This is a genomic window from Paraflavitalea devenefica (assembly GCF_011759375.1).
Taxonomy (GTDB): domain Bacteria; phylum Bacteroidota; class Bacteroidia; order Chitinophagales; family Chitinophagaceae; genus Paraflavitalea; species Paraflavitalea devenefica.
Genome location: NZ_JAARML010000002.1, coordinates 288357 through 403699 on the forward strand (window position 1 = coordinate 288357; position 115343 = coordinate 403699).

92 protein-coding genes (2 of these 92 cut by a window edge) are annotated in these 115343 nt (G+C 47.9%); 59 read left to right on the top strand and 33 right to left on the bottom strand.

What is annotated here, in order from left to right:
• Positions 1-2185 carry the 3' portion of an FtsK/SpoIIIE family DNA translocase gene (locus HB364_RS10765; RefSeq protein ID WP_167287988.1) on the top strand. Its footprint begins 362 nt before the window's first position, so only the last 2185 of its 2547 coding nucleotides appear in the window; its start codon lies beyond the left edge, outside the window; the stop codon is at positions 2183-2185.
• A 353-nt stretch (positions 2186-2538) separates the two neighbouring features.
• Positions 2539-3213: a LolA family protein gene (locus HB364_RS10770; protein ID WP_167287989.1), complete on the top strand. Its 675-nt coding sequence runs from the start codon at positions 2539-2541 to the stop codon at positions 3211-3213.
• On the opposite strand, the gene HB364_RS10775 is transcribed toward HB364_RS10770, so the two are convergent.
• On the bottom strand, positions 3214-3789 hold the full coding sequence (locus tag HB364_RS10775; RefSeq protein ID WP_208419932.1) for a UbiX family flavin prenyltransferase: 576 nt from the start codon (positions 3787-3789) through the stop codon (positions 3214-3216).
• A 95-nt stretch (positions 3790-3884) separates the two neighbouring features.
• Between HB364_RS10775 and HB364_RS10780 the strand changes: the two genes are divergently transcribed.
• Complete coding sequence (locus HB364_RS10780; protein WP_167287990.1) at positions 3885-4412, top strand: thioredoxin family protein; 528 nt, start codon at positions 3885-3887, stop codon at positions 4410-4412.
• A gap of 485 nt (positions 4413-4897) precedes the next feature.
• On the opposite strand, the gene HB364_RS10785 is transcribed toward HB364_RS10780, so the two are convergent.
• Together HB364_RS10785 and HB364_RS10790 are read right to left on the bottom strand one after the other, a co-directional pair.
• Positions 4898-5332 carry a hypothetical protein gene (locus HB364_RS10785; RefSeq protein WP_167287991.1) on the bottom strand — a complete coding sequence of 145 codons (435 nt, stop codon included), beginning with the start codon at positions 5330-5332 and terminating at the stop codon, positions 4898-4900.
• Positions 5333-5530: 198 nt separating this feature from the next.
• Positions 5531-6787, bottom strand: coding sequence for an aminotransferase class I/II-fold pyridoxal phosphate-dependent enzyme (locus tag HB364_RS10790; RefSeq protein WP_167287992.1), 1257 nt, complete (start codon positions 6785-6787; stop codon positions 5531-5533).
• Between the two features lie 293 nt (positions 6788-7080).
• On the opposite strand from HB364_RS10790, the gene pafA reads away from it, so the two are divergent.
• The 6 genes from pafA (at position 7081) to HB364_RS10820 (ending at position 16914) form a co-directional block, all read left to right on the top strand.
• Positions 7081-8733: an alkaline phosphatase PafA gene (gene pafA, locus HB364_RS10795; protein WP_167287993.1), complete on the top strand. Its 1653-nt coding sequence runs from the start codon at positions 7081-7083 to the stop codon at positions 8731-8733.
• 218 nt (positions 8734-8951) lie between these two features.
• Positions 8952-11339 (top strand): ABC transporter permease, encoded by a 2388-nt coding sequence (locus HB364_RS10800; protein ID WP_167287994.1) that lies wholly within the window; start codon positions 8952-8954, stop codon positions 11337-11339.
• Between the two features lie 236 nt (positions 11340-11575).
• Complete coding sequence (locus tag HB364_RS10805) at positions 11576-14446, top strand: M16 family metallopeptidase (RefSeq protein WP_167287995.1); 2871 nt, start codon at positions 11576-11578, stop codon at positions 14444-14446.
• A 372-nt stretch (positions 14447-14818) separates the two neighbouring features.
• Entirely contained in the window at positions 14819-15625 is an 807-nt protein-coding gene (locus HB364_RS10810) for a M57 family metalloprotease (RefSeq protein WP_167287996.1), read from the top strand.
• 171 nt (positions 15626-15796) lie between these two features.
• Positions 15797-16285, top strand: a complete 489-nt coding sequence (locus HB364_RS10815; RefSeq protein ID WP_167287997.1) for a hypothetical protein — start codon at positions 15797-15799, stop codon at positions 16283-16285.
• 146 nt (positions 16286-16431) lie between these two features.
• The gene (locus tag HB364_RS10820; protein ID WP_167287998.1) at positions 16432-16914 is read left to right on the top strand and encodes a hypothetical protein; all 483 of its coding nucleotides are present in this window, start codon (positions 16432-16434) and stop codon (positions 16912-16914) included.
• Positions 16915-16929: 15 nt separating this feature from the next.
• On the opposite strand, the gene HB364_RS10825 is transcribed toward HB364_RS10820, so the two are convergent.
• The 3 genes from HB364_RS10825 to fbaA all read right to left on the bottom strand — a co-directional run bounded on the left by HB364_RS10825 (position 16930) and on the right by fbaA (position 20852).
• Positions 16930-18297 (bottom strand): hypothetical protein, encoded by a 1368-nt coding sequence (locus tag HB364_RS10825; protein ID WP_167287999.1) that lies wholly within the window; start codon positions 18295-18297, stop codon positions 16930-16932.
• Between the two features lie 241 nt (positions 18298-18538).
• Positions 18539-19597: a class I fructose-bisphosphate aldolase gene (locus HB364_RS10830; RefSeq protein ID WP_167288000.1), complete on the bottom strand. Its 1059-nt coding sequence runs from the start codon at positions 19595-19597 to the stop codon at positions 18539-18541.
• Positions 19598-19784: 187 nt separating this feature from the next.
• Positions 19785-20852 (bottom strand): class II fructose-bisphosphate aldolase, encoded by a 1068-nt coding sequence (gene fbaA, locus HB364_RS10835; RefSeq protein ID WP_167288001.1) that lies wholly within the window; start codon positions 20850-20852, stop codon positions 19785-19787.
• A 375-nt stretch (positions 20853-21227) separates the two neighbouring features.
• Here fbaA and HB364_RS10840 point away from each other — a divergent pair, with 375 nt between their 5' ends.
• Genes HB364_RS10840 through HB364_RS10860 form a run of 5 tightly spaced genes read left to right on the top strand, consistent with a single transcriptional unit; the run spans position 21228 to position 23843 of the window.
• Positions 21228-21944 carry a hypothetical protein gene (locus HB364_RS10840; RefSeq protein ID WP_167288002.1) on the top strand — a complete coding sequence of 239 codons (717 nt, stop codon included), beginning with the start codon at positions 21228-21230 and terminating at the stop codon, positions 21942-21944.
• Positions 21945-21948: 4 nt separating this feature from the next.
• The gene (locus HB364_RS10845) at positions 21949-22296 is read left to right on the top strand and encodes a VOC family protein (RefSeq protein WP_167288003.1); all 348 of its coding nucleotides are present in this window, start codon (positions 21949-21951) and stop codon (positions 22294-22296) included.
• A 22-nt stretch (positions 22297-22318) separates the two neighbouring features.
• Positions 22319-22837 (top strand): 3'-5' exonuclease family protein, encoded by a 519-nt coding sequence (locus tag HB364_RS10850; RefSeq protein ID WP_167288004.1) that lies wholly within the window; start codon positions 22319-22321, stop codon positions 22835-22837.
• Positions 22838-22893: 56 nt separating this feature from the next.
• Positions 22894-23274, top strand: coding sequence for a hypothetical protein (locus HB364_RS10855; protein ID WP_167288005.1), 381 nt, complete (start codon positions 22894-22896; stop codon positions 23272-23274).
• 26 nt (positions 23275-23300) lie between these two features.
• Positions 23301-23843, top strand: coding sequence for an STM3941 family protein (locus HB364_RS10860; RefSeq protein WP_167288006.1), 543 nt, complete (start codon positions 23301-23303; stop codon positions 23841-23843).
• Between the two features lie 3 nt (positions 23844-23846).
• Here the strand turns inward: HB364_RS10860 and HB364_RS10865 are convergent, their stop codons facing one another.
• The gene (locus HB364_RS10865) at positions 23847-24938 is read right to left on the bottom strand and encodes a hypothetical protein (protein ID WP_208419933.1); all 1092 of its coding nucleotides are present in this window, start codon (positions 24936-24938) and stop codon (positions 23847-23849) included.
• Positions 24939-25126: 188 nt separating this feature from the next.
• On the opposite strand from HB364_RS10865, the gene HB364_RS10870 reads away from it, so the two are divergent.
• Positions 25127-26704, top strand: coding sequence for an FAD-binding oxidoreductase (locus tag HB364_RS10870; RefSeq protein WP_167288007.1), 1578 nt, complete (start codon positions 25127-25129; stop codon positions 26702-26704).
• A gap of 21 nt (positions 26705-26725) precedes the next feature.
• On the opposite strand, the gene HB364_RS10875 is transcribed toward HB364_RS10870, so the two are convergent.
• Positions 26726-27517 (bottom strand): helical backbone metal receptor, encoded by a 792-nt coding sequence (locus HB364_RS10875; protein WP_167288008.1) that lies wholly within the window; start codon positions 27515-27517, stop codon positions 26726-26728.
• A 185-nt stretch (positions 27518-27702) separates the two neighbouring features.
• On the opposite strand from HB364_RS10875, the gene HB364_RS10880 reads away from it, so the two are divergent.
• Complete coding sequence (locus HB364_RS10880) at positions 27703-30066, top strand: ABC transporter permease (protein ID WP_167288009.1); 2364 nt, start codon at positions 27703-27705, stop codon at positions 30064-30066.
• 1092 nt (positions 30067-31158) lie between these two features.
• Here HB364_RS10880 and HB364_RS10885 read toward each other — a convergent pair.
• Positions 31159-32520: a pyridoxal-phosphate dependent enzyme gene (locus tag HB364_RS10885; RefSeq protein ID WP_167288010.1), complete on the bottom strand. Its 1362-nt coding sequence runs from the start codon at positions 32518-32520 to the stop codon at positions 31159-31161.
• Positions 32521-33037: 517 nt separating this feature from the next.
• Between HB364_RS10885 and HB364_RS10890 the strand changes: the two genes are divergently transcribed.
• The 4 genes from HB364_RS10890 to HB364_RS10905 all read left to right on the top strand — a co-directional run bounded on the left by HB364_RS10890 (position 33038) and on the right by HB364_RS10905 (position 37303).
• A complete protein-coding gene (locus HB364_RS10890; RefSeq protein WP_167288011.1) occupies positions 33038-33682 on the top strand; it encodes an alpha/beta fold hydrolase in 645 nt (214 codons plus the stop codon).
• 142 nt (positions 33683-33824) lie between these two features.
• Positions 33825-36107 (top strand): Tex family protein, encoded by a 2283-nt coding sequence (locus tag HB364_RS10895; RefSeq protein WP_167288012.1) that lies wholly within the window; start codon positions 33825-33827, stop codon positions 36105-36107.
• A 270-nt stretch (positions 36108-36377) separates the two neighbouring features.
• Positions 36378-36734, top strand: a complete 357-nt coding sequence (locus HB364_RS10900) for a hypothetical protein (RefSeq protein ID WP_167288013.1) — start codon at positions 36378-36380, stop codon at positions 36732-36734.
• Positions 36735-36946: 212 nt separating this feature from the next.
• Positions 36947-37303 (top strand): hypothetical protein, encoded by a 357-nt coding sequence (locus tag HB364_RS10905; RefSeq protein ID WP_167288014.1) that lies wholly within the window; start codon positions 36947-36949, stop codon positions 37301-37303.
• Between the two features lie 215 nt (positions 37304-37518).
• Here the strand turns inward: HB364_RS10905 and HB364_RS10910 are convergent, their stop codons facing one another.
• Both HB364_RS10910 and HB364_RS10915 read right to left on the bottom strand, forming a co-directional pair.
• Positions 37519-38049 carry an anti-sigma factor family protein gene (locus HB364_RS10910; RefSeq protein WP_167288015.1) on the bottom strand — a complete coding sequence of 177 codons (531 nt, stop codon included), beginning with the start codon at positions 38047-38049 and terminating at the stop codon, positions 37519-37521.
• A 14-nt stretch (positions 38050-38063) separates the two neighbouring features.
• Entirely contained in the window at positions 38064-38648 is a 585-nt protein-coding gene (locus HB364_RS10915; protein WP_167288016.1) for an RNA polymerase sigma factor, read from the bottom strand.
• Positions 38649-38881: 233 nt separating this feature from the next.
• Here HB364_RS10915 and HB364_RS10920 point away from each other — a divergent pair, with 233 nt between their 5' ends.
• A complete protein-coding gene (locus HB364_RS10920) occupies positions 38882-39262 on the top strand; it encodes a DUF6249 domain-containing protein (protein WP_208419934.1) in 381 nt (126 codons plus the stop codon).
• A 103-nt stretch (positions 39263-39365) separates the two neighbouring features.
• Here HB364_RS10920 and HB364_RS10925 read toward each other — a convergent pair whose 3' ends face one another.
• Positions 39366-40949, bottom strand: coding sequence for a S41 family peptidase (locus tag HB364_RS10925; protein ID WP_167288017.1), 1584 nt, complete (start codon positions 40947-40949; stop codon positions 39366-39368).
• Between the two features lie 238 nt (positions 40950-41187).
• Between HB364_RS10925 and HB364_RS10930 the strand changes: the two genes are divergently transcribed.
• From HB364_RS10930 to HB364_RS10995, 14 genes are all read left to right on the top strand, one after another.
• Positions 41188-42036 carry an N-acetylglucosamine kinase gene (locus HB364_RS10930; protein WP_167288018.1) on the top strand — a complete coding sequence of 283 codons (849 nt, stop codon included), beginning with the start codon at positions 41188-41190 and terminating at the stop codon, positions 42034-42036.
• Between the two features lie 45 nt (positions 42037-42081).
• A complete protein-coding gene (gene murQ / locus HB364_RS10935) occupies positions 42082-42900 on the top strand; it encodes an N-acetylmuramic acid 6-phosphate etherase (RefSeq protein WP_167288019.1) in 819 nt (272 codons plus the stop codon).
• Positions 42901-43125: 225 nt separating this feature from the next.
• Positions 43126-44370, top strand: a complete 1245-nt coding sequence (locus tag HB364_RS10940) for a T9SS type A sorting domain-containing protein (RefSeq protein ID WP_167288020.1) — start codon at positions 43126-43128, stop codon at positions 44368-44370.
• Between the two features lie 197 nt (positions 44371-44567).
• Positions 44568-45155, top strand: coding sequence for a hypothetical protein (locus HB364_RS10945; protein ID WP_246228469.1), 588 nt, complete (start codon positions 44568-44570; stop codon positions 45153-45155).
• Between the two features lie 294 nt (positions 45156-45449).
• A complete protein-coding gene (locus tag HB364_RS10950; protein ID WP_167288021.1) occupies positions 45450-46334 on the top strand; it encodes a prephenate dehydratase in 885 nt (294 codons plus the stop codon).
• 5 nt (positions 46335-46339) lie between these two features.
• Positions 46340-47521, top strand: a complete 1182-nt coding sequence (locus tag HB364_RS10955; protein WP_167288022.1) for a pyridoxal phosphate-dependent aminotransferase — start codon at positions 46340-46342, stop codon at positions 47519-47521.
• A 1-nt stretch (position 47522) separates the two neighbouring features.
• The gene (locus HB364_RS10960; protein WP_167288023.1) at positions 47523-48371 is read left to right on the top strand and encodes a prephenate dehydrogenase; all 849 of its coding nucleotides are present in this window, start codon (positions 47523-47525) and stop codon (positions 48369-48371) included.
• A gap of 113 nt (positions 48372-48484) precedes the next feature.
• A complete protein-coding gene (locus tag HB364_RS10965; RefSeq protein WP_167288024.1) occupies positions 48485-50170 on the top strand; it encodes a DEAD/DEAH box helicase in 1686 nt (561 codons plus the stop codon).
• 138 nt (positions 50171-50308) lie between these two features.
• Positions 50309-51400 (top strand): chorismate mutase, encoded by a 1092-nt coding sequence (locus tag HB364_RS10970; RefSeq protein WP_246228470.1) that lies wholly within the window; start codon positions 50309-50311, stop codon positions 51398-51400.
• A 31-nt stretch (positions 51401-51431) separates the two neighbouring features.
• Entirely contained in the window at positions 51432-51860 is a 429-nt protein-coding gene (locus HB364_RS10975) for a transposase (RefSeq protein WP_167288025.1), read from the top strand.
• A gap of 17 nt (positions 51861-51877) precedes the next feature.
• Positions 51878-52897 (top strand): 3-dehydroquinate synthase, encoded by a 1020-nt coding sequence (aroB, locus tag HB364_RS10980; RefSeq protein ID WP_167288026.1) that lies wholly within the window; start codon positions 51878-51880, stop codon positions 52895-52897.
• 23 nt (positions 52898-52920) lie between these two features.
• Entirely contained in the window at positions 52921-54216 is a 1296-nt protein-coding gene (aroA, locus tag HB364_RS10985; RefSeq protein WP_167288027.1) for a 3-phosphoshikimate 1-carboxyvinyltransferase, read from the top strand.
• Between the two features lie 3 nt (positions 54217-54219).
• The gene (locus HB364_RS10990; RefSeq protein WP_167288028.1) at positions 54220-55218 is read left to right on the top strand and encodes a chorismate synthase; all 999 of its coding nucleotides are present in this window, start codon (positions 54220-54222) and stop codon (positions 55216-55218) included.
• Positions 55219-55220: 2 nt separating this feature from the next.
• On the top strand, positions 55221-55523 hold the full coding sequence (locus tag HB364_RS10995) for a DUF952 domain-containing protein (protein ID WP_167288029.1): 303 nt from the start codon (positions 55221-55223) through the stop codon (positions 55521-55523).
• Here HB364_RS10995 and HB364_RS11000 read toward each other — a convergent pair.
• Positions 55517-56203 carry a M15 family metallopeptidase gene (locus HB364_RS11000; protein WP_246228471.1) on the bottom strand — a complete coding sequence of 229 codons (687 nt, stop codon included), beginning with the start codon at positions 56201-56203 and terminating at the stop codon, positions 55517-55519. The genes HB364_RS10995 and HB364_RS11000 overlap by 7 nt on opposite strands.
• 119 nt (positions 56204-56322) lie before the next feature.
• On the opposite strand from HB364_RS11000, the gene HB364_RS11005 reads away from it, so the two are divergent.
• The 3 genes from HB364_RS11005 to HB364_RS11015 all read left to right on the top strand — a co-directional run bounded on the left by HB364_RS11005 (position 56323) and on the right by HB364_RS11015 (position 59876).
• The gene (locus HB364_RS11005; protein ID WP_167288031.1) at positions 56323-58011 is read left to right on the top strand and encodes a L,D-transpeptidase family protein; all 1689 of its coding nucleotides are present in this window, start codon (positions 56323-56325) and stop codon (positions 58009-58011) included.
• A gap of 16 nt (positions 58012-58027) precedes the next feature.
• Positions 58028-58468 carry a septal ring lytic transglycosylase RlpA family protein gene (locus tag HB364_RS11010; protein ID WP_167288032.1) on the top strand — a complete coding sequence of 147 codons (441 nt, stop codon included), beginning with the start codon at positions 58028-58030 and terminating at the stop codon, positions 58466-58468.
• A 61-nt stretch (positions 58469-58529) separates the two neighbouring features.
• Positions 58530-59876 (top strand): OmpA family protein, encoded by a 1347-nt coding sequence (locus HB364_RS11015; protein ID WP_167288033.1) that lies wholly within the window; start codon positions 58530-58532, stop codon positions 59874-59876.
• A gap of 91 nt (positions 59877-59967) precedes the next feature.
• Here HB364_RS11015 and HB364_RS11020 read toward each other — a convergent pair whose 3' ends face one another.
• The 3 genes from HB364_RS11020 to HB364_RS11030 all read right to left on the bottom strand — a co-directional run bounded on the left by HB364_RS11020 (position 59968) and on the right by HB364_RS11030 (position 63842).
• Positions 59968-60684 carry a pyridoxine 5'-phosphate synthase gene (locus HB364_RS11020; RefSeq protein ID WP_167288034.1) on the bottom strand — a complete coding sequence of 239 codons (717 nt, stop codon included), beginning with the start codon at positions 60682-60684 and terminating at the stop codon, positions 59968-59970.
• Positions 60685-60772: 88 nt separating this feature from the next.
• The gene (locus HB364_RS11025) at positions 60773-61204 is read right to left on the bottom strand and encodes a hypothetical protein (RefSeq protein ID WP_167288035.1); all 432 of its coding nucleotides are present in this window, start codon (positions 61202-61204) and stop codon (positions 60773-60775) included.
• A gap of 154 nt (positions 61205-61358) precedes the next feature.
• A complete protein-coding gene (locus tag HB364_RS11030) occupies positions 61359-63842 on the bottom strand; it encodes a TonB-dependent receptor (protein WP_246228472.1) in 2484 nt (827 codons plus the stop codon).
• Positions 63843-63944: 102 nt separating this feature from the next.
• Between HB364_RS11030 and HB364_RS11035 the strand changes: the two genes are divergently transcribed.
• Together HB364_RS11035 and HB364_RS11040 are read left to right on the top strand one after the other, a co-directional pair.
• Positions 63945-64868 (top strand): hypothetical protein, encoded by a 924-nt coding sequence (locus HB364_RS11035; protein ID WP_167288036.1) that lies wholly within the window; start codon positions 63945-63947, stop codon positions 64866-64868.
• Positions 64869-65018: 150 nt separating this feature from the next.
• The gene (locus tag HB364_RS11040) at positions 65019-66884 is read left to right on the top strand and encodes a T9SS type A sorting domain-containing protein (protein ID WP_167288037.1); all 1866 of its coding nucleotides are present in this window, start codon (positions 65019-65021) and stop codon (positions 66882-66884) included.
• Between the two features lie 3 nt (positions 66885-66887).
• Here HB364_RS11040 and HB364_RS11045 read toward each other — a convergent pair whose 3' ends face one another.
• The 9 genes from HB364_RS11045 to HB364_RS11085 form a co-directional block, all read right to left on the bottom strand.
• The gene (locus HB364_RS11045; protein ID WP_167288038.1) at positions 66888-67970 is read right to left on the bottom strand and encodes a Gfo/Idh/MocA family protein; all 1083 of its coding nucleotides are present in this window, start codon (positions 67968-67970) and stop codon (positions 66888-66890) included.
• A gap of 9 nt (positions 67971-67979) precedes the next feature.
• Entirely contained in the window at positions 67980-68693 is a 714-nt protein-coding gene (locus HB364_RS11050; RefSeq protein WP_167288039.1) for a LytR/AlgR family response regulator transcription factor, read from the bottom strand.
• Complete coding sequence (locus tag HB364_RS11055) at positions 68668-69738, bottom strand: sensor histidine kinase (RefSeq protein WP_167288040.1); 1071 nt, start codon at positions 69736-69738, stop codon at positions 68668-68670. Before HB364_RS11055 ends, HB364_RS11050 begins: the two co-directional genes overlap by 26 nt.
• A 72-nt stretch (positions 69739-69810) precedes the next feature.
• The gene (locus HB364_RS11060; protein WP_167288041.1) at positions 69811-71037 is read right to left on the bottom strand and encodes an ABC transporter permease; all 1227 of its coding nucleotides are present in this window, start codon (positions 71035-71037) and stop codon (positions 69811-69813) included.
• Positions 71038-71049: 12 nt separating this feature from the next.
• Positions 71050-71796: an ABC transporter ATP-binding protein gene (locus HB364_RS11065; protein WP_208419935.1), complete on the bottom strand. Its 747-nt coding sequence runs from the start codon at positions 71794-71796 to the stop codon at positions 71050-71052.
• 40 nt (positions 71797-71836) lie between these two features.
• Entirely contained in the window at positions 71837-73120 is a 1284-nt protein-coding gene (locus HB364_RS11070) for an efflux RND transporter periplasmic adaptor subunit (RefSeq protein ID WP_167288042.1), read from the bottom strand.
• A 28-nt stretch (positions 73121-73148) separates the two neighbouring features.
• Positions 73149-74489, bottom strand: coding sequence for a TolC family protein (locus tag HB364_RS11075; protein WP_167288043.1), 1341 nt, complete (start codon positions 74487-74489; stop codon positions 73149-73151).
• 140 nt (positions 74490-74629) lie between these two features.
• Positions 74630-75613, bottom strand: a complete 984-nt coding sequence (locus HB364_RS11080) for a hypothetical protein (protein ID WP_167288044.1) — start codon at positions 75611-75613, stop codon at positions 74630-74632.
• On the bottom strand, positions 75613-76053 hold the full coding sequence (locus HB364_RS11085) for a hypothetical protein (protein WP_167288045.1): 441 nt from the start codon (positions 76051-76053) through the stop codon (positions 75613-75615). Before HB364_RS11085 ends, HB364_RS11080 begins: the two co-directional genes overlap by 1 nt.
• 50 nt (positions 76054-76103) lie before the next feature.
• On the opposite strand from HB364_RS11085, the gene HB364_RS11090 reads away from it, so the two are divergent.
• The 9 genes from HB364_RS11090 (at position 76104) to HB364_RS11130 (ending at position 97042) form a co-directional block, all read left to right on the top strand.
• Positions 76104-77072: a glycosyltransferase family 9 protein gene (locus HB364_RS11090; protein ID WP_167288046.1), complete on the top strand. Its 969-nt coding sequence runs from the start codon at positions 76104-76106 to the stop codon at positions 77070-77072.
• Between the two features lie 159 nt (positions 77073-77231).
• Entirely contained in the window at positions 77232-79274 is a 2043-nt protein-coding gene (locus tag HB364_RS11095; RefSeq protein WP_167288047.1) for a hypothetical protein, read from the top strand.
• Between the two features lie 10 nt (positions 79275-79284).
• Positions 79285-80007 carry a hypothetical protein gene (locus tag HB364_RS11100; RefSeq protein ID WP_167288048.1) on the top strand — a complete coding sequence of 241 codons (723 nt, stop codon included), beginning with the start codon at positions 79285-79287 and terminating at the stop codon, positions 80005-80007.
• The gene (locus HB364_RS11105; protein WP_167288049.1) at positions 80007-80423 is read left to right on the top strand and encodes a hypothetical protein; all 417 of its coding nucleotides are present in this window, start codon (positions 80007-80009) and stop codon (positions 80421-80423) included. The genes HB364_RS11100 and HB364_RS11105 overlap by 1 nt, the downstream gene beginning before the upstream one ends.
• Before the next feature lie 9 nt (positions 80424-80432).
• Entirely contained in the window at positions 80433-81995 is a 1563-nt protein-coding gene (locus HB364_RS11110) for a chymotrypsin family serine protease (RefSeq protein ID WP_167288050.1), read from the top strand.
• Positions 81985-85398, top strand: coding sequence for a DUF6603 domain-containing protein (locus tag HB364_RS11115; RefSeq protein ID WP_167288051.1), 3414 nt, complete (start codon positions 81985-81987; stop codon positions 85396-85398). The genes HB364_RS11110 and HB364_RS11115 overlap by 11 nt, the downstream gene beginning before the upstream one ends.
• An 11-nt stretch (positions 85399-85409) precedes the next feature.
• Positions 85410-88457 carry a hypothetical protein gene (locus HB364_RS11120; RefSeq protein ID WP_167288052.1) on the top strand — a complete coding sequence of 1016 codons (3048 nt, stop codon included), beginning with the start codon at positions 85410-85412 and terminating at the stop codon, positions 88455-88457.
• A 23-nt stretch (positions 88458-88480) separates the two neighbouring features.
• Entirely contained in the window at positions 88481-94222 is a 5742-nt protein-coding gene (locus HB364_RS11125; protein WP_167288053.1) for a DUF4200 domain-containing protein, read from the top strand.
• Between the two features lie 30 nt (positions 94223-94252).
• On the top strand, positions 94253-97042 hold the full coding sequence (locus HB364_RS11130) for a hypothetical protein (protein ID WP_167288054.1): 2790 nt from the start codon (positions 94253-94255) through the stop codon (positions 97040-97042).
• On the opposite strand, the gene HB364_RS11135 is transcribed toward HB364_RS11130, so the two are convergent.
• Genes HB364_RS11135 through HB364_RS11145 form a run of 3 tightly spaced genes read right to left on the bottom strand, consistent with a single transcriptional unit; the run spans position 97039 to position 99478 of the window.
• The gene (locus tag HB364_RS11135) at positions 97039-97782 is read right to left on the bottom strand and encodes a class I SAM-dependent methyltransferase (protein ID WP_167288055.1); all 744 of its coding nucleotides are present in this window, start codon (positions 97780-97782) and stop codon (positions 97039-97041) included. The two genes, HB364_RS11130 and HB364_RS11135, sit on opposite strands and share 4 nt — an antisense overlap.
• 1 nt (position 97783) lies before the next feature.
• Entirely contained in the window at positions 97784-98434 is a 651-nt protein-coding gene (rpe, locus tag HB364_RS11140) for a ribulose-phosphate 3-epimerase (RefSeq protein ID WP_167288056.1), read from the bottom strand.
• A gap of 42 nt (positions 98435-98476) precedes the next feature.
• A complete protein-coding gene (locus tag HB364_RS11145) occupies positions 98477-99478 on the bottom strand; it encodes a tetratricopeptide repeat protein (RefSeq protein WP_167288057.1) in 1002 nt (333 codons plus the stop codon).
• A gap of 120 nt (positions 99479-99598) precedes the next feature.
• Here HB364_RS11145 and HB364_RS11150 point away from each other — a divergent pair, with 120 nt between their 5' ends.
• Positions 99599-100705: a TolB family protein gene (locus tag HB364_RS11150; RefSeq protein WP_167288058.1), complete on the top strand. Its 1107-nt coding sequence runs from the start codon at positions 99599-99601 to the stop codon at positions 100703-100705.
• A gap of 148 nt (positions 100706-100853) precedes the next feature.
• The gene (locus tag HB364_RS11155) at positions 100854-101324 is read left to right on the top strand and encodes a hypothetical protein (RefSeq protein WP_167288059.1); all 471 of its coding nucleotides are present in this window, start codon (positions 100854-100856) and stop codon (positions 101322-101324) included.
• A 119-nt stretch (positions 101325-101443) separates the two neighbouring features.
• On the opposite strand, the gene HB364_RS11160 is transcribed toward HB364_RS11155, so the two are convergent.
• The gene (locus tag HB364_RS11160) at positions 101444-102166 is read right to left on the bottom strand and encodes a DUF3108 domain-containing protein (RefSeq protein WP_167288060.1); all 723 of its coding nucleotides are present in this window, start codon (positions 102164-102166) and stop codon (positions 101444-101446) included.
• A 182-nt stretch (positions 102167-102348) separates the two neighbouring features.
• On the opposite strand from HB364_RS11160, the gene HB364_RS11165 reads away from it, so the two are divergent.
• Both HB364_RS11165 and HB364_RS33510 read left to right on the top strand, forming a co-directional pair.
• Positions 102349-103389, top strand: coding sequence for a sensor histidine kinase (locus HB364_RS11165; protein ID WP_167288061.1), 1041 nt, complete (start codon positions 102349-102351; stop codon positions 103387-103389).
• On the top strand, positions 103386-104105 hold the full coding sequence (locus HB364_RS33510; protein ID WP_167288062.1) for a LytR/AlgR family response regulator transcription factor: 720 nt from the start codon (positions 103386-103388) through the stop codon (positions 104103-104105). The genes HB364_RS11165 and HB364_RS33510 overlap by 4 nt, the downstream gene beginning before the upstream one ends.
• A gap of 103 nt (positions 104106-104208) precedes the next feature.
• On the opposite strand, the gene HB364_RS11175 is transcribed toward HB364_RS33510, so the two are convergent.
• Positions 104209-104661, bottom strand: a complete 453-nt coding sequence (locus tag HB364_RS11175) for a nuclear transport factor 2 family protein (protein ID WP_167288063.1) — start codon at positions 104659-104661, stop codon at positions 104209-104211.
• 182 nt (positions 104662-104843) lie between these two features.
• Between HB364_RS11175 and HB364_RS11180 the strand changes: the two genes are divergently transcribed.
• Entirely contained in the window at positions 104844-105875 is a 1032-nt protein-coding gene (locus HB364_RS11180) for a sensor histidine kinase (protein ID WP_167288064.1), read from the top strand.
• Positions 105872-106576: a LytR/AlgR family response regulator transcription factor gene (locus tag HB364_RS11185; protein ID WP_167288065.1), complete on the top strand. Its 705-nt coding sequence runs from the start codon at positions 105872-105874 to the stop codon at positions 106574-106576. Before HB364_RS11180 ends, HB364_RS11185 begins: the two co-directional genes overlap by 4 nt.
• Here HB364_RS11185 and HB364_RS11190 read toward each other — a convergent pair.
• The 3 genes from HB364_RS11190 to HB364_RS11200 form a co-directional block, all read right to left on the bottom strand.
• Complete coding sequence (locus HB364_RS11190) at positions 106557-106874, bottom strand: antibiotic biosynthesis monooxygenase (protein ID WP_167288066.1); 318 nt, start codon at positions 106872-106874, stop codon at positions 106557-106559. The two genes, HB364_RS11185 and HB364_RS11190, sit on opposite strands and share 20 nt — an antisense overlap.
• Before the next feature lie 39 nt (positions 106875-106913).
• Positions 106914-109526: a T9SS type B sorting domain-containing protein gene (locus tag HB364_RS11195; protein WP_167288067.1), complete on the bottom strand. Its 2613-nt coding sequence runs from the start codon at positions 109524-109526 to the stop codon at positions 106914-106916.
• A gap of 201 nt (positions 109527-109727) precedes the next feature.
• Positions 109728-110222: a metallophosphoesterase family protein gene (locus tag HB364_RS11200; protein ID WP_167288068.1), complete on the bottom strand. Its 495-nt coding sequence runs from the start codon at positions 110220-110222 to the stop codon at positions 109728-109730.
• 77 nt (positions 110223-110299) lie between these two features.
• On the opposite strand from HB364_RS11200, the gene HB364_RS11205 reads away from it, so the two are divergent.
• The 4 genes from HB364_RS11205 to HB364_RS11220 form a co-directional block, all read left to right on the top strand.
• Positions 110300-111058 carry a DUF2625 domain-containing protein gene (locus tag HB364_RS11205; RefSeq protein WP_208419936.1) on the top strand — a complete coding sequence of 253 codons (759 nt, stop codon included), beginning with the start codon at positions 110300-110302 and terminating at the stop codon, positions 111056-111058.
• A 314-nt stretch (positions 111059-111372) separates the two neighbouring features.
• A complete protein-coding gene (locus HB364_RS11210) occupies positions 111373-112530 on the top strand; it encodes a homogentisate 1,2-dioxygenase (protein WP_167288069.1) in 1158 nt (385 codons plus the stop codon).
• An 811-nt stretch (positions 112531-113341) separates the two neighbouring features.
• Positions 113342-113911 (top strand): serine protease, encoded by a 570-nt coding sequence (locus HB364_RS11215; RefSeq protein WP_167288070.1) that lies wholly within the window; start codon positions 113342-113344, stop codon positions 113909-113911.
• An 11-nt stretch (positions 113912-113922) separates the two neighbouring features.
• Positions 113923-115343 carry the 5' portion of a flotillin family protein gene (locus tag HB364_RS11220; RefSeq protein ID WP_167288071.1) on the top strand. The gene runs 100 nt beyond the window's last position, so the window shows 1421 of its 1521 coding nt (coding positions 1-1421); its start codon is at positions 113923-113925; its stop codon lies beyond the right edge, outside the window.

A 115343-nucleotide genomic window follows, 5' to 3' on the forward strand; every position in this document is an offset into this window, starting at 1 on the left:
CAATGCCCTCTTTGGCAAAAAGATCTTTTCCATAGGGCGCAACCTGCGCTACCTCATCGTGGGCATACTCTTCTTTAGTGTGGCCTGCGCTTTTGTAGCAGGCCGCAGCCAGTTTACCTGGGGTGGGGCTGTGGGCTCCATGATCAGCGACTGGCTCGTGAGCCTTATCGGTAAAATAGGTACGGCCGCGTTATTGCTGGTGGGCGGATTGGCCTACATCATCTGGCGTTTCAATCCTGTCTTTAAAGTGCCTGCCTTACCGGCGAAAAAAGCGGGTGTGGAAGAAGCGGTATTGCCGGTCAATGAAGAAGAGCAGGAACCAGCGCCCAAACCCAAAAAGGCCAATAAACTGAAGAAAGGCGAACAGGTAGCCCCCTTACTGGAGCCCAAACTGGAAATAGATGAAGCCTTGCTCGAAGACATGCAACTCGTGGAAAAGGCCATGCCGGAACAAGAGGAACCTCCTTTCACCATAGACGAACCGGCGCCACCGGTACAAATACCACCGCCTGTAGCAACACCGCTACCGCCGGTCAACAAGAAGATGGAGAAGGCCAAACAGGCGGCCGCTTCACTCGAACTGGAGATCAAATCCATGCCCGAAGAACCGGTAACAGAAGAGAACGCAGCAGAAGGGGAGAAGGAACCGGAAGAAGAAGTCAAAGCGCCGGTTATCACCACGCCCTACGAGCCTACGCTCGACCTGCGCGATTATCAGTACCCTTCACTCGACCTGCTGGAACAGCACGGCAGTGAAAAGATCGTGCAGGACGCGGCAGAACTGGAGACCAACAAAAACCAGATCATCACCACCCTCAAGAACTACGATATTGACATCCAGAAGATCAGTGCCACAGTAGGGCCTACCGTAACCCTCTACGAGATCGTTCCGGCAGCCGGTGTCCGTATCTCCCGGATCAAGAACCTCGAAGACGATATCGCCCTCAGCCTCGCGGCCCTGGGTATCCGTATCATTGCGCCCATTCCCGGCAAGGGCACCATTGGTATTGAAGTGCCCAATGTGAAGAAGACAGTGGTGAGCATGAAAACCCTGCTGGCTTCCGAAAAATTCCAGTCCAACAACTTCAGCCTGCCGGTGGCCATTGGTAAAAAGATCGACAACGAGAACTTCATTGTAGATCTTACCACCATGCCCCACCTGCTTATGGCCGGTGCCACAGGACAGGGTAAATCCGTTGGCCTGAACGCCATCCTCGTTTCCCTGCTCTACAAAAAACATCCTTCCCAGCTTAAGCTGGTGCTCGTAGACCCGAAGAAAGTGGAGCTCACCCTCTACCGCACCATCGAGCACCATTTCCTGGCCAAGCTGCCGGGGGAGGAAGAAGCCATCATCACCGATACCAAAAAAGTAATTCATACCCTCAATGCACTCTGTATAGAAATGGACAACCGGTACGACCTTCTTAAAGAGGCCGGTACCCGTAACATCCGGGAGTACAATGAGAAATTTGTCAAGCGCCGGCTCAATCCCGAGAAAGGCCACCAGTTCCTGCCCTTCATTGTGCTGGTAGTGGATGAGTTTGCCGATCTCATCATGACGGCTGGTAAGGAAGTGGAAATGCCCATTGCGCGCCTCGCACAGTTGGCCCGGGCGGTAGGCATCCACCTCATCATTGCCACCCAGCGTCCTTCTGTCAACATCATTACCGGTACCATCAAGGCCAACTTCCCGGCCCGTATTGCCTTTAAAGTATCTTCCAAAATTGACTCCCGCACCATCCTCGACACCGGCGGTGCCGAGCAGCTCATTGGTAAGGGCGACATGCTCATTTCCTACAATGGCGAGCTCACCCGCCTCCAGTGTGCTTTCGTGGATACGCCCGAAGTGGAAAGCATCTGCGACAACATCGGCGCCCAGAACGGCTATCCCCAGGCCTTCCTGTTGCCGGAATACGTGGATGAAAAAGAACTGGAAGGCAAGGATTTTGACATGGGCGACCGCGATTCCCTCTTTGAAGATGCAGCCCGGATGATCGTTTCCAGCCAGATAGGCTCCACCTCCCTGCTCCAGCGGCGCATGAAACTGGGGTACAACCGGGCGGGTCGCCTCATGGACCAACTGGAAGCCGCCGGCATCGTAGGCCCCAGCCAGGGCAGCAAGGCCCGCGATGTCCTCATCAAAACCGAAATGGACCTCGAACAGCACCTGGCCAACTTTGGGTAGTCTGAACCTGGATTTAACTTTCCTCAGTCGCCAGCCTCTGGCTGGTGACGGGTATTTCAAAGCCTCTGGCTTTGAGCTTCCCCGCAGTGTCTCCCGAAGGGGACGCTGCGGAATTGGCTTTCAGAATCTTGGATTCTGGATTCTGAATTCTGGATGCTGAATTCTCTCCAATTCTGTTAATTATTTCCTAACGACTAAACGGTATGGGGAAAATCGTCGTCTAAGTTTTTGCCGCACAACCAATATCTTTGCGGCGCATTTATTTATTATAGCAATTATCACCAACTTCTCTCCGGGCCTTGGTTTGTGGGAACACGAACCAGGAAAGGAAAGGGAATTCATAAACACCCATAATGAAATCGATACTTTTATTCTTTAGCGCTTTAGTGGTAGGTTTTACAGGTATTTCCCAGACTAAAATAGGCGAGAACCCCGCTACCAGCGATCCTGCCGCCAAGAAAATACTCGATGAGGTCAGCGCTAAGTTTAAAACGTATAAGGCTGTACAGGCCGCTTTCGTACTGAAGAACGAAGATGCCCGGGGCAAAGTGCTCGACACCAAAAAAGGCACAGTGTCTATGAAAGGTTCCAAATACCGCGTGAGCCTGGCCGGCGGCACAGAGATCTTCTGCGATGGTTCCAACATCTGGACTTACGACAAAGCAGCCAATGAGGTGACCATTACCAAACTGGATGGTTCCTCCAGCATGATCACGCCCCAGAAATTATTTACCAACTTTTACGATAAAGACTTCCTGTACAAGCTCAATGGAGAAAAGAAAGAAGGCGCCAGGACCCTCGTAGAAATTGAAATGACCCCGGTCGACAAAACCAAGGCCTTCCATAAAGTATTGCTCCTGGTTGACAAGACCAGCAAAGCCATCTACAGCACCCGCATCCTCGACAAGAGTGGCACCCGCATCACCTACACCGTCAATACCCTCAACGGTAAGGCCGCGCTCACCGATGCCATGTTCACCTTCGACAAAAGCAAATACCCCGGCGTAGAAGAAGTGGATTTGAGGTAACTATTCCTCCCCCCACCGGAACGTACTGATATCCAGTCCCGCCAGGTCAAGCACCCGGTCGGCAACCGTAGCGGCTACGGCCTCTATAGTAGTGGGCTTACTGTAAAAAGAAGGGGAGGCAGGGCAGATAATACCGCCGGCCAGGGTTACCGTTTCCATATTGCGGATATGTACCAGGTTATAAGGCGTATCCCGGATCATGCAGATCAGCCGGCGCCGCTCTTTCAGTACTACATCTGCTGCACGGGTGATCAGGTCGGTAGATACCCCGGTGGCGATCCGGCCCAGTGTTCCCATCGAGCAGGGAGCTATGATCATGGTAGTAAACCGCCCCGAGCCCGACGCAAACGGGGCATTAAAATCCATCGTCGAATAAAACTTTACCCGCCCGGCGGCGTTCATATAATCCTTGTAATCGGTGTTGCCGAGCTCCGTTTCCCATACCTGCTTGGCGTTTTCCGTCATCACAATGGCCAGTTCCTGCCATTGGGCAGGAATCGTCAGCAGCTTTTGGATCAGCAGTTTGGGGTAAATCGAGCCGCTTGCACCTGTGATGGCCAGCACTATCTTATGCATGGGAATTGAATTAACTTTAAAATGTCAGAGCCTTGTCACCCTGAGCTTGTCGAAGCCTCAAAGACATAGGTAACTTTAAAAAAACAAAAGTAAGTATGCAAACCCTGAAACTACTTGTTTTCTTTACCTGGATCACTGTTTTTTCCTGCGGCCAGCGACCGGTGGAAGCCCAATCAAAAACAAAATGGCTCACCCTGCAGCAGGTGACCGACAGCCTGCAAAAGCAGAAAAGGCCGGTGCTCATAGACCTGTATACCGACTGGTGCGGCTGGTGCAAGGTCATGGATAAGAAAACCTATGCCAATAAACAGGTGGGCGCCTACCTGCAGGACAAATTCTATGCAGCCAAAGTAGACGCCGAGTCAAAAGAAAAAATTACCTGGAATGGTAAGGCCTATACATTCAACCAGAACTACCGCACCAATGACTTTGCCGTTTACCTTACCCGCGGTCAGTTGTCCTATCCCACCACGGTCATCATTCCGGTCGACGGAGAACCCCAGGCCGTGCCCGGCTACCTGACCCCTGCCGAGCTGGAATTGTTGGTGAAATATTTTGGGGAAGGCCACTATGGCAAGAAAGGATTTGATGAGTTCCAAAAAAGCTTTAAAGCCACCTGGTAGTGCATTGAATCCGGGAGGTAGCCCTAAAAGTAAAATGTTAAAATCGGTTAAGACAGGGTGAAAATCCGTCACGTGTAAACACGATAAGAATAACGGTTTAGCAAGGAATTATATACAAATAATCCAACACGCAAACGTTTGCATTAACAAGGCTGTTAACGATTCCCCTATACGTGGGTTGACTTAAATCAACTTAATCAAATACGCGCAAAAAAAAGCGTGGAATGCAACTATTGTTTCAACACTATCATCTTATATTTGAATTTTCATAGGATAAGGTTTAATGGTTAATGGTATTTGATTAGTGCAGTCCCGCCGCAAGGCGGGACTCTTTTTTTGCCCCTACGCGAAGACGCTATGCGAGGGCTTGTAGTCTCGAAGTTTTATTTTGTTGCCTTTGACAACACTACTTAATGCCCCTTTAGGGGCTATCGCTTTGTAGAAAAAAACACCACACAAATGTATTTTGCCCCGTAGGGGCTACCCTATTTCCCTTTAAGGATCCTCAACTTACTAAAATCAACAGGCTCCACCGGGATCGTAGCCAGGCCCGGGGTAAATGTGCCGGGCCTTTTCACCCGGTAAGTAAACACATTGCTGCGCCGGTTATTGACAAAAGTCAGTTCATTAAATTGCTCCCGTTGAGTGCCCAGGCAGGAAACTTCAATATAATAGCGGGCAGGAGGTACTTTCGGAATAACGATCTCATTGTTCACCGGGTGATACACCTTCTTAATAATCCCGGCGCCGGAATGATCGTACCGGTCAAAAATCACAAGTACTGAATCGGTATAAGGGGCGCTGGCGGTATGGGTAAGACGAATAGTTACGTCTACGCTGTCGGTGGGTAATTTACGCTGGGCATGCAGACTAACACTGCTCAAAAGCCAACCTGTCAGTAAGACAAGTACTGGGCGCATAGGAATTGGGTTTAAGGAAGTGGTGGATCATGGATCACTGGCTATCGTGGTAACAAAATACGCATTAGGCGAGGGATATGCCAGTAAACAGCCCGAAAAACGATGAACAGCCCCTTTATACAGATGGACAGGCGCAAAAAAAGGGTGAATTGGTTTGCTATAAATCAATTCACCCTTTTATTATTGACATTCAATATATTAAGCTTCTGCCATATCGGGAATCGCTTCTACCTTATAGTCGCCGGCATCCAGCTTCTTCTTCGTCTCCTCAAAGGCCTTCAGCGTGAGGCGGATATCCTCATCATTGTGGGCCGCTGTCGGGATCAGCCGGTAAATAATATGCCCCTTGGGAATAACAGGGTATACCACGATCGAACAGAAAATACCATAATTCTCCCGCAGGTCCATCACCATCGCAGTGGCTTCTTCCACGCCGCCCTTCATATACACAGGCGTTACCACAGAATCTGTTTTACCAATATCAAAACCTTTTTCCTTCAACCCCTTTTGCAGTTTCAGGGCATTTTCCCACAGCTTATTCTTCAGCTCAGGACGGGTGCGCAGCAATTCCAGGCGCTTCAGGTTACCCAGTACCAGTGGCATGGGCAGGCTCTTGGCAAAGATCTGGCTGCGGATATTATAACGGATATAATCAATAATCGATTTGGGACCGGCTACAAAAGCGCCGATAGAGGCCATCGACTTGGCAAACGTGGAGAAATACAGGTCTATCTGGTCCTGTACGCCCTGTGCTTCACCGGCGCCGGCGCCTGTTTCACCCAGGGTGCCGAAGCCATGGGCATCGTCCACCAGCAGGCGGAAGTCATACTTACTCTTCAGGTCAACGATCTCTTTGATCTTACCCTGGTCACCAGCCATACCAAACACACCTTCTGTGATCACCAGGATGCCACCGGCTTTTTGCTTCTCTACAAGAGCGCTGGCACGTTGCAATTGCTTTTCAAAATCCTCCAGGTCGTTGTGCTTAAACACATAACGGTGGCCGGGGTGAAGGCGCAAACCATCTATAATACAGGCATGGCTTTCCGCATCATATACGATCACATCATGGCGACCACACAGTACATCAATAATGCTCACCATACCCTGGTAACCAAAATTCAGCAGGATGGCGTCTTCCTTGCTTTCAAATTCGGCCAATTGTTGTTCAAGGAGTTCATGGTAATTCGTATTGCCGCTCATCATCCGTGCACCCATCGGGGTAGCCAGGCCAAACTGGGCGGCTCCCTCTGCATCGGCTTTGCGCACTTCAGGGTGATTGGCCAGTCCCAGGTAATTATTCAAACTCCATACTATCATATCCTTACCCCGGAACTTCATACGGCTGCCGATCTCTCCTTCCAGCTTGGGGAAGGCGAAATATCCATGCGCACGTTCACGGTGTTGGCCGATAGGCCCATAGTTTTTCAACAATCTTTCGAAAATGTCTGCCATATTATGGATTTATGTTAAAGGTTTGATTATGATCATCCAAGGGGCAAAAATAACGTTTTTGGTGCAATGGCTGGTATACGAAATGCTCACATTAATGTCAATAAATACAGTACGGGACTGATTTTGAACCCATAAGTTGAAAGAATGTTAAAATCTGAAGTCTGAGGTCTGAGCGTTTGATTCGTTTATCCTACTTCAGACCTCAGACTTCAGATTCCACGCAACGGTTTGTTGATCAAATTTTAATATGCCAATTGGCACCTGCCTATATCTTTGCCGGAAAATATGCCGGCATGCGAAAACTACTCCTCTTGTCCCTTGCTTGTATCCTCGTTTGCACTTCTTTTGCTCAGCGCAGAGCAAAGACCACCGATGTCAATGTGCCCGCCCGTCCTAAACTGGTAGTGGGCATTGTAGTGGACCAAATGCGTTGGGATTACCTGTATCGCTACTATGATCGCTACAAAGCAGATGGCGGTTTTAAACGTTTCCTGCAACAGGGATTTACCTGCGAAAATGCCCTCATTCCTTATACACCCACCATTACAGCTTGTGGTCATACCTGTATCTATACCGGCAGCGTGCCTGCCATTCATGGCATTACCGGCAATGCCTGGTGGGATAGGGATATGCAACGCAGTGTATACTGTACAGAAGACAATACTGTAAAATCAGTAGGCTCTACCGGCAGCACTGGCGAAATGAGCCCCCGCAACATGCTCACCAGTACAGTGTGTGATGAGTTGCGCCTGGCTACCAACTTCAGGAGTAAGGTCATTGGTATTGCCATCAAAGACCGCGGCGGTATCTTACCGGCCGGCCACACCGCCAATGCTGCTTACTGGTACGATAGCCGCACCGGCAACTGGATCACTTCTACTTACTACATGAACGACCTGCCGCAATGGGTGAAAGATTACAATGCCACCAAACCGGCCGACAAATATTACGCGCTCGACTGGAACCTCCTGTATCCCAAAGAAACATACCTGCAAAGCACGGCCGATGAAAAGCCTTATGAAGGCAAATCATTCGGCACTGATCAGAAAGGATTCCCTTACGATCTCAAGCGTTTCATTGGTAAAAACTATGGTACCATTGCCAGCACGCCGTATGGTAACTCCATGACAGCCGAAATAGCCAAAGCAGCAGTGGTGAATGAACAACTGGGTGCTGATGACATCACCGATTTCCTCGCAGTCAGCTTTTCTTCGCCCGATTACATTGGCCATTCCTTTGGCCCCAACTCTATTGAACAGGAAGATGACTTCCTGCGCCTCGATACTACCTTCGGCAACTTCTTCCGCTTCCTCGATGAGAAAGTGGGCAAAGGACAATACCTCGTATTCCTGAGCGCCGATCATGGGGTGGCGCATGTGCCCGGCTTCATGAAAGAAAACAAATTGCCCACAGGTACCATCCAGGATGATCGCTGGAATACAGAAATAGCCAAGGGCTTGCAGGAGAACTTTGGCATCACCGCTAAAATCATTTCCAGCACCTATAACTACCAGATACACCTGAACCACCGCCTGATGGATTCCCTGAAGCTGGATAAAAAAGCCATTAAACAATGGATTGTTGACTACCTCGGCAAACAGGAAGGCATATCCCGTGCTTTTGCCATCGATGAGATCATGACGGTGCCACTCACAGCCACACAACGTGAAATGATGGTCAATGGCTGGTATCCCCGTCGCAATGGTGATATCCAGATCGTATTGCAACCAGGCTGGATAGATGGCGGCGCCACCGGCACCACCCACGGCCTCTGGAATCCTTACGATGCGCACATACCCATGCTCTTCTATGGCTGGGGCATCAAACCTGGCCGCACCAACCGCGAAACCTACATGAGCGACATTGCACCTACCATCGCGGCCTTATTGCACATCCAAATGCCCAATGGCGCCACCGGCAAAGTAGTAGAAGAAGTAATGAAATAGGGGGTGGTACATTTCCAACTTATTTAATATTTCCACGCAGCGTCTCCCAACGGGGACGCTGCGTCTTTAAAAACCACGCCCAATCCGTACGCCCATTGTAACAAAACCGGACACCTGCCTGTTTCCGGTTGATATAACTTCATGATAAATAAGTTACTGCAATCCGGCATTCACTTTGGTACAAAATCGTTTTCTGTACACAGTAAATCCAAATTGTCATGCTGAAGAATTACCTGCTATTGGCAGTAAAGAACTTCCGGAAACAAAAACTGTTTTCCCTCATCAACATCCTCGGCCTTACCGTAGGCATCACCTGTTGCCTCATGATCTTCCTGTTTATCGTAAGTGAGTTCAGTTATGACAACTTCCATAAGAACGGCGACCATATTTACAGGGTAATGCGGGTAAGCCAGCAGTCGGGTACGACAAAATATATACCCTGGGTTTCGCCGCCCTACGCTGCCGCCCTGCACAATGATTATCCGGATGCGGTACAGCAGACCATGCGTGTATCTCCCCGGAATGACCTGATCACGTATAAGAATATCTCCTTCAATGAGAAAAAGATCATATCGGTCGACAGTAACTTTTTCACCTTCTTTAGCTTTACCCTGCTGAAAGGCAACCCGGCAACGGTGCTCAATGATCCTTCAGGTATGGTGATGACCGAGACCACTGCCAAAAAGTATTTTGGCAATGAAGACCCTATTGGAAAAGAGATTGAATTCAATAAAGAACGTCGCTTTAAAATAACCGGTATTGCCAAAGATGTGCCTGTCAACTCACACCTGGAATTCGATATGGTGATCCCCAATACCCGTTGGCACAACACCCCTTTTTTCAACCAATGGCCCAATAATGGGTTGTATGCATATGTGCAGTTGAATCCCGCTGTAAAGCCGGAGCAACTGGAAAAACAATTCCCCGCCTTCATGAACAAGTACATGGGAGCCTTTTGTAAGGCGAATGGGTTCAAGATAGACCTTACCATCAAGCCGCTCAAAGGCATCTACTTTGAAGGTGAATCACCCTGGGACCCCGTGAAGCATGGCAACCGCAAAATGGTATATATTTTTATGAGCATAGCCGTGCTCATCCTCGTGATCGCCTGCATCAACTTCATGAACCTGGCTACCGCAAGGGCTACCGACCGGTCGAAGGAAGTAGGACTGAGGAAAGTGTTGGGCGCAGTAAAAAAACAACTGGCCAGCCAGTTCATCTTCGAATCATTGCTCATGGCTACCATAGCAGCGGGATTGGCATCGCTGACTTTAAAACTATTGATGCCGGCCTATAACAATTTCCTGGGTTATGAACTCCCATCAGGCTGGAACAATCCCTGGTTCTATGCCTGCGTAGCTGGTATCATCCTCGTAGTAGGCGTACTGGCGGGTAGCTATCCGGCGCTCCTCATGTCTTCCTTCTCACCCATTGAATCCCTGAAAGGCAAGCTCAGGGTGGGGAAGGGAGGGGCCATGTTCCGCAAAGTGCTGGTGGTATTTCAGTTTGGCATCTCTGTATTATTGATCGTGTGCGTAACAATCGTGATGAAGCAGATGCATTATGTAAGAACAGCAGATCTCGGTTTCAATAAAGAACAGTCCATGATCGTAAGGCTCGACAATAGCGCGATATGGAACAATAAGGAATCATTCAAGAACCAGTTACAGGCCGATAAGTCGGTAATAAACGTATCGCTCATGAGCGGTGAGCCAGGAGGTTTTCACGATGGCTATGGCTTTGAAGCAGAAGCCAAACCCGGCGAGAAGATCATGATCAATACAGAGTTTGCCGATTTTCAATATGCAGGTACCCTTGGATTGAAAATAATAGCGGGCAGGGATTTCTCCCCGGGATACCCGACAGACTCAGTACAGGCAGTATTGATCAACCGGGCGGCAGTGGAAACCTTGGGTTATACTACGCCGGAACAGGCCGTAGGCAAATGGATAAAAAATATATCGGCCGACAGTGCACGTCGTACCATTGTAGGTGTAGTGGAAAATTATCATTTTACTTCCATGAAGCAAGTCATAGGGCCGCTGGTCATCTCTACCAAAAAAGGCGACAGGCGCCTGGCGCTGGTGCGGTTGCATACGGCACAGTTGCAGTCGGCCATCGAACGCATAAAAAAGATATATGCTGCCAATGCGCCCGATCATCCTTTTGAATACGATTTCCTCGACGAAAGGTTCGACAGGCTCTACAAAGCAGAGACCAGCCAGGAAACCCTGTTGAGTATCTTCTCCATTATAGCCATCGTCATAGCCTGCCTGGGTTTGTTTGGATTGGCTTCTTACACTGCGATAAAGCGCACCCGTGAGATCGGAGTACGCAAAGTGCTGGGCTCTTCGGTAAGTAATATTGTCCTCCTGCTCACGAAAGACCTGTTGCGCCCTGTACTCCTGGGTACCCTCATGGCCGTGCCCATTGGTTACCTCGTAATGCAGCAATGGCTGCAGGGCTTTGTTTACCGCACGGATATACACTGGTGGCTGTTCGCAATGGCGGCGCTCATCGGCGTGTGTATCGCCGTGTTTACCGTAAGCGTGCAGGCCATCAAAGCGGCACTGGCCAACCCGGTAAAAAGCCTGCGTACAGAATAGAGGCCCCGTTTTCAACGTCACACCATCCTTCTTCACAACGCTGGCGCAAGTATGCAGTCCGGCTAAGTGTGCAGGGTACTTGTGCCCTAAGCATTCTTATATATTTGATTTCTATATAATTACCATGATCGAGCCCGTAACTGGGTAAATACCCAAATAGTTGCAGCATTTTTATAAAAGGGTGTGTTTTCTTCCGGGGGACTGATATTTTTGTACCGATTAAAACATACATGATTATGAACAAACCCTTTGCTGCCTTTTCCCGGTGGCTTTTTCTCCTGGTAGTCAGCTTTACTGCCGGGCAATCCATCGCCCAATCCGGGCTCACTACAACCTTACCGGTCGATCCCAAAGTGAAGATCGGTAAGCTCGACAATGGCCTTACCTTCTACATACGCCAGAACAAAAAGCCTGAGCAGAAAGTAGAACTTCGACTGGTACTTAATGCCGGTTCTATTAATGAAGACGATGATCAGCAAGGGCTGGCGCACATGGCCGAGCACATGGCCTTCAATGGTACTACCCATTTCAAGAAAAATGACATCGTTTCTTTCCTGCAGAACATAGGCGTGGGTTTCGGTAATGACCTCAACGCCTATACCAGCTTTGATGAAACCGTATACATCCTGCCCATCCCTACCGATAAGCCCGGCAACCTCGAAAAAGGTTTTCAGGTGCTGGAAGACTGGGCGCACAACGTTACCTACCTCGATGATGACATTCACAACGAGAGGCCCATCATCCTCGAAGAAAGCCGCATGGGTAAAGGTGCCAACGACAGGATGTTCAAAAAGATCTATCCCAAACTTTTTGAAGGTTCCAAATATGCAAAACGCTTACCGATCGGGATAGACAGCATCATCCGCAACTTCAAGCCCGATGCCATCCGCCGTTTCTACAAGGACTGGTACCGTCCGGACCTCATGGCGGTCATCGTGGTAGGGGATATCGAACCGGCCAAAGCAGAACAAATGATCCGCAAGCACTTTGCCGGCATGACCAATCCCACCGCTCCCCGCAAAAGGGAATACGCCGATGTGCCTGCCTATGCTGCCAATGATGCCATGATAGTTACCGATAAAGAAGCGACCAGCTACGCGGTATCCATCAACTATCCCGCTTTCAAAGACGTGCCTTCTTCCACAGTGGGCGGTTACCGTGATCACCTCGTAAAGCAAATGTTTGTATCGCTCACCAACCAACGCCTGCAGGAGCTTACCCAGAAAGAGAATCCACCTTTCATCTATGGTTCTGTAAGCTTTGGTTCCTATGCCCGCGGCTATGATGCCTTTGGCGCCTTTGCGGCGGCCGGCACCGGCGATGTCAACAAATCCCTCAATGCCCTGGTAGAAGAAATTGAAAGGGTAAAACGCTATGGCTTTACAGCCGCTGAACTGGAGCGCGCCAAAAAATCAATGCAAGCCAACTTTGAGCGCGCCTGGAACAACCGCGATAAAACAGAGAGCGATAACTATGTGGATGAATACGTAAACCACTTCCTGCAGCAGGAACCGATTCCGGGCATCGACAAGGAATATGAATACGTAAAGACCCTCGTACCCGGTATTACCCTCGAAGAGGTCAACGCGGTATCCAAAAAATTCAAAGACGACAAGAACCGTTTTGTATACGTAACCGGACCAGAGCCAAAGGCCGACACCAAACTCCCGGAAGGAAAGGACCTGCTGGCCATCATTGACGCCAAAGAAAAAGCAGACATCAAGCCTTACGAGGAAAAAGCAATAGCCACTACCTTAATGAGTACCACGCCTAAAGCTGGTAAAGTAGTGTCTAAAACTAAAAATACCGTGCTGGGTACTACCGAACTCAAACTGAGCAACGGGGTGACTGTAACACTGAAACCCACTGATTTCAAAAACGACCAGATCTTAATGGGCGCCAGCCGTCCCGGTGGAAAGAACAACTATGGCCTGGCCGATAAATACAATGCTGAATATGCTGTGCAGATAGTAAGCACCATGGGTATAGGGGACCTTTCGCCCACCGACCTGCGTAAAGTACTGGCCGGTAAAACAGCTACCGTAACGCCTTCTTTTAGCGGTATATCAGAAGGTGTACGGGGCAACTCCAGCATCAAAGACCTGGAAACCATGTTCCAGCTTACTTACCTCTACTTTACAGCACCACGCAAGGATACGGCTTTGTTCCGCTCTTATGTGCAGCGCAACAAATCGCAGTTTGCCAACATAAGTGCCAACCCGCAGGCTGTGTTCATTGATACCATGTACAAAACATTGTACAGCAACAACCCATTGGCGCCGGTAACAGTACCCAACAGCGCCTTCTTTGATAAGATCAACCTCGACCGCTCACTGGCCATTTACAAAGAGCGTTTTGGTGATGCCAGTGGGATGAACTTTGCCTTCGTAGGCAGCTTCAGGGAAGAAGAGATCATTCCTTTCATTGAAACCTACATCGCCAGCCTGCCCGCTACCGGTAAAAAGTTCACCTTTGTTGACAACAAAGTGCGTCCTGTGACCGGTAAAAAAGAGTTGACAGTCAATAAAGGCAAAGAAGAGAAGAGCACCATCCTGGCTTTCTATACAGGCGAAGTGCCTTACACAGAAGACATGGACCTCAAAACACAGGCCCTGAGTGAGGTATTGAACATCCGCATCATTGAAGAGCTGCGGGAAAAAGTACAGGGTATCTACGGCGGCGGTACCTTCAGCGGCCTGGAAAAATATCCTTATACCAACTACAGCTTTGTATTGCAATTGCCCTGCGGACCTGAAAAAGTAGATACCCTGCTCAAAGCAGTGAAGAAAGAATTTGCCGATATGGCTGCCAAAGGACCCGATACCAGCTACCTGAACAAAGTGAAGACCCAATGGACCGAACAGAACAAAGTGAAGATGAAAGAGAACGGTACCTGGCTCGACGCGCTCCTCGATATCAAATTCAAAGGAGATGATCCGGACCGCTTTATCAATGCGGAGAAGTACATTAAAAAGCTCACGCCAAAAGATGTGCAGCAGGCGGCCAAGCTCATCCTCGATGGCAAGAACCACTTCTATGCTGTACAGATGCCGGAAAACTACGGCACTAAAACAGCAGGTGGCGACACCCCGAAGAAAGGGTTTTAGCAACCGGTACTTTACAATTAATTAATAATAAGCCCTGATAATTGTCATTCAATTGTCAGGGCTTATTCTTTTAGAGAATCCAGAATTCAGAAGCTTTTGAAGCAAAAAGAATAATGCAATCAGGAACTGTATTATTCTGGATGCTGAATACTGGATTCTTTCTTGCAACTCCGTTGCTATAAAAATATTCCAACATCTTCTTTTTCACACTAACTTAGAAGTATACCCGTTCGACTATTCTTTTCCCCTAAACGTTTCACTTTTTATTTGTTAGCAACTTTCTCTGATTAGCAACTACTCCCACCAACTTTGTGTGTAGTAACCCTGCATACCTGTTATTCTATTTTTTGTTAACCAAAAAAACAAAAGCACATGAGAAGTCTTCTAAAAGTGGCAGCCCTATTTGCCCTGCTCACAGCAGTATTTTTTTCCTGTAAGAAAGACGCAAAGGAAACACCGCTCCCCCAGGAAGCGATTTCACAACAAGTATTGGACAAGATCTATGAATTAGGTTTTGGCAACAAGAACGTAGCCCGGCATCCGGAAGGATACCTGGTGGAAGGTGATATCGTAATTACCGAAGAGGACCTGCGTTCTTCACCCGATCGTAAGCTCATACGTGTAGGTGATGAAGAGCAGTACCGTACCACCAATACGGTAACCGGTCTTCCACGCAACATTACCGTTCGCCTTAATTCTTCATTGCCTGCCCGTTATACCACGGCGCTTAATTCAGCCATCAGCCGTTACAATGCGCTGGGCCTGCGTATTACCTTCTCCAGGGTTACTTCCGGTGGTAACATCGTGATCAATCCGGCGCCCTCCGGAGCTGGTTACCTCGCTTCTGCCGGTTTCCCTTCTTCCAGTGGTAATCCTTATGGTTCCGTATTGGTGAACAGGAGTTACCTCGATACCTGGAACATCAACACCGTTACTTCTATCATTGCCCATGAAATAGGTCACTGTATTGGCTACCGTCATACCGACTATGCCAATCGTGCCTATAGTTGTGGCGGTTCTGCAGTGAATGAAGGTCAGGCAGGCGTTGGCGCCATCCATATTCCCGGTACACCCACTACCAATGCTGTTTCGGGTTCCTGGATGCTCGCCTGTATTGGCAATGGCGTAAACCGTCCGTTCATCAGCAGCGACATCACTGCTTTGAACTACGTCTATTAATTGTAAATCATCTATTCCCCCTTGTGCAGGGACGACTACACAAAAGCCGGTAAGTTTAATTGCCGGCTTTTTTTGTGATTATACTATGTTAAGGGTTCCTGTATTAACAAATTTCCAATACAAAGAGGCATATCCTTTGGATTTATAAGGGCAGAACCAAATCAATAGATTATGAAACGTATATCCTCAGTACTATTGCTCGTAGCGATTGGCTCCATTTCCGCGATGCATACTTCAGCCCAGGTAAGTGTAAGTGTCAACATCGGAACACAACCTCAATGGGGACCGGTAGGGTATGACCAGGCCGATTACTATTACCTGCCCGATGTGGAAGCTTACTACTACATACCACGCAGGCAATTTATTTACCTCGATGCCGGCCACTGGGTATTTGCCGCCAGCCTGCCCGGAAGATACCGCGGGTACGATCTCTACAGCGGATACAAAGTAGTCATCAATCAACCCAGGCCCTATGATCATTTTTATGACCACAGAGACAGGTATGCACGCTACAGGAACTGGCGCGGCCGCCAGGAATGTATCCGTGATTACGATAGACCACGCTACTATGAAGATCGTCGCGATCACCACCGTGGTCGTGGACATGGGCACGGTCGTGGACACGGCAGAGGCCATGGAAGGGACAGAGATTGGGACTAAATATAGTAGACTACAAGTCCCTGCTTAGCGGGGGCTTTTTCATGCCATGCAGGTTTATTGCTTAGACTATCAATATATTAACAATTATTGCCATGAAGAGGCATGCGATTTGAAGAGGATATAGTGAATCCTAAAACACTTTGTATATGAAACGTTTATTGTCGGCATGCCTGCTAATAACAGGATTAGCCCTGACCAATCAACAAACTTCCGCCCAGGTAAGCGTAAGTGTCAACATTGGTACACAACCCTTGTGGGGGCCTGTTGGCTATGATGTAGTGGAATACTACTACCTGCCAGATGTGGAAGCTTATTATTATGTGCCCCGCAGGCAGTTTGTTTACTTAAGTGGTGGCAACTGGATATTTGCTACAAGCCTGCCCGTCCGCTACCGTACCTATGATCTGTATACAGGCTATAAAGTGGTGATCAATGAACCCAGGCCGTATGTGCATTTTGCCGATCATAAGGTCAAATATGCTAACTACAAAGGAACACGCGGCAAACAAGTGGTTATCCGCGACAGCCGCGATTCTAAATATTACGTCGTAAAAGGTCATCCCGGCAACAAAGGAAATGCTGCTAAAAAAGGACATGGCCATGGAAAAGGCAAAGGGAAAAACAAATAGGAAGGAGACTTTTCTTTAATGGTAGATCTTGATCAGCTTGTTATTACCAGGCGGATAAGTTTTCAATACCTCGTACCGTAATCCCAGTTGCTGCAGGCAGGATAGGGTAGACGGGTAATACGAAATGACATAATCACTTTTAAGTAAAGCGTCCCGGAGTTGAGTACCTGTATTGTGAACGTCTATTTCCGGTAAATATTCCGCCTTGGGTTGCAGGTCATACAGTAGTGCATAATAATTGACATATACGCCTGCAGTGGAGTAACCCATATAGGGATGCTGGGGTTTTTGTGCATAAAGGTCCAACACGGGCTGTTGCGAATTCGTTTGCAGGGGCCATTCATAGCACAAGTGCCTGTTGGCATTGCGATAAAGATGTGCTGCCCCGGCAAAAAATACAACCATTCCTGTTGCTGTACCCAGGAACCGGAACGTTTTTGGGAAAGACAGGTATTCGCCTCCGGCAAAGCAGATGAGCAAAATACCCGGCACATACCATTGCAGGGCTGTTCGTTCAGACAGGTAAGGGTTCTTCAACAACAGATGAAACAGGACATTAAGCACAACAATACTTACGAAAGGCAGGCATAGGATAAACCCTGTGCTGATTTTTTTACTATACCAGCACCTGAAAGTGTACCAGGTGCATACTATTACCAGCAGGAAGCAGGAAACATACGTAAGTACGGGCGACAGGTAGCTATACGATGCCCGGTACAGGCTGCCCTCCCAGGTGGTTTCAACCAATGATTCCATGAGGTCTGTTTCGCCTCCGAAGTAGAGGGTTTTGCCGTAATACTTTAAGAAAAGCAGGTCGGCAATAGTAACAATCATCAGAAGTACATACAGCAGAAAGAGTCTCGAAGTTGTTTTATGAATAGGCGTTCTGTTCACATACTTACTGATTGCCAACTGGCATACGAATAAACCTGCCATCCCTGCCACCGTATAAAAAAAGGAAATATTAGAGGCTAAAGCCAGCGCATTCAGAATGATGACCATCAGCCATGGGCGATATTGAAAGGAAGTTTGGGCGGCTTTTACAAAATAAACGATACTCCATGCCTGGAAGGTCATAGCCAGGCTGTAGCCGCGCGCCAGTGAAAAGAAATCAAGGATATATGGATTGAATAACACAAGGGCATAGAAAATAAGTTGGCCGGATAAGCCTTTAATAAGGCTGCTTAAACGGTAGATAGCGAATGCAAAGAACGGGAAGGCCAGGATACATTGCAGGCGCATGACGCCCGGGGTATCACCAAAAACCATGTTGAATATTTCCATAAAGAAAGTATTCAGCCAATGGTTATTGGCTGTACCAAACATGGCAATGAAATAATTTGTTTTTACCAGGTAATAAGAGTACGCTTCATCATGTGTCATATCTATGGTAAAACCATGCACCCATACAAAGACCCATAATATAAGAGTGACCAATAAGTGTAGAACAAAAAATCGTTTTTGGGAAGCGGACAGCGATTGAAAGCGTACAAACAATTGGTTCAAAACTAAAAAATTAAGTGAGCGTTTTACGGCGTAAAATATACAAAGCTTTTGTAGAAACAAAAGCTTTGTAGAAAATGTCTTTGTCCCCCAGAGCTTGTCAAAGGGCGGCTCACCTTGGTTAAGCCACAGTAATACCTTTATCCAGGTATACATCCTGTGTAGCTTCTAATAACTCCACACCCTCTTTAAAGGGCCGCTGAAAAGCTTTTCGCCCTAAAATAAGTCCCATACCACCGGCGCGTTTATTGATTACGGCAGTATACACAGCATCCTGCAGGTCATTGGCGCCCTTGCTTTCACCGCCGCTGTTGATCAATCCCACCCGGCCGCTGTAGCAGTTCAATACCTGGTAACGGCAAAGATCAATGGGATGATCGCTGGTTAGCTTTTCATATACCAGCGGAGATGTTTTACCGTGTTTGGTAGCCAGGTAACCGCCATTATTGGTAGGCAATTTTTGCTTGATAATATCGGCCTGTAAAGTAACACCCAGGTGATTGGCCTGGCCGGTAAGGTCGGCAGAAGTATGATAATCCACGTCATCTACCTTAAAGCCACTGTTACGGGTATAGCACCACAGGATCGTGGCCATACCCAGTTCATGGGCATGTTCAAAAGCCTGGGCTACTTCTTTTAACTGGCGGGCGCTTTCTGCCGATCCCCAGTAAATCGTAGCGCCCACAGCTACAGCGCCCATATTCCAGGCGCTCTTGATCGTGCCAAACATCGTTTGGTCATACTTATTGGGCAGGCTCAGGAATTCATTGTGATTGATCTTTACCACGAAGGGGATGCGATGCGCATACTTGCGGCTCATCAGGCCCAGTACGCCATACGTAGAAGCTACTGCATTACAGCCGCCTTCAATGGCCAGCTTTACAATATTTTCCGGGTCAAAATAAATGGGATTGGGCGAAAAGGCCGATCCGGCACTGTGCTCAATACCCTGGTCTACCGGGAAAATGCTGCAATAGCCGGTATTGGCCAGGCGGCCATGGCCCAGCAGCGTTTGAATACTGCGCAATACAGGATTGCTGCGGTTGCTGTTGATCCAGCTTTTCTCTACATGGTCGGGGGAGGGGAGGGAAATGGTCGATTTGTCAATGGTGTTACACTGGTGGCTTAAAAGATAAGCGGCTTTATCACCCAGCAGGTCTGTAATTTTCTTGGATGGCATAACAAAGTTTGAAAATGAATAAAAGTCGGCAGTTCGAAAGTACAACCCCTGCAATACTTGTGCTATACCCCCCAGGTAAACAAAAAATAACAAAGTCCCGCCGGAGGGGCGGGACTTTTAAACTATGTTGCCATTCTGTTGACGGGCTTCAAACCATAGCCCTTTATCAATGAATGTTTTGTAAATCTTATGCGTTCCTGTTAATACAGTTCAGGTCCTCAAAAGCTGTTTCCAGGCGTTTAATGAACGTTTCTTCGCCTTTGCGCAGCCATACGCGGGGATCATAATGCTTCTTATTAGGCTTGTCCTTTCCTTCAGGATTGCCCAACTGGCCTTGCAGGTACGCTTCGTTCTTCTTGTAGAAGCCCAGAACGCCTTCCCAGAAAGCCCATTGCAGGTCGGTATCAATATTCATCTTGATAGCGCCATAGCCGATCGCTTCCCGGATCTGGTGTTGGGGTGAGCCGCTACCGCCGTGGAATACGAAATATACAGGCTTGGGACCTGTTTTCAGATGCTGTTCAATATACACCTGGCTGTTCTTCAGGATCTCAGGGCGCAGTTCCACATTGCCGGGGCTGTACACACCGTGTACATTACCAAAGGCGGCTGCCACGCTAAACAGGCGACCTACCTTGCTCAGTTCGGTATAAGCAAAAGCGACGTGCTCAGGTTGTGTATACAGCTTGTCATTCTCGATGCCGCTGTTGTCTACGCCGTCCTCTTCACCGCCGGTAACACCCAGCTCAATCTCAATGGCCATGCCCAGAGGCTGCATGCGTTTGAAAAACTCCACAGAAGTATGGATATTCTCTTCAATAGGCTCTTCAGAAAGGTCCAGCATGTGGGAGCTGAAAAGGGGTTGCTTTTTCTCTTTATAGAATTGTTCGCCGGCATCAAGCAGTCCGCTTATCCAGGGCAGCCATTTCTTGGCGGCATGGTCGGTATGCAGTACCACGGGAACGCCGTAATACTTAGCTACATTATGGATGTGCAGGGCGCCGGAAATACCACCGGAGATATTGGCCTGCAACTGGTCGTTGGGCATGCCTTTACCGGCGATGAACTGGGCGCCGCCATTGGAAAACTGGATAATAACCGGGGAATTTACCTTGGCAGCCGTTTCCAGGGTGGCATTGATCGTGTCGGTGCCAATGGTATTCACGGCCGGCAGGGCAAACTGGTTCTCTTTTGCGTCTTTATACAAGGCTTCTAATTCTTCGCCAAATAGCACGCCGGCTTTATATTTCTTCATGATTTTGCTGTTTTTCCTTTTATTTGATTAATAAGTGGTTACGATTCTTACGATTTATTTAAAAAGATGCACTGTTTCTTAAATGCGCCGCGAAGATAAGAAATAGTGGGGATTGGTCAAATGATGCTCCTGGGCTGCTTTATACTTACCTTAAGCACCCAACTCGCCTCCATCAAACAAGCCTCCTGGAGCAAAGTGGTACGAATGGAAGATCCCGCAGGCATGCAGTTTACTTTATTCGAAAGCTCTACGCTGTTTGAGTAGTGGAATAACAGCCAGAAAAGGAATATTATAACCTGCTGATAACTTGTACAAGCGGGTGAAAAATGATAATTTCAGCGCGCGCCTGAAACCGTTAGAAAACATACCTATTTTATGAGAATGTTGACCTGGCTGGCAGCAGTCATTTTTCTTTTCAGTTGTGGACTACCCCCCGCAAAACAGAAAGTTCATTTCAGTTGCCATTTGCTTTTGGATAAGCAATTTATTGACTCAATTGCCCGGTCTGTAATAAACAAAGGGAATGAACATATCTGGAACTTGTCAGATATTGATACAACAGAATATCTTACAACAGAAGACTACTTTACAAATACGACCACAAAGAACAGGCTGGTATTCATAGGAGGCGAAGCTGGCTTGTCGGCAGGAACAGCCCACAATCTGCTTATTTTATTCTCCTGTTTGGATTCACTCAGTATTGTGTGGGCCGGCCAGATAGGGGATTTTGATATGCTTGACCTAGACAATGATGGGATAAAGGACATCGTCTGTGAGTCTGGTACGACATGGATGGGCGAATGTAATGACAGTTACGATATCTTTAATTTTAAAGGCGGTGACCGGCATATGCTCTATTCGGCCCGCTCTACTTCCGTTATAGATTGCGGTCAGGATAGCCTGGGAAGTGTATATAAGAAGGGTGATACCATTGAAAGAAAATTTGACTGCTCAATAGTCAGGCCGTTTGGTAAGCATTACCTTGTTCAGCAAATACGAACAATAAAGGTCCACAATGGTGGTGAAACAAATAGGGATATTACGAAAAATCTAATGATCACTAAAGACACTACCCTCATCGCACTGAAATGACTATATGGAATTAAAACTTATTGTTGTCCGGACGAGTAACCCTGAAAAACTGGCTGGCTTTTATGCCTTATTAGGTCTTGTTTTTGACTACCATAAACATGGTAATTCGCCTTACCATTATTCCACAACCCTTGGACACACTGTTTTGGAGATTTATCCGCTGGCTAAAGGCCAGGAGGAAGCAGACAAACACTTACGATTAGGCTTTGGTATTGAAGATTTCGATAAAAAGATTACCATATTAAAAGAAAATAAGATTGTCTTTTCAATTGAGCCGGTACAAACCGATTTTGGCTACATGGCAGTTGTTCCTGACCCGGATGGCCGGAAGATTGAATTGTATAAAAATTAATCTGAATTAATAGTTTATTATTATGGCCTACATCATGGTAGACATCGAAAGCGACGGTCCCATTCCGGGCGACTATTCCATGATCTGCTTTGGAGCAGTGGTAGTGGAGGAAGGGCTGAACAAAACCTTTTATGGTCAACTCAAACCCATCTCGGAAAAGTTCGTTCCGGAAGCATTGGCCGTTTCCGGTTTCACCAGGGAACAAACCATGGACTTTGATGATCCCAAAACAGTCATGGAGAAATTCGGCAACTGGATACAACAGGTGGCAAAAGACAGACCTGTCTTCATAAGCGATAACAATGGCTTTGACTGGATGTTTATCTGCTGGTACTTTCATCACTTTACCGGCTCCAATCCTTTTGGCCACAGCTCCTACAACCTGGGCAGCCTGTATAAAGGGATCGTGAAGGATACTTTTAAGAACTTTAAACACCTGCGGCAAACCGCCCATACCCACCATCCCGTGGATGACGCCAAAGGGAATGCTGAGGCCTTGCTCACCATCAAAAAAGAGTTTGGTCTTAAGATAAAATTCTGACAGATAATCAATTCATGCCAACATACAAGTGGCAACCTTTTAAAATAAACAACCTTATGACAAAAGCATTAACACTTTTCCTGTTGATTTTTATATCAAGTATGGCACCTGGTTGTGGTAACCAAAAAGACAGTATAAAGGCCGGTTCAATTTGTACCGTCGAAGACGGTGAAGGGAAATTTGGCGTTATAAAAGTACTTGTTATTGACGATGAGATGGCGCATGTCAAAATCTATAAAAACAAGTATGACCAACGTCCCGATACAATTGATGTAAAGACTTTAAGTTTGGGTTCAATAAATGATGGAGAGGAGGTTGGTATAGGGCATGTGCCCTTAGCAAGAAAAGAATTTGACGGCTGGAAGCCGATACCTGTAGGTTTTGAAGCAGTTACCAAAGAGGACTTGGAAGGGTACGATATCTGGAAGTCTCAATAAGTAAAATGTAGCTAAACTCTTTTGATATGACCCCAACAAAAAACAGCATAGAAATCCCTTTAAGTAAAAAGAAAATAACATTAATACTCATTGGTTCAATTGTATTTGTGGTGCTGGGAGTTTGGTTTGTAATGGAACCAGACAAATTTAGCAGAGGGCCATTGCGCAATCCTACAGTGGTTATCATAATAGGGATTGCTGCTATCGTTTTTTTTGGCATTTGTGCATTGTATGCTTTACGCAAATTGCCGGATAACAAACCTGGACTGATTATGGATGAATCCGGGTTAACAGATAATTCAAGTGCGGTATCTGCAGGGCAAATATTGTGGACCGATATTAATGACTTTTCGATAATTACTATTCAAAAGCAACACTTTATTTTACTGCATGTTAAGAACCCGCAGGATTACATTGACAGGCAAAAAGGCGTTTTTAAGAAAAAAATGATGCAGGTGAATTTCAAGCTATATGGCTCCCCTTTAACATTAAATACCAATGGCCTGAAGATCACTTTTGACGAATTGCATAAACTGATTACAGAAAGGGTAGGCCCAGGTAAAGGATAGTTGCTAATCCTCAAACTTCCCCAAATTCTTCTGGATAAGCGCCAGGTTCTTTTGGAGTGTTTGCTTCAACTGGCGTTTCACCAGTTGGCCCATAGACGTGCATTTATTGAAAGCCGGGTTATGGAAATACTGGCCCAGCTCTGTTTTTAATTGCAACAACTTTTCCGGCGTGGAGATCTTATCCCGGGCCATCGTATTCAGCAGGTCCATCAGCCGGAAGCGGGTGGAGGCTACGCGGAAAGCCATCATCGTCCTTTCTTCAGCCTGGTATTGCTCAATGGATTGTTTATTCAGGTACTTGCTGCACAGGTTCACCAGCTCTATATTCTCCTTGAAGAACTGCGGAAGGTACAGGTTCTTCCGGCCTTCATACGATTGCTGGTCAAAATCAATAGCACGGATGCGGTACTGGTAATCCTCAATATCCGGCGTAATGTCTACCACGAAATTATAAGAACGCATATCACCCAGCAGGCGTACAAAGCAACGCTCGTTGAACTTCACAAACTCCTTGGCCAGCCTGATCTTATTGGTGGCCGGACCATCAAGGTGCGTCTGGATGAATACATCGCCCGGAATGCCGGGTATATGCTCCTCTACCAGCGTATTATTGTGCGTGAGGTAGGTGATACGGTTGGGCGACAGCAGGTGTTCCAGTTCCAGTCCGTAAATGCGGGAGGCATCGGCTATCTTGATATAATAGTGATCGTAGTTGTCGTTGAACTTATTAATAATGCGGATGCGGAAGGGGTGGGAGTTGCCAAAGCTGCAATAGTCAATCCGTGCTACATCCAGGTGCGCGGTAAACGTAAGGTCGCCTTCTGTTTTCAGGAAGGCATACATCTTCACCAGGCCCGACCGGATATATTCCCAGTCGCGCATATCATACACGGCTTTCTCCCAAAGCGTGTCTTTCCCGTACTTATCTTTCAGGGGAATGGAATAAGTAATACGCAGCAGGTCATTATAAGATACCGGCAGCTTCACTTCCCGGCCATGGATCTTGAGGTACTGGCGCAGAGAGTCCTGCACGGGAAACATGGGTTTCTTGCGCGATGGCTTATTATTCTCTTCCGGTGTGAAATTGGGTACCAATGGGAATGCTTAATATTAACACTACTTATTTAGATGCTGATATAAATTAATTTTTTTGGGTCAACAGCTTATCCGGCGGCTGTTTCAGTTTGCTTTTTCTGCGCGCTAAATTAGCTGAATTCCACTTCTGGCGTGCATCTTGATCCATAAAAACTCAAAGAATTTAACAAAATAGAATTATATTTATAATGAATCTCATCCATGATCTCCACATCCCACTAAGGAAGCTAAAATTTATTTTCTCACATTTAATTCAATTCATCATGAATACGAGTAACACAAATGATGAGAGTAAAACTGTGGTGGCTGATCTCCGGGAAGATAAACCAGGTCTGCGAATAAAAACCAAAACTGGCCAGGAAACAGCAATATCAACAAACATTATTGATGAATTTAAGGCTGGTATGCGGGGTAAATTAATTTATCCTGATGATGCAGGTTATGATGATGCCCGAAAGATTCACAATGCCATGATCGACAAACATCCGGCTTTGATAGCTCAGTGTGCAGGCGTGGCAGATGTCATTACCACCCTCAGGTTTGCCAGAGAAAACAGCCTGTTGTTTACCGTTCGTGGCGCTGGCCACAATGTTGCAGGAAGTTCGGTTTGTGATGGCGGAATTGTTATCGATCTCTCCCATATGAAGGGAATTCGGATAGATCCTTCAGAACGAACAGCTGAGGTGGAACCAGGCGTAACATGGGGTGAACTTAACCACGACCTGCAGATTTTTGGTCTTGCTGCTACAGGTGGTTTTATTTCTACAACAGGCGTGTCAGGACTTACCCTGGGTGGCGGACTGGGTTGGTTGCTTCGTAAACACGGATTGGCATTGGACAACCTTATATCTGTAGATGTTGTGACTGCTGATGGGCAGTTTATCACCGCTGATGCAACTCAAAATAGAGATCTCTTTTGGGGCGTTCGTGGCGGTGGTGGAAATTTGGGAATTGTAACGTCGTTTAAGTTTAGGGTACATCCTGTGGGTTCCGTTTGGGCCGGAATGGTGATGCATCCGACATCAAAAGGGAAGGAAGCCATTAAGTACTGGCGTGACTATGCTGTAGACTCGCCAGAAGAGTTAACCGGCGCAGCCCTGATTTTCTTTCCGCCCGCAGAACTCCCTATACCTGAGGTATTGCATCGGGAGGGTATCGTAGGCACGGGAGGGGTTTACGCAGGAGATCTCAAAATCGGTGAACAGGTGCTGCAGGAACTCCGGCAGTTCGGTCCACCAGAAGCTGATATTTTTAGACAAATGTCTTACAGTGAGGCGCAAATGATGGCTGATTTTCTTTGGCCACGGGGATTGTATAATTATTGGAAGTCAAACTTTCTCAAAGAACTGAATGATGAAGCTATTGACACTATGCTTAAATTCTTTGCCCAGGTTCCATCCCGGCTAACAGTAATAGTTATTGAACACGTTGGAGACGGCGCTATGAATAGTATTGGAGACGATGAAACGGCCTTTTCCGTCCGAAATGGGCGATTCAATTTTCTGGTTACTTCTCTATGGACCAATCCTTCAGAAACTGATGCCAACATTCGGTGGACTCGCGAGTTTTGGGATGCTATGAAACCTTTTATGGCAGACGAAGTTTATATTAATTATATAGGTGATGAGGGTGAAGATCGCGTTAAACAAGCCTACGGTAAAAAATATGAGCGCCTGGCTGAGTTAAAGAATAAGTTTGATCCTGAAAATCTGTTTTGCGTGAATCAGAATATTGCGCCAGCAGCGCCACTCACAACTCACCACTGACAATTCATTAAATAATACAAACTAACTGATCTTCAATTTATTGAGCAATTCATTAAAGTAACCGGGTGCCTGTAACAACCTGCTGCCATACCAACTGAACATTTCACCATCGGCCAGCAGGATGAGCGTATGGGGCAGGTATTGTTGCAATTCATCGATATGTTGTTGCTTAAAGGGGTAAGGTTCGGAAGAAAGCAACAGCAGTTTACAGTTGGCAGTTTGTAGTTGATCTACTGTAATAGCCGGATACCGCGTTTGGTGCTCAAAAACATTCTGCAGGCCACAGCGCAGAAGCATCTGGTGAATGAAAGTATCGTTACCGATGGTCATGTAAGGGTCTTTCCAGATCAGGTAGGCGGTTCGCACAGCAGGTTGTACAGGAGTGATCTGTGAAAAAGCTGCTTCAATATGATGGGTTGTAGCTGCAGCCTTTGCTGCCGTGTTGGTCATATCACCCAGCGCCCGGATCATCCCCAAAGCATCTCCCAGCGTATTCACATCACTCACCCATACCGGGTAATGCCGGGCCAGTTCTTCCACCTGCTCCCGCACATTCTCTTCCTTATTGGCGATGATCAGATCAGGCTGAAGCTCATGCACCACATCCATATGCACCTTCTTCGTGCCACCCACTCTTTTTTTGGAACGGAACCAGTGCCCAGGATGCACGCAGAACTTAGTGATGCCCACCACTTCCTCGTCCAGCCCCAGGCTGGCCAGTAATTCCGTTTGGGAAGGCACCAGGGAAATGATCCTTTGCGGGATGCCGGGCAAGGTAATTGTCCTGTTGAGCTGATCGGTGAATGAAGGCATCTTGCAAGTTACAGGGTTTACTTAAAATGTAACCTTGCCAGGAAACACTCCCTGTCTTTTCCTCGTTGCCTTGTTGCCTCAGTGCCTCGTTGCCTCTAAGGCCATTACACCCGTGTAAAAAACAGATCAAATGAGTATGGAAAACCAGCGCTTTATAATCTCACTCAATTGCTCAATACCTTACCATGTTTAAAAACTACTTTACCGTTGCCTGGCGCCACCTGCTGAAAAACCGCCAGTTTACCGGGTTAAATCTGGTGGGCCTGTCTACCGGACTGGCCTGTACCTTACTCATCTGGCTATGGGTACAGGATGAAAGGTCGGTGGATAGGTTCCATAAAAATGATGATCATCTCTTCCAGGTCATGGAACACCGGCCGCACAGTGGTGGTATTACTACTTCCCCGGAAACACCGGCCCTCCTGGACGAGACTTTAACAATGCTCATGCCCGAAGTAGCATCCGCTACAGTTACTACACCTCCCTCCTGGTTTCCCCATGTAGTGCTGTCAGTAGGCGATGAAAATATAAAGGGAGCCGGATTATTTGCCGGTAAAGATTACTTCAAAGTATTCACCTATCCGCTTATCGGCGGTAATCCCAACGAAGCGTTGGCCCACAGGGATGGCATAGTGATATCAGAGCAACTGGCCATGCGCCTCTTCCATGATACAGACCAGGTGATCGGGAAGCAGGTATCCTGGCAGATATTTCAGATCAAAAAGAGCAGCATCGTTACCGGTGTTTTTAAAGGAACGCCTGCCAACGCTTCTATCCAATTCGATTTCCTGTTGTCCTTTGAGGCGTTTAAAGAGATCATGGGCATGCAGGGCGGTATGGACAGTGGCGGCCCTTTTTATACGTACGTGGTATTGAAGGAAGGTACACGGGTAGCTGCTTTCAATGATAAGCTGAGCGCTCTTATGAAGGACAGGAGCAATGGCAATCAGCGCCGGATGTTCCTGAAACCGTATGGCGAAAATTACCTGTATGGTGATTATGAAAACGGCGTGCAGTCGGGTGGACGAATCGCTTATGTACGGTTGTTTTCGCTCATCGCCATTTTTATCCTCGTAATGGCCTGCATTAATTTCATGAACCTGTCCACCGCCAAAGCTGCCGGCCGTATGAAGGAAATGGGTATCCGCAAAACCATTGGAGCAGGGCGGCTTTCGCTAATGGTGCAATACCTGGCAGAGTCTTTCCTGCTGGTACTGGCAGCCACGTTACTCGCCTTATTGATGGTTCTGTTTTTCCTCCCCACCTTTAATCATATCACCGGTAAAGAGCTTGCCATTGCCGTAGATACACGGTTTGTGGTAACGCTGTTGTGCATGGTATTGATCACCGGCTGCCTGGCGGGTAGCTATCCTGCTTTCTATCTTTCCGGCTTTCATCCGGTGGCGGTATTGAAAGGGAAGGTCAATCCTGGAACAGGCGCCTTGTGGGCGCGGAAAGGACTGGTTATCTTCCAGTTTACCTTGTCGGTAGTATTTATTGTAGCAGTATGGGTGGTATACCGGCAGATCGCTTTTATACAATCACATAAAACAGGCTATGACAAAGAACAGGTGATTTGTTTTGATGCAGAAGGCAAGGTGCCGGCAGGTATGGATGCCTTCTTAACGGAGATCAGGCAAATACCGGGCGTGGTCAATGCCTCCAGCATGGTGGGCAATGTACTGGGCGGACCTTCGTTGGGTATTCCCTGGCAGTGGAATGGCGTAGAAGAAACCACGCCGTTCAGGTGCTTTCAGGCCAGTTATGGCATGATAGAAACATTGGGTATTGAGATGAAAGAGGGACGCTCTTTCTCTGCTGCCTATGGGATGGATACCGCTGCCATCATTTTCAATGAAACGGCTATCAGGGTAATGGACATTAAAGACCCGGTAGGTAAAGTGATCCGGTTTAGTGGAACAGATTGGCGGATCATAGGCGTTACAAAGGATTTCCATTTTCAATCCCTGCATGAAGCCATCAAGCCATTGTTCTTTAAGCTGGATTTCCAAAATACGACAGTCATGGTGAAGATCAATACGGCCCGGGAAAAAGAAGTGATCAACCGGCTGAAGGCATTTTATACAACCTTCAATCCCGGCTTCCCTTTTGATTACAAATTCCTCGATGAGGATTACCAGGCCCAGTATCAGGCCGAGCAGCGGGTGGCGGTTCTTTCCAGGTATTTTGCCGGGCTGGCCGTGCTGATATCCTGCCTGGGCCTGTTTGGCCTGGCTTCTTTTACTGCTGAGAAGAAACGTAAGGAAATAGGCATACGCAAGGTATTGGGCGCTACAGTAAGCCAGGTAGTGTTGTTATTGTCGAAAGACTTCCTGCGGGCGGTGGGGATAGCCCTGGGTATAGCGATGCCACTGGCAGGGTGGATCATGCATGACTGGCTCAATGGGTTTGCCAGGCATATCAGCCTGGGCATAGACATATTCCTGGTAACGGGCATAGCCGTGATCCTGCTCACGCTATTAACGGTTAGCTTCCAGGCGGTGCATGTGGCGATGGCCAACCCGGCTAAAAGCCTGGATACAGCATAACGTTAAACAGTGTAACTAACAAAAATAATGGCTATTGAAGCGGGCTGTTGAAGAGGCTGCCCTTTGTAATGGTGAAAGCGACCTGTTGTTTTTGTGAGGAGACCGCTGCTGCCTCCTGCTAAATAGAATAAGGATCATCTAGCAGGAGGGTATTGGATTGCAGGCGGTTCTTAACACACAGGAATTGGAACTCAATTGGTTTTTTCTCGGACGTTGGATCTTATTGGACGGTTTTTCCTAAGGATACGATCAAATTGGTTTCTTTCGGACTTGGACTCTTGGACGGTTTTAAAGGACTTAGGACATTGGTCTTTTCACAGACAAGGATGACAATCGTTTGGACATTGGACGGCTCATACGGACATTGGATCTTGGACTCTTGGATTTAAAAGGAAAAAGAAGTTGATTGATACTGGATTTTAGGATTTTCTCTGGATATTGGATGTGTAACTGATCTTTACACCGGATATTGGATATGATTGATAAGCTATCAATCAACTTCGATAACAAAGATATATCCACATTGAAATGTTAACAAGAGCAGAAACTCTCGATTTAATTTATTCGGTATTTACTGCAATATTCGTAAGTACTTCAGGGTAGTTGTAGTAGGATAACGTAGTAGGTATGGTAATACTACGAGATTGCCCCTGGGAAAGGGCTATTTCATTGATCAGCATCAAAAGTATGGTACGTGAATTTACCAGTTATTCACATATCAACAGCTATATTAAAATAATTTAATCTGATTGGCCGGTCTTTATGCTACCCCGGCTTTTGCCTCCATTAAACGGGCGGGAAAGCGCATTGATCGAATAAAGTTCAGGATCAGCTTTTCAGGTTGCATCTTTGTATCAGCTTATTGAGAAGCCCTTTTTAATCCCTACACCCGCTCTCAATACAACAGGGGAAGAACCGAAATTATCTGCCCCTTGTCTCTGATTAAAAGATTTTCTAAAGAAGGAAAGGCTGGTTGTCTAACCGGCCTTTTTATTTTTTGTAAGAAGTCCAATTAACAAAAGTCTGCAAGTCAGTAAGCTCGTGGAGTTAAAAACTTTCGAAGCAAACGTACTCACCACTGACCACTCACTATTAATTGCCCAGCGCCTGGATCACGTCATACTTGGTAACGATGTGGAAATTGCCGGCTTCATCCTTGCTTAATACCGCGCCATTGTCTTTATTGATCAGGGTGCGCAGTTTTTCGATGGGAGTGTTGAACTCCACTACCGGGAAAGCAGGTTCCATCACACTTTCTACAGAAGCATTTTTAATATCGGGATTGGAGAATACTTTCTGGAAAAGGCCGCTTTCACTGATCGCACCAATAAGGCCATTGCCATTAACAACAGGTATGTGCTCAATATCGTGTTTCTTCATCAGCTCTACTGCATCGGCCACCGTATGTTTGGGTTCAATAGTCACCAGCTTTTGTTTGGCCGGCCGGCCGTTCACAATATCCCTGAACGTTTTTACATCCAGGAAGCCCCTTTCCATCATCCACTGGTCATTATAGATCTTTCCTACATAGCGGCTGCCATGATCATGGAAAATACATACTACGAGATCATCCTTTTTGAGGCGGTCTTTTAACTGTATCAATCCCTGCAGGCAACTGCCGGCGCTATAGCCGCAGAACAGGCCTTCTTCTTTGGCAATGCGGCGGGCCATCACAGCGCCGTCTTTATCGGTCACCTGTTCAAAATGATCAATCACGCTCATATCATAATTCTCCGGCACAAAATCTTCCCCGAAGCCTTCGGATACATACGGGTGTACCTCTTTCATATCTACCTCACCGGTGCGGAAATACTTGGTAAGCAGGGAGCCATAAACATCAATGGCCCAGATCTGGATGTTGGGATTCTTTTCTTTCAGGTACATAGCTGTACCAGTTACGGTGCCGCCTGTTCCGGCTGTACATACCAGGTGGGTGATCTTACCGTCTGTTTGTTCCCATAACTCAGGCCCCGTGGTTTCATAATGCGCCAGCCTGTTGGCCAGGTTATCATACTGGTTGCAAAGGAAGGAATTGGGGATCTCTTTGGCCAGCCTGCGGGCTACAGAGTAATAAGAGCGCGGATCATCGGGCTCCACATTGGTAGGACATACAATTACCTCAGCGCCTACGGCTTTCAGGATGTCCATCTTTTCCTTCGATTGCTTATCGGTAGTAGTGAAAATACATTTATAGCCTTTTACACAGGCGGCCAGGGCCAGCCCCATGCCGGTATTACCGCTGGTACATTCAATAATTGTGCTGCCAGGCTTCAACTTGCCTTCCTGCTCGGCTACTTCTACCATCTTCAGGGCCATGCGGTCCTTAATGGAATTGCCAGGGTTGAAATAATCCACTTTGGCCAATACCGTGCAGGGAAAATCCTTCGTGATCTTGTTCAGCTTGATCAATGGCGTGTTACCAATCGTTTCCAGTATGTTATGCTTAATATCCATTATCCTGTGTTTGTGAGGCAAAGGTAAGAAATAGGGGGTTACCGGTAGACATTACCCGGGGCAGGGGGAACAAGGCTACAGCGCTGAAAAACAGGGGCTAACCATTCATAAACCTTTTGCAAACCTTTTTTCATCCATGTGTGAACCATGTGTCAAACATGTACGCTTCATTGGAGAACACCCCCATTTGACACATGGTTCACACAAGGATGGTACAAGGATTAGGCGAGGATGGTAGGAGCCTACTGAGAGTGGAGTGCTCTAAATATGGTCAGGGATACCCTGAAAAGCGCACTGGAGTGCTCTAATACTGTACATCTTCATAGTGTACCAGTGCAAGGTTCAGGCCATACCCTGAGCATTCCGCACCCATCAACTGCCCTTTCCTTCCCCTTTTGAGACGGTTTTTCAATAGCCCGGGCGCAGCATAAAAGCGAAGTATAAAGGATCGTTAAAAGGGACCGCATGGCTGGAAAGTAATAAATTTGCCTATATTTTCACGCGTAAATCAAGGGTATTGAAAGCATATTTTGTCAGTGGAATGGCGGCCGATGAGCGGGTATTCAAATATGTCCGTTTACCCGAAGGGTATGAAATAGTACACCTCACCTGGATCACTCCTCAGAAAGACGAGTCATTACCATCATATGCTTTACGCATGGCGGAAAGAATTGACACCAGTCAGCCTTTTATACTGGTAGGCTTGTCATTTGGCGGCATGCTGGTAACAGAAATTGCCAAACGGTTCCCGCCTGTTAAAACCATCCTTATAGCTAGTATCCCTTTGTCTACCCACCTGCCGGGCTATTTCCGGGTAGCAGCTATCCTGCGCCTGCATAAAGTAATACCCATCGGACTGGTCAAAACGGCGGCCCGGTTAAAACGCTTTATTACCAATGAGAAGTCGGAAGATAAAAAACTGTTGTGGGAGATCATCAGGAGTAGTGATCCCGCTTTCATCCGTTGGTCTATGGAAGCCATTCTGAAATGGAAGAATGAAGAAATGCCGCAGCCGGTATTGCACATTCATGGTACACGGGATGAGATACTGCCTGCACGATACACAAAACCTACCCATATTATCCCGAAAGCCGGTCACCTGATAGTGATGACGAGCCCGGATGAAGTAAACACGATCCTGTACAATGCATTGGCTGTATAAGGGTTAAAAATCATATTTAGATCGGTAATTACTGTTGATAAAACAAAGTTTTTTCTTTCATTCCTTCTCTTACATTTGCTCCCCCGAATCCGAAGCAGTTGAAGACGGAATGAGGGGCATCAAATTAATATAGTATCAGACCATGGAAATAAAGTACACACAAAAGATCGCCGAGAAATTAAGTCTTACACTGAAACAGGTTACCAGTGTCCACGATCTGCAGGCGGAAGGCGCTACCATTCCCTTTATGGCGCGTTACCGCAAAGAAGCTACCAATAACCTCGATGAGGTGGCCATTGGTAATGTGGTGGAACAAATCAATTACTTCAATGAGCTGGACAAGCGCAAGGAAACCGTGATCAAGACCATTGAGGGATTGGGCAAGCTGACGCCGGAATTGAAAGACCGTATTGAGAATTGCTATGATGCTACAGAATTAGAAGATATCTACCTGCCTTATAAACCCAAGCGGAAGACCAGGGCCACCCAGGCCATTGAAAAAGGATTGGAGCCGCTGGCCAAAACGTTGTTTGAGCAAGGCGCTGAAGATCCCGCCACGGAAGCCGCCAAATTCATTACCGACCAGGTAAAAGATACCAAAGAGGCCCTGCAGGGCGCCCGTGATATCATTGCAGAATGGGTATCGGAGCATGAGCAGGCCAGGAATAAAGTGCGCCAGTTATTTACCGAAACAGCCGTATTCTCTTCCAAAGTGCTCACCAGTAAAAAAGAAGAAGAGGAAGCACAGAAATACCGCGATTACTTTGAATTCAACGAGCCGCTGTCACAAAGCCCTTCCCACCGTATCCTGGCCATTCGCCGGGGCGAAAAAGAAGGATACCTGGTGATGGATATCAATATTGATAAGCAGACGGCGGTAGATGAGCTGGAAAGGATCTTTGTCAAAGCATCCAACCCCAACAGCACAGAAGTAAAGAAAGCGATAGAAGATAGTTTTGAACGCCTGCTGAAATCATCCATCGAAAATGAGTTCCGTCTGGTTAGTAAGAACAAGGCCGATGAAGAGGCCATTCATGTATTTACAGAAAACCTTCGCCAATTGTTATTGGCTTCTCCGCTGGGATCTAAAAAAGTACTGGCCCTTGATCCGGGCTTCCGTACAGGTTGTAAAACAGTATGCCTCGATGCACAGGGCAATTTGGTGTACAATGGTGTTATCTACCCGCATCCGCCGCAGAATGAATGGTCGAAGAGTGAGGCCGAAGTTAAGTTCCTGGTGGAGAAATATGGTATTGAGGCCATTGGTGTAGGAAATGGTACTGCCGGCCGGGAAACAGAACAACTGGTAAGGGGTATTGATTTTGGCCGGCCGGTGAGTGTATTCCAGGTCAATGAAAGCGGCGCCTCTATCTATTCTGCTTCAGAAGTGGCGCGGGAAGAATTCCCCGACCAGGATGTTACTGTGCGTGGCGCGGTGAGCATTGGCAGAAGGCTGCTGGACCCGCTGAGTGAGCTGGTAAAGATCGATCCGAAATCCATCGGGGTAGGACAGTACCAGCACGATGTGAACCAGACCAAATTGAAAGATGCATTGGACAGGGTAGTGGAGAGCGCCGTGAACTATGTAGGAGTGGATGTGAATACAGCTTCTAAGCATTTGCTATTGTACGTATCCGGCCTTAACAATACACTGGCTAAAAACATTGTAGAATACCGGGCCAAGAATGGCGCTTTCAAAAGCAGGGACGAATTAAAGAAAGTGCCTTTGATGGGGCCTAAAACCTTTGAACAATGCGCGGGCTTCCTGCGTATTTCCGGGGCTCCCAATCCGCTGGATAACTCTTCCGTTCACCCCGAAAGCTATTTCGTGGTAGAGCAGATGGCCAAGGACCTCCAGGCTTCTTTGGAAGACCTGATCAAACAGGCCGAACTGCGCAAGAAGATCAATAAGAAACAATACATCAGCGAAACCATTGGGGAGTTCACTATTACGGATATCCTGAAAGAGCTGGAAAAGCCGGGTCGCGACCCACGGGCCCCGATCGAGGAATTCCGTTTTGATGATACCATTAAGTCTATTGAAGATGTGAAGCCGGGCATGACAGTGCCGGGTATTGTGACCAACATTACCAACTTTGGTGTGTTTGTTGACATTGGTGTAAAACAGGATGGACTGGTGCATATTTCCCAGCTCAGCAACACCTTCGTTTCCGATCCCAACCAGGTGGTGAAGTTGAACCAAAAAGTAACGGTGACTGTTACGGAGGTGGATGTGAACAGGAAGCGGATCGCCTTAACCATGAAGGATCAGAGCAGGCAGGGAGGCAACCAATCACGCCAGCAGTCAGGAACAGGCGGTGGCAACAGGCCTTCCGGCGGCAACAAGCCCCAGCCTAAGAAGCAGGAGCCGCTCAATCCCTTCCAGGCCAAGCTCATGGAATTGAAGAAAAAGTTTAATGATTAAGTAATTAACTATACAATGAGGTGACACCTTTCACCTGCGACGAAAAGGAAAGGTCTCACCTCGTATAGAAGCCGGTTGTTTAACCGGCTTTTTTATTGTCGTATATGCGTTGATGATTGTATTGTGTTTTATTTGATTAAAAATAGCGTTAACAAATATTCGCTATTATTTTTGAAGGCGTTCTGAATAAAGTTTAAATTTAGATAACCTCTATATAGGGCATCTGCATGGATCGGTCCTGCCTTTATGTTAACCATTAAAAATTTTATCATGAAAAACAGGATTTTTCTGATCGCTATGCTATTATCTGTATTGCCTTTCCTGCTATCAGGTAGTTCATTCAAGGAAGCCAAGAAATCAGATTTTATATTTTATTGTGGTGTTATCAGTGCTGGTTGCCCACCTGGTCCGGGGGGTATCGGTGGTCAGGTGTATATTGTGCTCTTGAGTGATGGTGTCGATGCCTGGATACATGATCTTACTGTGGATGGGATGTCTATTGGTTACATGCCTTATTCTGTTGTAGATCTTGGAGGTGGTCAATTTTCTATAAACATCGATTACTACTGCCCCTCGGGTGGGATGTGGCATTACAATGGCGGGGCGTTTACGGCGCCGTGTCCATAGCTGCTGAATTTATTGTTTAAGGGTGACATCTTCAAAGGTGTCACCCTTTTTGTATGGTAATCGTTGTTAAATACTGGTGAATTGTCGTTAACAGATAAAGAGCCGTATTCTTTCGTAAGAAAAAGGTTATGGGTATTTTTAGTAACGTATATATACAGATGATTTTGCGCGGATCGGTCCTGCCTATTTGTTAAACCATTAAAAATTTTATCATGAAAACAAGGATTTTTCTGATCGCTATTCTATTGTCTGTAATGCCTTTTCTTCAATCTGCCAAAGCACCTGAAAAACTATCCATCGCTAAAAAAATGGCCTGGGTAGATTATTGTGGTTATATCAGTGCGGGCTGCCCTGGTGGTTCCATCGAAGTGAGAATTGCCAGTGATGGCACTACAGCGTACTTATTGGCGGTTACGGTGGGTGGTTCACCCATTCAATACCACCTAAACTCTATTTCTGTTGTTGCCGGATCTTCCAATGTATTTTCTTTGAACCTGGACTATAAATGCACCGTCACAGGATCATGGGTCAACTACATAGGCGGCGCTTATACGATGGTTTGCCCATAAACACTTTTAACTGATCTAAAAAAGCCCTTCCGGGGAACCGGAAGGGCATACCGGAACATAGTGATAACAGATCACCATGTAAAAGGGTAAGTTTTTCTTATAAAGGAAGCTTACCCTTTTGCATATAAAATGTATTGAATAGTCTGATGCGGGAATTAATCAGGGATCTTACAGCGCGGAGCAACCCCAAACCCGAAACTCCAAACCCGAAACCTTTAATGTTTTTCCTGTAATTGTTTTTTCTTCTTACCGAGGTACATATCCAGTAATACCAGCCCCAATACTGCATTGATCATAACAAAAATGCTCGTGTAAGTATTGTTGAAGAATTTACTAAAATCAACCTTGTTGATATCCGAAGGGTTAACATTGAACGGCAGGGTAGTGTTGCCACCTCCACTCGACCAGTTGACCTGCCCCAAACCATAAATCAGAAAGCCGGCAATGGTAAGCAGGAAAAAAGCAAAGATGCCCCGGATAATGCGTTTATTAATATAAGACTGGGCAGCAGGCGCAATATGATACTTCGCAATATCTTCCATTACATTTTGGGTAAAGCGCATGGAAGGTTCATCCAGTTCCAGGCTATTGCTCATGAGCTGGTGCACATCCAGCAGTTCGTGGTACTTATTCCGCCATTCTATATTGCTTTCGATCAACTGCTCAATGGCCGATTTCTCTTCGGGCAAAGCATGTCCATCAATATAGTCCCACAAACGCTCTTCTATGGATTGTTGCGTATTCATACTGCTTCGTTTTATCAATTCATAATATCTTTTACTTCCTGCACAAAATAAGTTTCCATCTTTTCCTTTAACCGTTGCCGCGCGCGGTGCAGGCGCACCTTCACGGTATTGGGCTCCAATCCCATGATCTGACCTATTTCTTCCAGGCTTTGTTCGCCCTGGTAAAAAAGGTTGATCAGCTTGGCATCATCAGGGCTCAGCAGGCGGATGGCTTTATTCACCATCTGTACCTTGGATTTCTGTTCTACCTGGTTGGCCTTGAAACCGGAGTCGGTACTTTCCACAGTTTCAAAAACCTTCTCATTGTCCAGCGAATGTGTATCCAGTTTCTTCTTACGCAGGAAAGTGATGCAGGTGGTGGTCACAATGGTATAGAGCCAGGTACTGAACCGGGATTCACCACGGAAATCGGCCAGGCTGCGATAGGCTTTAATAAATACATCCTGTGCTATTTCTTCGGCATCCTCCCGGCTGTTGGTGTAGCGTAGCGTAATGGTGAATACGAAATTCTGGTATCGTTTCACCAGGTCGGCATACAGTGATTGCTCACCACGCAGCACTCTGCTAATGATCTCATTATCATTCGTTCCGGTATTCATTACTGGTGATAGGACTACATGTGACGGCAGCAGGTTACAGTTGTAAGGTAAGATTTTTAAAAGAGTCATTTTTTCAAAATATCCTGTAACCTCTTATCCTGCCCCGTAGTCCTAATAATCGTAACAGGCGCTGAAAAAAATAATCTTTAAAAGCTGTAACCCCGGGGATGAAGCAGTAGTCTGATACAGAAACAAGCAAAAAATAACTTTTAAAACAATAAAAAATTGAAGCCATGGATGAAGGTCAATTAGCGATACTGATGGTGTTACTCAGCAATTTAGCGCTTTGCTTTTTGATATTCGGTATTCGATACCTGCGCAGCCGTGAAAATATGGCCATGATCGAAAAAGGCCTGGACCCCAAACTAAACCAGAACCGTCCCGCCCCTTTTATGAACCTGAAATGGGGATTGCTCCTGGTGGGCGCTGGTGCAGGATTACTGGTAGCCTATGTACTGGCCGATTATGTATTGTTCCGTCCCGACAAATGGGGCCACAATGATGCAGATAATCCAGCTATCTATTTCGCCCTGATCGCGATAGGCGGTGGATTCGGACTGATCACCTCCTACAAGATCGAGAAGAAGGAGTTGCTGGACAAGAAGGAAATCTGAAGTCGGAGGTCAGAAATCGGAAGTCTGAGCAATAGTCGGGGTCCGAAGTTGGAAGTCTGCTGCGTATCGAATCGAGCGCATCTGACTTCCGACTTCGGACTTCTTACTTCTTTATCTCCTCAAGCGCTCTCTTCACCATCGTATCATTCATATTATTCACCTCATAATAACCCGGCATGCGCCATATCTGGCGGGCCAGCCAGGTCTTAATACGTTGCTCTACTTCGGCCTTGTCGCGGGCGGTGATGGATTGCAGTTGAATAGAATCCTTAGCGGCAAAATTCACCAGGGTATTCCAGGCAGTACCTAGCTGGTCAAAGCGCTGTGCAAAATCCGCCGGTGTTTTGAACTGGCTGAAATAAGGACGGTTTTGCATATAATACGTATAAATGAACTGGCTGAAGGTCTGGTTATTGAACAGGGCATATACCGGCTGGGAATAGCCTGCTGTGTCAAAAGGAATAAATAGGTCGGGTGTAATACCGCCACCTCCATAAACAGTTCTGCCGCTCTTGGTTTTATAGGCAGGACCAGTATGGTTGGCGCTGGTATCTCCTTTGATCATTTCCCCGTTATGAAAACGTTCGGCCACTTCTCCATTATAGGCGGCACGGCCTTTATCGTAAGGTTTCTGGATATTACGGCCCAGCGGGGTATAATAGCGGGCTACTGTCAACCGCAAAGCAGCGCCGTCTGTAAGATCATATTGCTCCTGTACCAGTCCCTTACCAAAAGTGCGGCGGCCAATAATCGTTGCCCGGTCCCAGTCCTGCAGGGCGCCTGCCACTACTTCACTCGCAGAGGCTGAATTCTCATCTACCAGTAATACCACCTTGCCTTTTTCCAGCAGGCCGGGGCGCTTGCAGCGGAAATCCTGCCGGGCTTGTTTATCGCCCTGGGTATACACGATCAGTTTATTATCGTCCAGGAACTCATCCACAATATCTACGGCTTCGCCCAGTATGCCGCCTCCATTATCACGGAGGTCAAAAACCAATTGTTTCATGCCCAGCTTCTGCAGCTTCTCGGTAGCCTGCATGAACTCTTCATACGTAGTGCCGGAGAATTTATTGAGGTGGATATAACCGGTGGTGGGATCCAGCATATAGGAGGCATCTACTGAATACAGGGGAATAGTGCCGCGGGTAATGGTGGCCTTGACGACCTGTTTGTTCCTTAACAATACTACCTGCACCTCGCTGCCGCCGGGGCCACGCAATAGCTTTTTGATCCTGTCTCCATCAATATGGCCGGCTACGGCAGAGTCGCCTACTTTCAGGAACTGGTCGCCTACCTGCAGGCCTGCTTTGTCACTGGGGCCATCGGCCAGTACATTCGTAACATTCACCGTATCGTTGATAATATAGAACTCTACGCCAATACCCTCAAAATTACCCTGCAGTTCTTCATTCACATTGTCAAGGTACCGGGCCGGGATGAAAATGGAGTGCGGGTCCAGGTGCGAGAGCATCGCCTGTATCGCATCATCAGTCAGGGTATCGGTATTTACCTTGTCTACATAACGCAGGTTCACCAGGTCAATCACTTCCTGCACGGAAGAACGTTTGGCGGATTCAAAAATGCCCCGCGAATAAGGGATATTCTGGCGTAACCCGGAGCCAATCCACATACCTACAATCAGTACAAGGGAGAACAATAAGGGTAGCCATACCTGTAATTTCTTCATCTGCTAATAATATTTTTAAAGGTCGGATGTCATAACCTGGTTACTTTTTCTCCCAAAAAGCTGGCATAACTGCGGTTTTTTGCTGCTTTTTTGTAGAATAAGCTGTCTGGCAGATTACTTCATGCGGGGTCGCTCAATTTTAAAATTTAGGGGCGAAGTTCATAATTAATTCTCAATTCCACGCTTTACCTTCGTTAAATGGTTGCTGCTGAGTATGAAAGACTAAACGGATATATCTATGGCCATTTTGATCGCGGATAGCGGGGCTACTAAATGTGAATGGAGCCTGGCAGAAACAAGAAAGAAGAGCAAGACGGTGTTTACGCAGGGTATCAGTCCCTATTTTTTGAATACTCCCCAGATTGAAGCAATCATCCGGAATGAATTATTGCCCGGATTGAAGAACAGGGCGGTAGACGCAGTTTTTTATTATGGCACAGGATGCGCCAATCCCGACAATGCCAAATTGGTAAAAAAAGCCATTACCAATGTATTTCCGGGCATAGAAGTACAGGTTACGCATGACCTCTTTGCCGCGGCGCGCGCCCTCTGTGGCCGGGAAAAAGGGATCGCCTGCATCCTGGGCACAGGCAGCAATTCCTGCTATTACAATGGGCAGAAAATCGTTAAAAACAGCCCCGGGCTGGGCTATGTCCTGGGCGATGAAGGCAGCGGCGCCTACCTGGGCAAAAAAGTATTGCAATATTACCTGTACAATACCTTTGATGAGGAGCTACGGTTTAAATTTGAAGCTAAGTACAAGGGTATTAATTCGGTAGAGATACTAGAAAATATATATAAGAAACCATTCCCCAATCGTTATCTGGCCACCTTCACCCTCTTCCTGGCAGAGAACCGCGGGCATTACATGGTTGAAAATATTGTAGAGGATGGATTAAATGATTTTTTCTTTAATCATCTTTGCAAATACGGTGAAAGCTGGAAGCTGCCTATTCATTTCACAGGCGGTGTATCCTGGGCTTTCCGGGATACGGTCACAGATTTGTGTCATTCCTATGAGTTTGAACTGGGGCAGATCCTGAAAAATCCGATGGAAGGCCTGATCAAATACCACCTTGACCAATAAGGCGCCTTAGCCAATTCACGTTAAAAAAAGAAAGAATACGTATACATGTCAGCATTCAACAAAGTAACTGAGCAGTCGAGTCATTACAGGCATTTGGAAAAGATGAGTATCAGGGAGCTTCTTACCAGTATCAATGAAGAAGATAAGATCGTGCCGTTGGCGGTGGAGAAGGCAATACCACAAATAGAGCAACTGGTGACTGCCATTACGGATAAGATGCTGGCTGGCGGACGTTTGTTTTATATGGGCGCAGGGACCAGCGGCCGGCTGGGCATCCTGGATGCCAGTGAAATACCCCCCACTTATGGAATGCCGCAGGGCCTGGTCATCGGCCTTATTGCCGGCGGTGAAATAGCGATCCAGCGTCCGGTGGAGCAGGCCGAAGATAGCTGGGAGCAGGGCTGGCTCGATCTGCAGCAGCACCAGGTAAATGATAAAGATGTGGTGATCGGCATAGCGGCCAGCGGTACTACCCCTTATGTGATCGGTGCGCTTAATGAAGCCCGTAAACAGGGCATTACTACCGGTTGCATTACCTGTAACCAGGGATCGCCCCTGGCCAAAGCCGCCGAATTCCCGGTGGAAGTAGTGGTAGGGCCGGAATTTGTGACCGGCAGCACCCGCATGAAAAGCGGAACAGCCCAGAAACTGGTGCTCAACATGATCTCTACCTCCGTCATGATCCAGATCGGCCGGGTGGAAGACAATAAGATGGTGAACATGCAACTGACCAATAGCAAGCTGGTTGACCGCGGCACCAAGATGGTCATGGAAAAAACCGGCATTAACGACTATGATAAGGCGAAAGCACTGCTCATCAAATATGGCAGTGTGAAAAAAGCCGTAGACAGTTTCGGGTTATGAGTTTCGGGTCTCGGGTTGCTGCCGCGCCTGAGAGACCTTGACGAAAAGGGTTTCTTGCATAACAGGCAGGAATTTTACCGTAGAAGAACCCGGAACTCCAAACGCAAAACCCGAAACAAATTATCCTTTTGTAAAATCTTACTGCCTCCTGTAAACTATGCTTTGATATATCTACGAAATTGTCGTATCTTTCTGTACATCATTCAATCATTAAAAACCAGATCTATGAAGTACAGAATTTTACTCACCACTACAGCCTTGTTTTCTATACTGCTGGCTGCTGCACAGGAACCGGTAAAGCGTGCGTATGCTATTACAGCCGATACCAAAGGGTCCTTTGCATGGACAGAGGTAAAGCTGCTGGACCTTGGCACCGGTGAGGTCGTGCAATCTGTTTATGAGAATAAACAAAATGGTTTTACTGTTACCAGTGCAAGAACAGGTAAGGTTATTAACGTAAAAGATGCGAAGGGCAACATTGCAGATGTTAACCAGCTTCCTTTTTCTTCTTTCTCTGCCGCCTGCGCCTTCGACAAAAAGCACGATCGCCTGTACTACACACCCATGGGCTATAACCAGCTCCGGTATATTGACCTAAGCGCTAAAACGCCTTCCATTGCTTATTTTGACGGGGAAGCTTTCGGCGTAGCCAAAGACCTGAAAGATGAAGCCAATCATATTACCCGCATGGCGATAGCAGTAGACGGACAGGGTTATGCATTGAGCAATGATGGCAATCACTTCATCAAATTCACCACAGGCCGCAAGCCTGTGATCACCGACCTCGGTGCATTGGAAGATGATCCCGCCAATGGTACTGTTTCTATTCATACCAAACCTACCAGTTGGGGCGGCGATATGGTGGCCGATGCATTGGGCAATCTCTATGTGATCTCTGCCAGCCGCTATGTGTTCAAAGTGGATATCAATACCAAACGGGCTACCTATGTAGCTACGGTCAATGATATTCCTGCTACTTTTACTACCAATGGGGCAGCAGTGGTAGCCGATGACAAGCTCATCGTAAGCAGCGCCAACTCTGTAGAAGGGTACTATGAAGTGGATATGAATAACTGGAAAGCCGCCAGGGTATCTGGTAACGGTACTGTATACAATGCATCTGACCTGGCCAATGGCAACCTTGCTTTTGAAGGCAAGCGGACCACTACGATACCGGCCTTTATTACCCGGGAAACAGTGCACAATGACAAGATTGCCCTGTATCCCAATCCAGTTACCAAAGACATGTTCCGGGTGAGCTTTAACACAGGAGCAGGGCGCTATAATATCCAACTGGTAGACCTTAATGGCCGGCTGGTATCACAAAAGATCGTAAACATTGGATATGAAGGCCAGGTGGCCGAAGTGCCTTTATCCATTAAAACGGCAAAAGGTATGTACCTGGTAAAGGTGCTGGACAATACAAAGAAAACAGTATATGCCGACAAGATAATGGTGTCGTCTAATTAGGATTAAAATGTCATCCTGCTTGTCCCGCTCTGCGGGGAGCCTGTCTAAGGATGTGAAAATAGCAACGGGGGATCATACTTTAACAAGTAGGGTCCCTTTTTTGTTGGCCGGTATTAAAATTGCAGTTTTACTATTTTATTGGTTATCCGTGTAATCCTAATAAATCCTAAAATCCGGGACAAATATTTGGAAACCCTATGGCGGAAAATGTAAATTGTACCATGCATGATATAGAACCATTCTATAATTGGCGCCACATTTATACCAGTGAGCAGGACGAGCGGTCGCCCTTCTTTGGGAGGGTGTATTCGGAATTTACTTTTACCCAGGCCATCTATAACTACCTTATACACCCCCAGTGGGACGACTTTGGCTCCCGTACCCTGTACCTCAAAGTGCTGATGGCCGATTATGATGAACATTATGTGATCATTGAATTGATAGGAGAGTGGAATGACGCTATTGAAAATGATATCATGGAGCTGAAGCGGGAGGTGACAGACCAGTTCTTTGCGGCGGGTATTACCAAGTTCATATTCATTGGAGAGAATGTATTGAACTTCCATAGTGGTGACCGCGACTATTACCAGGAATGGTTTGATGAGGTGACCGATGAAAATGGCTGGGTGGTGATCCTGAATATGCCGGAACAGACACAACATGATTTCAGAAGGGCCAAACTGAACCGCTATGTAGAGCTGATGCAACTGGACAACTGGCGCACGTACAAGCCTTTTCACCTGTTTAAAAAGATTGACGGAGAGATACAAAAACGGCTGGAATAGCGGCCGGATAAGGGTTTTTGTATCAAAAGGGCCTGTTGGGCATCGTAATTCGCCCCGAAAAAAAGAATTTTGTTTTTCACGATTACTGACTATTTTTGATTCATGTTAAAGGCAAAAGCATACCGTTATTTTTACTTTTATTTTTATTTCTACTTTACCAGTAGGCCGGGAATGCTTTTGTTGAAAGTAAAATAGAACAAGTAAAATCAACATAAGAGTCCCGGCCAAAAAGGCCGGGATTTTTTTTGCCACTGTGTACTGTCTATCAGTACAGTAGGCTTTAAAATCAACCGGATGGAACAACAGCGACAATTGGAACCATTACAGAGCAGCTCTTCCCCCAAAGCGGCAGGAAAAGGTATTCGGGTATCTATTCAGGGCTATGAAGGCAGTTTTCACCAGGTAGCCGCACAGCAATTCTTTGGCAAGGAAGTAGAAGTAATACCCTGCGCCACCTTCCGTGAAGTGGTAAAGATCGCGGCCAATAAGAAGGAGAGTGAAGGGGGCGTAATGGCCATCGAAAATTCCATCGCCGGCAGCATCCTCCCCAACTATAACCTGTTGCAGAAAAGTAGCCTGAAGATCATAGGAGAGATATACCTGCCCATTAAGCAACAACTGCTGGTAAATCCGGGTGTAAAGCTGGAAGATATACGCGAAGTGCACTCGCACCACATGGCCATCCAGCAGTGCCTGGAGTTCCTGGACAAGTATGATTGGAAGCTGGTGGAAACAGAAGATACAGCCCTTAGCGCCAAACACCTGCACCAGCACAGAAGCAAACACATCGCTGCCATTGCCAGTAAGCTCGCAGCCGATCTGTTTGAGCTGGAAGTCATTGCGCCCAATATCCATACCATGAAAAGCAACTACACGCGTTTCCTCGTATTGCAACCGGAAGAAGTGGCACAGCCGGTGAGTGATGCCAATAAAGCCTCCGTGAACTTTCATACCGATCACTCACGCGGTAGTCTGGCGCGGGTACTTTCAAAGATCGCAGATGGCGGTATCAATCTCAGCAAACTGCAAAGCTTTCCCATTCCGGGCAGCGACTGGCAATATAGTTTTCATGCAGACATGGAGTTTGAAGCATTGGAACAATTCAATACCGTGATTGAAAATATCAAACCGATCACGGCAGCGTTGAAGATCTACGGAGTTTATAAAAACGGCAAATAAGCTTTATGAATATCGCTACATCAAAAAGGCTGGAAGGTATCGGTGAATACTATTTCTCCCAAAAGCTGCGGGAGATAGATGAGCTGAACAAACAGGGTAAGCAGGTGATCAACCTGGGCATTGGCAGTCCTGATCTGCCGCCGCATCCGGAAGTGATTAAAACCCTGCAGGAAGAAAGTGCAAAAAGCAACACCCATGCTTACCAAAGCTATAAAGGATCGCCGGTATTGCGCAAGTCAGTGGCCGACTGGTACAGCAAGTGGTATGGGGTAACGCTCAATCCCGATACCGAGGTATTGCCCCTCATCGGCAGCAAGGAAGGTATTATGCACATTTGCATGACCTACCTGAATGAAGGCGATAAAGCTCTGGTGCCCAACCCGGGTTATCCCACCTACAGAAGTGCGGTGAAACTGGCAGGCGGCGAGTGTGTGGATTATGAACTGAAAGAAGAAAATAACTGGTATCCTGATTTTGAAGCGTTGGATGCTGTGGTGGCCAAAGGCGGTTTCAAGCTCATGTGGGTGAACTATCCGCAGATGCCTACCGGGCAATTACCGGAGCGCGAGCTGTTTGAAAAGCTGATCGCCTTTGGTAAGAAGCACAACCTACTCATCTGCCATGATAATCCCTACAGCTTTATCCTGAATGAAGCACCCATGAGCCTGCTGAGTGTGGAAGGCGCTAAAGAAGTGGTGATTGAATTGAACTCCCTGAGCAAGTCGCAGAACATGGCAGGCTGGCGCGTAGGCACTTTGTGTGGCGCCAAGGAGCGGATTGACGAAGTGTTGCGCTTTAAGAGCAATATGGACAGTGGTATGTTCCTGCCCCTGCAACTGGCGGCCGCCAAAGCCCTGGGACTGGATAAAGACTGGTACGACAGCGTGAATAAAGTATATGCTGCCAGACGGAAAAAGGTATTTGAATTACTGGACCTGCTGGATTGTGTATACGACAAAACGCAGGCTGGCATGTTTGTATGGGCTAAGATACCTGCGGGGTATAAAAATGGTTTTGCCCTCAGCGATGAGATATTGTACAATGCCAATGTATTCATCACGCCGGGCGGCATCTTTGGCAGTGCCGGCGATCCCTACATACGGGTAAGCTTGTGCAGTCCGGAAGAAAAACTGGCGGAAAGTATAAAACGGGTCAATGAATTATTTCTACAGGTAAAAGATAAATAGCATGTTCAATACGGTTACGATAGTGGGCGTTGGTTTGATCAGTGGTTCTTTCAGTCTTGCGCTCAAAGAAAAAGGATTAGTCAAGAAAGTGATTGGCGTAAGCCGTACAGCCGCCAGTGCGCAAAAGGCGCTGGAGCTGGGACTGATTGATGAAGTTTTGCCATTGGAACAAGCTGTTCCGCAGAGTGACCTGGTATATGTAGCCATCCCGGTAGATGCGACCATCCCGGTGATGCGGCAGGTAATGGACCTGGTGACGGATCAGCAGATAGTGGCGGATGCCGGTTCTACCAAACATGCGTTGTGTGAAGCCCTGGGCCATCACCCTATGCGGGCGCGGTTTGTGGCTACCCACCCGATGTGGGGTACAGAATACAGCGGACCGGAAGCGGCCGTACGGGATGCTTTCGTGGGCAGGGCCTGTGTGATCTGCGAAAAGGAGAAAAGTGACCCGGCAGCGGTAGAAAAGGTGGAAGCAGTGTACCGGGCACTGGGCATGCACATGACCTATATGGATGCAGACGGGCATGATATGCACGCGGCCTATATTAGCCATATTTCACATATTACCTCTTTTGCCCTGGCGAATACGGTTTTAGAGAAAGAAAGGGAAGATGAAGCCATTTTTGAGCTGGCAGGCGGTGGCTTTGAAAGTACGGTAAGGCTGGCCAAAAGTAACCCGGCCATGTGGGTGCCCATCTTCATGCAAAACCGTGAAAATGTGTTAGATGTGCTTAATGAGCACATCAGCCAGCTACGCAAGTTCAAGGCCTGTCTGGAAAAAGAGAACTATACGTATTTGCAGGAGCTGATAGAGAATGCCAATAAGATAAAACGGATCCTGAAGTAAGTCAGGCTGTTACAGGTTAAAGAAACAGTGTATGATATGTTATTCGGGCATCATAATGAATGGATTAGGCTAAGGCGGGCAATAGTAGTACCTTTGCGCAAATTTTAATTGATATGATGACTTTTGCTGAGTTGGGTTTGGATGCGAAACTGGTACAGGCTACCGACGCATTAGGCTATAAAAACCCAACCCCTATACAGGAAAAGGCGATTCCTGTTCTTTTGAGCGGCACTAAGGACCTGGTAGGTTTGGCACAGACAGGTACTGGTAAAACGGCGGCTTTTGGCCTGCCCCTGCTGCACTTGATAGATGAAGGACAGAAATTTCCCCAGGCATTGGTAGTATGCCCTACCAGGGAGCTATGCCTGCAGATTGTGAGTGAATTAGAGCTGTTTAAGAAATTCCAGACCGGCATGCATGTAGTAGCCGTTTATGGCGGTACATCCATCGGGCAACAAATACGGGACCTGAAAAGAGGCGTGCAGATTGTGGTGGCCACCCCCGGCAGGTTGATTGATCTGATTGAACGTAAAGCGATCAATTTAGAACAAATTAAATATGTGGTGCTGGATGAGGCGGACGAAATGCTGAACATGGGTTTTAAGGATGATATTGAATTCATCCTGCAGAATACGCCCAACCGGGAAAGCACCTGGCTGTTCAGCGCTACCATGCCGCCGGAGATACGCCGGATAAGCAAGAAGTACCTGAAAGAGCCTATGGAAATTACTGTAGGTAAAACCAATACGGCCAATAAAAATATCGACCACCAGTACTTTGTAACCAGTGCGCAGCACCGCTACCAGACACTGAAACGGTTGATTGATTTTAACCCGGGTATTTATGGCATCATTTTTACCCGCACCAAGGCCGATGCACAGGAGATTGCGGAGAAACTGACGCGGGAAGGATATGATATTGATGCATTGCATGGCGACCTGACACAGCAGCAGCGGGATAAGGTAATGGGTGAGTTCAGGGAAAAGACCTTACAGCTCTTAATAGCCACCGACGTGGCAGCCAGGGGGATTGACGTACAGGGCATCACCCATGTGATCAACTATGAGTTGCCCGATGATGTGGAAGTGTACACACACCGTAGCGGCCGTACCGGCCGGGCTGGTAATACCGGTGTATGTATGTCTATCATCCACATCCGCGAGATGGGTAAAATGCGGCATATTCAGAGCATTGTACAGGCGCCTTTCCATAAGATGGATATTCCCGGTGGTAAGGATGTTTGCCGTAAGCAGTTCTTCCATTTCATGGAGAAGTTGTTACAGACCGATATCAGCCACGGCGACTATGAAAGTTATGTGCCGATGCTGGAAGAAAAATTTGCCGACGTTAGTAAAGAGGAAGTATTGAAACGTGTGGCAGCCATGGAATTCGACAGGTTCCTGAAGTATTACGAAAATGCGGAAGACCTGAATATATACGAACAACGCAGGGAACGTTTCGAACGCGGTACTGCGGTTATGGACAGAAGAGGCGGTGACCGCGAGAGAACCACAGGCCGCGATACAAGAGGAAGGCAGTTTGGTGGCAACGGTGGTGATTATGCCCGCCTCTTTGTGAACCTGGGCACCAAAGATGGTTTTTACAAAGCCAGTTTCCTCCAGTTCATTCTTGATATGAGTGATCTGCGTAAAGAAGTGCTGGGAAGGATTGACATGAAGGAAATGAATAGCTGGATAGAGATTGATAAAAGAGCGGCCAAACAAATGATTGCCGCCATTGACGGGAAGAATTATAAGGGAAGAAGGATCCGGATGAACGATGCCGATAGCAGGCGATAGTTACTGTTTGCAGGTCCAGGTTACTGGTTGGTCAACTGCATCTACTTACTATCAACTTGTTGTCGGGGGAAGAGAGGCCGGCAACCGTAACAGGACAAAGCTGTAAAATAATTTCAGTAACATATCAACTAACATATTATGCAAGCAACCGACACCAACAACATGAAGGAACTTGTGCAAAGCAAGTGGAATAAACGTCCCCTGATCATATCAGGCCCCTGCAGTGCAGAAACAGAAGCGCAGGTATTGGAAACCGCTCAAAGACTGGCTAATACCGGTAAGGTAGACCTGCTGCGTGCAGGCATCTGGAAACCCCGTACAAGGCCTGGTAGCTTTGAAGGTATTGGCACCAAAGGTTTACCCTGGATGCAACAGGCAAAAAGAGTGACCGGCTTACCGGTTACCGTGGAAGTGGCTACCGGCAAACAGGTGGAAGATGCCTTGCATTTTGATGTGGACGTATTATGGATCGGCGCCCGCACTACGGTGAATCCTTTCAGCGTACAGGAAGTGGCCGATGCCCTGCGTGGTGTGGATGTGCCCGTGCTGATCAAAAACCCGATCAACCCCGACCTGGAATTGTGGACCGGTGCTGTGGAAAGGGTAGCTAAAGCAGGTATCAAACAAATAGGATTGATCCACCGTGGCTTCAGTGCTTACGGTAATACAGAATACCGCAATGCGCCCATGTGGCACCTGGCCATTGAAATGAAAAGGCGCAATCCCGGGTTAATGATGATCAATGACCCCTCTCATATCTGCGGCCGCCGTGACATCCTCATGGAAGTGGCCCAGAAAGCTATCGACCTCGACTTTGATGGCCTGATCATTGAAAGCCATATTGATCCCGATAATGCCTGGAGCGATGCCAAGCAGCAAATAACGCCGGAGAAGCTGGCCGAAATGCTGAGTGAGATCGTTTGGCGTAAAGAAGACAGTAACTCTGAAGAGTTTCATGCCGCCCTGGAGAAACTCCGTCAGCAGATCAATCACCTCGATGATGAGCTGATGCAGATACTGGGACAGCGGATGAAGATTGCAGAGAAGATCGGTGAATACAAGAAGAACAACAATATTACCATCCTGCAAACCAACCGCTGGAATGAGATCCTGGAAAGGGCTTTCAAAAAAGGCGATAAGCTGAATCTTTCCAAAGAATTCATTACAAAGTATTTTGACGCTGTGCACATGGAAAGTATCAACCACCAGAATAAGATCATGAACGCTTAGGTGTTGACAACCGCGCTGAAATAATATACAAATGGTAAATAGTCAGAACAAGGTTTATCTGTTTGTCCATATTATCTGGAGCGTGCACAACCGTGAGCCATTACTTACCAAACCCATCCGTGCCATCCTGTTTTCCCAGATGCAGAAGCGTGCGGGGGAGAAAGGGATCCATGTGCTGGCCGTGAACGGCGTGGAAGATCATGTCCATACCTTGTTGCAACTGCACCCGGCGCAAAACCTTTCGCAGGTGGTAAAAAGTATCCGCACGGATGCGATGGATTGGCTCAATGAAACGAAACTCATCAGCAGTCCGTTCCAATGGGAAGAGCCTTATGCGGCTTTATCGGTAAATCCCAGTACCCTTAAACAGGTGAGTGATTTTATCGGCCGGCAGGAGGAATACCATAAAACGAAGACGCTGGAGAGCGAATTGGAAGTGTTTGATAAGATACAACTATAAAAGTTATTGCTGGTTCCATGCAAAAGAAAACGTATCAGTTCACAGCAAAGAAAGTAGATTATTATTTCGACGCTGACTTTTCTTATCTCGCTAAGCTCATTGATAAGGAGCATACGGTATTGGTGACGGATGAGAACATCTTCCGGGCGCATGGCAAAAAGTTCAAAGGCTGGCAAACCATTGTACTGAAACCCGGAGAGGTACATAAAGTACAGGCTACTGCCAACTATGTGATAGAAAAACTGATTGCGTATGGCGCTGACCGTAAAACTGTATTGATCGGTATTGGCGGTGGTGTGATTACCGATCTTACCGGTTATGTAGCTTCTGTATACATGCGTGGCCTGCGTACCGGCTTTGTGCCTACCACCATCCTGGCGATGGTAGATGCTTCTATCGGCGGCAAGAATGGTATTGATGTAGGTGTCTATAAGAACCTCGTAGGTACCATCCGGCAGCCTGATTTCCTGTTATACGATTATAGCTTTTTAAAGTCCCTGCCCGATCATGAATGGATCAACGGCTTTGCCGAGATCATCAAGCATAGCTGTATTAAAGATGCTGTTTTGTTCAGGGAACTGGAAAAGAACAAGCTGAAGTTTTACCAGAAGGATAAAGCCGCCCTGGGTAAGCTCATCCGCCGCAATGCAGTGATCAAATCAACTGTTGTGGAAAAGGATGAATTTGAACAGGGGGAACGCCGCCTGCTGAACTTTGGTCATACACTGGGGCATGCTATTGAGAACATGTATGCGTTGTCGCACGGACAGGCCATCTCTATCGGTATGGTAGCCGCCTGCAGCATCTCAGCACAGTTGGTGAAATTCAAAGACAGTGAAAAGGTGATCAAAGTGCTGGCGCAATACGGCTTGCCTGTTCATACGGATTTCGACAGGACGAAAGCGTTCGACATATTGAAGATGGATAAGAAGCGGGAGCGAAAAGACATGAACTACGTGCTGCTGGAAAAGATAGGCAAGGGGGTCGTGAAGTCTATCCCGCTGGTACAGTTAGAGACTATTATTTCACACATCTAAACTTCCCTGTAAAGGGTACAGATATGATTGCAACTATTCAGCCATCCGGTATACAAGGCGTTATCCAGGCGCCCACCTCCAAAAGCTCTATGCAAAGGGCCTGTGCTGCTGCCTTGCTCACAAAGGGTGTTACCATCATTAAGAATCCCGGTAACTCCAATGATGACCGCGCAGCCCTGGGTGTTATCCGCGGATTGGGCGCCTATGTAGAGCAATTAGCGGATGGTTCTTTAAAGATCACCAGCAATGGAGTAAATCCAGATGCCGGCGAGGTGAACTGTGGGGAAAGCGGTTTGGGCATCCGTATGTTCACACCCCTGGTGGCGCTGAGCAATAAACCCATTACCATTAATGGCGAAGGCAGCCTGCTGACCCGCCCGATGGATTTCTTTGATACAGTATTGCCGCAACTGGGAGTAGAGATAGAATCGAATAAAGGCAAACTGCCTTTGAAAGTAAAAGGCCCGTTGAAGCCTGCTGCGATTGAGGTAGACGGTTCATTAAGTTCGCAATTCCTTACAGGGTTGCTCTTCGCTTATGCAGCTTCCGGCGCCAGTGATGTAGCCCTCGCGGTAAAAGATCTGAAAAGCAAGCCCTATATAGACCTTACCCTCCAGGTGATGAAACATTTTGGATGGGATGTGGAGAACAGGAATTATTCGGCATTTTATTTCGGAGAGGCAGTGGTAGACCAGGCGCACCAGCAGCCCATCAACTATACGGTAGAAGGCGATTGGAGCGGCGCGGCTTTCTTACTGGTGGCCGGCGCTATTGCCGGTAAGATCACCGTAAAAGGATTGGATGTTTTCTCCACGCAGGCCGATAAAGCTATTCTGCAGGCATTAATGAGCAGTGAAGCTGATCTCTCTGTACAACCTGAACAAATTGAGATAGGGCCAGGTAAGTTAAAAGCGTTTCATTTTAACGCTACTGAATGCCCCGACCTGTTTCCTCCGCTCGTAGCCCTGGCTGCGTATTGCGAAGGCAAAACGGTGATAGAAGGGGCTACCCGCCTCACCCACAAGGAAAGTAACCGCGCACTTACCCTGCAACAGGAATTTGGTAAAATGGGTATACAGATAGACCTGCAGGACGACCTGATGATCATTCATGGCGGCACCGGGTTAAAGGGAGCTGCTACGCATTCCCACCACGATCACCGTATTGCCATGGCTTGTGCAGTGGCTGGTTTAAAAGCAACCGGCGCTACCACTATTGAAGAGGCCCAGGCCATCAATAAATCATACCCGGACTTTTATCAACATATTCAACAACTGGGCGCTGCAGTACAGCTTAAAGAATCACTTCAACAAATCTAAGGAATGAACAGTTTTGGCAGAATATTCAGGGTTACCATCTTTGGCGAATCACATGGTGAAAGCGTAGGCGTTAATATTGATGGCTGTCCGGCAGGCCTGCCACTGACAGTAGAAGACTTCATACCTGATATTGAACGTCGCAAAGGGGGTATGCAAAAAGGCACTACGCCCCGTAAAGAGGACGATATTCCCATCTTTAAAACAGGTGTATTCAACAATAAAACAACCGGCGCACCCATCACTATTCTGTTTGATAACAAGAATACCCGTTCCGGCGATTATGAAAAACAACGGGCTGTACCACGTCCCGGGCATGCTGATTTTGTAGCTCATCAGAAGTTTGGCGGCTATGAAGATTTTCGCGGTGGCGGACATTTCAGCGGCCGGCTGACGGTTTGCCTGGTAGCCGCCGGTGTTATTGCCAAAAAACTCCTCGCTACCCAGCAAAGTGAAGTGAAAGCATCCATACTGGAAATTGGCGGAGAGACCGACCTGGACAAGGGATTGCAGAAAGCCATTGATGCCAAGGATACCATTGGGGGTATTGTTGAATGCCGGGCCAATGGACTACCCATCGGTTTGGGGGAACCTTTCTTTGATTCAGTAGAATCCGTATTAAGCCATGCTGTATTGGCTATTCCTGCCGTAAGAGGGATTGAATTCGGGACAGGATTTGCTGCTGCCCGTATGTATGGCAGTGAGCACAATGATGCCATTGAAGATAATACCGGTAAAACACGTACGAACCATGCCGGTGGAGTAGTAGGAGGCATCTCCAACAGCAATGAGCTGGTATTCCGTATTGCTATTAAACCTACTTCTTCCACACCCAAAGAACAGGTAACACTCAACTGGGAAACAGGTGAGCAGGAAACCTTTTCGGTAAAGGGGCGTCATGATCTTTGTATTGCGTTGCGTGTACCGGTGGTGCTGGAGGCGGTGACTGCCCTTGTACTGGCAGATCTGTATATGCTGCAGCAACTTATTAAACGCGTATTATAAGCATGGCAATCATTTATCACATCACCACACAGACCGAATGGGAGGCAGCCTCCCGGTCGGGCCTATATGAAGCTGCTTCCTTAAAAGAAGAAGGCTTTATTCACTGTTCGCAGGCAGGGCAGATAGCCGGTGTATTGGAACGGTATTTCCAGGGAAAGAAAGACCTGGTGAAACTGGTGATTGATACAGATAAGCTGACCAGCCGCTGGATCTATGAATGGTCGCCCTCTACGGCTGATACCTTTCCCCATGTATATGGGCCTATTAATGCGGAGGCAGTGACCGCTGCGGAGAAGATTCAGTAGGCTTCTTTCTTCATTTTATGGAATGGGATATCCAATACCTCATAATTTTTATTGTTGGGCCAATAATAATGCCACCATTCCGTTTCCAGTAGGGCAAATCCATGTTTTTGCATCATTGTCTTTAATAACTCCCTGTTGGCCAGAACTGCCTGGGGTAATTGGGTAAATCCATGGTGGGCCGTATCGGTGAAATTGTCAAAGCCGGTACCCATATCCAGTTCTTTGCCTGTTTTGAGGTCAATAATCGTAAGATCTACGGCCAATCCCCGGTTATGGCCCGATCCTTTGGATGGATTGGCTACATAACGCTCATCTTTTACCAACTCCCAGAAGCTTACTGTGACAGAATAGGGGCGGTACGCATCAAATATCTTTAATCCGTATCCCCGGCCATTTAATTCCTGCTGTACGGCCGCCAGTGCATGGGCCGCAGGCGCCCGCAGGAAGGTATAGCGGGTATTAGCGGCATACATCTTGCGGTGCATGAAATTATTGGTCGTGGCGTAGCGCAGATCGTATTGTAACTGAGGCATGAGGGACTGCAATTCAACCATCTTTTTCGACGAATCGGCCTGTACCTGTTGCCTGTAGGTGGATAGCTGATCAATAACTGCCACACCGTAGCGTTTTACACCCGGTTCCTGTGCTGTAAGCTTATGAAGGTGGAAAAAAATTAACATGAACAATAGTAAAATATTACGCTGAAGTGCTATTTTGTATATCATTGCAACTGGTTGATGCTTAAATCCATCTCTGTTGAAAGATACTAACTTTTTGCACCGATCAATTAAGTCAAACAATGAATAAAAGTACCTACGCGGGCATGATGGGTGGATGTGTGTCAATCGGCTTACTCTTTCTCCTGGCCTGTAATATGGCTACTGTAAAACCACCGGAAACAGATATTGTAGAGCAGCCGGAAAAGTTTGAGGTACGGGTAAGCGATAACCTCAAAAAGACACTTGCTTTCATCATGGATAATAAAGGACGGTTGAATGATACTGTTCTATTAGCCAATGATTCCCTCGTGTACAGCTTATATGAAAAAGAAAACTTTCAATCCCTGTGGTGCGCACAGGAAAACTGGTCGCCGCTGGGAGATTCCTTGTACGCGTTCATAGAACGTTCCAGGGAATATGGTTTATTCCCTTCCGATTATCACCTGCGTGCGCTGACGGGTATCCGTACCATGATTGCCAGTGACTCTATTGCCCACAAAAATGCTGCCTTATGGTCACGCGCTGATCTGATGCTCACAGACGCCTTCTTCCTGGCTGCCCGCCACCTGAAGCTGGGACGCCTGGATAAGGATAGCATCACCATGCGTAATGATTCTTTGCTGGGGCCTGACTTCTATACGCAGGTATTCCACCTCATGCGGCATACCAGCAATGTTACTGCTGCTTTTCATGACCTGGAGCCCAAACATGCCAGGTATGATTCTCTCAAGGCCGGGTTAAAGTTTTTCCTGGACTCTATCCAGACTTTCAGGCGATACACTTATGTAAACTATCCCAACAAAGATTCTGCTACGTTGTACAATGCCTTGCAACGGCGTTTCTTTGAAGAAGATATTCTTCCTTCTGCCACACAACCGATGGATACGGCTGCCTGGCGCCAGGCCTTTCTGAGATACCAGCAGGCGAAAGGATTAAAACCCACCGGAAAGGTCAATGAGAATACGGTCAATAGTCTGAATAATACCGACTGGGAAAAGTTCAAGCGCGTTGCCATGAACCTGGACCGTTATAAGATGTTACCCGATACATTGCCACTTACTTATATATGGGTAAACATACCTGCTTATAACATGCAGGTTATGAACATGGATACGCTGATCATGGAGTCGAGGGTCATTGTGGGACTGCCCAAAACAAGAACGCCGCTGCTTACGTCTAACGTATCTAACTTTATCATCTATCCGCAATGGACTGTGCCTTATAGCATCATCTTCAAGGAAATGCTGCCCAAGATCCAGAAGAATGTGGAATACCTCAATAAAGAGAACCTGATGGTAGTGGATAAAAATGATAGTATTATAGATCCCTATACCATTGATTGGAGTAAGCTCAGTAAAAGATATTTCCCTTACCTGTTAAAACAACGGCAGGGCGATGATAATTCACTGGGGGTGCTGAAGTTTAACTTTGCCAACAAATACAGTGTATACCTGCACGATACCAATGCCCGCTGGCTTTTTGCCCGGAGCAACCGGGCATTGAGCCATGGTTGTGTACGGGTGAAGGAATTTTTGAAGCTGGCCGATTTCCTGGTAAGGGCAGATACGGTTAAGTATCATCCCGACACCCTGCGGAACTGGATCGCACGCCAGGAGAAACATATTGTTTCGGGCTTTCACCGGGTACCCATCTTTATCCGTTATTTTTCCTGCGAAGGGAAGAACGGTAAACTGAAAATTTACGATGATATATATGCAGAAGATAAGATACTGAGGGAGCGGTACTTTGCCGATAAATCCATCCTATAAAAATCCCCCATATTCTATGATAAAATGTATACTGTATGCTGTACTGCTTACCGGGGCGCCGGTACTGGCAGCAGGGCAGGAAAAGAAAGACAGTATTGCCCTTAACAAAAAGAGGAACGTTGCCAGGATCCAGTATGGCATCGCCAGCTATTACCACAATAAGTTTGAAGGCCGTAAAACAGCTAACGGAGAGATATTCACCCAGAAAGGTATGACGGCTGCCAGTAATACACACCCGCTCAATTGCTGGGTAAGGGTAACCAATAGCCGTAATAAGAAAAGTGTGATCGTACGTATTACAGACCGTATGCATCCCAAAAATACCCGGTTAATTGATCTGAGTCGTACGGCGGCGGCCAAACTCGGCTATACCGGACGTGGGCTAACGAGGGTGAAGGTGGAATACCTGGGCCGGCAAAAGCCCGCCATAGCAAGCGAAGAGGAAGGTAATAAATAATTTCTGCATTTAATCTGTACCTGTTACATTTGCTTCATTACAGAACCAAACTGCATGGTTTATGAAGAAAATCTCAGGCATGGTGCTGGCCTTAATACTTCTGCACACGCTTGCTTTTAGCCAGGATGAAGATCATATACAGAATCCTACTTTTGGCGTTCACTTTATTTTCAATGATTTTAAATCGGCTCAGGCTATCCGCTCCACTTCTTTGGGTGCTGCATTGCGCAACAAGCAATTCGGCAAGATCAAGGAAATGTCGCCCGGATTAGCTATCAATTACATTCAGGGGCTTACACCCAGTTTTGATTTTTCGACTACACTTAGCGGATCGTTCCTGGACTATCCTTTCAAAGATGGTACTACTTCCGGTAAGGACAACCTGCTGCTGGAGGCGGATGCTTCCATCAGGGGTAAGATGTTCAGCAACAAATATGTTGTATCTCCTTATTTCCAGGTTGGTATTGGCGGTTCCAAATACAAAGGTTACTGGGGCGCTTTTATACCAGCAGGTGTAGGTTTGCAGGTGAATCTTTTTGACGAAGCTTTCCTGCTCATTAACTCACAGTACCGTATCCCCGTAACCGAAACAGCCAATTACCATTTCTTTCACAGCATTGGCCTGGCTGGTGTGATCGGAAAGCGGAAATCAACCAAACCTGTGCTGGCGCCGCCACCGCCGCCGCCACCTCCTCCGCCGGCTGATACAGATGGCGATGGTATTGTGGACACTGAGGATGCCTGCCCGCAGGTAAAAGGTATTGCTCAGTTTAACGGATGCCCCGATACGGATGGTGATGGTGTGCCTGATAAGGACGACAAATGTCCCAATGAAAAAGGGGTAGTACGGTATCAGGGTTGCCCTGTTCCCGATACAGATGGCGACGGTATCAATGATGAAGAAGATAAATGCCCCAATGAAAAAGGAGTGGCCCGCTACCAGGGATGCCCTGTTCCGGACCGTGATAAAGACGGCGTGAACGATGAAGAAGATAAATGTCCCGATTTGCCGGGTGTAGTGGCCAATAACGGTTGCCCGGAAATTACTGCCGAAGTGAAAAAACGCATAGACGTAGCTGCCAGGAATATCTTCTTTGTTACCGGCAGTGCCAAACTGCTGGCCAAATCCAACAAGTCGCTGGATGATGTAGCTAAGCTGATGAATGAAGATGCCAACCTGAAACTGGATATTGAAGGGCATACGGATAATACCGGCAAACCGGCCAGTAACCAGGTGCTCAGTGAGAAGCGGGCACAGGCAGTGTACGACTACCTCGCTAAGAAAGGGGTAAGCGCCGAGCGCCTGAAATCAGCAGGTTTTGGCCAGGACCAACCTGTGGCAGATAATAAGACTGCCAAAGGTCGTACAGCGAACAGAAGGGTAGAGCTGAAGCTCCATTATGATTAGAATAGAATACAAGCTATAAGCAGCGAGCTTTGAGCTGCGAGCGACACGGCCCTTAAGGGCTCGGGGCTCGTAGCTCAAAGCTCGTAGCTTTTTAAGCCAGTTGCCGTTTATAAAGCTGTATCGTATTCTCATAGCCCAGGTACAGGGCATCACTGATGAGGGCATGGCCGATGGATACTTCCAGCAGGCCGGGAATATGTTGGGCGAAATAAGCGAGGTTCTTCAGGTCCAGGTCATGGCCGGCATTGATACCCAGTCCCAGTTCATTGGCGCGTATGGCGGCTGCTTTATAGGGCGCAATGGCCTTTTCCTTATCCACCAGGAACTCACGGGCATACCCTTCTGTATACAGCTCAATACGGTCTGTACCGATGGCGGCAGCGCCGTTCACCATCTCCATCACCGGGTCTACAAAAATGGATACCCGGATGCCGGCTGAACGGAATACCTGTATCGTTTCTTTCAGGTAGTCGGCATGCTTTATAGTATCCCAGCCATGATCAGAGGTCAGTTGACCTTCCGCATCCGGCACCAGGGTTACCTGGTGGGGCTTTACTTCCAATACAAGGTCAATGAATTTCTGCTCCCGGCAATTGCCTTCAATATTGAACTCTGTGGTAATGATCTTCTTAATATCCCGCACATCCTGGTAACGGATATGGCGTTCATCGGGCCGTGGATGTACGGTTACACCATCAGCGCCAAAGAGCTGGGCATCTACGGCTGCCTTTACTACATCCGGATTATTGCCGCCACGGCTATTGCGCAGTGTGGCAAACTTATTAATGTTTACACTCAACTTGGTCATGCCCAAAATTAGAAGTTTTAGCCGTACTAAATGCAAAGAGGCCGTCCTGGTAAGAAGACGGCCTCTTTTTGTTGGGGGCGCAGGGATCTTAATGCGCTAAGCTTTCCTTGGTTACGTTCGTACTATACAAAAGGTTTCCTTCATTATCGATCATGTCCAGATAATATGTTCCATCCATTAAGGAATTAATCTCGTTGATGCTGGTAACGTTGGTGCCTTTGACCAGGAACCAGCTAAACATTTTTACAATGTGGCCCTCTGAGTTATACATCCGCACAATGGTATGCCTGCTTTGTTCGCTGGTAACATCCAGGGTGATGGCAGTAAAGAAAGTATTCGGTCGAACGAGGGCTTTTGTAATCACAATGTTGTTTTTATCAGTTTCGGTTGGGTTGTTTGCTGCACTGCCGGCAGGTGCTTCCTGTAAAAGCCGGCTTAATTGACGTTGAATGGCTGTCTGTTGTTCTATCTTCTGATCTGCTTGCTGATTGTCCAGGCTGTTGTTAGTATACTGTTTCAAGGAAAAAGGATTTGACTCAGGATATACCAATGCAATGCCGGTTTTGGCACGCGCTGAAAATCACGCAATTAGCATAGGCAGGAGAACCTACTCTGTCCCATACTGGGACAAAAATGACAGTTTTTGGGAAAAACAGACCCTGGGGTTACAATAATCAGAACCGCGCGATCAGCTTCAGGTTCAGCAGGCGGGGGGTAAGCCGGTTGGGCATGGCAAAGGTGGCATTGGAGAAATCCTTGATCAGCAGGTAGGAAATGGTATTGTCCCGGTCAATCAGGTTAAAGACTTCAAGGGTGGCCCAGATATTCTCAAAATTGCGGAAGGGACTATGGCTTCTGCGGTTGCTTTTCTCGCTGTCCAGCAACAGGGCACTGAAACCGATATCTATCCGCATATACGGCTCAATAACGAGTGCATTGCGGTATTTAACGCTATTGGGAATATTGTAAGGCAGGTTACTGCCATACAGGAAATTCAGGTATACTTTAAAATTCTTGTTGGTCGACAGATAGTCTTGCAGGAACATACCAAACGTAAGCAGGCGATCAGTAGGGCGGCGGAACCAGCCACCTTCTTTCTGCGTACTGTCTACCGGGTTATTCAGCGAGTCCAGCTTATAATCATAATACGTATCCTTGTCCAGGTCTTCCCGGCTGCGCATAAAGCCGATGCTGATCCAGCTTTCCGCATCCTTCACCAACTCTCCGAACAGGCGCATTTCCAATCCTGCTGCATAAGCCTTCGCCCGGTTCTCACCGAAATAACGCAGGCGTACATTGTCTATATCATAAGGCACCACATCCCACATGTTCTTGTAATAAGCTTCGGCGGTAAAACGGAACGGGCGTATGCCTGATTTGAAATTATAATCCAGACCGGCGGTCACCTGCCAGCTCTTCTGTGCTTTCAGTTCCTTATTCACCGTACCATCATAGCGGCGTAATTCGCGGTAAAAAGGCGGCTGGTGGTAAATACCTATGGCGCCGCGGAAGATCATATCCTGTTTCCAGTGGGCCGGTTTCCAGGAAAAGCCGGCACGGGGCGATACCAGGAACTCTTTATTCAGCGTATTGTAATTATACCGTACACCTGCCTGCAGGGTAAAGCCCGTTGAATCATTGAAAATGATATTGTCCTGTATATAACCCGTAAGCCGGGTAATATCAATATCAGCAGTTGATTTGATCACCTTGTTCAAGACAAACTGATCTGGGTTATAGGGCAGGTTATAACCTGCTGAATCCTGGTACTCCCATTCATGCAGCTTGTCGTTGATCGTTTGCCGCTCCACGCTTTGTCCCCACTGAATATAATGCCTGCCGTTATCCAGCGTGCCTTTATGGGAGGCATTCCAGATACCAATATTCAGTTTATTACGGGCAAAGGTTTGATACAACCCCGCACCCAGCGGATTGACAATAAGGCCGAAATCGGGTTTGCCCTTGTCAAAAGAGCGTTCCCCAAACAGGTAGGCGCCTGTAATGTCCAGCGACTCCCGTTCATCATTCTCAAAGCGGCTAACCATCCATTTCAGGCGGAGGTTCTTTTTAGGTTGCTGTATCCATGACAGGCCCAGCATATTGGTGCGGTACCGGTCTTCCTCACGGCCATCAAAATAAATATCCAGCCCTAAATTGGCGCTGAAGAAGGGAGAGAATACTGAAGTGGTAAGCTGGCTGAATTCCGGCACCAGGGTAAACTTGGTTTGTGACAGGTTGCCCAGTAATTCCAGGGAGTTCCTGCTATTGATCTGGTAAGTAAGCAAGGCTTGCAGGTCGGCAGAAGAGGGTACATAATTACCCTTTGTTTCCTGGCTGCTCAGCAGGTTGCGGTTACTGCGGTTACGCACGCCCACCAGGAAGCTGAACTTGTTATTGCGGCTGGTGCCTTCCAGGTGTAAGCCCTGTTCCAGTAACCCGATATAGGCCGAGCCACCAAACTGCCTGGGCTTCTTATATTGGATATCGAGCACTGAGGACATTTTATCGCCATAACGGGCCTGGAAGCCGCCATTGTAGAAATTGACATTGCGGGCCATCTCCGGGTTGATAAAGCTGAGCCCTTCCTGCTGGCCGCTACGTACGAGGTAAGGACGGAATACTTCAAAATCGTTCACATAGATCAGGTTCTCGTCATAATTGCCGCCGCGTACGGAATATTGGGAAGTAAGCTCATTATTAGAGCCTACGAATACTTTGATCAGGCTTTCAATGCCACCGGTGGGAGAGGGGATATTGATGGCATTCTTGGGATTCAATACAATGAGGCCGGCCTCGCGCCGTTGCCGCTGGTCGGTGACCACCACAGAATCCAGTTGCCGGGCGCCTCTTTCCAGGCGCACTACAACGTATTCCTGTTCCTGCTCATTCAACAGGAAATTGCGTTGTTCTGTTCTATAACCGGTATAGGAAAATACGACGGCGAAGGCTTTATCGGCCGGTACCTGCAGCCGGAAAGTGCCTGAATCGGTGGTGGCTGTTCCTGTACGGCGGCCAAGTATCACCACCGAAACTTTGGAGACGGGTTGCTCGTTTTCATCTACCACCTTACCGCTCACATAAGCCGGTTTTTTCTGGGCAACAACGGTAAACGCCAGGCTGGCGAGGAAGCAGGTAAGTAGTAAGGGTATAAATCTCAACCGGTCTGTTTTTAATGCTGTCGAAATTAGTTGAATTTGTGGTTACTCTAAAACACAAAAATCCATTATTTATTTTATTTTGGCGGTTAAACCCATGCCGTTATGGCGATTAAATGTTATACCCCCTTTATCTGCCTGCTGGCCGCTATAGCTGTGATTATCGGTTGCGGTGGCTCCGCTGCCGTTGATGAAGACAGGCCCAATGCCAATGCACCTTATATTTTAAAAGAAATGGTGGCTACCGGAGATACCGGTATGACCCGGTTTTCCGGCATAAAAACGGTCAATGAACTGAATAAACTGTGTCAGCACTGGGAGCTGGCCGGCAATGAAGGCGCTACTTCCGCGGAACTGGTAGAGGATGAGGATAATGACCGTATGGTACCCGGCCTGGACCTTTTTACCGACAGCTCTTTTGTAGAGAACCCCAGGGGACATTTTACGACCGGTACCTGGAGGATAAGGCGGGATGACCAGCAATTGATACTGGTCCTTACTTCTATCAATAAAAAAGAAAAGACCTGGACTATCAGCGAGTTTAATTCGGGCAGCCTGCGGCTGACTACTACCAGCGATGCAGGCAGCACCTTATACCTGAACCTGTCTGCAGATGGAATGGTACATAGAAACAAATTGAATGACCCTTTTCATCCTGTCAATAACCAATGGCGCATCAAACCTGCGCAGCGAGAGAGTGATAGCGCTATTGCCCTCCGGGCCAAACAATGCGTGAAATTCTATGCCTTGTTTTACCGTGATAATATTTTACGGCAAAAAGATAAGATCAACTTCTTTGGATTACCGGAGATCTTTGAATGGTATAGCAGGGGTATCGGCATGCCCGATTGGGAAGATATTCAGGATTCGTGGGTGAATTGCTTTTATGATAAAGAACAGGCCCGCAAGGGATATGGTGTGTTGCGGGAGCTGATCGTAAACTATGAGTTCAACTGGCCCAAAGGCGCTCCTGACTGGAGAATGGAGACGGAGAGTGTATTGGAACAGATGTACCTGAAAATGAAGTGATTTTCTCCCTAACAATTATTCCGGTATCTGCAAGTAAACCGGTTAATATCTTTATAGTCTTTTAAGACCGGGTAATTATTGCTATTTTGGAACAGGACCAGTGGCCGTAAAATGCTTACGGCGCCTGGTTTTGTACCTAATCCAGCCCCTATGCAAAAACCTTTACCCTTAACGCGGATTATCCGTAATACCTGTACAATTATCCTCTTGTGCAGTATTCATCTTCCCGTTTTTTCACAGGTCATACATGTAAGTCCTTCAGGTAGCAACACTACCGGGAATGGCTCAGCCGGCAATCCTTACCAGACGATCACCTACGGTATTGCCATGGCTTCAGCAGGTAATACGGTACAACTGGCCGCCGGTACGTATAATGAACTGGTGGTGATTGATAAATCAGTTACCATAGATGGCGTAAGCAATAGTCAGGCTATTGTAAATTATACCGGTACGATCAGCAACTATACCAATACCGGCACGGTACTGCCTACCTTGTTTAAAGTCACTGCGCAAAATGTGGTGATCAGAAATATCCGGTTTATGGTGAACACGAATATTGTTCATTCGGCGGTGCATACTTCCGGCGATGCTTCGGGACTGCAGGTATTGAACAATGATATCCGGGCAAGTGCCAGTGGTATCCAATTCTCTCCTGCGGCCATTACAGCACTGGCCTATGCCAGAAGGAATGCCATTGCTCTTAATCCCAATATTGCTTTGGGCGCGTCCAAGTACACGTTTGTAAACCCGGGCATTACGGGGATTAAGGTAGCCGGTAACTTTATCAGCGGGACCACAGCGGCTATGAATGGCTGGTATGATATTAATTTCAGGGCCGGCGTGCATGCCGATAATGTATCGGGCCTGGTGGTAGGTGGTACGGTAGCTGAAAAAAATATCCTGCAAACCATCAACCAGGATGTGCTGGTGCGCTTCGCTATAAATGGGGACATTACCATCCGGAATAATGAACTGAACGGAGGAGGGGTAGAAGTATCTACCATCAATGGCGCCACGGGTACCGTTATGATAGATTCCAATTATTTTAATTACCTGCCGCCGGTGGTGCCCGACTTCCCGTTGTTGCGGCTGATGAGTAATTCGGCCGGTAAAAACACCATCGTCCGGGGGAATACTTTTTACAACCATAACTGGTTTATCAACCTGGCCAATTACAATTCGGTCCTGGTAGACAGTAATATATTCACGCCCATAATCAGGGATGCGGCTGCCAATAATGATTTTCGCCTGATCACTGTTAACTCCAAGGCCATACAATCATCTGCTATTTCCAAGGTTGTCAACAATGCCACGTTTACCCGCAATGAGTTTAATGGGGTGGCAAGTGCCAATGGAACGGCCATGGCTTTTTATAATCATGATGCTACAGGCAGTTCATTCGGCATTTTTACAGTGGGGGAAACCGGTGATGAGAATTTTTTCCATACAGGCATTACCCGGTTTTTCTATGTAGACAACAGCAATGGCCAAAGCACCACTTCCATGACGGGCCTTTATCCTGAATATGGTTCCGGTATTTTTAATACCACTACCGCCTGGTGGGCACAAAATATCCTTGCTTCCCAGAACTGGTATGATATAGGGACTGGCCCCATGAGGCCAGATACCATGGATTGGTCACAAAGGGCTACTTTAAATGGCAGGGTCACCGACCGGTTGGATAATGCCAACCTGGGCCTGGTATTCCTGTACAACGTGCTCCTGGCCTCGCATCCCCGTAATGCTGCTCCCGTTGTTGCAGCGCAGCAGCCAGCTTCGGCGTGGCAGGTATATCCCAACCCGGTGAGCGCGGTTTTACATGTACGGGCCAATACACGCAAACAGGAACCGGTACAGGTGAAGCTATTCCATATGAGTGGGTATTGTTTACAAACAACGCATGGAACCAGCAATAAGGATATTCAATTGCCCATAGCCCGGTGGCCGGCTGGTATCTATACGGTAGAATTAGTAACGTCTGCCGGGCGTCATGTTCACCAGGTGATTAAGCAATGATTGTCATAAAGGCCACTTTACAGGTTTCCTTTCCTGTGTGGAGCGATAGATGGCATTGAACAGTTCTACAGTTCTTCTTCCATCCCGGCCACTTACCAATGGTTGGCGCTGTGCGGCAACCGCGAGGATAAAATCACGCTGTTGCTGCCGTACAAAATATTCTACCGGATTAACGGAATTAAAGAGTACTGTATCTTCCTGTTGCCACTGTTGTAACATAGCTTCTTCACCGGGGATGGTCCACAGGTCATTTAAAGGCGGTTCCTGGATGGTTGACCTGCCCGGCAGGAACATACTGCCGCCATCGGTTTGCACGCCGGCGGTAGCGCCATTGGAGCCATGAATATGTACCTTACCATAAATACCTGGCTTCTGTGCATTGCTCACCATGATATTGGCTACAGCGCCATTCTTAAAACGTACAATGGCTACAGCGGTATCATCTACCTCAATATAAGGATGGTTAATATTGCTCCATACACCATATAACTCTTCAAACTCACTACCCATAAACCATTGCAGCAGGTCCAACTGGTGAGGCGCCTGGTTAACCAATACGCCACCTCCTTCCGCTTCCCAGCTACCCCGCCAGGGATCACTTTTGTAATAGGTTTCATCGCGCCAGCCGTACATCACTACAAAACCCAGCATCGGGGTGCCCAGCTTGCCGGCGTCAATAGCCTGTTTGATACGCAGGCAGGCCGGTATAAACCTGCGCTGGCTGATCATGCCCAGCTTTTTACCGGCAGCGTCAGCAGCCCTGATCATGTCGTCGCAGTCGCTGAGGCTGATGGCCAGTGGTTTTTCCACCAGCACATGGGCGCCGTTTTCAAAAGCGGTGAGGGCGCCTGCTTTATGAGCAGGATGAGGGGTGCAGATCACTACGATATCCACCTTCTCCCGGCGGATCATATCGGCTATATCGGTATATGGTTGCGCCTGGTAATTAGCAGCAAAAGCAGTGGCCTTTTCCATACTGCGGCTTTGAACGGCCACCAGTTCCGTTTCCTCAATATTCATCAAAGCCGGCGCATGTACCTGCGCCATTTTACCACAGCCTATAATGGCAGAACGAAGTTTGGTCATCGGGGATAATTATAAATTTCTTTTGGTGAGCTGGTCAATGCTTTCGCGGTAGGTTTCACCCACAGGCAGTTCCAGCTCGCCGATAAAAATACTGTTTTTACGCACAGAAGTAATGCTTTCAATAGCTACAATATAAGACTTGTGGATGCGTATGAATTTTGATGCCGGTAATTCCTCTTCCATGTTTTTTACCGTGCTGCGTACCATCAGGGGTTTGGCAGGCGGTTTCAGGTGGATCTTCACATAGTCGCGCAGCCCTTCTATCCACATCACCTCCTGGTATAGGACCTTCACCAGGCTGTAATCAACGTTTACAAAAAAGTAACTGGCTGCTTCCTTATTGGCCGGGGAGGACTGGCCATGCCTGAGCTGGTATAGTTCAAGTGCCTTATTGCAGGCCTGCATGAACCGGGTAAGTGCGATGGGTTTCAGTAAATAGTCTACTACATTCAGGGTATAGCCTTCCAGCGCAAATTTCTCATACGCGGTGATCAGGATGAATAGGGGCTTTTGGGAAAGACTTTGTATAAACTGGATGCCGGTAAGGCCCGGCATCTGGATATCTATGAATACAAGATCAATTTCCTGCTGCTGTAAAATAGCGGTAGCTTCAAAGGCGTCAGGACAGGTGGCGATCAATTGCAGGTAGGGTACCTTGTCTATATAATCTTCCAGCAGTTGTAAAGCCAGTGGTTCATCATCTACTGCTATGCACTTTAACATGGTCGGCTAAATTTATTTGCAATGATACTGTAAACCAGTTATCATTGTCCGTGATCAGCAGGTTGTGCCGTTCCGGATACAATAAATTTAAGCGTCTTTTTACATTTGCCAGTCCTATGCCCGAAGTTTTATCTTTTATTTCTGTGGTGGCGGGATTGAATTTGTTGCTGACAGTGAAATGCAATGACTCTTCTTTTACGTACAGATCAATGTGTATTTCCGGCTTTTCCATATAGCCGGTCCCATGCTTAAAGGCATTCTCAATAAAGGGGATCAGCAGCATGGGCGCTATTTCCTGGTTGCCTTCGGGAGCGTGGATACTTACTTTCAGCACTACCTTGCTGCTCAGCCGTTGCCGTTGCAGGTCGATATAACTTTCCAGGTATTCCGTTTCTTTTTTGATCAGCACCTTTTCCCCGTCAGATTCATACAGGATATAACGCATGAGGGAGGACAGTTTTAAAATAGTAGGCTCCAGTTGATCACTTTTTGCCCTGGCCATGGCCAGCATATTGTTGAGCACATTGAACATAAAATGCGGGCTTATTTGCGAGCGCAGAAAGGATAGCTCGCTTTGCATGGTTTCCTGCTGCCTGGCCTGCAATAGCTGGTCGTTCTTTGCTTTATCGGCAATCAGCCTGTAGGCAATACTAGCCGTTACACACATCAGGAAGGGTGGAAGGTTGAAACTGATGGCATTCATCAGCCGGTAAGGCCGGTTGGTAATGATTAATTCATAGAATAAAGAATGAAGGGCGATGGCTACACTATATGTAACCAATAACAATACCACCAGTATACTATATTTTTTGGGGTATAGGAATTTCGGAATGAATACATAAGCATTCAGGTAAAAAGTAATTACCCAGCAAATGCTTGTCAGGTTGCCGAGATAAAAGAACTGAATGGCATCGGGGTTTTCCCTCAACCGGTTATCATAGAGGCGAAGCAGGTAGGGCAATGAGAAAACCATTAGCCATACGATCGTATGCAGTAATATTCTTTTCCAACGTTTGCTGCTTTCTATAGTTAATTCAGTACTCATGAATGAAAATTTGAAGTCTGAAGTCAGAGGTCCGAGGTCAGCAATTCAGACCTCGGACTTCCGGCTTCAGGTTTATTCATACCTCAGTGCCTCTATTGGGTCCAGCCTGGATGCATTGCGGGCAGGGTAGTATCCAAAGAATACTCCTGTAACGGCGCATACCAGAAAGGATAGGATGATAGACGACTGGGAAACCAGTGTAGGCCATGACAACAGCCAGGTGATTACCTGCGAGGCAATAATCCCCAGCGCCACACCAATAACACCGCCGGTAATGCTGATAAAAATAGCTTCTGTCAGGAACTGTAACAGGATGTCAATACCCCGCGCGCCGATAGACATGCGCAACCCGATCTCCTTGGTACGTTCTGTCACAGAAACATACATGATGTTCATAATGCCAATACCGCCTACTATCAATGAAATACCGGCTATGGCTGCCAGCAGTACCGTCAGTAATTCACTGGTAGAGCTAATGGTACTGATCAGTTCGGCCTGTGTACGCACGGTAAAATCATTGTCGTCTGTAGCTTTCAGCTTATGTTGCTTACGCAATATAGCGGTTATTTCATTGGTGGCTGTGTCGGAGCTTTGCTCGTTGATAGCGGAGGCATAGATGGCTTGCACATAATCAATAGCCAGTAACCGCTTTTGTACAGTGGTATAGGGCGCCATGATAATATCATCCTGGTCCTGGCCAAATGTGTTCTCCCCTTTTTCTTCCAGTACGCCAATCACCTTAAAAGGGGTTTTGTTAAAGCGGATGATCTTTCCTACAGGATCTTCACCGGCCGGGAATACATTCTCTACGATGGTTTGTCCTATGAGCGCTACCTTGGCAGAAGTCTTCACATCTTCATCCGTAAAAGGCGTACCGCTTTTTAATTTCCACTGGCGGATGTTCAGGTAGCCGGGACTTACGCCCTGTATGCTGGTTGGCCAGTTCAGTGAACCATTGATCACCTGACCATTGGCTGTAACGGCCGGTGATACATCTGTAATATGCTGCGCCTGCTGTTCAATGGCAGTTACATCGGGCAGCGTTAATGTTTGGAGGCCCGAAGCGCCCAGCCTGGCGCCACCACCCACCGTTACATTGCTGCTGGGGCGTATGTTGATCATATTGGAACCCATGGTAGACAACTGGTCCCGGATGCTTTGTTTGGACCCCTGGCCAATGGCCACCATAGTGATCACGGAGCCTACACCTATAATAATGCCCAGCATGGTTAGGAAAGCCCGTAGCTTATTCCGCAACAGGGCCTTCCAGGCTATTCGTAAAAGATTAATTGCATTCATGTCTCAATGTTTTTAATAGTCATCCTGTACAGGCAAAGTCGCCAGCGCTTCTTTGGCAGAGCGCACCTTTTCATTCTTCACGTCCTTTACTACCCGGCCGTCTTTCAGCATGATCGTGCGCGTACTGAAGGCGGCAATATCCGGTTCATGCGTCACAAATACGATGGTTTTACCCTGCTGGTTCAATTCCTGCAGCAGCGACATGATCTCATAGGAAGTTCTTGTATCGAGGTTACCGGTAGCCTCATCGGCCAGTATCATGACGGGTTCATTCACCAACGCTCGCGCAATGGCCACTCTTTGCTGCTGGCCGCCCGACAATTGATTGGGCAAATGGTCCAGCCTGTCGGCCAGCTTCACAGCTTCCAGGGAGTGCATGGCCCGTTGTTGCCTTTCATGGGCGCTGATCTCTTTATTATACAACAAGGGGAGTTCTACATTCTCCAATGCTGAAGTACGGGCCAGCAGGTTGTACGACTGGAATACAAAGCCGATCTTCCTGTTGCGCAGCCTGGCCAGTTCATTACGTGATAAGCTGCCTACGTTCACATCATCCAGTAAAAAATCTCCGTCAGAAGGTTTGTCCAGGCAGCCCAATATATTCAGTAAAGTTGTTTTGCCCGATCCGCTGCTGCCCATGATGGTCACAAACTCACCGGCCTCCACATGAAAGGATACGCCTTTCAATGCACGCACTGTTTCGCTGCCCATCTTAAATTCGCGCTTCAGGTTTTTTATATCGAGGATTGTTGTTGACATATCATAATGCTTTAGGTGATGAAAGAATGAAAAGTGGTTATTACATACCACGGCCACCACCACCGCCGCTCCTGCTACCACCACCCGGACGTTTAGGCATGAAAGGACTGGCATTTTCTGACTTGGCTGTTTGTTTGCCTTTTACCTGTTCATAACCGGTCACTACTTCGTCTGTTGGCGTAAGGCCGGATATTACCTGTTGCTCCGTTTCATTACTCATGCCGGTTACTACACGGCGGCGTACAAGCGTGCTGTCATGCTTCACCCATACAAAATTTGTTTTCTCAGTACTGTTTTTCCGTGCAGTGTCTTTACCGGTTGTTGAGGATTGAACGGTATCGCGTTTCGGATGGTTGCCATGCCCCTGTGCGGACCTTGTATTTTCAATGTGATATAGTTTGGCCAGCGTGGAATCTGGCTTAAAACTGAAGGCACTGGCCGGCACGAGTAAGGCATTGTCCACTTCCCGTGTATAGATAATGATATTGGCTGTCATACCAGGCTTCAGTTTCTGTTCTGCATTGGGCGCATCAATGATGGTGGTATAGGTAACCACGTTGGCGGAGGTGGAAGGCCGTAGCCTGATCTCTTTCACGGTACCGCTAAACGTGGCATCGGGGAAAGCATCTACTGTAAAATCCACCCGTTGCCCGGTGGCCACATTGCCTATATCTGCCTCATCCACCGAAGCCTGTACTTGCATTTTAGTAAGGTCTTTGGCAATACTGAATAAGGTAGGAGTACTGAAGCTGGAAGCGACGGTTTGCCCTTCGCTTACAGCCCTCGACAATATGGTTCCATCAATAGGCGAATAAATATCTGTAAAGGACAGGTTGCGTTGGGCCGATGCCAGTTGCGCCGCTACACTGTTCACATTGTCTTTGGCGGCATTGTACTGGTATAAGGCGGTTTCCTGTTCGGCTTTACTGATAGCGCCTACGTCATATAGTTTTGACTGACGGTCAAAATTGCTTTGCTGGTAGGTAAGGTTCGACTTTGCCTGTTGCAGGTTGGCGTTGATCTGCTGTACCTGCGCCAGCAGCAACGACTTATCCAGTTGCGCCAGCAATTGTCCCTTCTTTACCGTACTGTTAAAATCAACAAACACCTTATTGATGGTGCCCGAAACCTGTGAACCAACGGCCACGGTATCTACCGGTTGTATGGTCCCTGTAGCGGTAACGGAATTGGCAATCGTACCGTATTGAGGTTTTGCGGTATTCAGGATGATGGCGGTCTTTTCCTCCCTGAATTTCCAAAACCAGGTGGCACCGCCTATCGCTGCGATCACCACTATCCAAATAAGCCATTTTAACTTTTTCATTGTATAACCTTTTTATTTCCGTTGTCAATTAGTTTAATGTTACAGGCACCCCTGCATAGAAATCATAGATCTTATTGTACAGGATGCTGCTGTACTTGGCCTGTATAAAAGACTGGGTGGCCTGTACGTAGGTATTTTTCTGCTGTAATAATTCCACCATGTTGATAGAGCCATACTTTAACTGCTCGTTGGTGATATTGTAAGTTTCCTCGCTTGCTTTTAATTGTGTGTTGGCGGCTGTGTACTGGGCGATGGCATTCTGCCAGTTGATATAAACCTGTTCTACCTGTTGGTTCAGGGTATTTTTGGTATCCAGCAGGGCCAGCTTTGCCTGGTCTATCAATATTTGCGATTTGGCAATATTGGTTTTGTTTACCCGCTTGTTGTAGATAGGAATGCTCATGTTAATACCTACTGACTGATAAAAGTTAGTATTCAATTGTTTCAGGTAAGTAACATCCCGGTTGTCGGAATAGCCGGTAGATAAGGAAGCACCTAAACTGATCGTAGGCAGGGCGCCTGCTTTTGTTTTGGCCAGGTTTACCTGCGCCAGTTGAACAGCCACTTGTCCGTTCTGTATCTCCGGTCTTTTTTGTTGCGCTGCTTCCTGTGCCTGCGCCAGCGGCTGGGTATCGGCAGGTACATTAAGGTTGGCAGGTACGGTAACTTCAAAATTATAAGTGGAAGGCAGCAACAACAGTTGTTTCAGCGTGAGGTTATTCTGCCGGTAGGTATTGTTGGCATTCACCAGGTTGTACTCATCGGTGGCCACCTGCGATTCAAACTGCAGTAATTCCTTGCGGGAGAGGTTACCGGCGTCGAACTGCTGTTGTCCCTGCTTTAGTTGCTCGCGGGAAGTAGCCAGTACTTCTTCCATATATACAATATTCTCTTTGGCCAGTAATATGTTTAAAAAGGCCTGTGTGATGCTCAGGGTAATATCATTCTCCGTTTGCTGTACGTTCAGGTTGGCTGCTTTTAACGACAGCTCTTTTGCCTTCACATCATTTTTAATGTAATTGCCATTGTACAGTACAAAGGAGGAACTGAGCGAATAGTTGCTGCTGAAATTGGCCTGTGTTTGAAAACCGCCTACTACCGGGTCGGCATTCGAACTGTTCACCATGGATTGGGAAACAGATCCCGACAGGCTGGGTAATTTGGCTGCTTTTGATTGTGACAGGTCTTCCGTTGCCAGGCGGGTATTGAGCTTTTGCGTATTAACCGTGATATTGTTTTGTTTAGCATAAGCAATACTGTTCTCCAGCGTCCAGGTGGGCGGGAGGTGTTGCAGTAAGGTATCCTGTGCGTATACCAGTGCAGGAACAAAGCCTGTCAGTAGTGTTAAAAAAATGATTGTCTTTTTCATATCCCGTGTATTAGAAAGCATCCACGCGTGAATGCCAACCCAAAACTACCTGGGAATGAAAGGGGTAGGTTGCTAAATACGACCAACCGGCAAAACATTGCTGTTAACCGGGAAAAGAGGGCGTAAGGATAGCAGAGGAATTAATGGGCCATTTCTGCAATGAGGTGGCCCTTTCTCTTTAAGGGGGTATGGAACTGGTCGAGGAATAAAAAGTATTCGAAGATCTCTACGATAGGCCAGGGCGACTTGCCCTGACTTTCTTTATAAAACTTTTCTCTTTCTGTTGCGTCATGTTTCCTGTAATGATCAATGCCTGCCTGGTGCCATAGCTTGTACCAGCCTGCGCCATGCCAACCCATGATGCGCTTATTGGTGGGGCCATACCACACATGTATGTCATCCGGGTCATGTACCAGTTGGCAATGGTTCTCCCTGGCCATTTCATCATTCAGCCAGGTCTGGTTCCACAGGGCTTTATCGAGCGTTGTTTTTTCTACTTCCCATTTATCCAGGATCACATTCAGCGCTCCCTGGTCGCCATACCACAGGTCAAAAGGCTTTCTGCGGGTCATGAGGTTGCGCCATTCATGTACGATATATCCATGCTCCTCCATGTCGAGACTGATAAAGCCTGCGTTAACATTCATATAGTTGCCCGGTTTTACGCCGGTAGCCATTTCATGTTCTATGCCCCAGGTGTTCCAGCCATCTTCGGAGAAAATGATATGGCCGGCTTCGATCAGTGGCAGCAATTCTTTTTCCAGGTTACAAAGCGGCAGGTAGTCACCATCAATAAAGGTCCATTTGCGGAAGAGATTATAATGAACAATGGCGAATGCTTTATAAGCCCATCCCCGCATGATGGGGCTTTCATCTGTTTTTACATCTGTAAAACGGATATGCCTGGTGACCGGTGCCATATCCAATACCGTTACATGGTCATATTCGTTGAGGTAGTCCACCATCCAGGGCTCGAACCCAAGATCAAACACCGCTATAGGGCCCTTGTAACCATAGTATTTTAAAGCATTGATGGCGGCAACAATGCCTGCAAAAAAGTTATCATCGCCGATGGTATAGATACCATAGTCATGGCCGGTATCCGCTTTTTTTTCTACAGGCATTACTCGTATGGGGTTTTAGTGGCTTTTATTTTTCCGGTCTCTATCCCGGCATCAGACCGGTAGAGACGATAGTTTAATTCGAGGGTGACGCCGCTAAATGTTCCATCGGCTTCCATATCAATTGTCCATTCCTGTTTTCCATCTCCTCCTTTGGGAATGACTTTTACAGATTGCCGGGGGAATTGCAGGTGCTGGTTTGCGAATGAAGCCTGCACACTGGCGCCTTGGTTGGTAAATCCGCCCAGGATAAACATATTATTGCCGGCGGCGGGAGATTGCGGGTAAATTTGGAACAGTTGCTGCTTACTCCAGGTAGCCGGTTGGTCCGTTTCTATAACCTGGTACCACCCTGCTATAGGGGGCGTTTCGTTGGTGGCCATATCGTCAGGTCCCTGCATAGAGGATTGCATTAACAGGAGTAAGAATAGCAACCATTGCATAATTTTTTTTACCTTCCTGAAGATACTTCATTATTTCCTAACGTTCCTATATGGTAAACGAAAAAGAAACAGCGCCGCAGAAACTCATCCTTGAGAATTATCAATCTCCAGGTGATATTGTGATGCTCACGGCTGCGGTGAGGGACCTTCACCTGCTGTATCCCGGCCGTTACCTTACCGACGTAAGGACCAGCAGTCCGGGATTGTGGGAGCAAAATCCTTTCATCACCCCGCTTGAGGAGAGCGACCCGGACGTACGCTGTATTCCAATGAATTACCCGCTTATCCACCAGAGCAATACTTTACCGTACCATTTCATTCACGGGTTTATCCAATACCTGAACTTCCAGTTGGGAACTGCCATTTATCCTACTGCTTTTAAAGGTGATATTCATTTGTCGGAACAGGAAATGAGCTGGATATCACAGGTGCAGGAGATCACCGGGAACGATAAGCCTTTCTGGGTCATCGTATCAGGCGGCAAGTATGATTTTACCTGTAAGTGGTGGGATGCCAGCCGTTGCCAGCAAGTGGTAGACCATTTCCTGGGAAGGATACAGTTTGTACAGGTGGGTGAGCTGGTGCACAATCATCCTCCGCTGAACAACGTGATTGATCTGCGGGGCAAGACGGACCTGCGGCAGCTTGTACGCCTTGTATATCATAGCGCCGGGATCGTATGTCCTGTTACCTTATTAATGCACCTGGCGGCTGCTGTGCCCATGAATAACGGGTCGCCGCGTTTACGTCCATGTGTAGTTATTGCCGGTGGCAGGGAACCTGTTCAGTGGGAAGCTTATCCCGGGCATCAGTTCCTGCATACCATCGGCGCCTTGCCCTGCTGCGCTACCGGCGGATGCTGGCGTTCGCGCGTATTGCCGCTGGGCGATGGGGATGAGAAAGATGCGCCGGACCAGTTGTGCATGCATCCCGTAGGCTTTCTACCCAAATGCATGGATATGATCTCCGTGGAAGAGGTGGTGCAAAAGATCAATCTTTACCTTGACAATAAGTATTAATCTGTACTAACAGGCGTTTGTAGCAGAAATATTTTTTTTCTAACACCAATAAGTAGTGTATATTTAATAATCCCTGCAAATTTACTTCTTACCCACAAAAGTTAAGGTCTATACACCTGAACAGAAATTTCTATTGGTACAATCATTTGAAATTTCGTTATGAATTTGCATTGGGAACAAATACTCCGCGAACAGGAACGCCTGATCAGGCTTCAACCCATGGTAGAAGCTCAATTGAAATCAATCACCACTATTGATCATGTAGGCATAGGTGTGAAAGAGATCAATGGTGAGCTGTCTGAACATCTTTGCTTCAGGGTATATGTAAAAGAAAAGAAACCCCGTGAAGCTTTACCGCCTGCTGAAATAATTCCCACCAATATATTAGGTATTAAAACAGACGTGCTGTGCAGGGCCGAAGTGCTCGCTATTGCCGACAGGAGCCGCCACCGGCCATTGAGGGGAGGGATACAAGTGAGAACAGACAGGGTGGATGGCGACCGTGAGCGGCTGGCCGGTACCCTGGGTGTATTGGTTACTTCTATCAGCTCCAGTTCGGGGAAATTGATGGCGCTTACCTGTGAGCATGTTGTGGCGCAGGGTGTACATGCGCCTGCCAATCCTAATGCAGCAGTAGGTATGAAAGTAGGGCAGCCTACCTATAGTACCTGTTGTTGTTGTGTGTGTGGTGACATTGGTACGGTTTTCAAAGTACAGAAGGATACCAATGTAGATTGTGCGCTGATTGATCTGACGGAGAAGCTGAGACTGGATGTTTCAAGCAGCTCCATGCAGAATCATATTGAAGGCATCGGGGCCATTACCGGTGTAGCGCAGGCAGTTTGCTTTGAACGGGTGAGGAAGCGCGGCGCCGGAACAGAAATTACGGAGGGCAGGGTGGTGGAAGTGATGTTTGATGGGAGCCAGATACTTGTTCGTCCAACCGGCGCCGGTGTATTTGCTGATTTTGGCGATTCAGGCGCTGTACTGGTCAATGATGCCAATAAAATAGTGGGCCTGCTATGGGCCGCTAACCGTAATGTGATTAGCTTTCTCCATAGCTCTTCCTCAGGCACTTTTTTCCGGAAAGAAGGTGTAGCCAATCATATAGGACCTGTAATGGCGGCGTTGGGTATTACGATTGCAGGACAGAATTCAAGCGGACTTGGCCTGCCTTCTGCCAATTGCGGCCCGGCTCCTTCGGTATTTTCCAGCGGAGGTTTGTCTTCCTCAACGGCGCAAAGCAGCCAGTTTTCCTCTGGTCAGTTTTCGTCCGGACAAAGTAGTCCATCTTCTTCGGGAGGCCAGTTTTCCTCCGCGCAAAGCGGGTTATCGTCTTCGGGACAAAGCAGTCTGCTGAGCGGCTTGTCGTCTTCAACACAAAGCAATTCTTCCGAACCACGGTTACCACCGTCTTCGGGTATAAGTTCCGGTAGTCCGCGGCCATCTTCTTCTTCCTCTTCCCGGAGAAGCAGTTCATCTTCCTGCGGACCTTCACCCAATAACAGGGACTATGTAGGCGCTAATAAAGGTGTTGCCAATTTAGTAGGCTTTAAAGCAAGGATCACATCCAGAAATGTAACCTTACCCTGTGCGCCCACCGCTACTTTCGCGGCCTTTAGTACTACCTGGGTAGGGGTGGTTAACCAGACGGCAGCGAATTCTGCTGACTGGCTTTGGGCACAGATGGGATTTTCTACCGACCGGGTTGCTGGTTCTGCGGCTGTTACCTACCGGTTCTATTGCGAAGTGCAGGCGGGACCTGGTGCAAATACCTATCACATGCATTGGTATCCGGCTCACGCAGATGGGGCGCATGTGTTTAGTGCTGAAGTAACGCAACCTGCTGCGGCTCCCAGGCCGTCATCGTCATCGTCTTCCTCCTCTTCTTCCGGGCCTCCTGCGCCCGGCACCTGGAATTTTTCAGTAGATGGTGCAGTTGTGCATTCATTTGCACATGTGGGATGGGCCACAGCGGTGGGCAGTACGCTCAACTTTAATACGGAATTGCAGGACCATCATTCTCCCGTGCCCGGTACCGCTGGTAATAAGTGTGTATTTGATCAATGTGCGTATAAAACAAGGGGCACTGCCGCGTGGACCAATGCAGGCCTTGCGGCGGGCAATTTGAGAAATGACGATAATACCAGGCATTCAATCAACCTGGTAAGCGGCACTTCGTTTGAATCGTGGGAACTATAAAGAAATAACCATGAACATCACCCATAAATTTTCAGCGTTGAAACCGGTTCAGGAGATCCTTGAACAAAAGCAGGCTGCTTTTACCGACCGGTTGATCGCTTCCAAGCTGGCATCGTCCCGGCGGGTTTTGATGGAGCAGGAGCTGCTGCCCTTCTTTAATGTATCGAAGGATGACCAGCGCATCTGGCGCAATGATCAACCTGCCTGGAAGTTTGAACTGCCCGACCTGAAAGAATCTATGCCACGCGGGCTTAGTTTCCCTTATCTCAAAAACATCCATTTCACGCTGAATCCACATACCGATAACCTGCTGAAAGTGCAGTCGGCATGGCCTGCGGGCGTAGCGCCTATCAAACCAATGCCTTCTCCGATGGAGGAAGAACGACAGTTACTCCAGGTGAAGGAACGGTTTACCGCTTTGCCCGATGTGCCATTGCCCATTGATTTTGAAGCGGCGCTGAAAGTGGTGCAGGAATCGGGCCCGGCATTGCCCAATTCGGCCAAAGAAATCATTGCCTACCTGGTGGTGCATACGACCATCAGGTATGCCGATCGTCCTGTATGGGTCATTCATACACGCGGCATTATTCCTTTTGAGCCAAAATTGCCTGCTGCATTTGGGAAGCCTTCTGCCATTGTGCCCGAAGATGCCCGTAACCATGTAAGGCATGTGGTGGATGCGCAGACCGGTGATTGGTTATTTGCTGATACAACACCTCAACCCGTTGTGTGATGCTGTATGATATTGAACAACTGGATATTGATTTACGGAAAACCGAAGCGGGTACCCGGCTTTTGCAGGTGTTCAACCAGCATGTGGATGAAGTGTTTTTCCTGGTGCAGCACCACCGGCAGGTAACAGTGGCCTGGCAACGTAACCAGGGACCTGCCTTTATATCCAGCTTCCTGGAAACAGGCGTTACACCCGGTACCCATTTGAAAAAAGAGATCAACGGTATATCCGTCTATATGCTGATTCGCAGGATGGCCGCTGCCTTGCAGGATGCAGGAAGCCCATCCTTAAGAAAAGCGATTGGTGATCATGTAGCTGTTATACTGGAGTGGGTTACTGAGTGCAACAGCATCAATGATGTACTGGAGAAATTAAGACAATCGGATGCCTTACCCCGTGAGACTTCATTTAATTAAGCGTTTATTATGGAAAAGTCAAGGCAAGAGATTATTGAAATAACGGAGAAGCTGCTGGCCATGCTGCCTGAGGTGCAGGATGAACTGCGGCAAAGGTATCCGAATGTTTCAAGCGTTGAAGTTGGTATTAAACGCAGGGGCGGTGAGCTGACCGATGTGATCTGCTTCCGGGTAATTGTAAAAAAGAAAGTCAGCGAGGGTGATCTGGCCCCGCAGGATGTGATCCCCAAAGAAATAAGAGGCGTGCCTACGGATGTATTGATCGAATACCCGGATATGAATTGTGACGACACGAGCGGTTATGATCTGTTAACAGGGGGAATCCAGATCGATATTGGGATCGGAAACGGGACATTAGGATGTTTTGTGACCAGGGATGCCGAGCCTGCCGGAAGTAAGAAGATTTACCTGCTTTCTAATCACCATGTCATCATAGGTGAAAATGGAGCAGTAGGAACACGGGTGGGACAACCTTCTTCTCCCAGTGGGTCCAACTGCTGCTTATGCTACGATATTGCTACTGTGTTTTGTGGAGAGGTAGGATCTGTTGGGGGGACGGCCACTACTGTAGGTACAGTGGTTACGGCTCCGGGATCTCCCAATGCCATTGATGCTGCTATTGCCAAACTGCTGGGACAGGATGCTACAGATCCGAAAACGGTTCACTTTGCCAATTCCATTGAAGAAATAGGGCCAGTATTCGGTTCTTCATCTCCTTTGGTATTACACGACCGGGTGAGAAAGCGGGGTAGAACAACCGGACTTACCTTTGGGCAAATTGAAGCTGTAGGTGTAACGTCCAACCCATTGAAAGATTCCAATAATCCGTCTGCAGGAACTACCCCTTACTTAAATTGTACCTTTTTGATCACGCCGCTTGCTGAAAGCCCGTTAATGGCCAACGGTGGTGATTCCGGATCAGTGGTTGTTAACAGCAGGAACCAGGTAGTGGGACTTATTTTTGCCGTGCCTACTACAGCAGGACCTGAGGGCACCAGTATTGCCAATGGTAATGCAAAAGCCTTTCCGATCCAGACTGTCCTAACCAGGCTAGGCATCTCTGTGCTCAGCAGTGGTACCGCCAATTCTATACCGCTTAGTGGTATCGCGGAGGAAAAAATAAAACCCCTTCGTGCAGGAAGCTACATTCACGCATTTGAAAGGCAATTGAATACTATACCCGAAGGCCCTGTTTTTATGCAAATGCTACTGGACCATCGCAACGAAGTCATGGACCTCATCAATGATAACCGGGAAGTGAAAGTGGCCTGGCACCGCTTCAATGGCCCGGAATACATCGGGCACATCCTTAAAAACTCCGCTTACCCGCAACATCCCGTTCCCCCTGCCATCAATGGTTATTCCCTGCAAAACCTGCTCATTAAAATGAGTGAGGTACTGGAACGCCATGGCAGCCGGAGGCTGGCAAAAGCAGTAGATGATTACAGCGCCTTTGCGTTCAATTTTGCACATCAATACAAAGGGATAGATACCCTGAAAGATGCGTTGAGCAATTTCCCGGTCTGTCCCAAATGTGGTAAACCTTTTCATTTGAATACTCATGCCGACTAATCAAACACCAGGAACGCTGGAAGTTGTTTCGATGGAGCTGGTCAAGGTCTTTGATCCGCTGCGGGCAAGGATTGACCAGGGGAAAATATTGTTGCTGCTGGCCGAACTGGGCGTTGATTTCCCGGATGAGCTGGAAAATAATACGGCCTTCAACAATGCCATTGCAAGTATATCCACTAAGATATACCAGCTTCCGCCATTAATAGCGAACCTTATCACTGCTATTAACGCAGAGAACTGGAACACAGTAGGCACTTTGTCGGTTGACCTGGCCCAGAAGATTGCCACCATTATTGATGATTGTATTACCATTAAAGGAGCGCTTGATCAGTTCACCGCCACCATGGGAGGGCCAAGCCAGGCGGCTATACAGGATTTCCTGGAAGATTTTGTCAGCAACCTGCTGCAATACCTGCTGGTGAATTACCTCGAAACTGCCAGTCCCATATTAACGGCCGGCTTTGAGTTTTTCGGTATTGTGGAAAGGGAGGATGCTACTACCATCAATGCTACCGGTCCCGGTACACCGTTTATCCGCAAAAGACTTCATCTAAACAATATCGCTGCTTTTTTCAAAGATCCCGGCGCGCTGGTGGAATCATTGTATGGCTGGGGCACACCCGGTTTCGATGGGCATTCCTTGTTACAAAAGCTGCAGAAGATTGCGTTGAGTCTGGGGCTTCCTGCTGTATTAACAGAGGCGCCGCTTGAGCTGGACATTTTCTTTTTTAAGATCAAACCCGATACCACGATAGATCCTAAGGGCGTCCAGTTCCTTATTTCTGAATCATTCCGGCTTGACGGAGGTTATACGCTGAGTAATCCCAATTTTATACTGGCCTTCACAGCAGGTGCTGTATTGCCCATAGAGTTTGGTCTTACGTTGCAGCCCGGTATGAAACTGGGCATCGTTCCGTTCAGTAATCCTGCTCCCATTACCGGCACCCTGGGCGCTGATTTCTCTATTCCCGGAACTGCCGGGGCCGGACAACCGTTTATTGCACTGGGCAGTGCAGGCGGCAGCCGCTTTCAGTTTGAAAGATTCTCCATACGGGGAAATGTAGGCCTTTCCTGGGATGCCGGTAAAGCATCCGGAAGGTTTGGTATAGAAGGTGAGCTGGAAAAAGGGAAGATCGTTATCAAGCCTTCCAATCCCGATGGCTTCCTGGCCAAAATACTGCCGGCCGATGGTTTTATTATTGACCTGGACCTGCTGATGGGATACGACAGCGGCCGTGGCTTCTATTTCGAAGGCTCGGGCGGACTGGAAATTCAAATACCCCTGCACCTGCAGATCGGCCCCATTTTAATTGAAAGTCTAACCCTCACTATAAAAGCCGGTAATGCCGGTATACCTATTGGCATTGGTGCTGATATCGGCGTAACACTCGGACCTTTTGTTGCCGTGGTGCAAGGTATGGGCCTGCTGGCCAATTTTACCTTCCCGCCCGATAACTCCGGAAACCTTGGTTTCATGGATGTGGGTATCGGTTTCAAGCCGCCTACAGGCATCGGGCTTTCCCTCGATGCAGGCGTTGTAAAAGGCGGCGGTTTCCTGAGCTTCGACTTCGACAGGGGCAGGTATACCGGTATAGCACAGTTGTCTATCCAGAATGTGGTGAATGTAGTAGCTATTGCCATCATCACCACCAAGAATCCGGATGGCACACCCGGCTTTTCCATGCTGCTGCTCATCACTGCTGAGTTTACCCCCATTCAACTGAGCTTTGGCTTTACCCTGAATGGGGTGGGCGGGCTCATCGGCGTAAACAGAACGATGGTATTGCAGGCATTGCGCGATGGGGTCAGGAACAATACCATTGACAATATCATGTTCCCTTCGGACCCGATTGCCAATGCTACCCAGATCATCTCTGCCCTGGAAACCATTTTCCCGCAACAGCAGAACCGGTTCACCTTTGGCCTGATGGGTATTATCGGCTGGGGTACACCCACGCTGATCTCGCTGGAGATCGGCTTGATGCTGGAAGTGCCCAACCCCATCCGGCTGGCTATCCTCGGCGTTATAAAAATGGTGTTGCCTACGGAAGAGGCCGCCATCCTGCAACTGAAAGTAGCCTTTGTGGGTACTATTGACTTTGAAGCCAAGTACATTACTTTCGACGCGAGCATTTTCGATTCAAGGCTGCTGACTTTCACCCTCGAAGGAGATATGGCCCTTCGGATCAAATGGGGCGATAATAGCAACTTCCTGTTTACGCTGGGCGGCTTTCACCCGGATTATACACCACCACCGCTCGATTTGCCGCAATTAAGAAGGTTGTCCATCACCCTCTTTGCCGGTAACCCGCGCCTGATCGTTACCACTTACTTTGCGGTTACCTCCAATACCGTACAGTTTGGAGCAGGCATAGATTTTAATTTTGAAGTAGGGCCCTGCAGGGTGACAGGCTGGCTCCACTTCGATGCGCTCTTCCAGTTCAATCCTTTCTATTTCAGGATCACCCTTTCAGCAGGACTTACGGTGTACGCATTCGGCGGCGAACTGATGAGCATTGGCTTCGATGGCTCTCTCGAAGGCACCAATCCCTGGCGTATTACCGGCAGGGTTAAGATCAAGATCATCTTCATCATCAACATCAATGTCAGCGTTGAGACCACCTGGGGCGAAGAGGCCAATACCACTATCCCCGATGTGGATGTATTACCGAAGCTTAAAGAAGCGCTTAATAATAAAGCCAACTGGATCACCCCGCTCGAAGATGGCAGCGTAACAGCCGATAGCATGGTGACCCTACGGGAGATTACCAATACAGATGACTCCGTGATCGCCCATCCTGATAAGAGCCTGTCGGTTTCCCAAAAGATCGTTCCGCTGGATGTAGAGATCAACCTGTTTGGTACTGCCAAGCCCGCTGATTATACTAAGTTCTCCATCGAGATAGAGGATATGACAGAATCCTCCCTGAAAGAAGAGTTTGCGCCGGCCCAGTTCTTCAAGATCACCGAAACGGAAAAGCTGAGCAGACCTTCTTTTGAAAAATACAACAGCGGTGTGAGCGCTACAGGGGCCAATACGCTGACCTCAGATTTCTTCCGTGAGCGGGATGTGGAGTTTGAAGAGATCATTATAGATGATTTGGACCTGCCGAAGCTGGTGCTGCCGAAAAGCATTTTTGACAAGCGGCGTTTCAATTCCTTTATACGCAACGGATCGGCGGCTAACAGCAGGTTTGGGTCAAAAGCAAAAATGCAATCCCCGCTTTCACCACCTAAGGTAAAGGTGCCGGGCAAGCAATACTCGGTAGTGCATACAGATGATCTGGCAGTAGTGGGTGGCATGAAGGCCGATTCTATTACGGAAGCCAATATATTGATACAACAAGCAATTAAGCAAGACCCCTCACTGGAAGGGAAGCTGGATGTTATTCCATCATACTAATTGTAGGTATTATGAGTGAACCACTTTCAAGATATGCGTTTTTACCCTGGGCCAGACGGGGTATCGCTGCCAAAATAGAGGAGGCAGAAAACTTTGCCAATTTCAGTGCGCCACCTCCGGATGGCTGGACACTGGAACGCCCGGTAGTGGAAGTAAAAGTGAATATCACTGCCAGTAAGGGTAGTACTACTTTTCCTGACAGCGTAACACAGGAAATTGTACTGGTAGCGCCGGGCGATATTACTTCGCTTAACCGCGATGTGATCATCAAAACAGAACCCCGTAACTGGGCCACCAACTTTTTACCCAATTATTTTCCTTATATAGAGTTTTACGAAGAAGATCTTCCCTGGAAGTATACACCTGCCAAAGCTGTCAATCACAAGCTTAGGCCCTGGATGGTATTGCTGGTATTGAAAGAAGAGGAGTTTACCAATGACAGTGCGCCCATGGGTGCGTTGCCCTCCATCCAGGTATTACCACTGCCCGATGATCCGCCCGGCACCACAGGCGCACAAAGCGGCGCACTACCTCCTGCCGCGCAGGTATGGGCATGGGCGCATGTGCACCTGAATGGCGACCTGGACACTACCAATACACTGGACCCCAATAATAATGCGCATGTACAAACTGCACTGACCAGGTTCCGTGAATTGTTGGCCGGCGACCCGGACAGGGCTTATTCGCGCATTATTTGTCCGCGCAAGCTGGACCCCTTTACTACGTATCATTGTTTCCTGGTGCCTACTTATGAAACCGGCAGACTGGCCGGCCTGGGTGCACCGGAAGCGGTGATTAAAACACATAAGGCGCAGGAGCCTTCTTTTGGCATAGCACATTTGGCCGATGAAGATCATATGCCTTATGTAGACCATTTCCCGGTATATTATCACTGGCAATTCATGACGGGGCAGGAGGGCGACTTTGAAACACTGGTGCGTAAGCTAAAGCCCCGGGAAGTAGACCCGAGAGTAGGCACCCGCAAAATAGATATCCAGACGCCCGGCATGAATGTCAATTTCGGGGCTGGGCCGGTATTTAGTGATGGCACCATTGTACTGGAAGGCGCCGTACTTCCTCCCAATGGTTCCACTACCCGGATGCCGTATCCGTGGAGCAATGCAGCTTCTTCTGTTTATTACCGCAAACAACTGGCAGGGTTGGTGAACCTGGGCGAAGACCTGATGGAAGCTACTTTCCCTACCTCACTGGTACAGCCTTATACTACTAACCCTTATGGATATACAGATGCTATTTCCCATATCAAGGATGATCCAATGATCACGCCCGACCTGTATGGCCGGTGGCATGCGCTGAAAAGAAAGCTGGATACATCGGATGCTGCCCTGAAGAATAACAAAACCTGGCTGTACGAAACAAACCTGGATCCCCGGAGCCGGGCTGTGGCCGGTATGGGTGTGAAGTTTGTCAAAAAGCGGCAGGAAGAGATCATGGACAAAGCCTGGGAACAACTGGGCGAAGTAATAGAAGCCAACCGGAAATTGAAATGGGGACAGGTGGCCCAGCAGGTTTCCCATGCAGGTTACCTGAAACACCTGAAGGACCAGCCCACCGACCAGCGAGTAGCTATTGCCGGTAAGCTATTCAAGAAGGTAAAATCAGGGAGTGTTACTGCCTTTAAAAAACTGGAAGACTGCGCGCTGCCGGACGCGCTGTATTCCCCTGCTTACCGGAAGATAGAAAGACCATACGGACCGGTGATGAAGCGGATGGACCCGGGGCACACTGTTTTCAAACAAAACACACTCAGGACCAACCTGGCGGCTAAAGTGTTCCCGGCAGTAGCGCCTAAAGTTGTTTCTGACCTGCAATCCGTTTACCAACTGGGTCCATTAAGCAATGATGTACAGAACGTAGGCCACTACAATGTATTCAGGTCTATCTTTTCACCGGTTATGCCGGGTAATATTGAGTTTCAGCCTGACCTGGAAAGTGAAATGCGCTTCCAGGTGGCTATTGCCCGTTACAATGATTATTTCGTGGCCGACAACTGGCCGGCCACTTCCACGGGTATTGATATTAACCTGAGTACGCTTTCAACAGAAGTGGTCACGGCCATCAACCCGATCTACACGCTACACACGAAGGTATACGGCGAATTGAAGTTCATGGCCGGCTATGTGCCGCCACCTGCTGATAAGATCGTTCCGGTGATGGCTTATCCCATATTCGATACCCCTACCTACCAATCGGTGGTAGACCTGGGTATTGATTTTTTCTGTCCTAACCTGCACCTTATTCCCGATAATACGATTACGCTCATGGAAAGCAACCAGCGTTTTATAGAGGCCTTTATGCTGGGCCTGAACCATGAAACAGGCAGGGAATTACTCTGGCGTGAATATCCCACCGATCAGCGCGGGAGTTATTTCAGACAATTCTGGGATTCATCTGATGTAGTGAATACTACGGGTGTGAGCGATGCAGTGCATGCCGAGCGGAACCTGGATATTAAAAAGATCCACGAATGGCCGCAACTGAATTTCCTGGGAACCAATTCTGCGCGGGTAGGTATGAGCACCCCCAATCCACTGGTATTGGTGATCAGGGGAGAGCTGTTAAAGCGGTTTCCCGATACAGTTATCTATGCACAGAAGGCAAAGTTCAACGGCACGGATTACCAGGGCCGGCGATTGCTGGATACTGAACTGAAGTTTCCCCTGTTCACAGCACGTGTGGCGCCCGACCTTACTTTTATAGGTTTTGACCTTACACCGGCCATAGCCCGTGGCGATCGCAATGCACCGTCGCCTGCGCCGGGCTGGTTTTTCGTGGTACAGGAAAGGCCTGGTGAGATACGTTTTGGTCTGGATACAGATACGAGCGTTACGCCACCTGCTACCTGGAACGATCTTAGCCAGGGTAATGCTCCTTTTACCGCAGGTTACCTGAATGCAACTAATAATGCAGTGAGTGCAACAGACAACCGGATCAATAATAAGCCCATACCCTGGGGATTCAATTCAACCAATATGGCAGAGATACTGTACCAGAACCCGGTACTGCTGGCAGTACATGCAGATGATATGTTGCCCTGATGCTTTAATTAACTTATTGAACAATGGATAACAACAGTAATACAAAAGGCGGGCGTAAAGAAGATTTTGGCCGTTTGCAACAGCAGATCGCCAAACAACGGATTGCGCTGCGGGAACAAACCAAGGCCTTGCAGGAAAGCAATGCTAAGAAAACATTGCTGGAACAGAAGCTCCGGAAAGAAAGCACTTCCACCCGCGATACGGGTAGCATCAAAAAATATACAGAAGAGCTAAAAAAGATAAAGGAAGGCATAGGGATGATTAAAGGACGTATCACAGAACTGGAAAGAGGCCTGGGCGACTTTATTGGTGAGATCATCCTTGAGCTGGACCCCCGGCAGCAGGTAGAACTGATGGATGATGATTACCCTGTTTTCTTATTGCCGGTACGGGTGGAAACCCGTTTCATGATCGTAAAACATATTGCCCGGCTGGAAAGGGATCGGCTTCCGCAAAGGACTGTCAACTTCACAGTGAACAAAGGGAGAAGAATAGAAAAAGCCATTAGTTACCCGGTGAAGGAACTGTATGAGAGCTACACCGTTATCCCGGTGGTGAATGACCTGCATGAATTATGGATACGGATCTTCCCGGATGATATTGCCATTCATACGCATGAAGAAGAACTCACAGAAGCAGAAGTAACTGCCGGGAAAACATTCTGGACGAATAAGTGGTATGCCGGTAAGAACGAGTCACTGGAACTGAGCGCCTGGCGTGGACTGGTATCCGGCAGAACGCCGGAGCGGGCTGCGTGGATCAGCAACCAGACAACACCTTTGAATCCCGGCGATGCACCTGCAGCACCTGTTGACCCTGCCAATCCTTTACCCATAGAACCCCAGTTCCCGGTACTGCCGGAAAAAGCATCTTCCTGGTCCAATATGCCGCATGCAAGGGTAATGCCCGATCGTTTTGTGGTGCGCCTGTATAACGGAAATACTTACCGTGAAGTGGTGGGTAAACGCTTGCCCGACCGCCTGCCGGTAAGCCTTGACCCACAGGATGAAGGCACTGACCTCGATAATACAGATGGTAAATTGATATTGCCGGAGAACCTGCGCTGGGTGCAGGATTTTGATGAAGCGGAAAAGATCGGTATGGCGATCCGCGTGCCGCTGTCGCTGGAAGAAAAGAACAATGGTTTTGATAAGCTGCTGGTGTTGGGCATAAAGGTCTCTGCCGATAAAGACGAAGGGCAGGCCCTGGTGGAAGAACTGGTAGATAACCACCATTATACGCCCGGCGGTTTTTCCATTGTTGCGCAGGGCACGCCTACCAATAATACGGAAGACAGCCTATCGGGCTATACTTCGCGCAATGCAGATGATGATGAGCTGTTCAAAATAGAGATGGCCAATCAGTTTACCCCGGTAGCCGATGACCTGAAAAAAGACGATGGGCAGCGGTTGGCAGAAGCGCTGGGTATCCGGCCGGAGAAAGTGCAGCATGTCCGCAATGCCGGTTTGAAAGACATAAGGGAAGCCATGTGCATGAACAATGCGTTATGGCCCACCACGCTGGGGTACTATTTGTCGCAAATGATGCACCCTGTTTTTTCCGACCCGGAAATAGCCAATACCAAAGCGCATTTCCACCGGTTTGTATTGGGCCGTGGACGTATTCCTGCTATCAGGGTAGGTGATCAGCCTTATGGTATTTTGCCCACTACTGCTTTTTCCAAATTAACGTATACCGGCAATGCCACGAATATTGTATTGCTCCGTAACCTCTTTGAGGATGTGCTCAAAAAGATGGAAATAACCTGGGATAAACTGGCAGAAGAGGTGAAGCATGCTGATCAACCCTTTTCAGCGGCCACTACTGATAAAGCATTCCTGGAGATACTGGGCCTGCATCCTTCCAGTGTTGAATTCTATCAGCGCCAGGTAACCGGTCCCTATGTGATCTGGAACCTGTATTATTATAGCCTGTTAATAAATGGCCTTCCGGCGCCTTCTTCCATCAGTTATGCCACGATCTATGATTTTGCGACCCTGTTCAATAACATGACCTATTTTTATTACGTTCCACCGAGGGTGTTTAATTTCATCTATGCGGCCCAGGAAAAGCGCCTCGATGGTCCGGTGATTGATCCTTTCCCATTCTCTGAAACACGTACGTTAAATGCCATTGGCAGCAATGGTGAGAATTATATTGACTGGCTGTATAAGAGTGATTATGATACCATCAGGCGGGAAGATTTTTCCAATATCGGCGCGCCCGGCGCTGTTCCGCCGAAGAGCCTGTTGTATCTCATGTTGCGCCATTCCTGCCTGCTGGAATATGTGCACAGCGGTATCAATATGTTAGCGGGCAGGGGTTATGTTAACGCCGACCTGTGGCTGGACCATGAGTTACTGAATGTGGGAACGGCCCGGAAGCTCTCTATGGAAGCGCGGGACTTTGCGAGGGCACGTGTAGAGTTTAAAGAAGGCGCCGCCTTGCATAAGGAATTGCAGGCGCAGGTAGATGCTGCTTTTACCAAACGGGCAGACAGTGGCTTGTTGTCCGGGTTTAGCTTCCGGGATGTAGAACGGGAAAAACTCAGTTATTATAATGAGCTGAAAACGGCTGCTGCTCCTGCTTATAAAAAGATGGTGGATGAACTGGTAGATAAAGAATTGAGTAGTATTGTATATACGGCCTCCAAGACAGGCGTGCTGGCCGAGAAGTATGACTTCATCGGCGATGCTACCAGTTTTTCAAAGTATATAGATGCAGAGATCAGGAAACCTGGTGTGATCAAAGAGCTGCAGGAAATGGCCGATGTCAGGGATGCCCTGAACTGCCTGAAAGGACTGCCTACAGCCAGGTTGGAACGGCTTTTCAGTGAGCATGTAGACCTGGCTTCGTACCGGTTGGATGCCTGGTTCTTTAGTCTGGCGGCCCAGCGATTAGAACAATTGCGCACGGCTGCCAATGGCAAGAACGGTGTGTATATTGGCGCTTACTCCTGGCTGGAGAATGTACAACCCGGCAAGTTCCCGGGTATCGTGTACCGGGAAGTAGAGATCGAGAAGGACCGTTTTATCATTCCGGGCATTTATGAAGTAGCGATCAAAGATTTTGAATTCCCGATTGATATAGTGGTTGGCCCGGTCAAAACCATTTTTAAACCGGGCATTAAAGCGCTTGCTGATAGCAAAGCTGAAGCTGCTTTAAAACGTGCGCCGCAGGCAAAGGAAGCTACCATGTCATTCCTGAGAGGCGATATGACTGTTAAAGCACCGCTCATCGGATCGGGTGGCGTTAAAATGATCCTTGATACGGTGAGAGAAAATGTGATCGTTGATTTTCCTGGATTGATGGATGCGCCTGTAGTCACTTACCTGGGGCCTGCTTATATCTACCTCGGAACAGATGCAGTGGGTGATATTACGTATGACAATGTTACCAATCAATTCATCAGCAACCCGCGGGTAGATCCGGGCAACCAGGGATATATCCATGCACCTTCTATTAATCATGCTTCTACGGCCGCCTTGTTGCGTGCCGGGTATGAATCGCACAAGATCAATGCAGGCTCCAATGACAACGCTTTTGCTGTGAACCTCACTTCCGGCCGTGTACGTCGTGCCATGTCTTATCTTGAAGGCATACGCAACGGGCAGGAACTGGCGGCGCTGCTGGGTTACCAGTTTGAACGGGCGCTGCATGACCTGAATCTCAACCTTGACAAATACATCCGTGATATCCGGCTAAAATACCCGTTTGTAGCTGCCCGTGTTACTTCCTCTTCAGGTGCTGTGGATATTAATGAGGCGGAAGCCTATAATGTGGTAGACGGACTGAAGCTGATGGAAGCTTTCAGGGATAATCCGCTGCACTGGGCCGATGGCATTACGTTTTCACCGGCATCGGATAAAACGAAGATCGCTACCGAAATTGAAGGCCTGATGGACAGCATGGATGCTGTGCATGACCTGTTGTTATCAGAAAGCGTGCATCAGGCTGTACAAGGCAATACGGCCCGCAGCAGCGCTGCCTTTAATGCCATTGCCGGTAATGCTGTACCTCCGGAGCCACAGATCATTGAAACGCCGCGTGGCTTCCATGCCCTTACACACAGGGTAGGCGTATTGTTTGATGCTTCACCGGGAGGCGCTGCTATATGGACCGCAGCCGGTACTGCACGCTCACTGGCAGAACCAAAGTTGAACCGGTGGTTGGGTGCACAATTGCCTGCCAAAGAGAAGATCGTTATTAATATCAGCTATACAACAGTCGTCACGAATGGCAGTTTGCCTACTACCACTGACCTCACCATGACTGCCGGTGAATTGAAGATAGAGCCTGTAGACCTGGTGTACCTGATGGATATTTCATTGGAAACAGATGTAGAATCGGACCTGTATGAACTGATCAGTTATTATATCCGGCAGGATGTAGCTGCCGCAGATAATATTACGATACAGATTAAAAATGCCGACCGAACGGGCCTGGACCCTGATGAGATCACGCTGACCGAATTAAAACCATTGGCGGCCTCCCTGTTGAAGATTGTGCAGGATGGTAAGATACTGGATGCAAAGGATTTCATCTTGCCTACAGATACGATCACGGAAGTAGCTGCCAATCCAGGCGCGGGATTGAATACCGCAGGCTTGTTAAGCAGGCTGCAGGATGCTGCGGGCTTAACCATGTCCAACGGACAACGGGGCCTGTCAGGTTTGTATACCGATCTCCAACTGGCCATTACCGATCTGGCCGCCAATATTCCGCCTTTCCCGCAAACGTTCGACCCTCTCCGGTATGTACGTGTGCGGGCAGCTCTGTTACACAGTACTTATTTTGGCATTCCGAAAAGTGTACCGGAAACCGCTTCTACGCATGAGTTGAATGACAGCCAGGAATTGTTGCTGAGAGCCAGGCAGGTATTGCCGGTATTGAAAAAACGGAAAGAGCAGGCCGATGCGTTGCTGGCCTCCGTGGCCACACAGGCCAATGAGCCGGCAAAGCTAAGGGTGTTGTTACAGGCCGGTGAAGCTATCTTCGGCCGCTCGTTCAGGCTCTTTCCCGATTTTACTTTTTATACGCCTGCGGCTGTTACTGCTGCCATGTCTTATTCAGGTTACCTCGATACAGCCGGTGTGCATGCTGTTGATGAATGGATACAGGGCCTGGCCCCGGTACGTAAAAGAATGCATAACCTGCAGCAATATCTGCTGTTCTCCTCCATACTGACAGCGAACGAAGGTGATACACCGCTTAGGGTTATTCAATTCCCGCTGGCCCCCGTGGATACGAATGGTGATGTACAGGCAAGGTGGGTAGGTATGAAATTGCCGGATGGTTATGTTATCCCGCAGGACAACCTGTCGCTGGTGTTTTCTTATCCACCGGGATTTAATGTCAATGCCCTGCAGGCCGGCATGATCATAGATGAATGGGTAGAAGAGATACCGGTGGCGGATGCGCAAACAGGTCTTGCTGTGCACTATAACAATCCTAATTCAGAAACGCCCAATGCCTGCCTGCTGGCCGTATCGCCGGACCTCAACGGTTCCTGGTCATGGGACGACCTGATGGATACGTTGTATGAAACACTGCAATGGGCCAAGAAACGGGCAGTAGATCCTGATCTGCTTAACGATACAATCTATGCACAGATATTGCCAGCCATCATGGCTGCCATGACGGGAACAAGTGATACGCCCACCCTTGATTTTGGCAGGAACTGTGTGGATAATCCGAAGCGGGGTGTGCTGGATATTATCAGGCTGGAAGATTACACGCATATACAAAGGCTATGGGCAGATTAACGGGTCATTCATCATTTCAAGAGCAAGCTTATGCAATTATCATTTAAAGACATCAAAGAAACGATACAGCTTCCTACCGGGCTTGGAAAGGAATTCGATGATTTTATCACTGCCCTGACCGTGCTGGAATCAGATGCCCGTAAACGGGGAATGAAAGAACAGGCGGCCTTTGTGGTGATCCGGAAAGTGTTGATGGATAAATCAGTACCTGCTAATGATTTTACGGCATTTGACTGGGACAGGATATTCCCCGAATCAAAAGATATTAAGGTGCCCGATGAATGGGCCAAAGATAAAAGGCTGGCGGAGGTGATCAACCGTTTACGCAGAACAGGCAGTGTAAGGGTAGGAGAGCGGCGGGTGAATGTTAATTACCTGCTGGCAGGTATAGAAGCAAAGTTTAGCAATGCACCCGTATTATCACCGCATGATAAGCTGGAGTTGGGTACCAGCCAGGAGCTGGCTTCTTTTCACGGTTCACTGGGGCATACGGTATTCAGCTATGTGCGGAAAGGATTCCAGGAGCCCGGAAAAGGGAGGGATAATAAACCCGATGGAGCGATGCTGGGGCTGTATTATTCCGAACTGTCCGGCGCCGATAAGCTGGGCGCTTTTGCAGATGCGGTGAGCATGGAATATAGTTTTGAGCATTCTATTGCCGCGAACCTGGTGGATTATTACACCGATACCGAAGGGCCCGTGAAATACAGCATCCGCAACTTTACGGAGAAGATGGGTTTCGGGCCGGTAAAAGATGGGGTGTTTGTGAATGATAACCCCGATACGCGCAAGAAACAGATCAATAAGATCGTGGGTGCAGCGTTTGTATTTGGCTTTGAAAATTATAAGAAGGAAGAGATTGAAAGAATAATAGTAGAGGGGTGGGACAATCCCATATACCAGGACTTTATATTGTCGGCAGAATACCTGTATGCCAGTTTCATAGACCTGGTGGTGATAGAGGTAGGCTTGCAGGTGGTGAAGCCTGCCATCTTAACCTGGAACAGGCTGGAGCCGCGGCCGCGCACCAATAATTTCAAGCGTGTGCTGCGTGCAGAAATCAGGGATGCATTGTGGATGTTATCGCGCCAATGGCAGATGGGCGAGTTTGCTGCTGAAGATGCAGGTACCTGTGTAGAGATGCGGGTAGACATGCAAACCACAAAGCTGGGCAAGTATTCTTTACGTAAAGGTGCGCCCTATAATTTTGATAACAAGTTGCCCATGGAAGCTGTTGTGGAGCGGGAAAGGGTGCAGCCCGATCTTACCTTGCGACTGGAAATGGGCAAGCATTGGTTCAGGATACTGAAGGTGGCCCTGGAGGCTGACCCGACACCCATTTTGCCGGCCGTTATTACAGCTACGCTCAATGCCTTTAAGGCACATGCTTCTTTGCATTTTACGTTGCCATCTCCGGGCGGTGATCATCCTGACATTTACAGTGACCCACGCCTGCTGCAATGGTATGCAGCTATCAGTGGAGGACGGGCTATTGACGGCCATGTTTTGTACAGCGCGTTGAAGTTGGGCACGGCTGCAGCCTCCTATCTCAGTGCTCCCACACCTGCTATCACCACGCTGGTGAATAATGCTGGTAATGCTTTTGTGGCCTGGTTTGAGCAGATCTATAGTCAGCCTGCCGGTACAGCAAAGGCTGCCTGGGATGCTTCGCACCTGGAATACCAGTTTCATTGCTCAGCGGCCGACAGTGCATCCGCCACTACTATTCTGGCAGCAGATGAATATGCTTCCGGGCACCTGGACTGGTACAATTTTGATGTGGAAACGAAAAGCAGTAATTACCATGCCGGCCTGACGGGCAATTATGTACCGGATAGGGTAAACCGCCGGGTGATTACCATACTGCCCGGAGGAGTACAGTTTCCCGGTATGCCGCAGCCGCGCTGGTGGCAGTTTGAAGATTATAAGGTAGACTTTGGTGGTATTAAGGCAGATACGACCGAGCCGGCTAAGTTGTTGCTGGCAGAGTTTGCACTGATCTACAGCAATGACTGGATGCTGGTGCCATTCAGGATTGATGTGGGCAGTATCTGCGCAGTGCAAAGCATTGTTGTAAAAGATATATTCGGGCAATACACCGAGGTGCGGGCAGCAGGGGCCGGTGATAGCAGCGACTGGCAGCGTTGGGCCATGTATAATCTTACCCGCAGGAATTATACAGGCGCCGCGGCAGATACAAGGTTGTTCGTTCCGCCGTCTACGATCAAGGTCATGGAAAGCGACCCGCTTGAATCAGTGAGTTTGCTGCGTGATGAAATGGCCAACCTGGTATGGGGTATTGAAACGATTATTCCCGATGGAACGGGTAGTGGTACAGAAGGGGCCGATGCCGCCCGCCGGTTATTCAGCTACCTGGAAAGCATAACAGTGGCGCCGCCGGTAACCCCCGTGGTGAACAATGATGCGGCTGTAACCTATGAATTGGGCACACTGGTGCCGGAACACTGGATACCTTTTATACCAGTGCGACTGGATGCTGTAACGAGCCGCGAGATACAGTTGCGGCGGGCAGCTATGCCACGTATTATACCGGGCAGGGCAACAGAGCGTATCCGTCCGCGCACGGCCTTGCTGCGTACAGGGTATGATGCAGAAACTAATACCTGGAATGCCTACCATGTATATGAAGAAGAAGTGCTGCGCAGTGGTTCTATTGTGGAACGTACCTGGCAGCGTACACGCTGGATGGATGGTTCGGTAATTACCTGGCTGGGACGCCGGAAATACACCGGTAAGGGAGAAGCCGACTCCGGCCTGGAATTCGATAATGTGAAGAACAAAGAACAGCAACAGGGTTAGTGAACTTTACCCACCCGCATAAACAGCGGGAAATAAAAAGCGCGGGCTTCCACTTCAGGCCATATGGCCGGCAGGGTGTTGACCAATTCATCTACCGGGTTGTATCCATTGGCTTTGATAAAATGTTGTACACTCGACCAGGTGTTGAAATAACCCATCAGGTCTTCTTTGGTCCATTGTACTTCTATGCGCAATGCAGGCGCGGTTAATTCCTGATACGGAAATGCTACCGTAGTATAGGCTTCATCCACATACTTTCTTTCTGCATCCCAGTAAGGGCCTGTTTTCCCCCGGTAAAAATCATGTATGAGCGTATTGAGGTTGGTGTATTCACTTTGGATGAGGCTATAGCCCCAGATTGCGATGAGGGCATCCGGTTTGGCCACCCGCTTTGCTTCCCGGCTGAAAGCCTCAAAATCAAACCAATGATAAGCCTGCGCCACGGTAATAAGGTCAATGCTGTTAGCTGGGATGCCGGAGGCGTCGGCAGGCGCTACGAAATAGGTGATCTTTTCATGCGGTGTGGCCTGCTCCAATTGTTTTTCGCTGATATCGGTGGCAAATACTTTGTCGAAATAGCGGGTCAGTTCAAGGGCTGCCTGACCATTGCCGGTAGCACAATCCCAGGCAGTGTTGTGCTGCGCTACCAATGACACCAGGTGGTCATACAAAGCGCGGGGATACACGGGACGATACCGCGCATAAGTAGCTGCCTGCTGTGAAAAGAGATCTTTTGCCATGTTACACAATGTGTTTGAGCGCACGGATGGTCGCTTTCGGGTCAGCCGACTTAAATACGGTACTACCTGCCACCAGCACATCGGCGCCGGCCCGTACAATGCTGGCTGCATTGTTGAGCGTTATACCGCCGTCAATTTCAATCTTTGTATTCAGGCCCTGGTTATCAATCATGCGGCGCAGTTCCTTTATCTTTTGTAAGGTATGGAGAATAAAAGACTGTCCGCCAAAGCCGGGATTCACACTCATCAGCAATACCATATCAATATCGTGCAGGATATCTTTCAGGCTGTCTACCGGTGTGTGCGGATTGAGGGATACGCCTGCCTGCATGCCCAGTGATTTGATCTGTTGCACATTCCTGTGCAGGTGGGTGCAGGCCTCTATATGCACCGTGAGCATATCGGCCCCTGCTTTTTTAAAGGCTTCTGCATACCGCTCCGGCTGTACGATCATGAGGTGTACGTCGCAGGTCTTTTGGGTAGTGGTACGGATCTGTTCTATCACCGGCAGTCCAAAACTGATATTGGGAACAAATACTCCGTCCATCACATCAAGGTGAAACCAGTCGGCCTCACTTTCATTCAGCATCGTACATTCGTCCTGCAGGTGCAGGAAATCGGCTGCTAACAGGGATGGCGCTACAATGGGCATATGGTGAAGTTGATAATTTACAATTACAGGTTGGCAGATTGTTTAATCTTTCAACCGTCTGATCCCTTCCCGGGCTTCTGTAAAATCCTTATCTAAAGACAGTGCCCGCATGTAATTTTCCAGGGCTTCGTCTTTCCGGTTAGTGGCTTCGTAGCAGCGACCCATCCAGAAGTAGGCATCGGGACTGGTATTGGATACGGTAACTGCCATGCGAAACACTCCCAAAGCCTCGTTGTATTGTTTTTGCTCGTAGAGCACAATGCCTTTTTCAATATAGGCATCCGTAAACTTCCAGTTGCGTTTAATACATTCCTCAAACTGTTCCAGGGCTGCAGCGTATTGTTTCGTGTCGGAATAATAGGCGCCTTTCAGGAAAGTAGCTTCATTAATGAAAGTAGTATCACGGGCGATCAGTTGATCACAAAGCTGCAGGGCAGCAGGATTTTTAGTAGCTGCATACAGGTTGGCCAGCGCCAGCCCGGTATAGTTGACAGGTTGCAGGGCATAGGACCGCTCCATGGCCTGTATGGCGGCGGGCGTATCTTTTAGCTGAACCAGCAGGGTACCTTTTTCGAACCAGGTCTCAAAGTCGAGGGAGTCCTTTGTCAATAGCTGGTTGTATTGGTCCAGCGCTTCCTCCGTGGCGCCCACCTGGGCATATACTTCACTCAGGCGGCGGCTGAAGGCGGTGGAAGACGGGTATTTTTCAATACACTGTTTTAGCAGTTTGACCGCTGTGGCGGGCGAATCTACCAGCATTAAATTGTTAATGTATTGCAGGGCAGTACCTTCATTAGGAGCCAGTTGCCAGGCGGTGGCATAATCGGCATTGGCCAGCTCATGCTGGTTATTTTGTGAAAGACGGACACCCCTTGCCAGGTACAGGTCGGCATTTTGCGGGGCGGCCTTAATACTATCTGTCAGGCCTGCATAGGGTGGTTTCGACAATAGCTGTTCCCGGTTCTTTCCTGGATTGTCCGCATCACAACCAGCTAATAATAAACCCATGAGTGAGCACCAGATAAAATTCCTTCTCTTGATCATATATCAAAACTAACCGTTTTTGGGGGATGTCGCTTATGACAATATTCTGACAAAAAAGGACATCCGCCAAAATACCTTTGCTCCCGCTGTGTCTCAGCAGGTGGATTAAAAAATAATACAATGAAAAAACTCCTTTCCTTACTACTGGCAGGCTTGCTGGTCTTCCTGGCCATCACTGCCTTTAAGACCCCCACATCATCAGTTATTGCTAATACGCCTGCTGCCGATACCCTGCAGTACCCCGAAGAAACACATTTTAAGAATATTCAGCAACTTACTTTTGGCGGCGATAATGCAGAAGCCTATTTCAGCTATGATGGCAAATACCTCATTTTCCAGCGTACCAATGCCAAAGATGGCATTGCCTGCGACCAGATGTTTATTGGCAAAGTTCCTGCCAATGGCGAAAAGTTTGACTACAAACTGGTGAGTACCGGTAAAGGGCGTACTACCTGCGGCTTTTTTACCAAAGATGGCAAGCATGTGATCTATGCTTCTACCCACCTGGGCAGTGCAGATTGTCCGCCTGTGCCAGACCGCTCCAAATACGGCAATAAGTATATATGGCCTTTGTATGCCAGCTTTGATATTTTCATGGCCGACCTGGATGGCAAGATCGTAAAACAGCTTACGAAGTCGGCAGGGTATGATGCGGAAGCCACGCTTTCCCCTGATGGCAGTAAAATGATCTATACCAGTGTAAAGGATGGCGATATTGAGTTGTACATGATGGACCTGAAGAGCGGTAAGGAAAAACGCATCACACATACCCTGGGTTATGACGGTGGCGCCTGGTTTAGTCCTGATGGAAAAAAGATCATCTGGCGCGCTTCCCGTCCCCAAACCGAAGCAGCTATCAAAGAATACAAAAACCTGCTGGCCGAAAACCTTGTAGCGCCTACCAGCATGGAAGTATGGGTGGCCAATGCAGATGGCAGCAATGCCCGCCAGGTTACTGCTTACGGACAGGCCAACTGGGCGCCTGCCTTTATGCCTGATAGCAAGCGTATTATTTTTGCTTCCAACCACGAATATAAAAGAGGCTTTCCCTTCAACCTGTACACGATCCATGAAGATGGCACTAACCTTCAAAAGATCAGCCGGGATAAGGGATTCGATGCCTTCCCCATGTTCAGTCCCAATGGTAAGAAGTTCGTCTTCTGCAGCAACCGCAATAATGGCGGCACCCGGGATACCAATGTATTTATTGCAGATTGGGAGGAGTAACTAATGCTGTCAGGCTGAGCCTGTCGAAGGGTGGCTTCGACAGGCTCCCCGCAGAGCGGGACAAGCAGGGTGACATTTGTTACTTTAATTGCGTTTTGCGTTGTAGCTTTGGCCGGATTTTGAAATTCTTCCATCCAAATCTTCAATTATGTACGACGGTCTGGTCCATTTACACAACATACTTCGTTGGGTCATCTTTATTTTATTGCTGGTGGCTATCTTCCGTCACCTCGCCGGTATGAATCAAAAGCGTGCGGTGAGCGCCGGCGATAAAAAGGTAGACCTGTTCCTGATGATTGCGGCACATATTACCCTGGTGCTTGGATTGATCCAATGGTCTGTAGGTGATTTTGGATTTAACTTCATCCGGGCGGCAGGCATGGGCGCAGTGATGAAGAATAGTGCTATGCGATTCTGGGCTATTGAGCACATCACTGGTATGCTCATTGCCATTGTGCTCATCACCATTGGCCGTGGTAAAGTAAAAAGGGCTGTTGACTATACTGCTCATAAGAAAGCCTTCTGGTTCTTTGTGATCGCGCTTATTTTCATCCTGGCTTCTGTGCCCTGGCCTTTCCGCGAAGCAATAGCCAGGCCCTGGTTCCCTGGTATGCACTAATATTAATATAAAAAGCTGTTGGCCATTAGGTATTAGCGGTTAGCTTAGGCTACTCCAATACCTAATGGCTTTTTTATGGCTAAAAGCCAACGGCTAATAGCTGACAGCTTTCTTCATGGCTATATTTTCGTGATGATATAGTACATTTTCCCAAGAGGAATTACCCGCTTGAGCACTTTACCGCTTGATTTTTCTATCCAGGTCATCATATCGGTTATATTTCCGGCATTCCCCGTTTTGGCCACATAGCACCAGGCAGGCCCTCCTGTTGTAGTAAGCATATCTTCTCCTATATATTCCACTTTCCAGGGGTCCATGCCATGCTGTTCAAATGTGTAGGCGTTGATGGTGGCGCTAAAGCCTTTCTTATAGGGTAGTAATCCAAATAAATATTCCAGCAGGTTGGAATCGAAATAACCTTCCTCCATTTTGTGCAGGGTATCTGTTTTCCTGCCTCCTTTATCGGCTATGGCATGTACTTCCCGGGCGCGGAAATCAAGGTCCATCTTCATAAAGTGGGGTGTGGTAACCATACGCATGCGCACGGGCGACAGGGTATGGAGGTTGGCAATGGTAGAATCGAGCAGGATGCGGCCATCGGGAAATTGGTATTCCTGCGTGAGTATGACCCAGCCCCGGGTTTTGTTGACAGCTATCGTATGCAGGCAGGTAAACTCGCTCAAGGTTTTGCCTGCTGAATCAGTGGTCACGATCTTGTAGTGTGTAACGTCGGGCCTGATCAACTCATAGCGGATGGAGGGGTCGCCTGTTTTCAGTACAGACTGGCACCGGGTTATATAGGTAAGCAGTAAGAGCATGGCTAATAATAAAAACCTGTCCATAATGGTTATTTTTAGGATACAAAAATGGATAGCCTGCCGGAGGGCAACAAACACATTCAACCGGGCAGCTCGTTTTTTCAATGCCTGCTGTGGTTGATTAAATACCTGCAACCATTGAAGAAAGGGGGTTATTGGTTGAAACCGGCAGGGGAGCAATACGGGGCGAACTAAATTTGACACGTATGAAACTATTTAAAAAGGGTATTTCTATAGTCCAGGTACAGGTGATCGTGTGGATATGTATCACCCTGCTCATGTTCCTGCTGATTTTCCATGAAGGACAGAGTATTGCCCGGTCTGCCTCCTTTGCCATTTGTAATGCCGTTTTTTACGCAGCCCTGATGTATACAAATGCCTGCTGGATGGTGCCCAAATTTTACCGGCGGCAGAAGAAATGGCTGTATGTAGTATTGGTACTCCTGTTGATGGCAGTGACTACCTGGGCGATAATACAGGCGCAGGTAGTGGTGATGCGCTTGCTGCCCGATAAGGGAATGGAGAAAGCAATGAAGCCGGTAACCATCCCGCTGAGGTATTATTTTGTAACCTTCTTCCTGAATATACTGATACTCCTGTTCAGCCTGCCATTACGGTTGGCCTTTGATTATTTTACTATGCGCAAACAGCAGGAACAGTTGAAGAAGCGTACCGCAGAGGCGGAGCTCAACCTGCTCAAAGCACAGGTGCAACCCCATTTCCTGTTCAATACCCTGAATAATATTTATTTTGTGGCACAGCGGGAGTCGCCCACCACGGCGGGATTGCTGGAGCGCTTGTCCAATATCATGCGTTATTTTGTAGATGAAGGGCCCAAGGATAAGATAGGCCTTGCCCGGGAAATAGACTTTATCCGGGATTATATTCACCTGGAAAAGATGCGGATGCGCCACCCGATGCAGATCGAGTTCGATATTAAAGGGGAAGTAAATGGGGTGAGCATTCCACCCATGTTATTGATACCTTTGGTGGAGAATGTTTTCAAGCATGGCATTAATAAACGGAGTGAAGCCAATTTCCTGCAATTGGATATAACAGTGGAGGCCGGCCGGCTGGACATGAAGGTGCGCAACAGGATATTTGAAGAACTGGAACCTGCATCACATGGCGGCAATGGCCTGGTAAACCTGCAATCGAGGCTGGAGTTGCTGTATGGAGGGCAATATACCCTGCATACAGAAAAGCAGGAGGGTTTGTTCCTGGCACATTTAAATATTCCTTTGTGAATAGGATTACCTGCCTTATAGTAGATGATGAGCCCAATGCGGTGCAGTTGCTGGAAGACCATATCCGCAAGGTGCCTTTTTTGCAATTGAAGGCAAAGTGCTATGATGCGTTTGAGGTATTGGAATTCCTGAAGTCGGATACGGTGCAACTGATCTTTATGGATATTAATATGCCCCAGCTTTCGGGCATGGACCTGGCGGCCATGCTGCCCAAAGACCAGCACATTATTTTTAGTACTGCTTACGCCAATTATGCCCTGGAAGGTTATGAGTACAATGCCGTGGATTACCTGCTGAAGCCGGTGACCTTTAAACGGTTTATGCAGGCAGTGACCAAAGCACAAGCCCTTTTTGCCCAACCCAGACAGGAGACTGTAATTGCTTCTGCTGTTCCTGCCCATGCCAGCTATATTTTTGTGAAGTCGGGCAAACAGCTTATCAAGGTGGAATATGACAAAGTGTTGTACCTCGAAGCATTAAAAGAGTATGTGAGTATTGTGACAGCCGATCAAAAGCTGATGATCTATAAACGGATGAAAGAACTGGAAGAACAGTTACCCGCCAACTTTATTCGTATTCATAATTCCTATATTGTGAATATTGATCACATACAGCATATTGCCGATAACCAGGTGGTGACCGGTAAGGCAAAACTACCGGTGAGTGCTTCTTACCGGGATGCCTTTTTACAGGTAGTGAATAAGCGGTTGCTGTAATAACAAGGGCCTTGTAGACACAAACCCTTGTATGTGACTAAAAGTACAGTCACATGAGACAAATAAACTCAGCGCTGTTTTTCCTGGCTATACGATAACAACTTTATTTGTTCTGCCGGGAGAAGATCTTACTCACAATCTTCCATTCCCCGTTTATTTTGAGCAGGTTCATGTAATCGTTCATAATTACCTGGGCTGTTTCGATCCTGATCTTGGCCTGTGCCGCACTGCCTTCGATGTTCATGGATACGATCTCTATTTTCCTGTCTGTTTTAGTAGTATTGCTTTTGATCCGGGCAATAAAATCAGCAATGGGCACATCCTTAAATTCCCCGCTTTGGTAGTCTATGTATTTCATGGTGGCAGATGGATGAAAGGCTTTTTCCATCCGGTTGCCATCACCGCTCATATAGTTCTCCAGGCAGGCTTTTACCCCATTTTCTTCGGTAATGGTTTGTGACAGCAGGATGAGTGGTGTTGTAGTGAATAGCATGGCTATCAGCAATGCCAGTGAAGATTGTTTCAGCCATTCAAGGCGGATAGTTATTGTGTGCATAGTAGCAGTTTTTGTGGCAACAATATTAAGGAGGCTACTGGCCGGTAAAAAAAGACTTCGCCCTCCCGCTTTCTTTTTTCGACCTTTTGAGGTACCGGATAACCGTCGAAAATCAGGGGCGTACTGTCGAAGGCCGGCCGGCAATCCGTTGGTTTTGCAGCAATTTGCGTATTTTGACGAGTATGACCATGCCGACAGTTGATAGTGTATTGCGCAAGCGGCTGCTGCGCGTTCAGGCAGCCGTGTGGGTATTGTTTTATATCTTCCTCATTCTCTATGCTATTCAGAAATGGGAAAACCCGGTATATGGCTTTTCGTCTGTTACCATCGCTACCCTTACTTATTTAATTGCTGTATATGGTAATGCTTCCTGGCTGATACCGCGTTATTACCAGGCCCACCGCAAAACCCTGTATTTCATTTATTCCACGCTTTTCCTGGCGGTGCTGCTGGTGGTGCGGATGTATGCGGAGAACCAGGTATTACTGCCACTTCACCTGGCTTTTTATAACTGGACCTTGCCGCATTTCTCCTTTGTGTTCATTACCAATTTCCTGGCCTTTATGTTTGGCGCCCTGCTGCGGGTAACGATTGATTATGTTCACCTGCTGCGCAAACAGGAGGAGATGCGTATGCAACAACTGGCCTCTGAACTGAACCTGCTCAAAGCACAGGTACAGCCGCACTTCCTGTTCAATACGCTCAATAATATTTATTACCTCGCCTATACAAAGAATGAAAGAACGGCCGAAGTGGTGGCCCGCCTGTCGGATATCATGCGCTATTTTGTGGATGAGGCGCCCAAGGAAAGAGTGCCCCTGCTCACGGAAATAGATTTCCTGGAAAATTATATGGAGCTGGAACAGATCCGTATGCTGCACCAGGCCGCCATTGTATTTGACCGCCATGCCATTAATGATGCGCTGATTATTCCGCCTATGCTGCTGATACCCCTGGTGGAGAATATTTTCAAGCATGGAGTGGATAAATCGGTAACACAGAATGATGTGAAGATCACGCTGGAGCAACAGGATGGCTATCTTCACTTTATTACCCGCAACAGTCATCACGACCACGAAAGGACCGTTAAAAGCGGGGTAGGGCTTACCAATCTTCGCAAGCGGCTGACTTTATTATACGGAAATGATTTTACTTTGACTACGGAAAAGACAGAGCATTGCTATACCGCCACCCTCAAATTTCCTGTAGCATGAAGATTAATTGTTTGGTGATAGATGATGAGCCGTATGCAGTGAACCTGCTGGAGGAATACATCAGCCAGGTGCCCTACCTGCACCTGCTGCACAAATGCTATAATGCGCTGGAAGCGCTGGACTACCTGAAGCACGCGCGTCCTGACCTTATTTTCCTCGACATTAATATGCCGCATCTCTCAGGCATGCAACTGGCTACATTGCTACCTTCCAACCAGCCCTTTATTTTCACAACGGCCTATTCTGAATTTGCGGTAGACAGTTATGAGAAGAATGCTGTTGACTACCTGCTGAAGCCCATTACGTTTGAACGTTTCCTGCGGGCTGTGAATAAAGTGTCGGCACTCTGTACAGCAACGGATAACCAGGCCACTACCCAGCCGCTTACACAAAAGCTGTTCCTGAAGACGGGGAAAGCCATTGTGCAACTGGAGTATGATGATGTGTTGCTGATAGAGGGACTGAAGGACTATGTGGTATTTCATACCAAAGACGCACGGCATGTGGTGTACAAGCGCATGAAAGACCTGGAAGAAACGCTGCCGGCCAATTTCTCCCGTGTGCACCTGTCTTACATTATCAACCGGCATCATATACGCCGCATTGAGGATAATCATGTGTTCATCGGCAATGAACGTATTCCCGTGAGTGAAAAGTACCGGGAGATATTCCTGTCGCGTATTAATAAAGGGTTGCTTTAAAGTCATACGTCTCGCAATGCTGCACTTCCGGCTCAAACTCCAGCAGGTATTTTTTATCCTCGTCATAATAATGAGCTTTTGCGATGTCGTCTCCGGCAAAGCCTTTGATGCTCTCATAATCATCCCACCAGGAAACGGTCCAGATATGGGTAATATCGCCTTCTGTGCGTTGCCATATCTGGGCACCCCGGTTGCCCGGTGTAGCCAGGTAATCCGGAATGCCGGTGTCAATAACATATTGCCGGTAAACAGCCGCATCGGCTGTTTTGGTACGGCCATGCCATATACGTGTGATCATAAGCCTGAAGGTTTGCATATCTTGAAAAGCTGGATGCCCTTACCTCACCAGGGTAACAGTGCCTCTTTGCGTATAAACAGTGCCGGTATAATCCATTGCTTTCACCGTCCACACATAGAGGCCGGCCGATTGTGGTCTGCCGCCTGTATTGCCATCCCAGCCACTGCCGCTGTTCGTGCTGCTGTACACCATTTGTCCCCAGCGGTTGTATACATTGAAGTATTCAATGGTTTGCATGCCGGCTGCTATAAAACGGAATACATCGTTGTTCCTGTCGCCATTGGGCGAGAAGGCCGTAGGTACAAAGATAGAAGGACGTGTTTTGAAAACCTTTATGTTCAGGAAAGCGGAGTCTACACAATCAGCTTCATTAAATACCAACACTTTATAACGTACCGAAAGGGAAGGGTTATACAGGGTGGCAATGGGATTGGGAATATCGGTGGCCGACAATCCTTCACCCGGCAACCAGCTATACCGTACGCCACCACTGGCCTTTAGTTGCACGGGCTGACCCACTATAGCAGCAGTATCCCTGCCTGCCGAAGCAATAATATCAGGCATTACAGTTACCAATATTGAGTCTAATCCTGCTTTAGGGCATCCTCTTGTATCGTAACTGGCCAGGATATAGTTGGTAGTACTGCGTGGATGGGCTATGGGATTTAAAATGTTGGGATTGTTCAGGCTGGCGGCAGGTCTCCACTCCACTGTTTTGCCATCGGTACCGCCATTTAATTGTACGGAAGCATCGTGGCAGATCATGATATCGGGCCCTGCAATTGACACCGGGTAAGGAACGGTAGTGACCTGCACATCACCCCTTGCCGAGCAACTGCCAATATAGGCTGTCACCTCATATACAGTAGTGGCGGGCGTAGTGGCGGTAGGAATGGCTACATAGGGATTGAGTATCTGTTCCTCCGGCGTCCATGCATAACGCAATCCATCAGACGTAAGGCGTAGTTGTATAGCATCGGCCTGGCAAATGATGGTATCATCCATTACCTGCAAGGTTACATGGTCCACTACCCGTACCTGCACTGAATCGCGGTTGAGGCAGCCATGATCATCGAGGGTTACCACATAATGTGTGGTAGTAGTGGGGTTTACCGTGGGCGTTGGTGTATTGGCATTGATGATGTTGGTATTGGGGCTCCAGCTAAAGATACCACCACCTTCTGCTTTTAATTGCACGGCATCGGGGATACAGATGAGTGTATCGCGGAAGGCAAGGGTAATAGGTGGTTTGTCTACGATCGGTACCGGTTTGATCAAGGTATCTATACATCCCTTTGTATTCGTTACAATAAGCCGCACATATTTTGTACCCAGGTTGGTATAGGTATAAGTGGGATGTTGCGCAGATGAATTATTATTGGCAGGATCAAAAGGTTGCCCAAAATCCCATCGCCAGCCGCTTACCTGGCCAAAGACCGTGGTGGTGCCGTCGTGGAATTGTGTCGGTTTATTGACGCAGATGCCGGTAAAGGTAAAGGCCGGTATAAAGCCCGGGTATACGCGGACAACAGAAGTGGAAGAATCAGCACACTGGCCGCTGCGGTTAATCACCAGTTTTACCTGGTAAATGCCGGTATCGGCAAAAGTATAGGATGCGGTAGCGTTAACAGAACTAAAGATGGTAGCACCTGCAGGATTGATAATTTCCCAGTTGTAGCTATGGATCAGGGGGCTGTTGGAATTGTTGACCAGGCTGATCGTCTGCGTACTATCACACAGCATATAGGCCGGTGGAATGGAGGCGGCTGCGATATTGCAGGAAGCGATCTTTATCTGCAGGTCTTTTCGTTGTACGGCAATCACCTTATTGTCGCGTATCTCCTGTACGCAAACGGTCACCACATACGTTCCTTCCGAAGGAGCAATACCCGTTATCATGCCGGTGGTGGCATCAATGTGTATATTGCCACCGAGGGGAGAACTGCCATTATAGCCATTGCCATAGGGCACCGCGTTGTAGGGTGGAGGATTGGGTGGGGTGGCATTACCGCCGCCGCCTGCGGAACCGCCCATATAAGCTTCACAAAATGAATAGACTAAATCATCGCTGTTAGGGTCCGAAGCAGCAAAGCTGTAGGAAAAGGAGTTATCGGCGCATACTACTACCATATCATTGCCGGTAAAGCGGGCGCTGCTGTTATTGGGGCCGTCAGGATGGGCTGCAGTGCCAGGGATTTCTCCGGTATAGGTGGCGCCTACATTACTATACCCGCTGATGAGGTTACTGATGCCATTGACCCGGTAATTGACCTGGGTGGCAATGATATAGCCATCCGGAGAGGCAGGAAGGGTAGCTTCAAACTCATAATAACCCACCCGGTAGCAAACGGGCGGGGGATTGGTAATGCAGGGACCTGCATCGGTAAGGGTCAGTGTTTCCTGGTTGGCCAGTGGCACAGAAATATCAGTATAGCGGCTCCCGCTGCCTTTATGAAAGATGCCGATAATGCCCGGATTGCTGAACTGGCGGTTGCTGAAACAGTCCATAAACAGCTTAACTGTAATGCGATAGCGATACTGTCCGTTGGTTGAGCTGATGAGGGTATAATAGGTTTCACCGCCGGTGATATGATCTGCGCTGGCGTATAAAAACGACATGAGGAGAATAAAGAACAGACCAGTTTTCCTCATGGAGCAGTTTCCATTGGTATGTACAATGGCAGCAATGACTGTAAGATTTGGTGGGTTGAAAATCTGTGTTTCCTCTTCTACCTTTAATATACGACATTTTCAGCAGAAGGTTGGCTTTGTGAAGAAGTAAGTCGGGAAGCCGGAAAGCCAGAAAGAGCGTTTCTTACCGACTTCCGGACGTTCCATTTTTTGGACTTTTATTTATCTCTTCCCCAGTTCGATCACATGGCAATCTTTCATATGTTGACCGTCTATTGCAAAGGTGATCAATGTGCGTACTTTATGCCAGCCTTCTTTGCCGGCGGCGCCGGGGTTCATGTGCAGACAGTTGAGTTTCTCATCGTAGATTATTTTCAGGATATGGGAGTGACCGGCAATGAAGAGTTGGGGCGGACGGGCGGTCAGTTCCTTTTTAACGGCAGGATTGTAGCGGGGCGGGTAGCCGCCGATATGGGTCATATACACTTCCACTTCTTCACAGGTCCAGCGTAAGGACAACGGGTATACACTGCTGATCTCATAGCCGTCAATATTTCCGTATACGCCTTTCAGTGGTTTGAAGGCTTTTAACTGGTCGGCAATGGCCAGGGTGCCAAAATCACCGGCATGCCATATTTCATCACAATGCTCAAAATGTTTGAATACTGCCGGGTCGAGGTAGCTGTGCGTATCTGAAATAAGCCCAATACGTGTCATGCAGGAAGGGAATATAGCAGCGAAGATAGTGCAGCTTTGTTGGGCGCGTGGGAAGTTTTGATTAATTTGGATAGTATATGCAAAGGATTATTGTGTTTGTTATTTTCCTGCTCGTAACATCCACTGGTTTGGCGCAGCATAAAATGCGTACCCTGGAAGAGCTCATTAACAAAGAGGAGCCGGGCTGGCTGTTGGTGAAAGGATGGATTGATTCTGCTAAGAATAAGGTGGAGATACTGCCGGCAGATTCCTCCAAGGCTACAGATGCTTTATTCAAAACACAGGTCACTACCCGCTCACCCATGGGCGCTATTGTGTACATGACCGGTGGCTTATTGGTAGATGGCGGATGGATACGGATACTGGGTTCCGGTCATCCGCGGCTCAACCGCTCCCTGCCGGAATGGAATAAAGGAAAAACTTTCCAGGAATATGGAGAAGCTCCCGGCTATTTGCTGATAGCTGATGATGTTTTAGGCGGGTTCTTTGCTATTAATGGCGGTACCTTCAGTAAAGAAAAAATGGGCAAGGTGTATTACCTGGCGCCGGACAACCTGGAATGGGAAGACCTTGACGTGACCTACACTGACTTTTTACACTTCTGCTTCAACGGCAACCTGGAAGAATTTTATAAAGGCTACCGCTGGAAGGATTGGCAAAAAGCCGTAGCTACCTTATCCGGCGAAAAAGTATTTGCCTTCTTTCCCTTTCTCTGGTCCAAAGACTGGAAGGATATTAATAAGGTGACAAAGGACCCCATTCCTATAGCGGAACAGTTCAAATTCAACCTGGAAACACGCAAGCGGTTGGGACTTGAAACCAATTATCATAAATAGGCAGGCTGTGCGAGTGGGCGGTCCGTATCAGGATGGTACGATTTAGAACGGATTGCTTATCTTTATAACAACGATTGAAATATGCCTTTTCACCGCAATTTTACCTATTGGATTGATAAACGCCGCTGGAAATATTATTTCCTGATGGTGGCGTTGGAAGACAGCTACGGGCTTTGAGCTACGAGCTTCGAGTCCCCTGTTCTTCGCCGCATTTTGCTCGCAGCTCATAGCTCGCTGCTCGCAGCCTTTACCCTGTATTACTTCAATCTTTTTCAAACTTATCCCGCAAAGCGGGATTTCAAACTTGTAATTCTATGCCTTACTACCATAAACTGGGGCAGATCCCGCATAAACGTCATACACAGTTCCGCAAACCCGATGGCGGCCTGTATTCAGAACAATTATTCTCCACGGAGGGGTTTTCCAATGATTACTCCCTGTTGTACCATAACCATCCGCCCACACAGATCATTCATACGGACGAGCCGGTGAGTGTGGCGCCTGTCATAGCGGAAGAAAAGATGCTGAAACACCGCAGCTTTGAAGGATTCAATATTAAACCGGAAAAGGATTTCCTGCAAAGCCGTAAACCGGTACTGGTGAATAATGATTGCCATGTGGTGCTGGCAGCGCCAGAGGGAAGCATGGATGCCTATTATTACAAGAATGCCGATGCCGATGAAATGCTCTTTATTCATGAGGGCAGTGGCGTACTGCGTACCATGTATGGTGAACTGCCCTTCGGCTATGGCGATTACCTGGTAATACCCCGGGGCACGATTTACCAGATCCATTTTAAGGATACCCATAACCGTTTATTCATCGTAGAATCTTTCAGCCCCATACGTTTTCCCAAGAAATACCTGAGCAAGTATGGACAGTTGCTGGAGCATTCTCCTTATTGTGAGCGGGACATCCGCGCGCCGCAGAACCTGCCCACTTTTGATGAAAAAGGCGATTTCCTGATCAAGACCAAAAAGAAGGGTATGCTGTATGGCATTCATTACGGTCATCATCCATTTGACGTAGTGGGCTGGGACGGTTGCTGTTATCCCTTTGCCTTCAGCATCCATGATTTTGAACCTATTACAGGCCGTGTACACCAGCCGCCACCGGTGCACCAGACTTTTGAGGGCAATAATTATGTGGTGTGCTCTTTCTGTCCGCGCCTGTTTGATTACCATCCCCAGGCCATTCCGGCACCTTATAACCACAGTAATATTGACAGTGATGAACTGTTGTATTATGTAGATGGTGATTTTATGAGCCGTAAGAATGTGACGCGGGGGATGATCACCCTGCATCCCGGAGGTATACCCCATGGGCCGCATCCTGGTGCGGTGGAGAAAAGCCTGGGCGCCAAGGAGACCAAAGAACTGGCCGTGATGGTGGATACTTTCCATCCGCTGCAGTTGACCGTGGAAGCTCTGGGTATCGAAAATCAACATTATACCATGAGTTGGGCAGAGTAAAAGACGGAATTGCTTTTTAAATAGTGGGTCGTTCGTTGAAGACGGACGGCCTTTTTTTACGTGTTTTTGTTGGTGAAAGGTGCTTTTTACGTTAAATTGTATCAAGCTATTCATCTACTTTTTCCATGATTGGGAATAAATATTTCAACATGCGTGATTTGATCAAACCCGCTATGGGATTGGGTTTGCCAATCCAAAACAATATAAATCCCCGTCCCGCCTGCATTTGACCCCTGTTTCCTTACTATTGCCTTACTACTCCCTTACTACTGGCTTACTTGTCCCTTACTTCTACTATGGGAGGACTATGGAGCGTCTATGGGATTACCCGGGGACTACTATGGGACAGCAATCAGGAATACCCGGTTAAAGTGGGCCGGAGGCCCGGAAATAGGGCTGCGAGGCTACAAGTCCCCGCAGGACGTTCATTGCCTATGGCTTGTAGTGGCATGGTAGCCGAATGGTACAATAATGGCAGCCATCCTGCCTGAACAGGCTACGGGTATTCCACACATATCCCCTGCATACCCCTACTTCTATTAGGCCATTCTCAGGCCATTCCCAGGCAACTCTTAGGCAATCCCCAGGCAATTCCTCTACCTATTGCCAAGAGGCTGTAATGCGTTTATAGGGCTGGGTCAGTGAAGGGGGATACCGGTTCATGGTTTTGCAAAAAAGTACAAGCAAATTTGAAACAAATGGGCTCCTGTCCAGACAAATGTTAAAACCCCTTCGTAACGGCGGTAATAATAGGCTAAAAGTATTATCTTCCGGCCGCAGGTATGATTTTTAACCCCTATTTCAACTATATATGCTGGAGATACTTGAAACCCTGGAACCCCTGTTGAAAATGTTTTGGTTTGTTGCCATTCCGGCAAGTATCATTTTCCTGATCCAAACCATTATGACCTTTGCCGGAGCGGATGCTTCGGACGGCATTGACGCGGATTTCGACAGTAACCTGCATGGTACTGATGCGCCTTTCCAGCTTTTTTCTTTGCGTAACCTGATTAATTTCCTGTTAGGGTTTAGCTGGACTGGTATTTCATTTTACACCACGATCTCCAATCACCTACTCCTGATCATAGTATCATTGGCGGTAGGTATTTTGTTTGTGTATATTTTCTTCCTGGTCATCAACCAGATACAAAAGTTAGGAGAGGACAACTCTTTCAAATTCTCCAACGCTTTGAATAAAACAGCAGAAGTATATTTAACCATTCCGGGCAATAAGTCGGGGAAGGGTAAAATTATGATCAGTATAAATGGCTCCATGCGTGAATTGGATGCCATGACTGAAAAAGAGAAAATACCATCGGGTTCTGTTGTTAAAGTGGTTAAAGTAGAAAGCGATAATATCTTAATAGTTGAATTAATTTAAGCCCCTAGTTTATGTCTCCCATCTTAATTATTGTAGTAGCAGCAGTAGTCCTTTTTGTGACCATTATGGCCCTGGTATCGAGGTATAAACGATGCCCAAGCGATAAAATCTTAGTGATCTATGGCCGTACCGGCGGTTCCTCTGCCAAATGTATCCATGGCGGCGGCGCATTTATCTGGCCGGTTATCCAGGATTATGCCTTCCTGGATTTAAAGCCTTTGTCCATTGAAGCCAATCTGACCAATGCGCTTAGTCGCCAGAATATCAGGGTAGATGTTCCCTGCCGTTTTACCATTGCCATTTCAACCGAGGCCGACAATATGAATACAGCGGCTGAAAGGCTGCTGGGTTTGTCAGCAGAGCAGATACAGGAACTGGCAAAAGACATCTTATTTGGCCAGTTACGTCTTGTCATTGCCACGATGACTATTGAGGAGATCAATTCCGACCGGGATAAATTCCTCGAGAACATTTCCAAGAACGTGGACAGCGAGTTAAAGAAGATCGGCTTAAAGCTCATCAACGTGAATGTGACCGATATCAAAGATGAATCGGGCTATATTGCCGCCCTCGGTAAGGAGGCAGCCGCCAAAGCGATCAATGAAGCGAAGATCAGCGTAGCAGAGCAGGAGAAGATCGGTGAAACCGGTAAAGCCCTGGCCGACCGGGAAAAGGATACGCAGATCGCGGAAACGCATAGGGACCGGGATGTTAAAATTGCCATCACGCAGAAGGATAAGGAGATAAGCATTGCTACGGCCATTAAGGATGAAACCATCGGTAAAGCAGAAGCGCAAAGGGATACCCGGGTAAAAACCGCGGAAGCCAATGCTATAGCTATTAAGGGTGAAAACGAGGCAAAAATTTCCATTGCCAACTCAGAAGCCGGCCGGAGGGAGAAAGAGGCGGAAGCTCTGCGCATTGCTATTTCCGCTGAAAAAGTGCAACAGGCCAAGGCACTGGAAGAATCGTACGTGGCCGAGCAAAAAGCAGAAGTAGCGCGTGCCGAAAGGGAGCGATCTACCCAGATGGCCAATATTGTGGTGCCGGCAGAGATCGCCAAACAACGCGCCATCATTGAAGCGCAGGCGGCGGCGGAAACCATAAGGGAAAATGCCAAAGGCGAGGCCGATGCCATTTTTGCTAAAATGCAGGCCGAAGCGAAAGGCTTGTATGAAATACTTACCAAACAGGCCGAAGGGTATAAGGAAGTGGTGGCTGCCGCCGGCGGCGATCCGAATAAAGCCTTCCAGTTATTGCTAATTGAAAAGCTGCCTGAGCTGGTGCGTACCCAGGTGGAAGCTGTTAAGAATATCAAGATTGATAAGATCACCGTATGGGATTCCGGCAACGGCAATGGCGAAAATGGTAATTCCTCCACGGCCAATTTTGTTTCGGGCATGATGAAGACAGTTCCCCCGCTTAATGACCT

Bases quoted from the DNA above. Each gene is read 5' to 3' on its own strand.
- HB364_RS11135 (WP_167288055.1), bottom strand. From the start codon at position 97,782: ATGGCAAAAGATCTCTTTTCACAGCAGGCAGCTACTTATGCGCGGTAT.
- HB364_RS10970 (WP_246228470.1), top strand. From the start codon at position 50,309: ATGCAAGCAACCGACACCAACAACATGAAGGAACTTGTGCAAAGCAAG.
- rpe (WP_167288056.1), bottom strand. From the start codon at position 98,434: ATGCCCATTGTAGCGCCATCCCTGTTAGCAGCCGATTTCCTGCACCTG.
- HB364_RS11105 (WP_167288049.1), top strand. From the start codon at position 80,007: ATGCTGTATGATATTGAACAACTGGATATTGATTTACGGAAAACCGAA.
- HB364_RS10950 (WP_167288021.1), top strand. From the start codon at position 45,450: ATGGAACAACAGCGACAATTGGAACCATTACAGAGCAGCTCTTCCCCC.
- murQ (WP_167288019.1), top strand. From the start codon at position 42,082: ATGTCAGCATTCAACAAAGTAACTGAGCAGTCGAGTCATTACAGGCAT.
- HB364_RS11200 (WP_167288068.1), bottom strand. From the start codon at position 110,222: ATGACACGTATTGGGCTTATTTCAGATACGCACAGCTACCTCGACCCG.
- HB364_RS11155 (WP_167288059.1), top strand. From the start codon at position 100,854: ATGTACGACGGTCTGGTCCATTTACACAACATACTTCGTTGGGTCATC.
- HB364_RS10995 (WP_167288029.1), top strand. From the start codon at position 55,221: ATGGCAATCATTTATCACATCACCACACAGACCGAATGGGAGGCAGCC.
- HB364_RS10885 (WP_167288010.1), bottom strand. From the start codon at position 32,520: ATGGATATTAAGCATAACATACTGGAAACGATTGGTAACACGCCATTG.
- HB364_RS11065 (WP_208419935.1), bottom strand. From the start codon at position 71,796: ATGTCAACAACAATCCTCGATATAAAAAACCTGAAGCGCGAATTTAAG.
- HB364_RS10775 (WP_208419932.1), bottom strand. From the start codon at position 3,789: ATGCATAAGATAGTGCTGGCCATCACAGGTGCAAGCGGCTCGATTTAC.
- HB364_RS10800 (WP_167287994.1), top strand. From the start codon at position 8,952: ATGCTGAAGAATTACCTGCTATTGGCAGTAAAGAACTTCCGGAAACAA.
- HB364_RS11185 (WP_167288065.1), top strand. From the start codon at position 105,872: ATGAAGATTAATTGTTTGGTGATAGATGATGAGCCGTATGCAGTGAAC.
- HB364_RS10780 (WP_167287990.1), top strand. From the start codon at position 3,885: ATGCAAACCCTGAAACTACTTGTTTTCTTTACCTGGATCACTGTTTTT.
- HB364_RS10930 (WP_167288018.1), top strand. From the start codon at position 41,188: ATGGCCATTTTGATCGCGGATAGCGGGGCTACTAAATGTGAATGGAGC.
- HB364_RS10845 (WP_167288003.1), top strand. From the start codon at position 21,949: ATGGAATTAAAACTTATTGTTGTCCGGACGAGTAACCCTGAAAAACTG.
- HB364_RS10920 (WP_208419934.1), top strand. From the start codon at position 38,882: ATGGATGAAGGTCAATTAGCGATACTGATGGTGTTACTCAGCAATTTA.
- HB364_RS10805 (WP_167287995.1), top strand. From the start codon at position 11,576: ATGAACAAACCCTTTGCTGCCTTTTCCCGGTGGCTTTTTCTCCTGGTA.
- HB364_RS11195 (WP_167288067.1), bottom strand. From the start codon at position 109,526: ATGAGGAAAACTGGTCTGTTCTTTATTCTCCTCATGTCGTTTTTATAC.
- fbaA (WP_167288001.1), bottom strand. From the start codon at position 20,852: ATGAAGAAATATAAAGCCGGCGTGCTATTTGGCGAAGAATTAGAAGCC.
- HB364_RS11000 (WP_246228471.1), bottom strand. From the start codon at position 56,203: ATGTTAATTTTTTTCCACCTTCATAAGCTTACAGCACAGGAACCGGGT.
- HB364_RS11100 (WP_167288048.1), top strand. From the start codon at position 79,285: ATGAACATCACCCATAAATTTTCAGCGTTGAAACCGGTTCAGGAGATC.
- HB364_RS10820 (WP_167287998.1), top strand. From the start codon at position 16,432: ATGAAACGTTTATTGTCGGCATGCCTGCTAATAACAGGATTAGCCCTG.
- HB364_RS10825 (WP_167287999.1), bottom strand. From the start codon at position 18,297: ATGACACATGATGAAGCGTACTCTTATTACCTGGTAAAAACAAATTAT.
- HB364_RS11055 (WP_167288040.1), bottom strand. From the start codon at position 69,738: ATGAGTACTGAATTAACTATAGAAAGCAGCAAACGTTGGAAAAGAATA.
- HB364_RS11075 (WP_167288043.1), bottom strand. From the start codon at position 74,489: ATGAAAAAGACAATCATTTTTTTAACACTACTGACAGGCTTTGTTCCT.
- HB364_RS10880 (WP_167288009.1), top strand. From the start codon at position 27,703: ATGTTTAAAAACTACTTTACCGTTGCCTGGCGCCACCTGCTGAAAAAC.
- HB364_RS10945 (WP_246228469.1), top strand. From the start codon at position 44,568: ATGGCGGAAAATGTAAATTGTACCATGCATGATATAGAACCATTCTAT.
- HB364_RS11035 (WP_167288036.1), top strand. From the start codon at position 63,945: ATGGCGATTAAATGTTATACCCCCTTTATCTGCCTGCTGGCCGCTATA.
- HB364_RS11205 (WP_208419936.1), top strand. From the start codon at position 110,300: ATGCAAAGGATTATTGTGTTTGTTATTTTCCTGCTCGTAACATCCACT.
- HB364_RS10900 (WP_167288013.1), top strand. From the start codon at position 36,378: ATGAAAAACAGGATTTTTCTGATCGCTATGCTATTATCTGTATTGCCT.
- HB364_RS10770 (WP_167287989.1), top strand. From the start codon at position 2,539: ATGAAATCGATACTTTTATTCTTTAGCGCTTTAGTGGTAGGTTTTACA.
- HB364_RS11060 (WP_167288041.1), bottom strand. From the start codon at position 71,037: ATGAATGCAATTAATCTTTTACGAATAGCCTGGAAGGCCCTGTTGCGG.
- HB364_RS11050 (WP_167288039.1), bottom strand. From the start codon at position 68,693: ATGTTAAAGTGCATAGCAGTAGATGATGAACCACTGGCTTTACAACTG.
- aroA (WP_167288027.1), top strand. From the start codon at position 52,921: ATGATTGCAACTATTCAGCCATCCGGTATACAAGGCGTTATCCAGGCG.
- HB364_RS10840 (WP_167288002.1), top strand. From the start codon at position 21,228: ATGAGAATGTTGACCTGGCTGGCAGCAGTCATTTTTCTTTTCAGTTGT.
- HB364_RS11115 (WP_167288051.1), top strand. From the start codon at position 81,985: ATGCCGACTAATCAAACACCAGGAACGCTGGAAGTTGTTTCGATGGAG.
- HB364_RS10895 (WP_167288012.1), top strand. From the start codon at position 33,825: ATGGAAATAAAGTACACACAAAAGATCGCCGAGAAATTAAGTCTTACA.
- HB364_RS11040 (WP_167288037.1), top strand. From the start codon at position 65,019: ATGCAAAAACCTTTACCCTTAACGCGGATTATCCGTAATACCTGTACA.
- aroB (WP_167288026.1), top strand. From the start codon at position 51,878: ATGCAAAAGAAAACGTATCAGTTCACAGCAAAGAAAGTAGATTATTAT.
- HB364_RS11180 (WP_167288064.1), top strand. From the start codon at position 104,844: ATGACCATGCCGACAGTTGATAGTGTATTGCGCAAGCGGCTGCTGCGC.
- HB364_RS10910 (WP_167288015.1), bottom strand. From the start codon at position 38,049: ATGAATACGCAACAATCCATAGAAGAGCGTTTGTGGGACTATATTGAT.
- HB364_RS10960 (WP_167288023.1), top strand. From the start codon at position 47,523: ATGTTCAATACGGTTACGATAGTGGGCGTTGGTTTGATCAGTGGTTCT.
- HB364_RS11020 (WP_167288034.1), bottom strand. From the start codon at position 60,684: ATGACCAAGTTGAGTGTAAACATTAATAAGTTTGCCACACTGCGCAAT.
- HB364_RS11010 (WP_167288032.1), top strand. From the start codon at position 58,028: ATGATAAAATGTATACTGTATGCTGTACTGCTTACCGGGGCGCCGGTA.
- HB364_RS10875 (WP_167288008.1), bottom strand. From the start codon at position 27,517: ATGCCTTCATTCACCGATCAGCTCAACAGGACAATTACCTTGCCCGGC.
- pafA (WP_167287993.1), top strand. From the start codon at position 7,081: ATGCGAAAACTACTCCTCTTGTCCCTTGCTTGTATCCTCGTTTGCACT.
- HB364_RS11130 (WP_167288054.1), top strand. From the start codon at position 94,253: ATGCAATTATCATTTAAAGACATCAAAGAAACGATACAGCTTCCTACC.
- HB364_RS11190 (WP_167288066.1), bottom strand. From the start codon at position 106,874: ATGATCACACGTATATGGCATGGCCGTACCAAAACAGCCGATGCGGCT.
- HB364_RS11120 (WP_167288052.1), top strand. From the start codon at position 85,410: ATGAGTGAACCACTTTCAAGATATGCGTTTTTACCCTGGGCCAGACGG.
- HB364_RS10860 (WP_167288006.1), top strand. From the start codon at position 23,301: ATGACCCCAACAAAAAACAGCATAGAAATCCCTTTAAGTAAAAAGAAA.
- HB364_RS11215 (WP_167288070.1), top strand. From the start codon at position 113,342: ATGCTGGAGATACTTGAAACCCTGGAACCCCTGTTGAAAATGTTTTGG.
- HB364_RS10940 (WP_167288020.1), top strand. From the start codon at position 43,126: ATGAAGTACAGAATTTTACTCACCACTACAGCCTTGTTTTCTATACTG.
- HB364_RS10990 (WP_167288028.1), top strand. From the start codon at position 54,220: ATGAACAGTTTTGGCAGAATATTCAGGGTTACCATCTTTGGCGAATCA.
- HB364_RS10830 (WP_167288000.1), bottom strand. From the start codon at position 19,597: ATGCCATCCAAGAAAATTACAGACCTGCTGGGTGATAAAGCCGCTTAT.
- HB364_RS11090 (WP_167288046.1), top strand. From the start codon at position 76,104: ATGGTAAACGAAAAAGAAACAGCGCCGCAGAAACTCATCCTTGAGAAT.
- HB364_RS11150 (WP_167288058.1), top strand. From the start codon at position 99,599: ATGAAAAAACTCCTTTCCTTACTACTGGCAGGCTTGCTGGTCTTCCTG.
- HB364_RS10955 (WP_167288022.1), top strand. From the start codon at position 46,340: ATGAATATCGCTACATCAAAAAGGCTGGAAGGTATCGGTGAATACTAT.
- HB364_RS11085 (WP_167288045.1), bottom strand. From the start codon at position 76,053: ATGCAATGGTTGCTATTCTTACTCCTGTTAATGCAATCCTCTATGCAG.
- HB364_RS11110 (WP_167288050.1), top strand. From the start codon at position 80,433: ATGGAAAAGTCAAGGCAAGAGATTATTGAAATAACGGAGAAGCTGCTG.
- HB364_RS10975 (WP_167288025.1), top strand. From the start codon at position 51,432: ATGGTAAATAGTCAGAACAAGGTTTATCTGTTTGTCCATATTATCTGG.
- HB364_RS10810 (WP_167287996.1), top strand. From the start codon at position 14,819: ATGAGAAGTCTTCTAAAAGTGGCAGCCCTATTTGCCCTGCTCACAGCA.
- HB364_RS11080 (WP_167288044.1), bottom strand. From the start codon at position 75,613: ATGCCTGTAGAAAAAAAAGCGGATACCGGCCATGACTATGGTATCTAT.
- HB364_RS10905 (WP_167288014.1), top strand. From the start codon at position 36,947: ATGAAAACAAGGATTTTTCTGATCGCTATTCTATTGTCTGTAATGCCT.
- HB364_RS11095 (WP_167288047.1), top strand. From the start codon at position 77,232: ATGAATTTGCATTGGGAACAAATACTCCGCGAACAGGAACGCCTGATC.
- HB364_RS10815 (WP_167287997.1), top strand. From the start codon at position 15,797: ATGAAACGTATATCCTCAGTACTATTGCTCGTAGCGATTGGCTCCATT.
- HB364_RS11005 (WP_167288031.1), top strand. From the start codon at position 56,323: ATGAATAAAAGTACCTACGCGGGCATGATGGGTGGATGTGTGTCAATC.
- HB364_RS11160 (WP_167288060.1), bottom strand. From the start codon at position 102,166: ATGGACAGGTTTTTATTATTAGCCATGCTCTTACTGCTTACCTATATA.
- HB364_RS11045 (WP_167288038.1), bottom strand. From the start codon at position 67,970: ATGACCAAACTTCGTTCTGCCATTATAGGCTGTGGTAAAATGGCGCAG.
- HB364_RS11015 (WP_167288033.1), top strand. From the start codon at position 58,530: ATGAAGAAAATCTCAGGCATGGTGCTGGCCTTAATACTTCTGCACACG.
- HB364_RS10790 (WP_167287992.1), bottom strand. From the start codon at position 6,787: ATGGCAGACATTTTCGAAAGATTGTTGAAAAACTATGGGCCTATCGGC.
- HB364_RS10855 (WP_167288005.1), top strand. From the start codon at position 22,894: ATGACAAAAGCATTAACACTTTTCCTGTTGATTTTTATATCAAGTATG.
- HB364_RS11125 (WP_167288053.1), top strand. From the start codon at position 88,481: ATGGATAACAACAGTAATACAAAAGGCGGGCGTAAAGAAGATTTTGGC.
- HB364_RS11070 (WP_167288042.1), bottom strand. From the start codon at position 73,120: ATGAAAAAGTTAAAATGGCTTATTTGGATAGTGGTGATCGCAGCGATA.
- HB364_RS11175 (WP_167288063.1), bottom strand. From the start codon at position 104,661: ATGCACACAATAACTATCCGCCTTGAATGGCTGAAACAATCTTCACTG.
- HB364_RS10925 (WP_167288017.1), bottom strand. From the start codon at position 40,949: ATGAAGAAATTACAGGTATGGCTACCCTTATTGTTCTCCCTTGTACTG.
- HB364_RS10870 (WP_167288007.1), top strand. From the start codon at position 25,127: ATGAATCTCATCCATGATCTCCACATCCCACTAAGGAAGCTAAAATTT.
- HB364_RS11165 (WP_167288061.1), top strand. From the start codon at position 102,349: ATGAAACTATTTAAAAAGGGTATTTCTATAGTCCAGGTACAGGTGATC.
- HB364_RS10915 (WP_167288016.1), bottom strand. From the start codon at position 38,648: ATGAATACCGGAACGAATGATAATGAGATCATTAGCAGAGTGCTGCGT.
- HB364_RS10785 (WP_167287991.1), bottom strand. From the start codon at position 5,332: ATGCGCCCAGTACTTGTCTTACTGACAGGTTGGCTTTTGAGCAGTGTT.
- HB364_RS10850 (WP_167288004.1), top strand. From the start codon at position 22,319: ATGGCCTACATCATGGTAGACATCGAAAGCGACGGTCCCATTCCGGGC.
- HB364_RS10965 (WP_167288024.1), top strand. From the start codon at position 48,485: ATGATGACTTTTGCTGAGTTGGGTTTGGATGCGAAACTGGTACAGGCT.
- HB364_RS11210 (WP_167288069.1), top strand. From the start codon at position 111,373: ATGCCTTACTACCATAAACTGGGGCAGATCCCGCATAAACGTCATACA.
- HB364_RS11145 (WP_167288057.1), bottom strand. From the start codon at position 99,478: ATGATCAAGAGAAGGAATTTTATCTGGTGCTCACTCATGGGTTTATTA.